Here is an 86,867-nt window from a genome sequence, read left to right as displayed (position 1 = left end):
TCACGCTGTCATCCATGGCAGCATGATCAACCCGGCCAAGCCGGAGATCAAAGCGGCGAGACCGCGAACCTACACCACGCTGTGGGACACGATCGTTGTGGGCGGCTTCTGCGCGCTGTGCATGCTAGGTTCTGCTACATCGAGAGGCGTAGTCGGACCTTTCGTAAGTGCGGATCTCAAACCGGTCTCCTGGTAACAATTCCCGCTTGTTGTCCAGTCTGGACAGGGACCAGTGCGCGTTCCGGCATTTGTCGCGCCAGCTTTGCCGGACACGTCCGCTTTTGTGTGAGACAACGGACAGCCAGCGCGCCAGTGGCTTTATTGGTCCATCACATCGCGCGCATGATTCTGCAGCGGCAATTGACCTTGGCAGCATGACAGCCCATCCAAAGCCGGCGTTCAGCCATGGAGCATTGCGATGACCGATACCTTTGCCGGCAAGATTTTGCACACGACGATCACCGCTGACGGGACGTTGCGGCTGGAGCTGGTTGACCAGCAATGGGGGCCGCCGGGCGCTGATGAGGTTGTGGTGCGGGTTGAGGCAACGCCGATCAATCCATCCGACCTGGGGCTTTTGATTGGGCCGGCGGATCTCTCCACGCTTGCAGTGGATGGCGGGGTTTTGACCGCGAAGGTGCCGGAAAGGCGGCTGGGGCTGGTCAAGGCGCGGTTGGGCGAGGCGCTGCCGGTGGGCAATGAAGGCGCTGGCACGGTGGTGGCGGCTGGCAGCAACGCAGGCCATCTGCTGGGCAAGAAAGTGGGGATGCTCGGCGGGGCGATGTATGGCCATTATCGGCAGTTGCCGGTGCGTGATTGCATTGTGTTGCCAGATGGCGCTTCGGCCGCTGATGGCGCGGCGATGTTTGTGAACCCGCTGACCGCGCTCGGCTTTGTGGAGACGATGCGGGCCGAGGGCCACAAGGCGATTGTGCACACTGCTGCGGCCTCCAACCTCGGGCAGATGCTGAACCGGATCTGCTTGAAGGACGGGGTGCCGCTGGTGTGTGTGGTGCGCTCTGCCGAGCAGGTGGCCTTGCTGAAGGGGCAGGGGGCTGAGCATGTGCTCGACAGCTCGGCGGATGGCTTTGACGCTGCACTCGTCGAGGCTGTGGCGGCGACGGGTGCCACGCTGGCGTTCGATGCGCTTGGCGGCGGTACGCTGGGGAGCCGGATCCTGGCGGCAATGGAAGCGGCGGCGAACAAGGGCGCTGCCTATAGCCGCTACGGCTCCACGACCTTCAAGCAGCTCTATATCTATGGCGGCCTTGACCTCTCCCCGACCACGCTGGGCCGCAATTTCGGCTTCAGCTGGAGCGTGGGCGGCTGGCTGTTGACCCCGTTCTTGCAGAAGGCCGGGCGCGATGTGGCAGCGCGGCTTCGCCAGCGCGTGGCTGATGAACTGACGACGACATTTGCGAGCCACTACACAGCAACGATCAGCCTTGCCGATGTGCTGAATCCCGAGATGGTGCGGGCCTATGATCGCAAGGCGACCGGGGAGAAATTCCTGATCGACCCCAGGCTCTAGATTGCGCCGACGCCGCGCTGGCTCCGGTTGCTTGCCATCGGGCAGCTTTTTGCTGAATTTGATGGCAGGGGTTTGGGGCGGCGCGGCGAACGCAGGGTGACGCAGCCTCGAGCCCGTGAGAACCTCTGCTCACGCCGCACGACTGTCGATCACGCCAGCATGAGCCCCCGTCAGTTCGCGGGCTGAACGGCAGTCGAGCCTCTCGCACTTCGGACGTGACATCGCTCGTCGGTTGCGCGGTCGCAGGGCAGGGGACAGGTGGCCGCTCGATAATGCGAGCTTGCGGTACATTCGTGGGGCGGCCTGTTCCTAGTTCAGGAGCACCACCACCTTCTCCAACGTCCGGATGATGCCCCAGGCAATGGGAGCGAGAACGGCGGCCCAGCAGGCCATGATGATCATCGTCCTGCTGCCGCTCGGCGCTTGCACGGTATCGCCTGCGATCGCAGCCATCGAACCTGGCACCATGCCCGGTGTCACTTCAACAGTGTGAAATCGCTTGTTGACGGGCCGGATCATCAGACTGGCGACAAAGGCGACCAGCAAGAGCCCTGCCAGCGCCTGATAGATCGGGGGATAGACCAGATCGCGCGGCGTGCCGGCGGCGATGGCGGTGTCGCGCATGCTGCTGACGATGAAGGGACCGACGATCCCGGCGAGGGACCAGGCGCTCAACAGCCGACCATGGATGGCACCCACGTAACGTGTGCCGAACAGGTCGGCGAGATAGGCTGGCACGGTGGCAAAGCCGCCGCCGTACATCGACGCAAGGGCACAGAAGACGAGCACGAACAGGCCGAGGCTGGTCCCGGTCAGGGTGGGCGCGACGATGCCGTAGAGCAGGGCGCCGAGCGCGGTCATGAGTGCAAATGTCCGCTTGCGCCCGAGCCGGTCCGACGCGGACGACCAGAGCGGCCGGCCGCCGATGTTGAACAGGCTGATCAACCCGACAAAGCCGGCGCCGACAGCAGACGCCGCGGCCTTCTGCTCGGTATCGAAGGCGGTGAAGGCGACATCGGCGCCGATCAGCCGGCCGCCGAATATCTCCTGAAGCATCGGGGAGGCGATACCGATGATGCCGATCGACGCCGAGACATTGAGCAGCAGCACGAGCCACACCAGCCAGAATTGCGGCGTGCGGTGTGCGTCGCGCAGATGCACATCGAAGCCCGTCCCGACACCGGCGCGGGGACCGGGTGGCGTCCAGCCGGCCGGCGCCCAACCCGGGCGCGGCACGCGGTAACCGAACGCCCCTGCCATCATGAAGACGAAATAGATCGCAGCCAGGCTGAGCATGGTCTGCCAGACGCCGACCTGGGTGGCGTCGGCGAAATGGCGCATCAACAGGTCGGCGAGAGGGCTGCCGACCATCGCGCCACCGCCAAAGCCCATGATCGCCATGCCCGTCGCCAGACCGCGACGGTCGGGAAACCATTTGATCAGCGTCGATACCGGCGAGATATAGCCGATGCCGAGGCCAATTCCGCCGATCAGCCCGGTGCCCAGCCAGATCAGCCAGAGCTGGTGGATCGCGACCCCATAGGCGCCGATCGCCATGCCGCCGCACCAGCAGCAAGCGGCGACGACGCCGGCGCGGCGGGGGCCGACGCGTTCCAGCCAGCCGCCCCAAAGCGCCGCGGCGGCACCAAGGACGACGAAGAAGATCGAGTAGGTCCAGACGAGATCGCTGACGCGCCAGTCGCAGGTGGTTGTCGTCAGCGCGTCGGCCAACGTCATGCCGGCACAGACAAGAGGGTCGCTGACTCCGATTGCCCGGCTGAGTGGCAGCCAGAAGACGCTGAAGCCATAGGCCATGCCGATGCACAGATGGATTGCCAGCGCACAGGGCGGCACAAGCCAACGATTGAACCCGGGCGGGGCAACCGTGGACGCTGCGTCGAGCAATTTCAGATCGCCTGGCGGGGAGCGGCCAAGGGCCTCGGTCATCGTGCAACCTCTCTGGCGGTGACCACCGTCGGAGGTTGGTCTTGCTGCTGTTTTAGCGGCAGGCATCTCAGATGGGCAAGCGGCGGGTGTGTGGCAGCGTTGCGACCCATTGGCAGTTTTTCGAAGCGGCCTTGCCGCTTCCCGAAACCGGCCACTTGTTCATGTCGGGCTAGCCCGTTCCCCTTGTAGCTGACGACGCACTCCTTCACGCGGGCGCCATCTTCCTTCAGGACGAAATGAACGTCAGGGCGGCCATGGATCGCGTTGTTATTGTCGAGCCATTCGACGATGCGCCTGATCTCACGACCGGCGACGAACTTTTGTTGCGCGCCAGCAGTGATGAGGTTGCCGAGCAGACCCACCTCGGCGTCGACCAACGACGCCAATGGCAGTGCGCACACGCGGACCATTCGGCGTTTGCGCTTGCCGCAGTCTGAACAGCTCCACGATCAAGCCTCTTCACCGGCCAGAAGATCGCTGGCCTTGTCTGCGGGCTTTCGTCACCAGACGTGGCGGAGGCTGAGTGTTCCCCCGATCGTGCCATAGGACCGCGAGACCTGTGCATCGGCGGATGCCTGGATCGACCATGAGCGCGCTGCGGTCCATTGACCGCCGAAGCGGATCGACGCAGCGTCGACATCGGTCGGAACGGTGGTGCGGCTGATCACCAGTGACGGCAGCTCGGCGAAGCTGCGGTGGACATTGCGGTCGCTTCGGAAGTCGTGCAGCCAGGCCAATTGCAGCAGCGGCGAGAATATGCCGCCGCCTGCGGTCTTCCACCGGCCATCGACCTGGATGCCGAGCGACATCGGCAGGGCGGTGATGGTCTGTTTGTGGAAGGTGATCGCGCTTCCGCGGGCATTTGGCAGGATCTCGGTTCCGGCGTCCTGGAACAGAAGCATCGGCTCGATGGCGGCGAACGGCACGATGTGCGCATCGGGGCCGCCGATGTCGATTGCATAACCGGTTTCGATCCGTGCGCCGGCGGTTCTGCTGCCCAGATCGAGCGAGCCTCCCATGCCCGTTCCCAGCGCATCGAGGCGGCGGTTGAAGCGAGTGGTGCCGGTGCCGGCATGGGCGACTGCCGAGACATAGGCCGGTCCGACCCGGCCGATCGCGTAGAGGCTGAGCGCAAATTGCTCGGCCTGCGCTGTTGCGTGCGGCGTGACCAGCTGTGACGAACCGTCCAAATAGGTGAAGGCAGCGCCGAGCAGGACGGGACCCGACCCCGGCGCCACGTCGACGCCGAGCGTGAGGCCGCGAAGGTCGGTCGTCAGCCCGGCGCCGCTGCCCGCCGTTGCGGTGGGCGTCAGCCAGATCCGCGATCGGGATGCCGGCGACGCGTCGAGGCGCCAGCCATCGAGACGATCGGTGACCGACCGGACCGAGCGTTGCGCTGACGCCAGCACCATCGTGGGAACGATCGAGATGCCGCCCGCGCCCAGGGTCCTGTAGGCACCTTCGAGCGCGTGCGTGCTCTCCAGCCCGACCAGATGCGCCGTCAGCTGGCGGGAAAACACCGACCCGCCTTGCGCCTGGACCGCACCGAACGCCTTGCCGACTTCCATGGCGGCGCTGCCGAGCCCTTCGGGCGCGAAGTTCGCGGTCGTCACGAGACCGAGCGTCCCGCCCTCGGTCGAGAGCGCATAGCTCAGGATCGCGCTCCTGGCCGCGGTCAGCGCCAGCCCGTGTGCAGCCAGTCCGCCCGTGGCCGATACAACGCCGAGCTTGAAGCTACCTGGCTGCACCGCGCCGGCATTGAGCGTCGCGACCGCGAGTTCGCCCTCGAGCTGGGCAGCACCGAGGATGTTGAACGAGTCGGACCGGCCGGTGTCGTGATCGATGCCGATCCGCATCGAGCCGGCCGCCGACTGGGTGAAAGCGCCATTGACGAGGACGCTGCCGACGCCGGCGGCATTGGCGAGGATGCCGTCGTTGATGAAGTGGCCGGTGCCGCCGAGGTCGATCGACGCGCCCGACTGCACCGTGCCGCCTGCCAGATTGTGGAGCAGGTTTGCAGCACCATCGTGCAGCTGGATGCTGCCCATCAACGCACCGCTGTTGGTGATCGTGGTGTCGCCCGAAAGGCTCCTGATCGCGGTCCCCGCGGCACCGTCCATCGTCGACATGCTGCCGCTGTTGGTGATCAGGTTGACCGGGGAATCGAGCAGGGCCGCATGGCCGCCGGCGCCGCCGGTCAGGCTCGCGCCCTCCTCGATGTTGAGGACCGGATCGGTCGAGGAGAAGGCATAGATCGCGCTCGTTCCGGCGGCCTGGGTGGTGATCGACACGCCCTTGCGCACGTTGACGGTGACGACGCCGGATACGCCGCCCGCACCCGCGCCGGTGAGGACTGCAGTGTTGCCGTGCATTACGAGGCCGCCACCGCCCGAAACCGACTGGGCGACGACGCCATAGGCACCCTTGCCACTGGTGGTGATCGACGCGTTGACGTCGACCGTGACGGTGCCCGAATTGGCGGCCCCGCCGACTTTCGTGGACGCAAGCGCGTTGCCGCTCGACAGGATCGCACCACCGCCGCCGCCCACGCTCTGCGCCAGGATGCCGATGGCATTGATGCCGGTGGTGGTGATCGCCGCATTGCTGGCGATGGTGACATTGGCACCATCGGCATTGGGGCCGGTGATGGTGGTGGTGCTGGTTGCGGGGACGTAGCTGAAACCGAAGCCGTTGAACTTGATCGCGGCCGGCACGGTTGTCGTGACACTGGTCGTCCCCGCTGTCCCGCCAAGGTTGGCGCTGCCGGTCGAGATCGCCAGCCCGCCGCCGCCGCCGATGCTCTGCGCGACGATGCCGATCGCGCCGGTGCCGCTGGTCGTGATCGCGGCGTTGTTGCTGACGGCGACGGTCCTTGCGGTGCCGCCGGCCTTGCCGCCGAGCGATGCGCTGCTGGTGATGACCTGGCTGATGCCGCCGCCCCCGGCGACCGACTGTGCGACCAGGCCATGGGCGAAATTGCCCTTGGTGGTGATGGCACCGCTGGCGGTGGAAACACTGACGGCGCCGCTGGTCCCGGCCGATGTGCCGGCCGAGCCGAGCGTCATGGTGCCGGAAAAAGTGCTCGCGGGCGAAGCGGCGAGGCTGGCAAGGCCGCCGCCGTTGGAAACGCTCTGGGCGAGAATGCCGATTGCCTGTGCGCTGCTGGTCGAGATCGCACCCGATCCGCTCACGGTCACATCGCCGGCCCGGTCCGAACCGTTGAGCTGGCCGAGGCGCCCATTGGCGGTCCCGCTGTTGGTGCCCATGGACTGGTCGGTGAAGCTGGCGACGCCGCCGCCGCCGCCGATCGATTGCGCCAGCAGTGCGACGGCGTTGACGCCGGTGGTGGAGAGGCCAGCCGCATAGGTGACGCCGACCGCGCGACCATCGCCATTGATGTTGCCGGTGGCACCCAGGTTCAGCGACGCCGAAAGGCCGCCGCTCGATGCGCTGAGCCGGCTGTTGCCGCTGACGCCGCCGCCGCCGCCGATCGACTGGGCGATCAGGCCGAACGCGCCTGCGCCGGTGGTGGCAACCTGGCCATTGCTGGCGAGCGTGACCGCGCCGCCGCTCTGGCCGCTGCCCGCCGAGCCACCGAGCGTCAGGCCGATGTTGGCGGTGCCGCCGCCGGCGCTGGTGGCGCTGGACGCCGAAGCCGAGCCGCCGCCGCCCCCCACCGATTGCGCGAACAGCCCATAGGCCAGCGCCCCCGATGTCCTGATCGCACCGGCATTGGTGAGCGATACGGCGTTGCCGGCACCGCCTGCGGCGCCCGACCCGCCGAGCACCGCTGCGACCGCATAGGCGCCGCCATTGGCGTTGCTCGTCGCCGATCCGCCGTTGCCGCCGCCGCCGCCGACCGATTGCGCCTGGATGGCGGTTGCCTGATCGCCCGCAGTGGTGACCGCGACGGCGTTCGAGACCTCGACCGCTGCACCGGCACCGCCGCCGCCGCCATTGCCGCCAAGCCCCATCCCCACGGCCACGCCGCTCGCCGTGTTGGCGTCGGCATTGCCGGCCAGGCTGGTGCTGCTGGTGGCGCTGCCGCCGCCGCTGCCCGATCCGGCGGTTGCCGCGGCGCTGAACGCGCCGCCCGTGCCGCCGCCGCCGCCGACCGATTGCGCGAAGATGCCGAAGGAGCCGGCGCCAGAGGTGGTGATGGCTTGTCCGCCGGTCGCGGTGGCGCAGTGGGTGCCGCTCAGCGTGCCGCAGACGAGCACGGCCCCGCCCGATCCGCCGCCGGCGCCGGTGCCTGCCAGCCCGATCGCCACCGATGCCGATCCGCCAGAACCGGTCGTCGAACTGGTCGATCCGCCATTCCCGCCACCGCCGCCGACCGACTGTGCGAAGATCGCGCTGCTGTTGGCGGCATGGGTGGTGAGCGATCCGCCGCTTTGCATGACCTGCACCGCACCGCCGGCGCCGGCACCTGCGCCATTGCCCCCCATCGACAGCGCGACGCTGGCCTTGCCGGCGCTGGCATTGGTGCTGCTCGATCCGCCATTGCCGCCGCCGCCGCCGACCGACTGGGCGAAGATCGCCGCCGATCCGGAGGCGAGGAACGCCGAAAGCGCGCTGCCCGCGGTGATCGACCCGCTGTTCGCCACGCTCACCGCATTGCCGGCGCTGCCGGATCCGCCGGCACCGCCGAGGCTCATGCCGAGCGCATAGCCGCCATCGCCGCCAGCGCCGCCCTGGCCGCCGCTGGAATTGTGGCTGGCGGTTGCGGAGGTTGCATTGTTGGCGGGCGTGTAGGCGGCCGATCCGGTGCGGGTGCTCGCCTGGGTGGTGTTGGACGATCCGCTGCTCGCGGGCGCTGCGGTGGCTGCGGTGATCGCCGCGCCGCCATTGCCGCCGCCGCCCCCGACCGACTGCGCGAAGATGCCCGCCGCGTTGCTGGAGAGGGTGGTGATTGCGCCACTGTTCCTGACCAGGACGGCCCCGGTGGTGCCGCCGCCGCCGCCCGAACCGCCGAGCGCGAAGCTCAGCGCCGCAGCGCCCCCCGAGGTGGCCGAGCTCGATGTCGATCCGCCGTTGCCACCGCCGCCGCCGACCGATTGGGCAAAGATTCCCGACGACAGATTGCCGCCGGTGCTGATCGCGTTGGTGCTGACCACCGACACATCACTGCTGTTGCCGCCGACGCCGCCGGCGCCGCCGAGGCTGATCGCGCCCGAGTAATTGCCGCCGGACGCGTTGGCGGTGCTCGATCCGCCATTGCCGCCGCCGCCGCCGACCGATTGCGCGAAGACGCCGCTGGACAGGTCGCCATTGGTGGTGATGCGCGCTGCATTATCGACAAGCACCCGGCCGCCCTTGCCGCCCTTGCCGCCGCTGCCGCCGATGCTCAGCGAAGCGCCGGTGCCGTTATCGGCCTTTTCGTCCGAATCCGATGGCCCGGAGGTCGCGAGTTGTGCGGCGGTGGTGACCGATGCGCCGGTGTTGGTTTGCCTGGCAAAGCCGGTGCCGCTGTATGATGCGGCGCCGCCGTTGAGCGCGCCGCCAGCCTCGCCGGTGGCCGAGGCGCTGGCCGCGCCGCCATTGCCGCCGCCGCCGCCCACCGATTGCGCGAAGATGCCGTTCGACTGGGCACCATGGGTGGTGAGCGCGCCACCGGTCTGGACGACCATCACATCGCTGCCGTCGCCGCCGCCGCCGCCATAGCCGCCGATCGCGACCGCCACGGCATATTTGTTGCTCGATGCGCTGGCGTCCGACCAGCCGCCATTGCCGCCGCCGCCGCCGACCGATTGCGCGTAGATCGCGGACGCTGCACTGCCGTAGGTGGTGATCGATCCGGAGCGCAGCATCGGCACCACGGCCACGCCGGCAAGCGCACGGTCGGTCTTGCCTGCCTGAAAGCCCGTGGTCACGAAATGTCTGGCCGCGCCGGTCAGGTCATTGCCGAACGTTGCCTTCAGGTCGGCGTAGTTTTCCAGATATTGCAGGACGTTGAAGCCGTTCGAAGTCCTGCCCTCGCGGATGCCGCTGGTGAGATAATGGTTGAAGCCACCGGTTGGATTGTCGCCGATGTTGCGGACAAGGTCGCTCCAGGAGGCGATGTACTCATAGGGGTTGAAGTTGACCGCGACGGTGCTGCCGTTGCCGCCCACGCCGCCGCCGCCGCCGACCGAAACCGCGACCGACCCCGTGCCCGAGATCGAATTGGCATAGGCCGATCCGCCATTGCCGCCGCTGCCGCCGATCGACTGGGCGAGGATGCCAATCGACTGGTCGCCGCTGCCGATGCTGCCAGGGGTGACCGGCGCGCCGGTGACGATGGTGCCGAACTGGTTGACCGTCACGCTGTCGGCATCGCCGCCGGCAGCACCGGTGCCGCCGATGGCGACCGAGGCTGCGATCGAGGTGTTCTTGCTGTTGCCGCCGCCGGCGGCGACGCTGAAGGCCGCCGCATTGCCGCCATTGCCGCCGCCGCCGCCGATCGATTGCGCGATGATGCCGATCGAGGCGAGGCCCGAGGTGACGATGTCGCCGGTGGCGTTGACCGCAACCGCCCTGGCGGCCTGGCCCGTGCCGCCATTGCCGCCGGTCGCCCCGGCCGAGCCGACCGAAAGCGGGATCTTGGGAAAGCCTGTCGCGACCGCGCCGGTCAGCGCCGATCCGCCATTGCCGCCGCTGCCGCCGATCGACTGGGCGAGGATGCCGGTCGAAAGGTCGCCCTTGGTCACGATCCGCCCGCTGTTGATCAGGCTGACGGTTCCGGCGACGCTGCCGGTGCCGCCATAGCCGCCGACCCCGACCGCGGGGGCCGCAATGGTCGATCCGGCGAGCGCTGCGCTGAAGCCGCCGCTGCCGCCATTGCCCCCGATCGATTGCGCCAGGATGCCGACCGAGAGCGATCCGTTGGTGGTGATGCCCTGCGCCGAATTGAGCGTGACATTGCCGGCCCGACCGCCGGCGCCGCCCGACCCGCCGAGCGAGATCGCCACCGCGCCCAGCCCGCCGATCGCGCCCGAGAACGACCATCCGCCATTGCCGCCGCTGCCGCCGATCGACTGGGCAACGACGCCGTTGGACTGGCTGCCCCTCGTCGATACCTGCTGGCCTGCATCGGCCAGTATCACCGTGACATCGCCGGCGACGCCGCCATTGCCGCCATTGCCGCCGATCGCCGCCGTCAGGCCGAGCGCGCCGCCATAGCCGCCCGCCACCGCGAAACCGCCGGTGCCGCCATGGCCGCCCAGGCTCTGCGCCACGATGGCTGACGACAGATCGCCCGTCACCGTCGTGCTGCCCGCCTGGGAAAGGCTGACTCCGCTCGCGCGCCCGCCGTTGCCGCCGTTGCCGCCGAGCGACAGCGACGCCGAGACGCTGGGGCTGAAGCTGCCGGTGATCGCAAAGCCGCCGCTGCCGCCCGAACCGCCGATCGATTGCGCAAGGATGCCGCCGGCATTGCCGCTGGTGTCCGCCTTGACGGTGATGTTGCCCGAACTCGAGACATTCGCCGTGCTGGCGGTGCCGCCGTTGCCGCCCGAGCCGCCCACGCCGATGCTGGCCGCGAGAACGCCGCCATAGCTGCCGGCGATCGCGAAGCCGCCACTGCCGCCGCCACCGCCGATCGACTGCGCCTGCAAAGCCGCCGCACCGCCACCCGTCGTCGTCAGCGCGCCACCGTTCACCACGCTCACGGCGCTCGATCGGCCGCCGCCACCACCGCCGCCGCCGATGCTGTTGGCGCTGCCGACGCCGAGCGAGACCGAGCCCGCCACCGCAAAGCCGCCATTGCCGCCGCCGCCGCCGATCGACTGCGCCAGGATCGCGCTGGAGCCATAGCCGTTGGTGGTGATCGTCGCCGGGCCATAGGCCGGGGTTCCCGCGACCTGGTTGCTGTGGCCGCTCAGGTTATAGAGCGAGACCGCACCGCCGCTGCCGCCGCCGCCGCCCTTGCCGCCGACCGAGAGCGTGACCGCCGCGCCTGTCAGCCCCGCTGCGCCGCTGATCGACGAGCCGCCGGCACCGCCGCCGCCGCCGATCGATTGTGCCAGCAAGGCTTGCGAGAAATCGCCCTGGGTGGTGATGATTCCGCCAGGATTTTCGACCGTCACGCTCGATGCCGATCCGCCCAGTCCGCCACTGCCGCCGATGCCCACCGCCACCGCCGCACGCACCGCGAGCGCGGCGTCGATCGCCGTTCCGCCGCTGCCACCGCCACCGCCGATGGATTGCGCCAGAACGCCCTGCGAGCTGAGCCCAAGCGTGGCGACCGAGATGCCCCCGGTGCTGGCGAAGATGGTGCCGCCGCTGCCGCCATTGCCCCCCGATCCACCCAATGCCACCGAGAATGCGCCCTGAAACGCCGCCGAGAGGGCCACGGCATAGCCACCGCTGCCCCCGCCGCCGCCGACCGACTGCGCAAGAATGCCCTGCGAAGACAGGCCTGCGGTCGACAGGATTCTCCCGGTCACCGGGGTGCTCAGGAGACCGCGGCCGCTGGCGCCGCAGATCGCGCTGTTCGGCGAGATCAGGCTGAAGCTGTTGCAGTTGACGGTGATGGCACTGCCATTGCCGCCGCCGCCGCCCGATCCGCCATGCGCGACCGATGTGGCTTCACCGATGAACGAGGTCGCCATCGCCATGGCGCCGCCGGCATTGCCGCCGCCGCCGCCGATCGACTGGGTGAAGATGGCCGCCGAACTGATCTCGACGGTGCGGATCGAGCCACTGTTGAGGAGTGCCACTTCGCCGGCGTTGCCGCCGCCGCCGCCGCTGCCGCCCGTGGCATGCGCCGATCCGCCGAAGATCGTCTTCGATTTCGCCTTGGCATAGCCGCCGCTGCCGCCGCCACCACCGATCGACTGGGCGAAAAGGCCGAAGGCGCCGCCGGCGCTGTCGTCGTTGTTCGGCGTCGTGCTCTTGCCCGCAAGGCAGGCGCCGCCCGTGCAGATATCGCCGCTGTTGAACAGGAAGACGCCGCCACCGACGCCGCCATCGCCACCGCTGCCGCCGACCGCCACCGCGCGCCTGCCGCTGGCGGTTGCAAAACCGGCCTTGCCGCCGCCGCCGCCGACCGATTGCGCGAACATGCCGACCGAGGACGAGCCGAAGATGCTCAGCGACGCCGTGTTGACCTGATAAACCGCGCCACCATTGCCCGCCAGGCCGCCATCGGCACCGAGTGCGTGCCGCCCGGCATCACCGCCGGCATCGCCGCCGCCGCCGCCGACCGACTGGCCGGCGATCACCGCGATGCTGACCGGATTGCAGTTGGTCAGCCCTGCACTGGCGCAATCGATGAGCGAGGCACTGCCGATGGTGATCGCGCCATTGTTGGTGATCGAGACCGTGCCGCCATGGCCGCCATAGCCGCCAGCACCGCCATAGCCGTTGACGCTGGTGCCCGCATCGCCGCCGAAGCCGCCGATGCTCTGCGCGACAATTCCCATGCCGCCATTGGTGCGGATCGCGCCATTGTTGGTGATGCCGATCGAGCCGCCCGAGCCGCCGGGCAGACCCGTGCCACCTGCCGAGTTCTTGTTGCCATTGTCGGCAAAGCCGCCTTCACCGCCCTGGCCGCCGCCGCTCTGGGCAACGATGCCGAACGCCGTGGGGCCGCCGACGATGTTGAGGCCGACATTGTTGGTCAGGCTTATGGCGCCGCCGCTGCCGCCCAGGCCACCATCGCCGCCGACGAAGGTCTTGCGCCGCGTATCGCCGCCGGTGCCGCCATTGCCGCCATAGCTGTACACGAGGATGCCGGTGTTGTTGGCCGCATAGCCGCCTGCCGGCTGGTTCGCCCCCGGATTGATCGTCAGGCTGACCGTGCCGCCGGTGCCGCCATTGCCGCCATCGCCACCGTCGAAGACGCAGCCGCTATCATGGGGATCGTTGCCGCCATGGCCTCCTGCGCCGCCGCGGCTGCCGACTACGGCGATGCTGCCATTGTAGATCGCGGTCGGGTTGGCCGGCGCATAGCTCAGCGGGCTGTTGCCATGGCTGGCCGTCGGTCCGGTGCCGCCGTTGCCACCGGGGCCGGTCCCGCAGCTGTTGCCCTGCGTGTTGTCCTTGCCGGCTGCACCGGCGGCGCCGGCTTTCGCCTCGGTATAGGCCGCATTGCCGTGGCTGACCGTGACCTGCGCCTGTGCCTCGTTCGCCGTCGCCATGCAGACAATCGCGGCGAAACTGGTCGCGCCCAGCAAGCGCGACAATGTCAGGCGCTTCGAGTGACCATGGACAACTGTGTGGAACCCGGGCGTCGTGACAGTCATCGTGATATCCATGAGTGGCCACCCGGAGGCGGTCAGGTTGCAAGGAAGAATATGCCGATGTTTGCCTGCGCCTCGGAACAGCAGGCATGGCATCAACCGGGTTGGGCCACCATCAACGGCAGGGAAGCGGCCTGCTTAAGGCAAAACATTGTTAAGACACGCAAAACCATGGCGCCATGGCAGCGCGGTTCCGGCGTTGAGGGACCTTGCCAGCATCAGCCGCATGCCCGGACTTGAACCTTGACCGATGGCGGTGCGTTGTCTGGAGGCGACTTTGTGGACAAGTGGAGCGGATCGAGGATGAAGCAGGTGACATTGCCGGGCGGGGAAACCGTTCCGGCGCTTGGGCAAGGCACGTGGAAGATGGCGGAGCGGAGCGACCGGCGGGTCGGCGAGCTGGCAGCGCTTCGTGCCGGGATCGACCTCGGCATGACGCTGGTCGACACCGCCGAAATGTATGCCGATGGCGCAGCCGAGACGCTTGTCGGCGAGGCGGTAGCCGGCATGCGCGACCGAGTGTTCCTGGTCAGCAAGGCCTATCCGCAGAACGCATCGCGCGAGCGTTTGCGGCGCGCTTGCGAGGACAGTCTCAAGCGGCTGGCGACCGATCGGATCGATCTTTATCTGCTGCACTGGCGGGGTGCGGTGCCGCTCGCGGAGACCGTGGAGGCGATGGAACGGCTGCGGGCGTCGGGACATGTTCGTCACTGGGGTGTGAGCAACCTCGACAGCGACGACATGGCCGAGCTTGTCGCTGCTGGCGGGACGGGCTGCGTGGCCAATCAGATCCTCTACAACCTGACGCGTCGCGGGCCCGAACGCGACCTGCTGCCGTGGCTCGATGCCCGCGGTATCGCGGCAATGGCATACAGCCCGGTCGAGCAGGGGCGGCTCGTCCGCGACGAGCGCCTCGCCGGGGTCGCAGCGCGGCACGGCGCTACCTTGGCGCAGGTCGCGGTTGCCTGGACGCTCCGCCGCGACGGCATGATCGCGATTCCGAAGGCGGGGACTGTGGAACACGTCCGCGACAACCGCGCGGCGGCAGATCTTGTCCTTGACGAGGCGGACCTGGCCGCCCTCGATGCTGCTTTCCCACCGCCGGGTGCCAAGCGCCCGCTCGAAATGCTTTGAGCGGCGGCGTGGCTCCTTGGTTGCAGCCACGGTCTCGCCGGCACGATATGGGGGTTTATGCACGCAGCTTCCAGCCAGTGACTTCGGCCGTGGTGCTCGGCTCAGACCGCGCATGACCGCAAGCGCGTACCCGGAGACGCCCGACGGGCGCTACTTCGTCGTGCGCGGGCGGCTTTGGCGCCGGTCCGATCCGTCGCTGCCGGACGAGCGGCGGATCGCCCTTGTGGCTGCGTTGATGGCAGCGCGGCGGGCTGTGGGCGTAGCGCATCGACACAAGGATTCCACTGCTCTTGCCGAGGCCCGGGCGGCGGTTGAAAGCGCCAAGACCGCTCTCGGCGAGCGCGGCCCGGTGTGGTGGAAAGACGGCACCCCCGACCTCAACCGCCGGATGGCTGCAAAGACCGTCTACGCCGACTGGTTCGCGCAATTCGAGCCGCACGCATGAGCGACGATCGCTTGTCCGAAGTGTCGGTGGCTCTCGATCTCGGCGGTCCTGCAGTCCGCGTCCGGTTTTGCCTGGAACGTGCAGGATGTCGCGAGATCGCCATCGACGGGATGGCCGATGGTCGGACCAGCGATCCGCTCGTCGGTGTCAGGCGGCGCGATTGCCCATCACTTCGCCAAGGCGCACTTTCCGCTCGGGCGCCCAGTCTTCGTTGAAGGCGATCGTTCGCTCCCTGAACAGCATGACGATTGTCGACCCGAGAAGAAAGCGGCCCATCTCCTCGCCCTTTTTCAACACGATCTCCTGATCGGTATAGGCCCATTCGGAGGTATTGCTGGTGCGCTTGGGATTGACCACGCCGTGCCAGACGGTCGCCATGCTCCCCACAATCGTTGCGCCGACGAGTACCATGACGAAACAGCCATGCTCCGCTGATTCAAAGACGCAAACCACGCGCTCGTTGCGAGCAAACAGGTTCGGGACACCGCGCGCCGTGACCGGGTTCACCGAGAACAGCTTGCCCGGCACATGGATCATGCGGGTGAGCTTGCCGTCGCAGGGCATGTGCAAGCGGTGATAATCCCTGGGAGACAGGTAGAGGTTGGCGAAGCTGCCGTGGCGAAACCGGGCGGCCAGCGTCTTGTCGCCGCCGACCAGATCGGTCGTGGTGAATCGATGCCCTTTTGCTTGCAGCATGTGATGATCATCGATGGCGCCGAACTGGCTGATGGCGCCATCGACCGGACAAACGAAATCGGCATCGGCCACAGGGCGCAGACCGGCCTTGAGGGGGCGAGTGAAGAAGTCGTTGAAGCTCGTGTAGCTGGCGATGTCCGCATCTGCGGCTTCGCTCATGTCGACGGCGTATCTGCCAACGAACCAGCGAATGAGCCGCGTGGTAATCGAGCCCCCCTGCGCACCGGCGATGCGACCGGCAAACATGGTCAGGCGCTGCTTGGGCAGCATGTACTGGAGCAGGACCTTCACGCGATCGGACATCATGACCTCAAACGACGACACTGCCCTTGTAGCGTCATGTCCCGGCAGACCGCCAGAAGAACGCGGCAATTGCCATGCGCGCGCTTCCGATGTCTCGAAGCCAAAGGACGCTGCGGCGGCGAAGGGTGATGCCGCGATGTTTCCGGCTATCTTTCGTCACGCTGTAGGGCGATCACCTACAGCGGACGCAGCGTAGCGGACTATCACCACGCCGCACCAGTGGAGATCCGCCTGCAGAACGAGCAGCTGGTCGAACGCAATGCCGAACTCGACATGCTGATGGCGATCACCGCACATGATGTGCGCAGCCCGCTCTTCGGCTTGCGCAACCTGTTCGACCTGACGATCCGGCGCGCCGCCAAGCAACCGGATCTGCCGCTCGAAGTGTTGCGCCAGGCGGAATGCGGAAACTTCGGGTCTCAGGCGACCAGGCGGGCGCGTGTCACTGTTGCAGCTTCGGCGATGAGCTGGAACGAGCGCAGGCGGTCGTGATGGTCGTAGATATCCGAGACGATCATCAGCTCGTCGGCAGCGGTTTCCGCGAGCAGCGCCGCGATACCGGCTGTCACCGTGGCCGGTGAGCCGATGATCGACCGCGCCAGCATGGAAGACGCCTGGGCCTTTTCCGCCGGTGACCAATAGGTGTCGATATCGTCGATCGGCCGCTGGCTCAGCCCGCGTGTGCCGCGAAGCAGGTTGGCGAAGGACATCTGCTGCGTTGTGGCGAGGCGCCGGGCGCGGTCATCGCTGTCGGCTGCGATGATGTTGACGCCGATCATCGCATGCGGCCGGGCGAGCTGTGCCGAAGGCTTGAACCGGGCGCGGTAGATTGCCAGCGCCTGCATCAGCTGGTCCGGCGCGAAGTGCGAGGCAAAGGCATAGGGCAGGCCGAACTCCGCCGCGACCTGAGCGCCATAGGTGCTGGAGCCGAGGATCCACAGCGGCACCCGGGTGCCGGCTGCCGGCACCGCCTGAACGCGCTGGCCGGGCTGTACGGGGGCGAAATAGGCCTGAAGCTCGAGCACGTCCTGCGGGAAATCGTCCGGATCGGTGAGCGAGCGCCGCAGCGCCCGGACCGTGAGCTGGTCGGTGCCCGGCGCGCGGCCGAGGCCGAGATCGATGCGGCCGGGAAACAGCGTGGCCAGCGTGCCGAACTGCTCGGCGACGACGATCGGCGCATGATTGGGCAGCATGATGCCACCGGCCCCGATCCGGATCGTGCTTGTGCCGGCGGCGATATGCGCCAGCACCACCGAAGTGGCGGCGCTGGCGATGCCGGGCATGTTGTGATGCTCCGCCACCCAGAAGCGGCGATAGCCCCAGCCTTCGGCGTGACCGGCGAGATCCCGCGCATTGTCGAGCGCTGCGCGTGCATCGGTTGCGTCGGTGACGCGGACAAGATCGAGGATGGAGATGTCTGCCATCCCCTCAAGATAGGGATGCCGGCCCGGTTGCGCCATGGTCGAGCGCCGGTCGGAGCGTATTTCGGCAGTATTCGTCAGAGCGGCCGTGTGGCGAACCTGTGGGCGACGGGAAGTTCGGGCTGCAGTTCGGGCTGCGCCGCACTGTTGCTCTCCCCGAACCATTCCGCAACGGCAGCGCGGCCGGCTTGGCCGATGTGGAGGCCCATCTTGGTGCGGCGCCACAGCACGTCATCCGAGCAGGTGGCCCATTCGTGATCGCGGTAATGCGTGAGCTCGGCCTCCCACATGCCGCCGATATTGCGGCCGAGGCCGGCTTCGAGCAGCGGGGCGGCGGGGGTGCCGATTGTCATGGCCAGCCGGCGGATGAGCCGGGGATCGTAGTTTTCATGTGATGCGATGAGCGTATCGAGCCAGCGCTTGAAGGCGGCCTGGCCGCGCTCGCCGCGCTTGCGGGGGACATCGCCGCCGGGGAGAATGGCGCCGGCGGTCCAGCGCTTGCTGCCTTTTGCGATGGTGGCGATGACGTCTTCGGCGAGCACACGGTAGGTGGTGATCTTGCCGCCGATGATGGTGAGCGCGGGAACGCCGTCATGGGGGACCAGCCGCCAGTCGCGCGTTGTCTCGCGGTCGTCCTTGCCCGGTTCGAGCACCAGCGGGCGGACGCCGGCGAAGCGGTGGACGACATCGGCCTCGGTGAGTGGCCGGGCGATCCAGCGGTTGGCGGCGGCGAGGAGATAGGCGACTTCATCCTCGCTGGCCGCCACGTCTTCGGGGCGCTCGATGGTGCGCTCGGTGGTGCCGATCAGCGAGAAATCGCGCTCATAGGGGATGATGAAGATGATGCGGCCATCGGGCTGCTGGAGCATGAAGGCATCGCGGCCGAGATGGACGCGTTTGGTGATGATGTGCGAGCCCTGCACCAGCTTGAGCGCGGGCGCATCGTTGCGGCCGAGCACGCGGCGGGCGACGTCTTCGGCCCAGGGGCCGGCGGCGTTGACGATGTATCTTGCTGAGAGGCTGGTGCCATCGGACAAGGTGACGTTCCACACATCGCCGTCGAACCGGGCGGCGGTGGCGGCGGTGCGGGTGCGGATCAGCGCGCCCCTGGCGGCAGCGTCCTGGCAATTGGCGATGACCATGCGGGCATCGTCGATCCAGCCATCCCAGTAGCGGAAGGCGCGGGCGGTCTTGTCGGCCAGCGCGCGGCCGGCGCGGTCTTGCGCCAGGTTGATGGCGCTGGAGCCGGGCACATCCTTGCGGCGCGCCAGATGATCGTAGAGGAACAGCGCGGCACGGAGCATCCAGGCCGGGCGCATGCCCTTGGCCTGGGGCAGCACGAAGCTTTGCGGCCATGTGATATGGGGGGCGGCATCGAGCAGCACCTCGCGCTCGGCGAGCGCTTTCTGCACGAGGCGGAAGGCGTAGAATTCGAGGTAGCGCAGCCCGCCATGGATGAGCTTGGTGGAGGCGCTCGAGGTGGCGCCGCCGAGATCGCCGGCTTCGATGAGTGCGACCTTGAGGCCGCGGCCCGCAGCATCCCGCGCCACGCCGGCACCGTTGATGCCGCCACCGATGATTAACACGTCGAAGACAGAAGGCTGGCTCATGCGCGGGCTTGACTAGTCGCTTCGAGGCTCGTTGGAAAGGCGACATGAACGCCGACCTCATCCTCGTGCTCGATGCCGGCACCACGAGCACCCGTGCCATTGCCTTCAGCCTGGAGGGGGCGATCATCGCCAGTGCGGCGCGGCCACTGACGCAAGGCTATCCGGCGCCGGGCCAGGTGGAGCATGATGCCGGCGAAATCTGGCGGCTGTCGCGCGATTGCCTTCTCGAAGTGGCCGACAGCGTGGGAGCGCCGCGAATTGCCGCGATCGGCATCACCAACCAGCGCGAGACGGTCGTGCTGTGGGACAAGGCCTCGGGGCAGCCGCTGTGCCCGGCGATCGTGTGGCAGGACCGGCGGACGGCGGATGTGTGTGCGGCGCTGAAGGCCGAAGGCCATGAGCCGGCGGTGCAGGCGACGACCGGGCTTCTGCTCGACCCCTATTTTTCCGCCACCAAGCTGCGCTGGGCGATCGACCATTGGCCTGAGGTGGCGGAGGCGCACGCGGCCGGGCAGCTTCTGGCCGGCACGGTGGAGAGCTGGCTGATCTGGAAGCTTTCGGCGGGCACCTGTCATATTACTGATGCCACCAACGCCAGCCGCACGCTGCTGATGGAGCTGGCGACGGCGCGCTGGAGTGATGAGATGCTGGACCTGTTCTGGGTGCCGGCGGAGATTCTTCCCGAGATCGTCGACTGCGCCGGGCCCTTGGCTTCCACCCAGTTGCTGGGGCAGCGGGTGCCGATCACCGGCAGCGCCGGAGACCAGCATGCCGCGAGCATCGGCCAGGCGTGCCTGGCGCCGGGCGAGATCAAGGCCACATATGGCACCGGATGCTTCGTTCTCGCGCATGCCGGGGCGGCGGTGCCGGCCTCGACCCACCGGCTGCTTGCCACGCTGGCGTTCCGGCTCGACGGGGTGAACGCCTATGCGCTGGAGGGGAGCATCTTCGTGGCGGGGGCGGCGGTGCAATGGCTGCGTGACGGGCTGGGGCTGATCGGCTCGGCGGCGGAGACCGAGGCGCTGGCGCGATCGGTGCCCGACAGCGGCGGGGTGACCTTCGTGCCGGCCCTTGCCGGGCTGGGGGCGCCGCACTGGTCACCGGGCGCACGCGGGCTGATCACGGGCCTGAGCGGCGGCACCACCAAGGCACATCTGGCGCGCGCGACGCTCGAAGCGATGGGGCAGCAAACGGCGGACCTGACCGATGCGCTGCGCGCCGATGGCGTGGCGGTGACGGCGCTGCGCGTGGACGGCGGCATGGTGGCCAACGACTGGTTGTGCCAGGATCTGGCCGACAGCCTGGGCGTGCCGGTGCAGCGGCCGGCGGTGATCGAGACCACGGCGATGGGGGCTGCGATGCTGGCGGCGGTGGGAGCGGGGCTGTTTGCCGACCTGGCGACGGCAGCGGCGGCGATGGTGAAGCCCGACCGCAGCTTTTCGCCGCAAGCCACTGATGATGAACGCTCTGCTCGCCGCGCCGCCTGGGCGCGTGCGGTGCGGCTGACGCTCGACGCCTGAGGGGCTGCGCGATGCTCGATACTTCGAATGCGATGCTGACACTGGCGATGCTGGCGGCGTTTGCGCTGATCCTCGGCGGGCTGTGGCTGTTCCGGGCGCCGGGCGGCAACCGGGTGAAGGCGGGGCTGATGATCGGCGCCGGGCTGGTCACGATCTTCAATGTGTGGATCAACACGCTGCCGACGCCGGCGCCGCCGACCCCGAGCGGTCAGGTTCCGACCTGAGACATTCGTTCACTTGCCGGCGGTTTTCGGCATGATAGGCTTGCCCCAACAAACAAGACCGAATGCCAGGACTGGGGTGGGATATGCGCAAGGGATTGGTAGCCGGCCTTCTGGCGGTGTCGTCGATGGTGGGACTGGTCTTGGCCGGGCCACTCGGGGCGCAGGGCATCAAGGCAGCGGCGGTGGATGCCACGCGACTGCTCGCCGCGGCTTCCGAGCCGGGCAATTGGCTGACGCATGGTGGCACCTATGCCGAACAGCGCTTCGCCAATCTGACCCAGATCGACACCGGCAATGTGCAGCAGCTGGGGCTGGCGTGGAGCGCCGATCTCGACACCAACCGCGGGCAGGAAGCGACGCCGCTCATCATCGACGGGACGCTCTATACGACCACCGCCTGGTCCAAGGTGATGGCGTTCGATGCCGCCACCGGCAAGCCGAAATGGAGCTTCGACCCGGAAGTGGACAAGGGGCGGGGACAGGCGGCGTGCTGCGATGTCGTCAACCGCGGGCTCGCGGCTTTTGGCGGCATGCTGTTTCTCGGCGCGCTCGATGGCCGTTTGATCGCGCTCGATGCGGCGACGGGCAAGGTGAAATGGTCCACCCAGACTTTCGATCCGTCAAAGCCCTACACGATCACCGGCGCGCCGCGTGTGGTGAAGGGCAGGGTGCTGATCGGCAATGGCGGCGCCGAGCTGGGGGTGCGTGGCTATGTGACCGCCTATGATGCAATGACCGGCAAGAAGGCCTGGCGCTTCTATACGGTGCCCGGCAACCCCGCCGATGGGCCCGATGGCGAGGCTTCGGACAAGATCCTCGCCACGGCGCGGAGCAGCTGGGACGGGCAATATTGGCAGGCCGGCGGCGGCGGCACGGTGTGGGACGCGATCGTTTATGATGCCGAGCTCGACCGGCTGTATATCGGCGTCGGCAATGGCTCGCCGTGGAACCATCAGATCCGCTCGAACGGCAAGGGGGACAATCTGTTCCTCAGCTCGGTGGTGGCGCTGAACCCCGATACAGGCGAATATATCTGGCATTATCAGGGCACGCCGGGGGAAAGCTGGGATTTCACCCAGACGCAGCCGATCGTTCTTGCCGATCTCGCCATCGAGGGGAAGCCGCGCAAGGTGCTGATGCAGGCGCCGAAGAACGGCTATTTCTATGTGATCGATCGCGAGACCGGCAAGCTGATCTCGGCCAAGGGCTTTGTGCCGCAGAACTGGACGACAGGGGTGGACCCTGCCACCGGGCGGCCGATCGAGGCCGAAGGGGCGCGCTTCGTCAAGGATGGCGCGCTGATCACGCCCTCGGCCCTGGGGGCGCACAATTGGCACCCGATGGCGTTCAGCCCGAAGACGGGCCTTGTGTATCTGCCGGCGCAGGAGGTGCCGTTCTTCTACCAGACCGACACTGCCTACAAGCACAGGCCGGGGGTGTGGAACATCGCGGTCAACACGCTGGTCAACGCGCCGCCGAACGACCTGGCGGCGCGCAAGGCGATCCGCGCCAGCCTCAAGGGCCAGCTGCTGGCATGGGACCCGGTGGCCCAGAAGGAAGTGTGGCGCGCGCAATATGACGGACCGTGGAACGGCGGCGCGCTGGCGACGGCGGGCAACCTCGTCTTCCAGGGGAATGCGCGCGGGCAGTTCCAGGCGTTCAATGCCGCCGATGGCACGAAGCTGTGGAGCTTCGATGCGCAGACCGGGGTGGTGGCGGGGCCGGTGAGCTATACGGTGGGCGACACGCAATATGTGGCTGTGATGGCGGGCTATGGCGGCGCCTATGCGCTGGCGATCGGTGTGGATGACGACAAGCGCCGCGGTGCGCCCAATGGTCGGCTGCTGGTGTTCAAGCTCGGCGGCAAGGCCCAGTTGCCGGCGGCGGACGTGATCAAGCTGCCGCCCGCCAATATCGTTGCCGATGCCTTCACGCCGACACAGATTGCCGAGGGCGGCAGCATCTTCGAGAGCAATTGCGGCGTGTGCCATGGCGCCGGGGCGCGCTCCTCGGGGATCTTGCCCGATCTGCGGCGGGTGGCGTCGCTGGGCGAGAAGGACACCTGGAGCGCCATCGTCCATGAAGGCACGCTCGCGGGCAATGGCATGATAAGCTTCGGCAAATGGTTCACGCCAGCACAGCTTGAAGCGGTGCGCGGCTATGTGGCGGAGCAGGCCAAGGTGCTGGCGCGCGAGGAAGGGGCGATGGCCGGCGGAAAATGATCCCGCCGGCCGTGCGGCTCAGGCGATGTCGAACCGGTCGAGGTCCATTACCTTGGTCCATGCCTTGACGAACGCGCCGACGAAGTCCGCATCGGGCGAGGCATAAACTTCGGCCAGCGCGCGCAGCTGAGAGTTGGAGCCGAACACCAGATCGACACGCGTGGCGGTCCATTTCACGGCACCGGTGGCGCGGTCGCGGCCTTCATAGAGCCCGTTTTCGAGCGGGCTCCATTTCGTGCCGGAATCGAGCAGGTTGACGAGCACATCGTTGGTGAGCGTGCCCGGGCGCTCGGTCAGCACCCCGTGCGGCGCATCACCGGTGATGGCGCCGAGTGCGCGCAGGCCGCCGACGAGCACGGTCAGCTCGGGCGCCGTGAGAGTGAGCAGCTGGGCGCGGTCGATGAGCGCTTCCTCGGGCCGCATCCGAAGCTCGCCGGCGAGATGGTTGCGGAAGCCATCGACGGTCGGCTCGAGCGGGGCGAAGGAGTCCGCGTCGGTCTGCTCGTCGCTGGCATCGGTGCGGCCGGGGGTGAAGGGCACGGTGATGGTATGCCCGGCCTTTGCCGCCGCTGCTTCGACGGCGGCGGCACCAGCGAGGACGATGAGATCGGCCATCGACACCTGCTTGCCGCCGGCATGGCGTGTGTTGAAGCCGGTCTGGATGGCTGCAAGGGCGGCGAGCACTGTTGCCAGCTCCTCGGGCTGGTTGACGGCCCAATCCTTTTGCGGGGCGAGCCGGATGCGCGCACCATTGGCGCCGCCGCGCTTGTCGCTGCCGCGGAAGGTGGAGGCCGACGCCCAGGCGACGCGGACCAGCGCTGCCGTGGCAAGGCCGGTAGCAAGCACTTCGGCCTTGAGGGCGGCCACGTCGGCAGCGTCGACGAGCGGGTGCACCGCTTCAGGCACCGGATCCTGCCAGATCAGCGCTTCGGACGGCACCAGCGGGCCGAGATAGCGCGGCTTCGGCCCCATGTCGCGGTGGGTGAGCTTGAACCAGGCGCGGGCAAAGGCATCGGCGAAGGCATCGGGGTTGGCGTGGAAGTGCGCCGAGATTTCCGCATAGGCCGGGTCCATCTTCATCGCCATGTCGGCGGTGGACATCACCGGCGCGTGGCGGCGGGCCGGGTCGTGCGCATCGGGCACCAACGTGGCGGCGGCGGGATCGACGGGGGTCCATTGGTGCGCGCCGGCGGGGCTTTTCGTCAGCTGCCAATCATGGCCGAGCAGCAGGTCGAAATAACCATTGTCCCAACGGATCGGGTTGGCGGTCCAGGCACCTTCAAGGCCGCTGGTGATGGTATCGACACCGACACCGCTGCCGAAGCTGTTGATCCAGCCGAGGCCCATGGTTTCGAGATCGGCGCCTTCCGGCTCCGGCCCCACATATTGCGCGGGGTCGGCTGCACCATGCATCTTGCCGAAGGTGTGACCGCCGGCGGTGAGCGCCACCGTCTCCTCGTCGTTCATCGCCATGCGGGCGAAGGTCTCGCGGATATCGTGCGCCGAGCCGAGTGGATCGGGGGTGCCGTTGGGGCCTTCAGGATTGACATAGATGAGGCCCATCTGCACCGCACCAAGCGGTTTGGCGAGCTCACGGTCGCCCGAATAACGCTGATCTTCCAGCCACTTGCCTTCGGGGCCCCAGTAAATGTCTTCCTCGGGCTCCCACACATCGGCGCGGCCGCCGGCGAAGCCGAAGGACTTGAGACCCATCGAATCGAGCGCCACGGTGCCGGCGAGGACCATGAGATCGGCCCAGGAGAGGTTGCGGCCGTATTTGGCCTTGATCGGCCAGAGCAGGCGGCGCGCCTTGTCCAGATTGCCATTGTCCGGCCAGGAATTGAGCGGGGCGAACCTCTGGCTGCCCGAGCCGGCGCCGCCGCGGCCATCGCTGATCCGGTAGGTGCCCGCACTATGCCACGCCATGCGGATGAAGAACGGGCCGTAGTGACCATAATCGGCGGGCCACCACGCCTGCGAGTCGGTCATCAACGCGTGGAGATCGGCGACGACGGCGTGGAGATCGAGCGCTTCGAAGGCCTTGGCATAATCGAAATCGGCGCCGAGCGGATCGGCCGCCGGCGGGTTCTGGTGGAGCATCTTGAGATTGAGCGCCTTTGGCCACCAGTCGCGATTGTTCATCTGCAGCACTTTGGCTTCGCTGCGATCGCCGTGCATGACCGGGCATTTTGCTTCTGCGTTCATGGGATTTCCCCTTTCTCCGGCAGCGCGCGTGCGGCGCTGCTTCCTGACTGGGGGAACCATAGAGATGCCGCACTGATTGGCAAAACGATCAATTTGCGTCGCGGTAATCGGTTTACTTAATCAGCGGTGGATTTCAATGCGAGCGGGTGAGCTCGCGCATCGCGCGGTCGAGGCCTTCGAGCGAGAGCGGATACATGCGGTCTTCCATGATCTGGCGGATCATCTGGATTGACTGGCTGTGACTCCAGTTCTTTTCGGGGATGGGGTTGAGCCAGGCGGCGGAGCGGTAGATGTCGAGCATCCGGCCGAGCCAGGCCTCGCCGGGCTCCTCGTTCCAATGCTCGACGCTGCCGCCGGCATAGTTGATCTCATAGGGGCTCATCGAGGCATCGCCGACGAACACCAGCTTGTAATCATGCGGGAATTTGTGGAGCAGCTCCATGACTGGCGTGCGCTCGCTCCAGCGGCGCTTGTTGTCCTTCCACAGTGCCTCATAGGGGCAATTGTGGAAGTAGAAGAATTCGAGATGCTTGAATTCGCTGCGGGCCGCCGAGAACAGCTCCTCACAGACCTTGATATGCGGGTCCATCGAGCCCCCGACATCGAGCATGAGCAGCAGCTTGACGGCGTTGTGGCGCTCGGGGCGCATGACGATATCGAGCCAGCCCTGCTTGGCGGTGCCGGAAATGGTCTTGTCGAGATCGAGCTCGTCGGCCGCACCCTCGCGGGCGAAGCGGCGCAGGCGGCGGAGTGCGACCTTGATGTTGCGGGTGCCAAGCTCGACATTGTCGTCGAGGTTCCTGAACTCGCGCTTGTCCCACACTTTGACGGCGGAGTTCTTGCGGTTCTTGTCCTGGCCGATGCGCACGCCCTCGGGGTGCGAGCCATTGGCGCCGAAGGGGCTCTTGCCGCCGGTGCCGATCCATTTGTTGCCGCCTTCGTGGCGCTCCTTCTGTTCCTTGAGGCGCTCGGCCAGCGTCTCCATCAGCTTGTCCCAGCCCAGCTTTTCGAGCTCGGCCATTTCCTCCGCGCTGAGGTTCAACTCGGCGATCGCGCGCAGCCACTCGGCGGGGATCTCGGCGGTGCCCGTTTCGGTGCTCGTCTCGAGGCCCTTGAAAACCTTGCCGAAAACCAGATCGAAACGATCGAGCAGCGCCTCATCCTTCACATAGACGGCGCGGGCGAGATAATAGAAATCGGTGATCGACCAATCGATGACATCGGCCTTGAGCGCCTCGAGGAGCATCAGATGCTCCTTCATCGACGCGGGGATCTTTGCCGCGCGCAGCTCTTCGAGAAAGGTCAGGAACATGGGGTCCAGCCTATGCGCGGTGCGGCCCTGTCACAAGTGCTGCTTTGCGTGTTGGGCGACAGCGCCCATCGTCATTTTGAAGAGGGAGAGATGCGATGGATTGGGCGAGCGGCAAACATGTGCTGGTGACCGGCGGCAGCCAGGGGATCGGCCATGCGACGGCGCGGGCGTTCCGCGATGCGGGGGCTGAGGTGGTGGTGACGGGGACGCGCGCCAGCTTTGCCGATTATGACGAGCCGCTGGAGGGAGTGCGCTACATCGCGGCGGACCTGACCGCGCCGGCGGGGCGCGCGGCGCTGGCAGGGGAGATTGTGGCGCTCGATGTGCTGGTCAACAATGCAGGGGGCGGGAGTGCGCGCGAATATGAGCAGGACGAGTTCGAGCGGATCATCGACCTCAATCTGAACAGCGTGATGGACCTTTCCGTGCGGCTGCACCCGCTGCTGAAGGCGGGGCAGGGGAGCATCGTCAATGTGGGGTCGCTGGCGAGCTTCCTGGCGCTGAAGGAGACGCCGGCCTACACCGCGAGCAAGGCAGGGCTGCTGGGGCTCACGCGGGCGCTGGCGGACAAATGGTCGCCCGATGGCGTGCGGGTCAACCTTGTGGCACCGGGCTTCATCGCGACGCGGATGACGGCGCGGGCGCGGGTCGACGAGAACTATGAGGCGCGGCTGCTGAAAAGTGTCCCGATGCGCCGCTGGGGAACGCCGGACGAGGTGGCGGGGCCGATCCTGTTTCTGGCATCACCGGCGGCAGCGTATATCACCGGGCAGAGCCTGGCGATCGACGGGGGGTTGATGCTGCGCTAGCCATTCCCCCGCCGCGACATGAACGCCAGCCTCTCGAACAGCATCACATCGGCCTCGTTCTTGAGCAGCGCGCCGTGGAGGGGGGGGATGAGGCTCTTGGTGTCGCGATTGCGCAGGACTTCGATGGGCAGGTCCTCGTGCATGAGGAGCTTGAGCCAGTCGAGCAACTCCGAGGTGCTTGGCTTTTTCTTCATGCCGGGCACTTCGCGGATATCGAAGAAGATGTTGAGGGCTTCGCTGACGAGGCTGCGCTGGATATCGGGGTGGTGGACGCGGACGATGGCTTCCATCGTCTCGCGATCGGGGAATTTGATGTAGTGGAAGAAGCAACGGCGCAGGAAGGCGTCGGGCAGCTCCTTTTCGTTGTTCGAAGTGATGATGACGATGGGGCGGGTGACGGCCTTCACGCGCTCGCCGGTCTCGTAGACGTCAAACTCCATGCGATCGAGCTCGGTGAGAAGATCGTTGGGGAATTCGATATCGGCCTTGTCGATCTCGTCAATGAGCAGCACCGGCAGCTGGGGTGCGGTGAACGCCTCCCACATCTTGCCGCGGCGGATATAGTTGTTGATGTCCGACACGCGCGGATCGCCAAGCTGGCTGTCCCGCAGCCGGCTGACGGCATCGTACTCATAAAGGCCCTGCTGGGCGCGGGTGGTCGACTTGACGTTCCACTCGATGAGCGGCGCATCGAAGGCATCGGCGATTTGCTGCGCCAGCACGGTCTTGCCGGTGCCGGGCTCGCCCTTGACGAGGAGCGGCCGGCGCAGCGTGACGGCGGCGTTGACCGCGACTTTCAGATCATCGGTGGCAACATAGCCGCTGGTGCCGGTAAAGCGCATTCGTTGGGCCTTTCAGATCGAACAAGCCCACGCTAGCGGCGGACCTGCGCTCCGGCAACCTAACGATAGGCGTAAACGACTTCGCTCTTTTCGCCGCCCGAGAAGCCGAACATCGAGCCCTGCGAATCATTCTGCTGCGCAACCAGCCTGGGCTGGCCCTGGGCATCGAGCTTGTAATCATTGACCTGCTCGAATTCGGTGACCTTGATGAGCATGTTGAGCCTGAAGCTCTCGCGGTTCAGCACGCGCAGTTGCGCAACCCAGGGCATCCCGGCGCGCAGGCCAAGAACGGCTTCGGCCTGAAGATGCGCCGAAATGTCCTTGCCATCGGCAATCACCGAGCCGGCCGGCAGCACGGGCACCATCAGCACCGTACGGCCATCGGAATCGACCCTGCGCTCGGTGGCGGCGGCCACGATGCGCGCCAGTTCATGATAGCCGGGTACGCTCGCCGATCGTGCCGCCCTGGCGCGTTCGGCAGACGAGGGGGGTTGGTCGTCGATGCTCACCAGCGTCCACCGAGCTCCATCCCAACGCTCCACGCGGACCTGGCGTGTGGTGCTGCCGCCGCCCGTGCGGACGAGGCGGGTCACACGATCGAACGACACGGTCGCGGGCGACTGGGCTCCGGCTGCGGCGACGATGGCATCGCGCAGCGGATCACGGCCATCGACGACCGCAACGGGCAGGCTGGCTGCGGTAAGCAGCACTGCCAGTGCCGGAAGAACAAGGAGTCTCACATGCGACTCATAACATTGTGCAGCGCGGCGACAAGTTGTGAGTTGGTGACAACACCAATCGACGGCTGGACGTGGCGACGCAGCAACACCGGCGGGCCGGTTCAAACGCCGTTTGCCGCGCCCCCGAGGCCGGCGAGCGCGGTCGCATGACCGGGGCGCGATAGAAGTGCGCGGCGGAAGTCTGCGCGGGCGCCGGCGGTGTCGCCAAGCCGCATCCTGAGCTCGCCGGCGAGCACGGCAACGGGTGTGGCCCAGAGCGGCGGCTCGAAATAGCCCAGCCCGCTCTCGATCGCTTCCGCCGCGCGGTATTGGCGCAGCGCCTCCTGTGGCTGGCCCTCGGCCTCGGCGATGCGGGCGCGTGCCACGGTATCGGCAAGAGCGGCGACAGCGCGCTCGGCATCGCTGGCACCGGCGGTCTCGTCGCGGAGCATGCGCAACGCTGCCAGCTCGGAATGCGCGGCGGCGGGGTTGCCGAGCCGGGCATGGGCTTCGGCGCGCGCTCCGTGCCAGGCGATGCGCAGTCGCTTCATCGCCGGGGCCGGGGCGGGGAGGGCGAGAAACTGTTCCGGAGTGAGGAAACGCGCGCGGGCCTGGAGGGCTGTCACTTGCTGCCCCTGGCCGCGCGCCGAAGCGCCGGCGGGGAGCGAGGCCTCCAGCGCATCGGCGGCGGCAAGGGCTGTCTCGCGGTCCCCGATCTGGGTGGCAGCCGAGGCGAGGAAGTGGCTGTGGTGGCGGAAATAGCCGTAATGGCGGGGCTCGCCGCCGGTGGCGCGGGCATACGCCTCGTCGGCGGCGATGGCGGCCTTGTTGGCGGCGATGGCATCGGTGAAGCGGCCGAGCCGGTACCAGCTATGGCTCGGCATGTGCACCATGTGCGGTGCTGCGGGCGCGAGGCCGCCGAGTCGCGCGGCGCCGGCGGCAGCGCGTTCGGGGGCGGCGGAGGCTTCGGTCAGGTGGATGAGCAGATGGATCGCCTGCGGGTCGTTCGGGGTCCGCGCCAGCACGGTTTCGACGAGGCGAAGCGCATCGCCGGCGCGGCCCTTGGGGGTGCGGCCGCCGGCCTGCCAGTAATCCCAGGGCTGGGCATCCATGATGGCCTCGGCGGCATGGACGGCGACGAAATCATCGTCGGGGAATTGGGCTGCGAGCCGCAGCATGGTGTCGGCATAGCGATTGCCATGGACACCGTTCTGGCGGCCGCCGGGAGCGTAGCGCATCCACAAGGCATCGAGCAGCGCGCGATCGCGTGGGGCCAGGACCGCGGAATCCTTGAGCGCGCTGCCCACGAGCGCGCGCGCCTCGGCAATGGTGGCGGCGTCGATCGGGCCCGAGTTGATATAGGGGCCGAGCGCCAGCGCCTCGCCCCAGCGGCACATCACGCATGCCGGATCGAGGCGGCGCGCTTCGCGGAAACTGGCCAGCGCTTCGTCATAGTCAAAGCCGAGGAGCTGGCCGAGGCCCTGGTCGAAGAAGTTCTGCGCGGTGCCGTTGGCGGTGACGGGCAGGTGCGCCGGGGTGAGGCCGGGCACCAGCACCATAGCGCCCCGCGAGGCTTCGGCGCGGGCTCCGGTGCCTTCCCCCGGAACTTCAGGCGGCGCACAGGCCGTGGCGCGCAGCGCGGCTTGCAGCGCCGCGTCCACCGCCGGCGGACCGCCGGGAGCAGAGGTGAACGCCGTCAAGCCGAGGAGGAGGACAAGCCTTGTCGCCATGGCGGCAAGTGTGGCGCAAGCCCCCTCTGCGTGCAACCTCAGGTGTCGAGGAAGCTGCGCATCTTGCGGCTGCGTGACGGGTGCTTGAGCTTGCGCAGCGCCTTGGCCTCGATCTGCCGGATGCGCTCGCGGGTGACGGAGAATTGCTGGCCGACCTCCTCGAGCGTGTGATCGGTGTTCATGCCGATGCCGAAGCGCATGCGCAGCACGCGCTCCTCACGCGGGGTGAGCGAGGCCAGCACACGGGTGACGGTCTCTTTCAGGTTTGCGTGGATTGCAGCGTCGACGGGAATGACGGCATTCTTGTCCTCGATGAAATCGCCGAGGTGGCTGTCTTCCTCGTCGCCGATCGGCGTTTCGAGGCTGATCGGCTCCTTGGCGATCTTCATCACCTTGCGCACCTTTTCGAGCGGCATCGAAAGCCGCTCGGCAAGCTCCTCGGGTGTAGGCTCGCGGCCGATCTCGTGGAGGATCTGGCGCGAGGTGCGGACCAGCTTGTTGATCGTCTCGATCATGTGCACCGGAATGCGGATGGTGCGCGCCTGGTCGGCGATGCTCCGCGTGATCGCCTGGCGGATCCACCAGGTCGCATAGGTGCTGAACTTGTAGCCGCGGCGATACTCGAACTTGTCGACCGCCTTCATCAGGCCAATGTTGCCTTCCTGAATGAGATCGAGGAATTGCAGGCCGCGGTTGGTGTATTTCTTGGCGATCGAGATGACGAGGCGGAGGTTGGCTTCGACCATTTCCTTCTTGGCAATCCGGGCCTCACGCTCGCCCTTCTGCACCATGTTTGTAATGCGGCGGAACTCGCCCAGCTCGACGCCGGTGGCCTCGGCGATCTGCGCCATTTCGCGGCGGATGTCGCCGACTGTGCGCACTTCACCGGCGGCGAATGCGGCCCAGCGCTTGTCGAGCCCGGCAACCTGATCGACCCAGCCTTCGTTCAGTTCGTTGCCCGAATATTCGTCGATAAAGGCCTTGCGGTTGATCTTGTGCTTGTCGGCCAGCTTCATCATGCCCGAGCCGAGCGCCAGCAGCTTGCGGTTCTCGGTATAGAGCTGGTCGACCAGAAACTCGATCTTGCCGTTGTTGAAGTGGATCGACTGGACGCCGCGGGTCAGCTCCTCGCGGAGCTTATGGTACTTGCGCTCATCGGCGGCAGGAAAGGCATCATTGGCGCGAAATGCACCGAGACGGCTCTCCTGCAGCTTGAAGAACTTCTTGTAAGTCCCGGTAATCTCGGCAAACATCTCGATGGCCTGGGGCTTCAGCACCTCTTCCATCGCGGCCAGTGACAGCGTCTGGTCTTCATCCTCTTCCTCGGCCGCGCGCTGGGTGCGGCGCTCGGTCATCCCGTCTTCCTCATCGGGGGCGGCGGCCTCGGCTTCGGGCTCCTCGTCTTCCTTGAAGGCGACAGTGGGCAGGTCGGGGTTCTCGCCCTCCTTGCCCTCGGCTTCGGCTTCCACCGGATCCTTGGCGAGCATGGCTTCGAGATCGAGGATCTCGCGCAGCTGCATCGTGCCTTCGTTGAGGCGGTTGGACCATTCGATAATGGCGGTGAAGGTCATCGGGCTTTCGCACAGCCCGGCGATCATGGTGTTGCGGCCGGCCTCGATGCGCTTTGCGATGGCGATCTCGCCCTCGCGGCTGAGCAGCTCGACGGCGCCCATCTCGCGCAGATACATGCGCACCGGATCATCGGTGCGATCAAGCGGGGCCTTGGTGACGGTGGCGACCGGCGTTGGCCCCAGCTCGCCATCGGCGGGTTCCGGCTCGTCCTCGTCCTCGGCGGCGGCGGTTTCGCCTTCCTCGGCGCTTTCCTCATTCTCGATGATGTTGATGCCCATTTCGGAAAGCTGGGCGGTCACGTCCTCGATCTGGTCGCTGGTGATCTGGTCCTGCGGAAGCGCCTCGTTCAATTCGTCATAGGTGATGTAGCCGCGCTTCTTGGCGCGAGCGATGAGCTTCTTGATCAGCGCGCCATTGAGGTCGAGCAGCGGCGCATCGGCACCTTCTGCCTTCACATCGCCTTCCGCCGCTGCATTTGCCTTTGCCATTCGCGCCATCCTCGCCTGCACTGCACCGGCGCCTGCAGCACCGGGAAATATCAAAAGACGCCCGCCCGGGTACACCGAACGCGCGCCAACCTATGCCCTCTAGTCCTCGCGCATCGATTCCGCCAGTCGCATCATTGCCGCGTCCAACTCCTGCCTTTCGGCCACCAAGGCTTGCTGGCGCCTGAACCCGTCTTCGCTCGGCGCTTGCGCCAGTGCCGCGGTGGCCATCGCCAGCTCAGCTTCCAGGCCCGAGCGTGCCGACAACCGACCCACGACAAGTGCGAAATCACGCGCCTGCACCGACCGTTCCGGCGCCTTTGCCGAATCCGGAATGCAGAAGCTGAAGCGAAGCCGGTTGGCCCGGCAGAGCGCATCGGCTGCTTCTGCCAGACCGGCAGAGTGTAGATGGGCATCGAGGCGCCTGGCATCAAGCCCTGTCGTATGCGTTGCGGCGGCAAGCACAGCATCGCGCAGCCGGGCGGCGCGACCTGCGCCCAGCGGCAGGGCAGAAATCGCCTCGCCATGGCTGTCGGCAAGCCAGGGGTTGCGCAGCAGGCCGGCGACGACGGCGATGCTCTCCGCACTGTCCCCGCCGCCGGCGGCCTGGGCCTTGAGGGCGCTGGACACCGGCTGCGGCTGCGGGGCCCAGGCGCCGCGACCCTTGAAGGCGCCGCGCTGGGGGGCGGGAGCGGATCGGCGGCGGGCGAGATAGGCGGCATCGAAACGGGCATCGAAATCGGCGCGGTAAAGCGCGCGAACATCGGGATCGAGGATCGTCTCGGCATGCGCCTTGAGGCGCGAACGGACGGCAGCGCGGGTTTCCGGCGTGGCGGTCTCGGCGCCGGCGGTTTCGGCGAGCCAGAGCGCTTCGGCGAGGGGGCGTGCGGCGGCGAGCACCGCTTCGAACGCTGCTGGGCCGCCGCGCTTGACGAGATCATCGGGATCTTCGCCCGGTGGCAGTGTGGCGATGGCGAGCGACTTGCCGGGCTTGAGAAGCGGCAGCGCGCGCAAGGCAGCACGCACGGCGGCGCGCTGGCCGGCGCCGTCGCCGTCGAAGCAGAGGATCGGCACATCGACGAGGCGCCAGGCGAGCTCGAGCTGCGCCTCGGTCATCGCGGTGCCGAGCGGGGCCACGAGCTCGGCGATGCCCGCACCTGCCACGCCAATCACGTCCATATAGCCTTCGACGACGACCAGCCGATCGGCCTTGCGCGCGGCGGGGCCGGCGCGATCGAGATTGTAGAGCAGCCGGCCCTTGTCGAAGAGCGGGCCATCGGCAGAGTTGAGGTACTTCGGCTGCACATCGCCGCCACCCCGCGCGCCAGTGCGCGGGGACCCCGACTCGATCGCACGGCCGCCGAAGCCCACCACGCGGCCGCGCCGATCGCGGATCGGGAATATCAGCCGGCCGCGGAAGCGCTCGAAGATGCGGCCGTCATCGCCCTGGCCGAGCAGGCCGGCGGCGAGCATCGCGGCTTCTTGCGGATTGCCGAGAGCAGCCTTGAGGCCGGTGCCCGGCGCGAAGCCGAGGCCGAAGGCGGCAACAATGGCTTCGGATACGCCGCGCCGGGCGAGATAGGCGCGCGCCTCGCTCCCGGCAGGGGCGGCGAGTTGGGACCGGAACCAGTCGGCAGCGCGGCCGGCCAGAGTCTGCAGTTCTTCATTCTCGTCGGCGCGGGCCTGGGCTTGCGGCGAGGCGGCGGGCACCTCCATGCCGGCCTGGGCGGCGAGCGCCGTGACCGCGTCCATGAACGGCAGGCCTTCCTGCTCGGTGAGGAAGCGGAACACATCGCCGTGGGCGCCGCAGCCGAAGCAGTGGTAGAAGCCCTTGTCGTCGTTGACATAGAAGCTCGGCGTCTTCTCGTTGTGGAAGGGGCAGCAGCCTTTCCATTCCCGCCCGGCGCGCACCAGCTTGACCCGCCGCCCCACGACCGGGGACAGCGGCACGCGGGCGCGAAGCTCATCGAGGAACGCCGGGCTGAGGCTCATCCCCCCAGCGCTGCCTTCACCATGCCGCCGGCCTTGCCCATGTCGATCTGGCCGGCCATCCGTGCCTTCACTGCGGCCATGACGCGGCCCATGTCCTTGAGGTTGCCGGCGCCGAGTTCGAGCACCAGCGCCTGGATGGCGGCCCGCGCTTCGTCATCGCTCATCATCGCGGGCATAAAGCTTTCGATGACCGCGAGTTCGGCGGTTTCGGCGGCCGCCAGCTCGGGGCGATTGCCCTTCACATACATCTCGATCGACTCGCGGCGCTGCTTGGCCATCTTGGTGAGCACCTCGATGACGACGACATCGTCGTCGGCGGGGGCAGGGCCGGTGCGCAGCTCGATATCGCGGTTCTTGATCGCGGCCGACATGAGCCGCAACGCGCCGGTGCGGGCCGAGTCTCCCGCCTTCATCGAGGCTATAGTGGCGGCCTTTATATCGTCTCGCAGCATTGGGTGTTCCTTCGGATTCTGAACGGCCACACTAGCCTTGCCGGGCCACAAAGAATAGATTGACGCGAGGGGCGCCGGTCCCTAACTCGCTCGCCGTTTGTCCACCCGAAAGCCCGAAGGAACCGCCATGGCTGCTGCGCCAGCACCCGCCCAACCGAAAGGCGCGACCGCTGTTCTGGTGCTCGCCGATGGCGCGGTCATCTGGGGGCAGGGATTCGGTGCCGAGGGCGTGGCGGTGGGCGAAGTCTGCTTCAACACCGCGATGACCGGCTATCAGGAGGTGCTCTCCGATCCGAGCTATGCCGGGCAGATCATCACCTTCACCTTTCCGCATATCGGCAACGTCGGCTCCAACCAGGACGATGTCGAATCGCCCCACCCGCATGCGCTCGGCTGCGTGGTCCGCGAGCCGGTGACGCCGGCTGCCTCGTATCGCTCGACGCGCAATTTCGACGAGTGGATGAAGGCCTGGGGGCGGATCGGGATTTCGGGCGTCGATACCCGCGCGCTCACCAAGCGCATCCGGCTGGGCGGGGCGCCCAATGGCGTGATCGCGCACAACCGCGTCGGCAAGTTCGATATTCCGCGGCTGCAGCGCCAGGCGGGTGGTTGGCCGGGGCTGGAGGGGATGGACCTCGCCAGCGTGATCAGCTCGACCCAGAATTATGATTGGGACGAAGGGCTGTGGACGATGGCGGGTGGCTATCTCCAGCACAAGGAAAACGCCGGCGGCCCGCATGTGGTGGCGGTCGATTATGGCATGAAGCGCAACATCCTGCGCAATCTGGTGGCGGCGGGTGCGCGGGTGACGGTGGTGCCGGCGCGTGCGAGCTTCGACGAGATCATGGCGCTGAAGCCCGATGGCATCTTCCTGTCCAACGGCCCCGGTGATCCGGCGGCGACCGGCGTGCATGCAGTGCCGGTGATCCAGAGCCTGTTGAACGCCGGCAAGCCGTTGTTCGGCATCTGCCTTGGTCACCAGCTGCTCGGGCTCGCGGTGGGGGCGCGCACGATCAAGATGCAGCAGGGCCACCGCGGCGCCAACCATCCGGTGAAAAGGCTCGATGACGGGCGGGTGGAAATTACCTCGATGAACCATGGCTTCACCGTGGATACCGACACGCTGCCGGCGACGGCGCGGGCGACGCACATCTCGTTGTTCGACGGCAGCCTGGCGGGGCTGGAGCTGACCGACAAGCCGGCATTCAGCGTGCAGTATCACCCCGAGGCGAGCCCGGGTCCGCAGGACAGCCATTATCTGTTCGAGAAGTTCGTGGGCGGGCTCGGTCAGGCAGCATGATCGACCAGAAGCGCCTCGCCGAGGAACTCGCAGCAGACGAGGAAGTGCTGCTCGAGCTGGCGGCGAACGGCGATGTGGCCGAACTTTCGCGCGTGATCGATGTGCATTTCAAGGGCTCGCAGGAGGCGATCGAGACGCTGGCAGAGGATGCGGAGCGGTTGGGGTTTCGCTTCATCGATTTCGGTGAGTTCGAGGACGGTGACTGGGCGGCGGATTTTCAGGTCGATGGGCCGGTGACGCGGCCGGCGATCCGGGCGCTGATCACACGCGCGCTGGAGATCGAGATCAGCCATGATGTGGCGTTCGATGGTTGGGGCTGCCAGGCGGAGACGGGGGCGTGAGGCCTGCGGCGTTCAGCCAGTCCAGGGGTCGATCAGCGGAATCCCGATCCAGTCGAAATCGCGAGCGTTGCGGGTTGCCAGCGGAATCCTGTGTTCCTGCGCCTGGGCGGCGATCTGCATGTCGATTATCTGCGGTTGGCGCGCCTTCACTTCGGGGCGCGCTGCAATCTGGCCGTAATGGCTTGCCGATGCGCGGCCGAAGCTCAGCGTCTGCCCCCAATAGCGTGCTTCGAGGCCGGCCAGCCATGCTGACAGAGTGTGTCTTTTGGGAGCACTCGTCGCCAGCGCAATGCCGTAGTGGATTTCGGCAAGCACCAGTGTCGACAGCGCCAGATCATCGTCATGCGCTTCCAGCCAGGCCAGCACGGCGGGGTCGCCGTGTGGCTTGGTCAGTTCGCTCCAGACATTGGTATCGACCAGGATCAAAGGTCGGGGGCTTCGAGGGCGGTGTTCATGCGGGGTGGCAGGTCGAGGCCGGCGCCATTTGCGAGGCGGCGCAGCTCGGCCATCGCGTCCTTCGCGGTCATGAAGCGGATCGGGGCGTGGCGCAGATTTTCCTCGGCGCTTTCACCATCGGCGATCTGCAGCAGTGTCTGCACGAATTCCGATGCGGGTTGCTGATGGTTAAACGGCTGCGGCGCGTCGGCGAACTGCCCGGACGGTCGCGCGAGATCGGCCTCGATGACGAGGTGGCGCAGATGCTCCTCCATCGATCGGCCGTGAGCGGCGGCAACCTGCCTGAAGCGGTGCTTGGCATCTTCGGGGATGTTGCGGACTGTGAGGCTCGCCATGAAATGTCTCCAATGCAATCAATGTATGCAATGAAAGCATGAATGTCCAATGCCGAAACGCACCGATATCCAGTCCATCCTCATCATCGGCGCTGGCCCGATCATCATCGGCCAGGCCTGCGAGTTCGATTATTCGGGCACGCAGGCGGTCAAGGCGCTGAAAGCCGAGGGCTATCGAATTGTCCTGGTCAATTCCAACCCCGCCACGATCATGACCGATCCCGAGTTGGCCGATGCCACTTATGTCGAGCCGATCACGCCAGAGATCGTCGCCAAGATCATCGAGAAGGAGCGGCCCGATGCCATCCTGCCGACGATGGGCGGGCAGACGGCGCTGAACACGGCGCTGGCGCTGCACCGTGACGGCACGCTCGAAAAATATGACGTCGAGCTGATCGGCGCCGATGCCGAAGCCATCGACAAGGCCGAGGACCGGCTGAAGTTTCGCGATGCGATGGACAAGATCGGGCTGGAAAGCCCCAAGAGCCGCATTGCACACACGGTGAAGGAAGCCCTGGAAGCGCTTGAATTCGTAGGCCTGCCTTCGATCATTCGGCCGAGCTTCACGATGGGCGGCACTGGCGGCGGCATTGCGTATAACCGCGAGGAGTTCGTGCATATCGTCAGCACCGGGCTCGATGCCTCGCCGACGACCGAGGTATTGGTCGAGGAATCGGTGCTCGGCTGGAAGGAGTATGAGATGGAAGTTGTGCGCGATCGCGCCGACAATGCCATCATCATCTGCTCGATCGAGAACGTCGATCCGATGGGCGTGCACACCGGGGACAGCATCACCGTGGCGCCGGCGTTGACGCTCACCGACAAGGAATATCAGGTGATGCGCAACGCCAGCATCGCGGTGCTGCGCGAGATCGGCGTGGAAACGGGTGGCTCCAACGTGCAGTTTGCGGTCAACCCCGCCGATGGCCGGCTGGTGGTGATCGAAATGAACCCGCGGGTGTCGCGGTCGTCGGCACTTGCCTCCAAGGCCACCGGGTTTCCGATCGCCAAGGTCGCGGCGCTGCTGGCGGTGGGCTATACGCTCGATGAAATTCAGAACGACATTACCGGGGTGACGCCGGCGAGCTTCGAGCCGACGATCGACTATGTTGTGACGAAGATCCCGCGCTTTGCCTTCGAGAAGTTCAAGGGCGCCGAGCCGCTGCTGGGCACCGCCATGAAGTCGGTCGGCGAAGTGATGGCGATCGGCCGCAACTTCCAGGAGAGCGTGCAAAAGGCACTGCGTGGGCTGGAGACCGGGCTGACGGGCTTTGACGAGGTGGAGCATCTGGTCGGTGCCACGCAGGAAGAGATCGAGGCCGAGCTTTCACGCCCCACCCCCGATCGGCTGCGGGTGGCGGCACAGGCGCTGCGGGCGGGGCTGAGCGTCGAGCGGATTCACGAGATCGCCAAGTTCGAGCCCTGGTTCCTGCGGCAGATCGAGGAGCTGATCGAGGTCGAGGCCAAGGTGCGTGCCGAAGGGCTGCCCGCCGGTCCCAACGGCTTCCGCCGGCTGAAATCGAAGGGCTTTTCCGACGCGCGACTGGCGATATTGAGCGGCAGGACCGAGGCGCAGGTGGCGTTTGCGCGCCGGGCGCTCGGTGTCCGGCCGGTGTTCAAGCGCATCGACACGTGTGCAGGCGAGTTTACCGCCGCGACACCGTACATGTATTCGACCTATGAGGCGCCGAGCTTCGGCGTGCCCGAGTGCGAGTCCGAGCCCACGGCCGCCACCAAGGTGGTGATCCTGGGGGGCGGGCCGAACCGCATCGGCCAAGGGATCGAGTTTGATTATTGCTGCGTCCACGCCTGTTTCGCGCTCGGCTCGAAGCAGAATGGGGTTGGCTATGAGACGATCATGATCAACTGCAACCCGGAGACGGTCAGCACCGACTATGACACGTCGGACCGGCTGTATTTCGAGCCGCTGACGGCCGAGGATGTGCTCGAGATCCTGCACACCGAAATGCAGAACGGCACGCTGAAAGGCGTGATCGTGCAATTGGGCGGGCAGACGCCGCTCAAGCTGGCGCAGGCGCTGGAGGATGCGGGCATTCCCATTCTCGGCACCGACCCCGACAATATCGACCTGGCCGAGGACCGCGAGCGCTTTGCCGATCTGATCGACCGGCTCGGCCTGAAGCAGCCCGAGAATGGCATCGCCCGCTCGGCGGCCGAGGCGATCGAGGTGGCAACGCGGATCGGCTATCCGGTGCTGATGCGGCCGAGCTATGTGCTCGGCGGCCGGGCGATGGAGATTGTCGAGACGCAAGGGCAGCTCGAGACGTATATTCGCGAAGCGGTGGTGGTGTCGGGGGACAGCCCGGTGCTGATCGATCGCTATCTGCGCGATGCGATCGAAGTCGACGTCGATGCGATTGCCGATGCCGATACGGTGCAAGTGGCCGGGGTGCTCCAGCATATCGAGGAGGCCGGGGTGCATTCGGGCGACAGCGCCTGCTCGATCCCGCCGTACAGCCTTTCGCCCGAGATCATTGCCGAGATCGAGCGGCAGACGGCGTTGCTGGCGCGGGCGCTGAGCGTGCGCGGGCTGATGAACATCCAGTTCGCGGTGAAGGACGGGCTGGTTTATCTGATCGAGGTCAATCCGCGCGCCAGCCGCACCGTGCCGTTCACCGCCAAGGCGACCGGCATCCAGCTGGCCAAGATTGCGGCGCGCGTGATGGCGGGCGAGGCGCTTTCGAGCTTCGACTTTTCGTCGCGTGCCACCGGCAGCCACATCGCGGTGAAGGAAGCGGTGTTTCCGTTCGCGCGTTTCCCCGGGGTCGATCCGGTGCTCGGACCGGAGATGAAGTCCACCGGCGAAGTGATGGGAATCGATGTCGATTTCGCAACGGCCTTTGCCAAGTCGCAGCTCGGGGCCGGCACCAAATTGCCGGAGAGCGGCACGGTGTTCATCAGCCTCAAGGATGGCGACAAGCAGCAGATCATTCCGGCAGCGCATGATCTGGTGGCGCTGGGCTTCACGCTGATTGCGACCGAGGGCACGGCGCGGGTGCTGGAAGCGGCCGGCATTGCGGTTTCGCAGGTCAACAAGGTGGCGGAAGGGCGGCCGCATATCGTCGACAGGATCAAGGATGGCGAGGTCGCGCTGATCTTCAACACCACCGAAGGCCTGCAATCGTTGAAGGACAGCCAGTCGATCCGCGCATCGGCACTTTATGGCCGGGTTCCCTATTTCACGACAGCCGCGGCGAGCATTGCATCGGTCGCGGCAATTGGGTCGCTGAGCAGGCACCCGCTTGAAGTGCGGCCGCTCCAGTCCTATCATACACAATTCCGGGGTTGAGGTTCTACGTCTGCCATCTGGCAGCACGAAGCGCTTCAGCCCCGGTTTTTCGGCTTTGGACGGCTGTGTTGGCGGAACAGTTTTGCCTGCAACCGCCTGCTGCCGCGTTTGAAGAAAGATGAGTGAACGCCAATGGCAACGATTGAAAAGGTGCCGATGCTGGCCACTGGCCACGCCATCCTTGTGGAAACGCTGCGCCGTCTGAAGGAAGAAGAGCGTCCTGAAGTGGTCGAAGCCATCGAGGTGGCGCGCGCGCATGGCGACCTTTCGGAGAATGCCGAATATCATGCCGCCAAGGAGCGGCAGGGGCAGATCGAGAGCCAGGTGTTCGACCTGGAGGACAAGCTGGCGCGGGCGATCATCATCGATCCCACCACGCTTTCGGGCGACCGGGTGGTGTTCGGCGCCACGGTGCACCTGCTCGACGAGGACGACAAGAAGATCACCTATCAGATCGTCGGCCAGATGGAGGCTGATGCGCGGGTGGCGCGGATCAGCTTCAACTCGCCGCTCGGCCGCGCGCTGATCGGCCGCCGCGTCGGCGAGGAAGTGGAGGTCAACACTCCCTCGGGCGACCGCTACTATACGATCGAAAGCGTTGAGTTCATCTGATGACGGCGACTGGCTGGGGGCGGGGATGAAGCCCTTCAAGCCCCCCAGCCCGATGGCCACCAATGGCCTGATCCTGCTGTGTGTTGCAGTACAGGGGGCGCTGTTGATCGGCGGCAGCGGCTTCGATTCTGCTATCATCGCGCGCTATGGGCTGGTGCCGGCGCGCATCTCGGCGGTGCTGGCGGGCGTCGAACCGGCGGGCTCGCTCGGGATCGGCGTCACGCACATGTTCTTGCATTCGGGCCTTTTGCACCTCGGGCTCAACATGCTGTTTCTCGCCTGGGTCGGCCGCTATGTCGAATGGGTGACCGGCAGGATCGGGCTGATCGGGCTGTTTCTCGCCGGCGGCCTTGTCGGCGGAGCAGCCCAATGGTTTGCCGACCCTGCAAGCATGAGCCCGGTGATCGGCGCCTCGGGGGCCATCGCGGCGGTGTTCGGCGCCTATGCCATGATGTTTGCGCGTAGCCGTGCCGGCGGCCGGCGGGTCCTCGGCATCGCGGTGCCGGGAGAGTTGCTCACTGCCTTGTGGTACGCTGCAAGCTGGATCGGGCTGCAGCTGCTGATGGGCGTGGCCTTTTCGGGCGGTCTGCTCGGCGGTGGCATCGCGATCTGGACGCATATCGGCGGCTTCCTCACCGGCCTCATCCTTGCCCGTTTCTGGGGACGGGGACCGGAAATCCTGCCCTGAGCGGTGCTCGCGCTGGTCTGCCATGCCCTGTCGCCCGATCTTTCGGGGCTGACCCTCGAGCGCCACTGGCCCGAGCCGCATCCCCCCGGGCCGGGCGAAGTGACGGTTCGGATGCTCACCGTTGCGCTCAACTTTCCCGATATGCTCATGCTGCGTGGCGGCTATCAATTTCGCCCGCAATTGCCCTTCATCCCCGGCACCGAGGGGTGCGGGGTCGTGGTGGCGGCGGGGCAGGGGAGCGAGCACTGGCTTGGCCACCGGGTGATAACGGGTGCGCGGCAGGGGCTGCTTGCCGAACGCGTGACGCTGGCTGCGGCACAGGTGCGTGCCGTTCCGCCGGGGCTCGACGACCTGCAGGCGGCCGCCTTCACTGTCGGCGCGCTCACCGCCTGGGTGGGGCTGATGGTGCGAGGGCGGTTGCGGCGCGGCGAGCGGGTGCTGGTGACAGGGGCCGGCGGCGGCATGGGGCTTGCAGCCGTGGCGCTGGCTGTTGCCGAGGGCGCGCATGTGACGGCCGTTGCCTCGTCGGCGCAAAAGCTGGAGCTGGCGCGTGCAGCGGGTGCGCATGACATTGTGCAGATCGACCGCGCGGCGCCGGAAATTGCGGCAAGGGGGATCGACCTGGTATTCGATCCCGTCGGCGGCGCATTGTTCATGCCGGCATTGCGCACACTGGCGCGCGGCGGGCGCCATGCGATCATCGGCTTTACCGGCGGCCAGGCGCCTCCGCTTGCGCTCAACCGCGCGTTGCTGAAGGAGATCGAGATCATCGGCGTGCGCGCCGGCGAACATGGCCGGCAGGATCCTGCCGCAGGGGCGGCGGCCATGGCCGCCATCGACGCACGCGCGGAGGCATTGAAGCCGCATATCGGCAGCGTCTTCGCGCTTGCCGATGGCGCACAGGCGATTGCCGGCATGGCGGCCGGAGTCTTGTCCGCCAAGACGATCATCAAAATGGCGCCGAACGAAGCCAGCGCCTGACCGGCTCAGTCGGCCACCGCCGGTGAGGCGGCGCTGCCAGCCAGAAGCCCGCCGTCGATGGTGATTTCGGTGCCGGTCATGTAGCGGCACTCGTCCGACGACAGCATCACGACAACGGCGGCAACCTCCTCGACAGTCCCGAAGCGTCGCATCGGCGTGTCGGCAACAAGCGCCGCCATATTGGCTTCCCGCTCCGGGCCATCACCGAGCATCGGCTCCCACATCGGCGTGAGGATTGCGGCCGGGTGGACCGAATTGCAGCGGATATCGAGCCCCTGTCCGGCGCACCAGAGGGCGACCGACTTGCTGTGGTTGCGCACTGCAGCCTTGGACGCGGCATAGGCCGATGCGGCCGGGATGCCGACGAGGCCCGACCGCGAGGAGATGTTGATGATACTGCCCCGGCCCGCCGGGCGCATGGCGCGGATGGCCGCCCGGCAACCGAGGAAGACGCCGTCGAGATTGGTCTCGATCACGGCGCGCCAGTCCGCCAGGCTGGCATGTTCGGGATCATGGGCGACGGGGCCGGCTTCGAAGCCGGTGATGCCGGCGTTGTTCACCAGGATGTCGAGCCCGCCGAAATGGGCGGTCGCGGCGTCGATCGCAGCGTCCCACTCCGCTTCGCTGCGCACATCGAGCGCCATGGCCCGGCTGGTGTCGCCGATGCTGGCCGCAACCGCAGCGGCACCGTTACCATCGATATCGGTGACGAGCACCCGCGCGCCTTCGGCAGCAAGGGCCTGCGCGATCGCGGCGCCGATGCCGCGAGCGGCCCCGGTGACAAGCGCCGACTTGCCTGCGAGCCGCATGGATCAGGCCTTGAGAAGCTCGGTGTCGATCGGAAGGCTGCGCAGGCGCACGCCGGTCGCCGCGAAGATGGCGTTGGCGAGTGCCGGGGGGGTGGCGGGATAGGCGGGCTCGCCGAGGCCGGTGGGCGGATGGTCGGAGAGAACGAACGCCACTTCGATCGGCGGCGTGTCGGGCATCCGCATGATGGGGAAGCCATCATAGTTGCGCTGCTCGATGGCACCGCCCGAGAGGGTGGCAGCCTGGCCCATCGCCGAGCCGATGGCATCGATGACCGAGCCCTGCACCTGGTTGATGGCGCCCGAGGGGTTGACGATCTGGCGGCCGACATCGCCGGCGGCCCAGACCTTTTTCACCTTCACATCGCCGGCATCGGCAACGGCGACTTCCATCGCGGCGGCGAAATAGCCGAGGTGGCTGAAGTGGAAGGCGATGCCCAAACCTTCTCGCTTGGGCAGTTTGCGGCCCCAGCCAGCCATGGCGGCGGCCTTGTCGAGCACGCCAAGGGCACGCGCGGCATCATAGCTGTCGCGCTTGTCGGCGGGGCCGACGAGGCGGGGGGTGCCCAGCAGGGTGCGGCGGAAGGCGACCGGGTCCTGCCCTGCGAGATACGCCAGCTCGTCGATGAAGCTCTGCATCACGAAGCCGAAGCCGTTGTTGGCGGGGGCGCGCAGGAAGTTGGTCGGGGCGGCGAGATCGAGCACGGTCGCATCGCAGCGGAAGTTGGGCACGAAGCGCGCCGGAAACTGCGTTGTTTCGATCGCAGCGGCGCGGCCGAACTTGCCCTCCTTGCCGAAGCTGACGAAATGATTGGTCCAGGCGGTCACCTTGCCGTCTGCGTCGAGCCCGGCTTCGAGGTGGTGCCAGCCGGCGGGGCGGAGGTTGCCGCGGGTGACATCGTCCTCGCGCGTCCAGATCAGCTTGACCGGCACCTTGGCTTCGCGGGCGATCCAGGCCGCCTCGGTCATGTATTCGGTGGTCAGCCGCCGGCCGAAGCCACCGCCGCAGCGCATCATGTGGATGACCACCGCTTCGGGCGCCACGCCGAGCAGCTTGGCGATCGAGGCGCGGCCGGGCTCTGGATTTTGCGTCGGCGCCCAGAGCTCGACCTTGTCGCCATCGACACGCGCGGTGCAGTTCATCGGCTCGAGCGGGGCGTGGACGAGGAATGGGTAGTGGTAGCTTGCCTTGAGGCGCTTGGCAGCACCCGGCATGGCGGCGGCGGCATCGCCTTCGGTGAAGATCTCCTGTGGCCCGCGCGTGCCGGCAAGGGCAGCGGCGGCCTTGGCGAAGCCTTCGCTCGACTGGTCGGCCCCGGCACCCGGCGCCCATTCGACCTGCAGCGCCTCGCGTGCCTTCATCGCGGCCCAGGTTGTGTCGGCGATGATCGCGACGCCGGCGGCGAGTTCGTAATCATCGCCGTTGCCCGCCACGATGAAGGCGTTGCGCACACCCTTGATGGCCTTGACGGCATCGAGGTTGGCCGATGCGACGGTGCCGCCATAGCAGGGGCATTTGACGAACATCGCGATCTTCATGCCCGGCACGCTGGCATCGATGCCGAACAGGGGGGCGCCGGTGACGACCTTCATATTGTCCACGCCCGGCATCGGCTTGCCGACGATCCTGAAGGCCTTGGGGTCCTTGAGCGTCACGGCCTTGAGGTCCGGCAGCGGCAGCGTGGCGGCATCGGCAGCGAGCGCGCCATAGCTCAGCGAGCGGTTGCTGGCAGCGTGGCGCACCATGGCGCTGCCGGTGGTCAATTCACCCACCGGCACGCCGAGGCGCGTGGCAGCGGCCTGCACCAGCATGGCGCGCGCGGCAGCCCCTGTGCGGCGCATCGAATCATAGAGGAGCGTCGTCGCCATCGAGCCGCCGGCGACCTGGCGGCCGTAAATCTTCTGGTCGGCGAGCGCCTGTTCGATGGTCACCTGGCTCCAGTCGGCATCGAGCTCCTCGACGATCAGCATCGGGATCGAGGTCTTGATGCCCTGGCCGATCTCGGGATTTTGCGAGACGATGGTGATGCGGTTGTCGGGCATGATGCGGATGAAGGCGGTGAGCCCTGCGCCCGGACTGCCGGCCACGCCATCCTGTGCCGCACCTGCAGGTCCGGCGCCGAACCACAGCCCGCCACCGGCGAGGGCACCGGCGAACAGCATCTGCCGGCGGCTGAGGGGAAGCGCGTTCATGCCCTCACTCCCGCTACCTGCTTTATGGCCGCGCGGATGCGCGTGTAGGTGCCGCAGCGGCAGAGGTTGCCGGCCATGGCGGCGTCGATGTCGTCATCGCTCGGCTTGGGTGTGTCCCTGAGCAGTGCAGCGGCGGCCATCAGCTGCCCGCCCTGGCAATAGCCGCATTGCGGCACGTCGAGCGCCGCCCAGGCGGCCTGCAGCTTGCGCCCTAGGTCGGTGGCCGAAAGGCCTTCGATGGTGGTGATCTTCGCCGTGCCGACATCGGCGACCGGAGTCTGGCAGGCGCGTACCGGGGCGCCATCGAGATGCACGGTGCAGGCTCCGCAAAGCCCGGCGCCACAGCCATATTTGGTGCCCGTGAGGCCGATCACGTCGCGCAGCGCCCAGAGCAGCGGCATGTCGCCATCCGCCTCCAGTGTCACCGGCTTGCCATTGATGTTCATCTGCACGCGCTGATCCCCACCGACTTTCGTTTTCAAACCCTAGCGCGGCAGACTAGCAACGTCACGCAGCTTTGTACGCAGGCCGACCGATAGTGCGCGTATGACGATGCGTGGTGGAGCAGAGGGGGATCGAACCCCTGACCTCAGCAGTGCGATTGCTCACCGCTCCCGTGAAAATGGGCCGCTTCGAAGGGCAGCTACCAAGGTAGCTGCAGCGATTACGCCAGAACAAACCGGGAAGTGCAGGGGGGCTTCGGTCCCAGTTCGGTCCCAAGCTCACCTCGATCGTTACCCCCCCTCCCAAATTCGCTGTGAGTGCAAAGGAACTTTCGCGGGTGGTCTTGAGGCCTTCGATCACCACAGTTTTACCCTCCCCCCCGTCTCGAAGGCCGCCAGACACAGCAAAAGGCGGCGAGGCCAAGCCTCGCCGCCCCTTTGCGCCAAACACTGCTGCAGCCGTGCCTTTAATCAATCCCGCTCCACGGCCTCCACCCCAGCCCACCACTCAGCCCACGCCCTCAGTCGTGCGGCGTCGGCTTCCGCGTCTTCGAGGGCAGGAAGGGCAACGTCGAAAGGTAGCCCCCCGCCGGCCGCGCAGGCGGCATCAGCAGCGCGGGCGGCGGCACCGGCAGCGCCGGGCACACCACCACCGCCGGCGCCACCCGGATCGGCACGGGCCGCTTGCCACCGCACCCGCAGAGCACCAGCATCCCGGCGCACATCGTCAAGCTTTTCCCGAAGCGCATCTTCCGTCCTCCTCGCCACAGCAGCATCAGCCGCCTTTACGTTCGCCACGCGCGCCGCCTGGTTGGCCTCGGCCTGCAGCTGCGCATCCCTGAACGCGGCGCGGTCCATCTCAGCCTGCGCCGCCGCCCCATCCTTCCGCGCCTGGTCCACCCGCCGCTCCACCCGGGCGGCCAGCAGCCACTCCACCAGCAGCAGCGTCAGCACTGCCCCCGCTAACTTCCACGCCCAAGCCGGCACCCGCCTCAGAACCATCAGAACGCCCATATATACCTCCAAAGTCGTTGCCCGCCGTCACGCTCGCCTGCCACCGCAGCGCCGCCGCAAAGCCGGCCAGCCCGGCCCAGTGCGCCGCCATCAGCAGCCCGAAGCCCTGCGCAGCACTCATCACGTCAAAGCCCATCGCCACGCGCCCGCCCGCCGCCATCCACACCAGCGCGAGGAAACTCATGCTCATCGCCAGATCGATCAGCGCAAAGGCCAGCCCCCAGATGCGGATGACCGAGGGCGTCGTGCCATCCTTGGCCGTGGTCAGGCCGCGCAGCAGCCGGCCCAGCCCCCTCACTGCCCGCCGATCAGCGCCGCCGCGCGCCGCGTGCGCGCCACCCTGTCCGCCAGCCCGATCGGGGATTGCGGGGCCCGCGCATCGCCCCGGTTGATGAGGTTCGACAGCCGCCGCACATCATCGGCATCGGCCCAGCCATGGCACCCCACATGCGCCCAATAGGCAGCCGAGAGCCGCAGCGCCGTGGCCGGCTCGGCCGCAAGGTCCGGCTGCTGCATCAGCGGCACGCCGGTGATCTGCTGCAGCCAGGCGTAGTTGTTCGCCCCGGTGATCATCTTCAGCCCGCGCCCGCGAAACCGCCAGCCAGCGCCCCGCCAGCTGTTGCCCATCCGCCCGCCATAAACGTGTTCGGCGAGCAGCTCGGGCTGCCGCACGAACGGCATGGCGTCAGCAACGGTGGGGAACCGGCTGGGCCACACCTCCCGGATCCGCGCCGCCGAAGTATAGTTCAGGCTCTCGACCAGCCGCGTGAAGCCAAGGCTCTCATGCGCATTCTGCCCCAGCCAGTGCCCCAGCCGCGTTTGCGTGGAGAGGATCCCGGCCGGCTGCAGCGCAGCGAACGCCGCCGCCCCCAGCGGCACCGCCAGCCGGTCCGCTCCCATCGCGCGAAACAGGGCGGCAAAGGTCACCGGCCCCGGCAGTCCATCCGCCGCCACACCGAGCCGCCGCTGCACCACTGGCCATTCGACAGCCGCCGGCCGCATCACGGCTCGGCACGCGGCGGCTGGTCACCATCGCGCTCGGCCAGGTCCGCACCCGGAGCCGGCGGCCGGTGCCGCCACGAGCGCCACACAAGCAGCCCAGCGACCACAAGCACGATCAGAAAGATCACGATCATATCAATCTCCACAGTCAGTCCTCCTCATCCACGAGCGACCAGATCACCGCTCGAATCTCTTCCACCGTCTCGGCTGCATCGATGCGCGCCTTCAGCACCCGCGATCGCTCGTGCACGGCACTCACCCAGGCCGCGACCGCCACACCGGCAACCGCCACCGCCTGCGCATCTAGTTTCACCTCGCTGTCATCGGCGCGCGTCCAGTCAACCGAAAAGGCGCCCCCCTGCTGCGTCGCCAGCATCGCAGTGGTCACAGCACCGTTGAGCATCCCCCGGCTTTCGGCATCGCTGTCGAAGCGCCCGCTCGGCGTGTCCACGCCGCCATCGCGCGCTGCGTCGCGGGCACCGTTGATCAGCGCCCGCTGCACCGCCCGCACCGCCGCCAGATCGGGCACCAGCGCGCCCTCCACCACAAGCCAGGGCGTGTCAGCAAGGCCCTCGGGCGCCTCCTCCGCCACCACGAGCCACTCCGGCCCCATGCCGCCCATCGTCTCCACAAAGCGCAACTCGCCGGTTTCGTCGTGCACGATCGCAATCATGAGGCCACCGCCGATCCGCCGCCGCCGAAGCTCGCTGTCACGCCGCCAAAGCCGGAGCGCAGAAGAAACTGGAACTGGTAGTTTCCCCCCGCCGTCAGCCCCGATTGCGTGCGGTTGACCTCGATGATGCCGAACTCAACATCATCGGCGCTCACCGAATGGAAGCCCTCGCCGCCGGTCACATCGGCAAAGGTGCCGCCGACGATCCGCCACTGCCATTTGCCCGCCGCGCCCAGCACCACGCCCGGCGTGCCGCTGGTGTAGGAAGCCGCCGCTGCCAGCGCCACGCTGCCGCCGCTGCCCGCCGTCACCGTCAAGTCGAGCGCCGGGCTGCCGTAGCTGGTGCTCGAGGTGAGGAAGCTGATCGTCCCCGAAGCCGAGCCCGCACTCCCCGAGCCACCGCCGCCGCTCGTGGGCGGTGCCTCGCGCTGGCGGATCACGCCCATCGTCGCGGGATAGGTGACACCGGCATAGACCGCCTGCACGTCCACCCGCCCATCGCCCGAAATCGCGGTGATGGTGAGCAACCCGGTCGATCCGCCGATTGTGGCAGTATTGCTGTAGGAAACGCTCGACCAGGCGGCCGAGGTGGTGACGTCAACGCCCCCCACCCGCAGCCGGAACTGCGCCTCGCGGGGCAGCTGCCCCGCGAGAGCGGTGAACGCCGAATCAGTGCGGATAACCTGTGTCGCCGCCGGCACCGCCACCGGCGCATTCGCCGCGGTCACATCGGCATTGTCCGCCGGCCGCCCGGTGCCGCTCACGGTCGCCCATGTCGCGCGCTGCGAGGCCACGGCGACATTCGCATCCGCCATGTCATCACGCGCATCGAAATAGGCAGCGAAGGCGGCGGCGAAGGCCGAGCGCGAAATGCTGGTTTTGACGTTGGTGTCGATCGCCACCGAGGCGAGGTAGCTGATGAGCGCGTTGTACGCCGAGGTGTAGGCCGAGCTGCTCACACCGAAGGTCGCGGCGCGTGCCAGCAGCACCGGATATTCGATCTCGATCGCATCGCGCAGCGTGCGAACCTGAAGCTTCTCGGGCACCGAGAACATGCCATCGCTGGCGATGTCGCCCAGCGCCACCAGCGCCGTTGTCGCATCGGCCTTCGCCGTGGCAGCATCCGCCACCAACGCCGCCGCCTCCTGCCCGCCCACCATCGTGCCGGCAGGCGCACCAACCGTGGCGCCGGACTGCGCATTCGGACCGGCCGTGAACGGCGGGTGCAACGCCTGCCCGGTGACCGCACTCGTTACCATCGGCTCGGAGATCGCCAGCGTCATGGCACCTGCGCCGCTGGTGATCGCGAGAAGCTCCAGCCTCATCGCGACGGCAGTGGCTGGCATCACGATGAAGCCGGTAGTCAGGGTCGCCGCTCCGATAGCACCGCTGCCGAACGCAATTGTCTCGAAAGCGAAGCTGCCATCGGCGAGCCGGATGACAGCGCGGAACAACCAGCTGCTCACGAAGCCGAAGGCATCGACGCGCCCCGATACGGAGAGGCGCTCAAGGGCGCTCACGCGCATTTCGCCTGCCGTAGTGCTGCCGATGCTGATCAACTGTGCGCTTGCAGTCGCGGTCACAAAGGCCGCATAGAAACGCCGGTTTTCGAAATCGCCATCGCCTTCGGTGAAGGCCAGCGAGAACGGGTTGAACAGCACCCCCCAGCCCTCGGTCTTGCGCTCCATGCGGCTGAACGGCACCCGGTTGCTGTTCGCCGCCGCCACCAGGTTCGCGCCCGCGTCCGCCGTGCTGCGGTCGAGCCGCACGATAGTGATGCGGTCGGTAATGCCGGAAAGCGTGGCTTCCACCGTCACCTGCCGGTTCGCCCCGAAATCGCCGATCGCCAGCGTGCGGCTGTTGCCGCTGCCCGCCACCGTCACCGATGGCGAGGCGCTGAAGGTGGCGGTGCCCGAAAGGTTGGTGAGCGCAGCGGTAAGCGTAATCGTCTGGCTTCCCGGCGTCGCCACATTGTCGAGGAAGATGAACCCCTGCGAGCTCGCGCTGAGCTGCAGGTTCGGCCCCTCCACCCCGCGCAAGGTTTTGCTCAGCGTGTAGGTACGGTCATAATTCAGCCCCGCCCAGGCCGCGCGCAGCGTCGCGGTGGCCTGCGTCACGCCGGGATCGGTCACCGTGTAAACGCCAGTGCTCGCATCGATGGTAATCCAGCTGGTGGCAGGCGTGGCGGCGGCGATGCTGAACACCGGCGTCAGCACGGTGGTGCCGCGCGTCAGCCGCATCAGCCCGCCGGCAGCGGTGTAGCTGCCCGCCGAACCATCCGCCTCGGTGGCCACCGAATGGTTTTCGTTCGTCACCTCGATGGTGATGCCGGGAAGGCCATCTGCACCGGGCACGCCGGAACCTGCCGCCGCCACGAGCGCCCAGCGCGCCACGTCCGGCGGCGCGTTGCCGATGCTGTTCGACACGATCAGCTGATAGGTGGAGCCGGCGAAGATCACCGAATCGCCGAAGACATAGGTTGCCCCGGCGTTGTAAGTGCCGCGCGGGTTGTTGCGGGTGGCGCCCTGCTCCACGCCGAGCGGCACGATCGGATACTGCGTCCCGTCGAACAGCACCGGAGCGGGCACCACCACCGGGCCTTCCTCGCCGCCGTCGCCGGCGTAGATCACCGGGTCTTCCTCGCCCAGCTGCATCTCCACATCACCGCTGGTCATTTCCAGTCTCTGGCTCAGCACCCGGAATTTCTTGGCCACGAAGTTCAGCTGCGGCAGCGTCAGCGTCACGATCTTGCCGCGCCGTAGCAGCAGCGCCCTTGGTCCGAAGATGCCGGTGAAGATCCCGGGAAACTGCGCACTCTGCGCAATGCCGCGCGCCAGCCGCGTGGCCCGCCGCCCGTCCTGCACCGCGCCGAAGTCCGCCGGCCGCACCCGCTCCACCCCATCGGGGCTGGTGAGCACGATCGGCGCATAATCATTGAGCTGGTAAAGCCCGGTGGCGGAGCCATCCACAAACCGGCCGCGCACGATGTTGAAGGTCTCGCTCAGCTTCAGCGCGGGCACATAGCTGCCGGACCCGGTGATGTCGTCGGGCCCCAGCGCCAGCGCCACATCGGCCAGGTCATTGTGGCGGATGCGCATCGCAATCCGCCCGGTGCTGTCATCGATCTCGCCCTGGCACGCCGTCATCAGCACATCGAGCTGGCCGGACACCGGCTGGTCATCGCGGAAGACCGCGCCGCTCTCGTAGCGCTTCTGGCTGCCACCGCCCGAAAGCGAAATCACCTCATCGCAAAGGTTGGCCGCCGCAGCAAAGCTCGCCACATTGAGCCGCGCCGGGCTGGCCGAGCCGCCCACCAGTCGCTGGCCGTTCTTCCACCAGCCCCGGCAGTTGCTCAGCGCCTGCAGGGCCGTGTTGCTTCCCAGCACCGTGCCGCCATCCACAAATTGCCAGGTGGTGTTGTCGTTCAGGCGGTGGCTGCCGCTGCCGCCGGCGGTGCTGTCGCGGCGCGGATCATAAACCGGCATCCCGTCGCCGATCACCACCATCTGCCCCGGCAGCCCGCCCGGCAGCGGCGAGGTGGTGGTTTTCGTGTTGCCGCTGCGCTTCACCCGGATGTGGCTGTAGCAAAGACCGATGGCCTTCTGGCTCGCCGCACTCCACCCGCCGAAGGTCACCCCGTTGGCGGCGGTGCCTTCCAACCTCACCGCAACGGTCAGATAGCCCGCGAATTCACCCTGCACCCCGCCGGCCGCCGTCCAGGCCAGCTTCCCGTCGAAATACATCTCGCGCACCGCGTGGCAGCGGTGGGAGGCATGGCACACGATGGCATCGACATATTCCTCATCGGTGCCGGAGAACCATAGGTAGAGCACATCAGTGTGCATCGCAGTGGTGCCAAACACCGTGCCCCGCTGCACATTCGCGTTGAGGCTGGGGCTCAGCCGCCCGAGCGTTGCCCCGCTGATCGGCGGCGTCTTGGCAAAGATCGCCCCCACCCCGGAAAGGATCGAGCCCGCCGCGATCGAGAGTGCCGCCGTGGCCAGCACACCGGCAATGCCGCCCGCCACCGCGACCGTCGCCGCCGTGGCGCCCACCGCCACCGTGAGCGTCGTGCCCGCTACCACGGCGGTTGTGCTGGTGGCGACCAGGCCGGGGATCACCGCCGCCCCGCCGGTCAGCACGACCGCGCCGATAATCAGCGCGCCGATCGCGATGGGCTTGAGAATCTTGCCCATCAGCCTTCGCCCTCGAAAGGCACATGCCAGCATACCGGGTCTAGCAGCTGGCGGGGCACCCGCACCCAGCCATGCCCCATGATCCGCGCTCCCCAGCGAGTCTCCATCACCGGCGCATCATCGGCGGCGCGCCCCACGAACAGCCCATGCTCGGGCAGCAAAATTCCCACCGCCCCTTCGAAGCCGCAAATGTCCCCGCGGTGCCCGAGCATCACCGGCACCGGCTCGCCAAGTGCTGCCGTGAAGGTCGCGGCGATGCTCCCCGCCCCGAAGCGCCGCAACGCGCGCGCAGCGCCCCGGGCGGTGCTGTATCGGCCTCGTAGCGGCGTGGTGTAGTCTCGGCCCGTCATCGCCGCCACGGCGGCCCCGGCCATCAGCCCGCAATCATGCTCGCCCCAGCGGAACGGCGTTTCGGCATGGCGCTCGATGAAGTCGCCGAGCCGCTCCTGCCAGTTGGGAAAGCGCACCGGCATCATTGGCCCCGAAATCATGGGATGAACCTCTGCTCGAAGTACGGCACCACCTGCCGCTCGAATTCGCTGGGAGCGGTGCCGCCGATGCCGCGCCCGCGCGTCAGGCCGGAGGCTGCCGCCAGCATCGCGCTGGCAATGTCGTCGCTCGGGTCCACCCGCGCCTGGTCGAGGTAGCTGCTGTTCCCCGCCTCGGCGAAGATGGCGCTCTCGCTCTCGATATCGAGCACGATCGTCTGCGAGCTGCCATCGAAGCCGATCTTCGGCACGCCCATCGGCCCGGTGTGGATGCGCTTGACGCTGATCACCGCCTGGCTGGCCGGATCGAGCACCGCGGCCCACACCGCGGCGGGCCGCCCCTGCCACCGGCTCTTGTCGCCGATCGCGTTCAATTCGGCGGTGTCGATGCCGGTCAGGCCGGAAAGGATGAAGGTCATCCCCGCCCCGCCGCCCGGCTGGTGGAACACCTCGCTCACATCGAGCACATTGTCGATCTTGCCGAAGGTGAAGCCCGCCAGCAGCGGATCATCCACCAGCACATCGAATTGCAGCGGCCGATCGGCATTCGTCACCCGCAGCGGCAGACTCGCGATATCGAGGAACACAATCCAGCGGACGTTGAGAATCTGCGCCTCAAGTGCTGCAATGCCCGCGCTGTTGAAATCATCCACTAAAACGCCTCCTCGCAAGTGAAGCTCAGCGGCTGGTAATTCTCGAGCAGATCGGCCCAGCCGAGCGTGGCGCCGGTAATCCGCATCGTGCCAACGGGCGATGCAACCCGCACGGCGGCGGTGGCGATGGTGTTCACGTCCACCTCGGGGCCAACGAAGATGCGTGCCAGATTGGGGTCGGCCCCGAACTCCGCCGCGCCGGCCAGCACATCGGCCTGCACCACATGCAGCCGGCCGGCGTGGCTGATCGTCATGCCTGCCTGCATCACCACAGCCGGGGAGGGCCGCGCCCAGCCGGCCGTCACTATGCTGGCGCCCATGTACGGACCGCCGATGATAGCAACCGTCGCCGGCGTCACCGTCGCCTGCTCGCCCGGCTTTACCGCCGGCAGCTCGAAGGTGTTCACCCGGCCCTTGAGCGCGGTGAAGAAGCGCTTCCATGCCCGCGCCTCCACGGCGTTCTGCACCGAAAGATCGACCTTCGCGGAAAAGCGGGTGCCCGGCTGCATCAGGATCTTCGTTCTCTGGGTGATGATCGACCGCGAGCTGATCGAAGGGTCGCTGATCTCCCAGGTGATATCCCGGGTGCCAACGGTGGGGAGCGGAATCAGCGCCATCAGCGCCTGCCCCCCGGCAGCGAGCGCCGGCCGAGCGTGCCGAGCGTCTCGGTTTTCGATGCGTTCACGAGTGCCGGCGCCGCCCGCAAGATGGCACGGGTGGCAATCTGCTCCACAAGTGCCGGATCGGTCGAGCCGCGCGCATCCACCGTCACGAAGATTTGCGGCCCGCCGCCGCCGCCGCCCAGCTTGTGGTTGGGAATGATCGTGCCGGGCACATCGGGCACGAACAGCTCAATGCCGCGCTCACCCACGATGCTGGCCTTGCCCATCGGTGGCCGTCCGCCCTCGGCAAAAAAGCCGCCGAACGAGCCGAGGCCCGGCACCGCCGCGTTCAGCCCGGCGCGGAAAAGCGTGCTGATGCCGCTTTGCAGGAAGGATGCCCCGGCGCGCTTGAAGCTGTCTTCCAGCGCATCGCCCAGGCTGTTAGCACCCACCACCCAGCCAGCGATGCCGCCCGAGATGTCGTCCACGAAAAAGCTGGTGTTGCGAAAGATGTCGTCCATCGCCTGCCCGAGAAAATCGACTTCGGGCTTCAGCTTGGCGAGGTTGGCCTCATACTCCGCCGATGCCGAGCGCGCCCGCTCCTGCGCCGCCGCCAGCGACTCGGCAGCACTCCGTGCCCGGTCGATGTCCGGTAGCAGCGAGCCCTGGCTGAAATCATCCGGGCTGGCGCCGAACACATCGCCCGCACGGATCTGCGCCGCGGTGCGCCCGCCGTAAACGTCCTTCGGCACGGCGGCGGCACGGGCTTTTGTGGCGGAGGTCTTCGTCGGCTTGAGGCGGGGATCTGCAACCGCCTCACCCCGCCGCGCGGCAGACACTGTGATCGTCGGGTCTTCGCCATACTTCTGGCGAAACGCTTCCAGCCGCTGCTCGTAAATCACCGTGCCCTGGTTCAGCCCGGCAAGCGTCTGCTCATCTCGCGCCCGCTGCGCCTCACGCCCGGCACCTGCTCCGGCTGGTGCAATTCGCGTTTCCACGCCCAGCGCCGCATCCACCGCGCGCAGCGCCTTGCTCAGATAATCCTCGGCCGCAGCACCCGCACGGCTGAAGGCGTCGATCGTCTCGGCCGCCCAGATAATCGCCTTGTTCTGCCCGGCCGCGAAAAAGGCGTCGATCTTCTCGTTCGCATCCGCCAGCCGGTCGAGATATTCCTTCTGGATCACCGCCCCGGTCTCCCGGAATCGGTCCTCCTGTTCCTTCACCGCATCGGAGCCGCCCTTCAGCGCCGCCGCCAGCGCCGGCCCGGCCTTGCGGCCCACCACATCTGTCACATCGGCCGCAAACGCCGCCTGGCTGTTGTAGCGCTTCACCCCTTCCGCGAGCGCATCGAAAGCCTGCTCGGTGGTGGTGATCTCGCCGGAAAGGATGCCCGAAAGAATGCCCAGCCGGTCGAGCGTGGCCACCAGCGCCGGGGCGGCGGTGCCCTCCTGCACGCTGCCGATGGCATCCTGCAGCTTCGAGAACACCGTCGCCGTCTGCTCGCTGGAAAGCTCGAGCACGCGCAGTGCCTCAGTCAGCGTCTGGTAGCGCTCGGCACCCAGCCCGGCCTGGTCGGCAGCGGTGGCGATATTGTCCGCCGCTTCGAGGATCCCGCGCCCGAAGCTGATGATCGCATCGATCGAGAGAGCCGCCACAAAGCCCGCGATGTTCGCCTTCGGCAGCCCCACCGATTTATCGATGGCACTGAACTGCTTGTCGAAGTTGCCTTGCGTGCGGTCTACGCGCCGGTCCATCCGCTCCAGATCGGTCGCCAGCTTTTCGAGCTCGGCACGGGCGATCTGCGAGTTGGCGCTGATGTCGAGCCGAAGATCCTGCTTTTCGCTCATCGGCCAGCGTCCCTCATGGCTTGCTCGCGCGCTTCATTCGCCGCCTGGATGGCTTCCTGTGCGGCGAAGAACTCGTGCGGAGTCGCGCGCCAGAAGGCGGCGGGCGTCCACCCGAGGTGGACAACCGCCGCTCCCAGCAGCTCGCGGAATGGATATTCGGTAGCAGCCCGGCCGCCATTGCCGGGCTTCAGGCGTTTCCCGGCGTGTCCGACTGGCCGCCGCGCACCATGGCGATCAGCACTTCCACCACCACCGGCACCACCGTGTGTACCCCGGCCTCGAAGATGAGCTTGCGCACCTTGTCGGTGCTCGCGCCTGCATCGGTGCTCTTCTCGTCCCGGCCATGGGCCTTCAGCGTTTCGGCGATGATCACCGCCATTTCGCCCGTATCGAGCGGCTGGCCGCCACGCTGCCCGGCACGCATCGCCAGCGTGAGGATCGAGCCGCACTGCGCCTCGATCGCCACCATCGCCTCGAAGCTCGGCCGCAGCACCTTGGCCTGCCCGCCGAGCGTGATCGCCACATCGCCGCGATGCTTGTTCGGCTGCGCGCCCTCGCTCATGGTGCCACCAGCAGATCGATGGTCGGGATCGCCGAGGGCGAAAGTGACAGGCTGCCGGTGGACACGCCGTTGAACGGATCGGTCACCGCAAAGCTGGTGAGCAGCATTTCGCAGGCGAACACCACATCGGTGGGCCCATCGCGCTGCTGCACCAGCAGCGGCGTGCCGGCCTTGTACGCGGCATAGGCCGTCTCGGCGGCGGCATCGGGCCATTCCGCCACAAAGTCGAGGCTGATGCTGATCGTCCGGTTGCCCGAGCGCGCGAGGTTGAGGCCACCGGAATTTTTGTGACCGGCATCCTGCGTCGAGCGGCTGTCCGATCGGCTCATGTCCCGCTGCGGGGTGATCTTGGCATAAACCGGGCTGCCACCCGGCGCCGCCAGCCAGAGCTGGCGAACGTTTCCGTCACTCATCGTTTTCTCCTGTGGTTGCGCTGGTCAAAAAATCAGAGTGGCGGCCGCGCCCGCACCACCACCTGCAATTCGGCGAGAAGATAGCCGTCGCCCTCCTCACGAGCGTTGCCGCCGCCACGCACCTCGGCAGCGGAAAGCCGCACCCCGGCCCGGCTCAGCGGCTGGCGATCGAGGGCGGCGGTAATCCGCGCCTGCTCGCGCAACAGCGGCGTTTTCGATGTGCCCGCCACCAGCGTGCGGATGGTCAGCTGGTGCTGCTCTATCACCAGCCCCTTGCCGCCCACATCGTCCATCACGCTTTCGGCAACCAGGGTGTACGGCGGCAGCTTCTTGTCGGGCACCACGCCCAGAACTTCATAGCTCAGCCCGGCGGTGGCCAGCTTCGCCAGCACAGCGGCCTCCACATGCTCGGCGAACAGGCTCATGAGACACCCCGCAAATTCGCCAGCGCCCGGTCCCACACCGCCGCCAGCTTCGGCCGGATGCGGGCAATCACCGCCTTCGCAGCCACGCCCTCGATGAAGTCATACCGTCCGCGCGAAATCGGGCTCTTGCGCGCGGTGAACGGCTTCGATCGCCCGCCCGATGGCGTGGCGCGCGTGAAGGTCCGGGTCCGTCCGCCGCCGCGCCCGCGCTCCAGGAAGGTGAGGTAGAATGCCGAGCGCGCCTTCTTGCCGCCCAGCCGCTTGCCCCGCTTGCCCCGCCCGTTCAGCGCCGCCCCGAGCAGCCCCACCTGCAGCGACAGCGTTTTCTCGCGGATCCGCGAATTGATGCTAGATGCGCCAAAGCCGGTGCGCTTCGGCACCCGGCCGCGCATGAACGCCACGATGCCCGGCGCTTCCTCGCGGTAGATGCCGATCAGGCTGGCGCGCGCCTCATCGGGCAGCAGCTTCAATATCTTCCGCACCCGCGCCGCGCCTTGCAGGCCGCGTTTGCCCCGGCGCTGGCTGCTCACTCGGTCACCACGCCGTCATCGGTGGTGATGCTGGTGAAGGCGCGCTTGCCGGTCATGTCTACGGCGGAGAGCACCTTCAGCACCCGCCCACGCCACAGCAGCCGGTTGGTGATGTCGATGCCGTTGACGAAGCGCACGATCACGGTGAAGCCCTGCACGCCCTGCACAGCCTCGCCGATCACGGCCTCGCCGCCGGCGCGCGTCGGCTTCACCGATGCGGCGAGGCTCAGCCACTGCTCCCAGTCGCGCACCTCCCCGCCGGCGCCGTCGCTGGCCACCGTCTGGCGCTGGATGATCACCCGCTCACGCAGGTCACCGGCGCCGATCATGGCTCACCTCGCACCGCGGCGCTTCCGCCCTGGCCCGCAGCACCATGCTGGCGGTCGCCAGCAGCATCGCCACCGCCGCCATCAGCACGGGGCCGGCATCAAAAATCGTCATCGCTTTTCGTCCTCCCTTCGTGCCCGTTCAGCCAGAAATTGAATGTCGCGCTGCATCACGATGATTGCGCGGTTGTCCACCACGGTGCTCGCCTCGATCTTGTCGAGCCGGTTGCCATGGTATTCGATGTCCCTGCTCTTTTCGGCAGCGTCCCACACGATCGCGCCGAGCGAACACGCCAGCGCCACCCAGGCAATGATGGCCTGCACCTTGATGCCGCTCACCGCCGCCTCCTCCGTCACCCGATCAGCCCACGCCTGAACGGCGCCATCAGCGCCCGCGCGCCCAGCGGCACTTCCTGCATGCCCGTGCTCGCCGCCTCGCGATTGTGGAACCAATGCCCCACCAGCATCAGCGCCGCCTGCCGCAGCGCCTCCGGCACATCGCCGCGCGTGGCATAGCCCACCCGAGCCACCACCCGCACCGCACCCGGCGCCACAAAGGCCCCCGGCCAGCTGGTGCCGGGCATCGGCAGCAATGCCGGCTGGCCGGCAAACTCGCGCACCCGCCAGATGCCTTCTTCCACCGTCGATTCCGCGCCGTCGCTCATCGCGTCATAGTCGATGCCAATCACTTCGATCAGCGGCCGGCGCGGCAGCACCAGGCGTTCGCCGAAAGTGGGGTAGGTAAACTCCGCCACCCGCTGCCCGCCGGTCACCACGCCGGTCTGCTGCTCGATGGTCGATCCTGCCGCGCCGATCAGCGCGGTGATGAGCGCATCATGCTCGTCCAGATCCTCCCGCAGCCACGCCTTGGCCTCGGCCAGGCTCACCGGCATCAGCAGATCGGGCTCGGGGTCCGGCGGCGGCGTGGTGCTGCCCTGCAACAGCATGAGGAGCATGTGGACGAACATCAGACATACGCTCCCGGTGCGCCCGTCACGCCGCGCACATTGCCGTCGAGATCGTGGCTTACCGATGATGGCGCCGAGATCGCTCGGGCAGGTGCATCCGGCGCAAGGTGATAATTACCACCAAGGCTGCCCGCAGTCGGCCCTGCGGTGCTGGTGCGCCTGTCGATAAAGCCCGCCTCAAGTGCCGGGTCTCCATCGGCTGCAGGGCGGATCGAGAACACGCCATTGCTGGTGCATGGAAAACCGCCCTCGGCCTCCTGATAATTCCAGCCAGCACCGATGCCATGGTCATACTCGAAGTTGCCGCGCCGCGCCGCATTGCCGAAGGTGATGTCGGCCTTGCTCGCCTTGCTCCGGTGGATATTGCCCTGCCAGCGCACGAACTCGTGGAAGCGCGGGCCTGCGGTGCTTTCGTCGTAAAGCGCGTTGCAGCCGCCATGGGTGCCGCTCGCTTGTCCGCCAACAAAACTGTTATGCACAACGACAAAGTGCGAGATGTTGCCGATGTCGGGGCTGTCTCCGGATATGCGCATGATGCGGCTGTTGATGGTGCCAATCCATGCAGTTGTGTTGTTGACGATGGCGTTGTTCGTCGCGTTGAGCGAGTAGCCCAGCTGGATGGCGTTGTTACTGTTCTGCCCCAGCCCGTCGAGGAAGCTGTGATAAATCATATTGCCGTTCTGGCTACGGGCCGCGCCGATGGTAAAGTTGTTCGCGTTTTCAAAGCGTGAGCCGACGATGCTGTGCCAGTCGTGGCTGAAGGAAGTCACGCTCATCACGCTGCAACCGTGAAAAAGCTTCATGGTCGCTGCGGCAGGGGCAAGGAACGCTGACCCGGCAGGTGCTGCGAGGAACTGCACACCGTCGAAGTGCAGCGCCGGGATCAGGCCCAAGCCGCCGATGATTGCGCCAGTGGACGTGCCGGGATTAAAGCGGGCATTGGAATAGCCGACATAGAGCGGTGCAGAAGTCTCCGACTTGTAGCTGTTGACAGGGCCACGAGCAACCTCGATGTCTTCGAAGATAAGGACAGACTTGGAGATACCGGCAATATAGCCGCCTGTCGGCACCAGTTGAGGGCGGATCTCGGCCGACGCTTGCAGGATGGATGCCGAAACAGCCACGCTCGGGTCGCGCCGGATGATGAGCGCGCCACCGCGATGATTGCGCGACACCGCTCCCCATGACGCCGCCTGCGTCTCGGCAATCCATATTTGACAGCCGCTGTTGTCGCCTGCCGTGTTGAGTGCTGCCATCGCCGTGCTGATGCTGCTGAACGGCGTGGCGCGTGCTGCGGCGGGGTCGGACACGGTGCCCAACACTCCGGCAGTCACGCCGATTGATGGCCTGACTACCGCAATCACCGGGTCGGCAGCGCGCGCCACGTTCTTGACAAACACGAAGCTGTCATCGAGCCTGTAGGGATCGGTCACAAGCCACGAGCGGTGAATAGGATCGGTCGAGGGCGAAGCGTCGTTGCGGACGCCAAACCACGGGATTACCTCATACTCGACTCGGTAGCTGGCGGCGTCGGTGAGCGTCGAAACATCCAGCGTCGCCGAATACTCGGGCACCTGATAGACCCAGCCCGCACGCGCACTGAGCGTCGGCGCGGACGCCACAACCCAAGGCGTCGTCGTGGCACCCTGCACAGCCCTGAACCGGACGCAGCGCACCTGCTGGCGAGCGCGCCCGTCAAAGTGCGCGGCGATCACCGCCACCGTCACGCTGTTGCCTGTCACCCGATGGTCAATGCCGAGGCGCTGCACGATCGGCTTGGGCGGGGTGCGTGTGCTGTCGTTTATGACACCATCGGCGCTGTCCCCGACATACACGATGTCCGACAGCGCCACGGTGTTGACCGTGCGGGTATAGTTTGGCGGCAGCGTCTGAGTCAGGTTGGCGCCGGGAGGGTTGTTCCATGCCGTGCGCACCTGGCAGTTGACATAGCTGGTTGTTGGAATGGTTATCGGCTCGCCTGTCGCGCTGAAGCCCTGCCGCGTGAGGTTGTAGGGAATGTTCAGGTCAAGGCCCACAGGGATGCCTGCAAACTCGGCGGTGCCTCCGCTTGGCTCGAAGCGGGTAAGCTGCACAGGCGGGAACTCAGGCTCGCCGTAAACTTCTCCATTGTTCCATGTGCCGTTCGGCAGCACAGCGCCGTTGTAGGTGAAGTCAGGGTTGCGAAGCCCACCGTCAACCACAGCCAGCTCAGCCGGGGCACATGCTGCCAACGCCTGCGGTATCGAGCCAATGCGCGTTGTGAAAGCAGGCATGGAAACGACATAGGACGCCTGTGTTGCTGCTGAAGTGGAAAGCAGCGGCAGCGTTTTGTTGGGTGCAATTGGTGCCGCTCCGACAAAGCCGCTCAACGCGAGCATGCTGGCAGTATTGTTAATAATAATGCCTCGTGTGCTCGGAGCCGAGTCAGGTGCGATAATTCGCGCCGGGTTGAGGCCGCTTTCGGTGATAGTGTCCTGTCCACGATAATCAGTGAGAACCGTGTTGCGCACAACAATCGGGTCCACAGCCTGATTGAGAAAAATGCCGTTGCCGTAGGTGATGATGCCGATGTTCTCATAAACCTCCACACCGAGCGACTTAACACCTGGCGGGTTGTCGTCGAGGAAGATAAACTGCACATCGAGGCCAGTAGCGAAGCTGGCATCACGAGCAAAGACGTTGCGGCGAATGATGATGTTTGAGTGAGGAAAGACCGCAGAGTGGCCCTGAATAAAGTCAGGGTGCGCGGTCGGATCATCGGCAGGCTGACGGTTGTGCGCGAAGTTTTCCTCGATCAGCAGATTGGCTCCGGCAAACCAGATGAAGTCCTCAAGGGTTTCGTTGCAGTGGTTGCCGCGCACAATAGCATTGCCTTGCGTGATAGTAATGCACTTGCCGAGCCGGACGAAGATGTTGTTCTCAACGATAATTTGACGCCCTGCATTGCCTGTGTCACGGATGCCATCAAGCAGGAAGTCCGCGTTGGTCGTTGTGGCAAAGTTCTCGTATCGGTTGTTGATGTAATCGCAGCCAAACGGCGGTGTGCCGCCGGAGAATTGAATGACAGGGCCGGTAACGGAGGCTCCGGTGCGGTAGAAAAACAGGTCGCGCCAGACAAAAGGCAATGCTACAGCGCCACACAGCGCTCCGCTGACAAGCAACTTGCCCATGCGGAACCCATGACGCCGCTGCGCGATGCCGTCTCCGTTGAAGCCGGTAGTGTCGGCAACCTCTGAGCGGATCGTGATGCGGCCTGTGCCGGGATACAGGCCAAGCGGCGGACGAATTTCTGGCGCCGTTACGCCATTTGCAGCCGTGGCCGGGTCTGTCATGAACTCGGTGTGCGAGCGGCACCAGATGGTATCCCCGAGCGCGATGGCCGTGGCGACGTTCAGATACCCGCCGAACTGGTGGCCGCGGCTGACAGGCGAGCCATAGGTGAAGTCGGCGTTCGGCCCGGTGTTGACCGCGCAAAGATGCGCCGCATCGGCGAGTATGTTGATGGTGAGGGTGCAGCTCACCGTGCCATCGGTGATGACGAGCGTGTATGGCCCGGCGAAGGCAGGCGGCACGCTGCCATAGGCGCCAGCCCCGTTGCGCGGCGCGATGCGATTGCGGCCGGTGATCTGCCAATGCCCGAGCGGGTCGCCCGAGGCGATCGTCAGCGCGCCGCCGCCCTCATACTGCAGGTCCGCTTCGCCATAGCCGACAAGCGTTTTCGCGCCGAAGTTGACAGCAAGGGTCGCGGGGATGCTGGGCGCAATGATGTCGGCAGCTGCGCGGCGCTTGCCGCCGCCACCGATGCGCCCGACGCCGCTACCCAAAAACATCACGCCACCGGCTTGATGAAAAGCGCGCCGTCCGTGCTGCCCGCGCGGATGAAGCTGATAAACTGGCCGCTGGTGATCTGCTCGGAGAACGGCACGAACGCCGCCACCGGGAAGCTGCCGGCCGCATTCGCCGCCACCACGCTGCCGCTGCCGATGGCATAGAAGCCATCGACCGTCGCGCACAGCGTCACTTCGGTGGCGGCGATGCCTAGTGTCGTGCGCACCGCTGCCGTGCCGGCGGTGACGATCCGAACCGAGTCCGCATAGGCGCGGGTGGTGGTGGCCAGCCGCGGCACAGCATCGAGCACCACCGGCACCCGCCCGCCCGCCAGCGCCGGCGTCTTGCCGTCGATGCTGGCAAGCGAGGTGTTGCCGGTGCCCTGTGCGGCTGCGGTGGCGACACCGGAGACCAGGACGGGCAGCGGCGTGGCGCGCAGCTGGGTATCGGTTGCAGGCCCGGTAACAGCCACCGAGCCCGGCACCGCCACCGGCAGCGGCGTAGCGCGGGCCTGCGCATCGGTGAGCGGCCCCGAGACAGGCACCGTCCCCTGCACCGCCACCGGCAGGCCGGAGCCGGTCTGCACCAGCGTGGCGGTATCGGCATCACCGAATGCCAGCTTGGCGACCGAGAGATTGACGCCGCCGACGAAATTGAACCGCAGCGGCGTCCCGGCGCCGGGCGCCGTTACTGAAACCTCCGACATTAATCAGCCCTCCTGGGCAAGCTGCGCCTTGGCAAAGGCCACGGCGGCGGGGTGATGGTCTACACAGCCTTCAAGGCTGGCCGCTTCGGATGGGGTGAGCAGCGCGAGCTCGCCAACGTCCCAGCCGTAGCCAGCGACGAGCACCCGGGCCTCGATCAGATCGGCGGCGGGCTTTGCAGTCGGTTGCTTGGCCATGGTCTGTCCTTCCTGAAACTACGGGGCCTGAAAAAGCACGGGCAGCGGTTTCGCGCTGCCCGTGGCTTTCAGTGGTGGGCGACAGCCCGGCTCAGGTGGCCGAGTTCTGATAGGCCTTCACCGCCCCGCCATTGTCGATCAGGTTGCCGCCAGCGCGCGACCAGGCGTTGAAACCCACCTGACCCTTCTTGGCATATGCGCTGTCGTCGTAGCGCTGCAGCAGCACGCCCATCACGTCGCGGATCATGTACTCCGCCAGGGCGCCGAAGATGATCGACTTGGCATTGGCAGCCATCACCGGCATGTGATTGTTCACCGTCACCCGGCGACCGAGAACGAAGTCCATCGCATCGGTGGGCGGGCCGTTGGCAACGCCGCGGGCGAAGATCGGCATGCCGGTGGTGTCCTTCACCTTGCGGATCTGGCGCAGCGCCAAGTCGTGCATCATCCAGCCGCAATCGGGGCGGCCGCGATAGGCGACATCAACCGAATGCTCGAGGTCAACCAGATCGTCATAGGTCACCGTGAGGGTCTGGCCGGTGATGCCGGCTTTGCCCACGGTTGCGGCGGTGACGATGCCGCGCGGCTGCGCAGTGCCGGTGCCCACCGTGAAGTGACGGTTCTGGATGCGGCCGATCCGCTGCATGAGCCGCGTCTCGATGAAGCTCACCACATCGATCTGGCTGTCCATCAGCAGTTCGATGCTGAGCGGGATCACGCGGCTGGAGTATTTGTACACCGGCAGCGGGATCTGGGTGAAGGTCGGGTCGAGATCGGTGGCGGTCGTGTTTTCATCCACGATCACACCTTCCTCGGCGGTGCCATCGCTCGCCGGAATCAGCAGCGGATTGCCGCCTTCGGTGCGAAGGATCGTCGCCGTCTCGCGCATCCCGCCATAATAGGCGAGGGCATCGAGCAGCCGCGTCGATACATCGGTCTGCACCGTGAAGCCGCCGGCGCCGTTGGTGCCGACACCGAGGTCGGCGCGGAAGCGCTTGACCTGATCACCGTCGAGGCCCTTGTCGCCGGCCTTGATGAACGCCACGAATGCCGAGAGCTCGGGCGAATCCTTGCCACGGTCGCGCGACAGCTTCTCGAGCCCGGCCTTCACGCCCTCGATCTCTTCATTCTCGAAGGCGATCTCGTTCGCCTTGGTGATGCGATCGATCTGGCCTTCGAGCGCGTTGATTTCATCGACCATCGCATCGAAAACGGTGTTGTCGTTTGCGGGGTTGTAATCCGCCTTGTTCGCGAGTTCCTTCAGCGCCTTCGCCTTGGCGTCGCGCTGCTCGCGGAGAGCCTGGATGCTCATTCCGTCTTTCCTTCCATGAAAAAGCCCGCCGATTGGCGGGCCGGGGTTTCCACCAGTGCGCAGCGCGCTCAGGCAGCTCGGGGTGCGAAGGCGCGCGCCAGACGCCGCCTCCGCTCGATATCGGCCACACCCGGGGCTTCCTGCTCCGGCTGGGGCTCGGGTTCCACCGCCGCCACAACCGGCGGGGCGTTGGCATAAACGCTCATGTCGAAGATCGTCTGTGCGGCAGCGGCTGGCCGCTCGGCCACGCGGCTCACCAGCCCGGCCGCAACGGCCTCCTCGCCGGTGAACCATGTTTCCAGCGCCATCAGCGCCAGCCAGTCTTCCACGTCCCCGCCGGCGCGCGCCATGTAGCCGCCGGCGATCTCGGTATCGATCTTCTCCAGCAGTGCGGCGGTGCGCATGAAGTCATCGGAATTGCCGAAGCCTAGCGTCCAGGCTTTGTGGATCATCACCATCCCGCCAGGTGCAATCACACTGTCCGAAGCGGCCGCCACCAGAAAGGAAGCAGCGGACGCGGCATAGCCATCGATGTGCAGCGTGATCGAAGCGGCACATTCCCGCATCGCCTGTGCCATCGCCACGCCGCCGAACACATCGCCGCCGGGGCTGTTGACCCGGATCGAAAGCCGGTCATCGGCGGAGAGCGAACGAAGGTTGCGCCCGAAGCTCTGCGCCGAGCAGCCGCCGCCATACCATTCGACATCGGAATCGTTGGTGACGATGGCGTCGTAAACCTCGATCGTCACATCATTGCCCTTGCGCTCCATCGCCAGCGGAGCGCCGCGCCCCTTGTTGGCCTTCAGCAGATCAAGCAGCTTGTGCATCGGTCATTTCCTTTTCGCCGGTGGCCAGGGCATCCCCGCCCGGCACCTTCCGCAGTTTGAGCACCCGGCGCACCTCGTCCGGTGTCATGAAGCCCGCCTCCCCCGCCCGGCCCATCGCCGTGCGCAAGGCTTCAAACAGGCTCTTCAGGTCCGCGCGCTCGAGCTCGCTGGTATCGAACGCCAGAAACTTGTTGCCGCCACGATAGAGCTTGCGGTTGAGCTCGTTTTCGATGGCGCTCAGATAGTTGCGCAGCGTGTACCGCACGAAGCCCACGCCCATCGCCTCCACGCCGCTACCCCAGCTGGTGGTGTTCTGGGTGTGGCCGATCATGAACGGCGGTACGAGATAAGCCCGGGCGATCTCCTCCACCGCAAACTGTCGCAGCCCCAGCAGCTGCACATCCTCGAGCGGCAGCGAAATGGTCTTCACCTCCAGCCCGCCCGAAAGCAGCATCGGCCGCCGCGAATTGGCCAGCCCGCCGTGATAGGCGTCGATCGAGGCTCGCGATTGGGTGATCTGCTCCTCGGTCATGTCGCCTGTGATGACGTAATCGGGGCGCGCGCCGTTCGTGAAGAACTTGCCATTGTAGTTTTGCAGCGCCTGCGCCACCCCGCCAGCCATCCGGAGGAACGACCGCAGCGGAGACATGCCGCGCAGGCCATCGAAGCCGATGCCCGGGAAGTGCAGCACATCGTCCTGGTCATAGATACGGGAGCCGAGCATGTCGGCGCCGTCCGCCCAATCGAAGGTGAACCGATACACCAGCCGCCGGCCATCGTTGCTGGGGCGCACCTCGGCGGCGATCGGGTGGATGGGTCGCAGCCCGGTGATGCGCGGGCCGCGCCGCTCGATGATGGCAAAGGCATCGCCCTGCAGCAGGATCGACATGCCGAGATATTCCCAGCCCTTTGCGGCACTCCACCGCGGGTTGAACTGCTCGTTCAGCAGCCACCACAGATCCTCGTTGAACAGTTCCTCCTGCTCGCCCTGCGGCGTGCGCTGGTAGATGCTCACCGGCAGCGACGATATCGCCCCCGAAATGAGCGCGGTGCACGCATGAACCGCCGTCACGCTCGACGCGCTGGTCAGCGACAACGCCGGCACATCGTCCCCGCTGGTGCCGGTGAACATCGAATAATATTCGCCGCTCGCCGCCGTGATGCCGCCGAGCGGGCGGCTGTTCTGAAAGCCACTCCCGCCGCCGGTTGCGATCGGCCCGGTGCCCAGCAGCCAGTCCAGCGCCGATCGCAGTGCGTTCGGCTTTTCAGGAGGCGAAGCGGTTTCGGCCATCCTCATCTCCTCAAAGCAGGATCACGCCGGCGCGCTTGGGCTTCGGCAGCTTCATCGCCGCAGCACCCACGCCCATCGTGATCGTGATCAGGCCATCGATGCGGCCGCGGGAGCGGGCCTTGTCGAAGGCCCAGTTGCCGGTGGCATCGCTGATCGGCACCGCGTTGGCCGAACACGCCGTGTTGATCGGGTTGTTGTCGATCAGCAGCGTGCCGTTGCGCAGCCGCTCATCGAGCGCCTCGCAGCTTACCGGCATGCTCAGCTCGCGCCCCTGAAAGGAAATCCGCAGGCCCTGGCCGTGCCCCACCAGCATCAGCCCCCGCGTCGCCGCCCCGCCGATCGGCTTCTTGTCCTCGCCCAGATAGCGCCACACCGCAAAGCCGATGCGCTCGCTCGCCTCGATGAACTGGCTGATCTTGTACACATCGAACGCCAGAAACTGGACGTTCTGCTCCTGGCAGAGCTGCTGCACCTTGACCGCGACGAACTCCTTGTTGATCGACGCGCCCGGCAGAGCCGTGAGATGTCCGGCCGCCGCCCACACATCATATGGCATCTGGTCTTTCTTCGCCCGCGCCTCGATGTTGGCGCTCACCGTCCAGTACCAGGTCTTGCTCACCAGCCGCTCGGGCGTGGTGCCCTCTTCGGGCAGCAGCCACGTCGCCGTGAGCGCTGTCAGATCGTGCATCTCCGAAAGGTCGAGGCTCAGCCAGCATGGGCAGTTGACCAGTGCGGCCTCATCCACCGGCGCCAGCGCCCGCTCCCAAAAACTTTCGTCGCTCAGCCAGGTGTCCGCCCCGCCGGTCGGGATCCCGAAGAACAACCGCTTCACCCGGTTTGCCTCGGCCGGGTTGGTTCGCGCCTTGGCCACCTCGCGCCGCACATTCTCGATCGGGAAGGTGAGGCCAAGCGCCGGCATCGGCTTAGGCCACACCTGCTCATTGTCGAACACCGTCTCCCGGTCCCGCACATCCACCCGCGCCACAAAGGCCAGCAGGTTCTCGTTCGTGTCCCGCCCGCTCGCCACCCGCTGGGCCCGCTCGGAGTAGAAAGTGCCGATGCCCTGGCTTTGCGCCGGCGTGTTGGAGCAGCAGAGCAGCATGCCGCCGCGCGGGTTCTTCGCCAGCGCCGCCTGGTGCATGTCGATAAGCCCGGTGCTCGAAAGCTCGTGCACCTCGTCCACTTCCACCAGATCGGGCCGCGGGCCGGAGATCTGGGTGCTCTTGCCGCTTTCGGTGCGGAACACGCCGCCGGATGCCGCATGCTCCACGGTGTGGGCATTGTTGCCCAGCCCCCGCACGATGAACTTGCCTTCGCTTTCGAGGCTTACGCCATCGTCTTCGCCGGGGATGGTGGCGCGGATCATCGCCGCCGCATCCCCCATCGTGATCATCGCCTGGTCTTCCTTCGGCCCGGTGATGATAGCCTGCGCCCGGGCCCGGCCGAAGCCGCCGATCACCAGCAGCGCGGTCGAGGCGAGCCACGGCGATTTGCCCTGACCTTTGCCGGTCTCCACATAGGCCTCATCGAAGCGCCAGCGGGTGTTGCCCTCCTTGTCGGTGGTGAACCAGCCGAACATCTGGCCGGTGACGAACGCCATCCACCACAGCAGTTCGAAGGGCTCGCCGGCGCGCGGGCCATCGGTGATGGTGAAGTTCGCCGGATATGCCTGGATGACGCGCTCGGCCTCCTCCGGCCGCCAGATCAGCTTGCGCTCGCTCGCTTCGAACTTGTCTTTCAGGTGGCGCTTGGCGGCGTGGATCACCAGCTCGCCCGCAACCAGCTTGCCATCGATGATCGCGCCGGCCAGCTCCGAAACAGTGTCCCTCACAGCTTCACGCCGCCGCCTTCGTCCTTGCGCTTGCCCGCCACCTTGCCGCCGGTGGCGCGCTTGCGCGGGGAGAGGGTGAGCTCGGCCTCGAGCTGGGCACAGATCTCGGCCTGCTTGTTCTGGATGCTCAGCGCCGGATGCTGGCTCACGGCCCCGTTCTTGTGGGTGATCGTCAGCCCCTCGCGCATCACCAGCCGCGCGGCCTGCTCATACATCACCCGGGCGATCACCAGCCGGCTCACGGCATGGCCGTTGACCGAGGCAAGCTTCGCCTGCGCCCGCAGCTCGCCCACGATCTCCAGCCAGTGCTTGTGTGCCGATGCCTTGTCGATCGTGTCGGGCAGCATCCCGTCCCAATCCGGCTCGGCAAGCCAATTGTCGGGGCGGGCAGCTGCATCGCTCACTTGCGGTTCCACGGGTGCGCCGGGTCCATCGGGCGGCCATTGGTGGCGGCGCCGGCGGGCTTCTCCGCCCGGCCGCGCTGCGCGCCGCGTGCATCATGGCAGGGTTTGCACAGCGACCGATGGTTCTTCGGGTCGCCCCACAGCTTCCAGTCGGTTGAATCGTCCGGACGCTTGAACGGCAGAATATGGTCGAGCACCGTGGCCGGCACCTTCTGCTTGCGCTCCTCCCAGCAGAAGCGGCACCAGGGCTCGCGCGCGAGCTGCTTGTCGCGCAGCACGCGGTGGGTGCTGCCATAGCCGCGCTTGCTCGATGACTCGCGCGGCTCGATCGGCCGGGTTTCGCGCGGCGGTGGGGTCGTGCGCGCCGCCGGCATCATCATGCCCGCCATCGCGTCCTGTGCCTCGGCATACCAGCGGTGGACGTATTTCACCGCGACATTCTCGGCCGCCGCTCCGGCGATCGCCGCCTGCTTGCCCGGATCGAGCACGATGATTTCTGCCCCGAGCGTGCGTGACCAGAAATCCCGCTGCCACTGCTTCGGCGCCCCGGCGATAAGCCAGGCGCCGGTGATGTCTTCCGGCTTCGCGAGCGCCGCCAGCCGGGCGTTGCGCGCTTCGAGCGCACGAATGATCCAGTCCCCGCCGCCGGTCGCTGCCTGGCCGGAGCTGAGCTCGGCGATGATCGCCGCCACGTCGATCGACACTTCGCCCGGCTGCATCCGGCCGGCGACGAACAGCGCCGCACCATTCCCCGGCGGGCCCACGATCACCCGCACCGGCACCGCCGGCATCGGCAGCCACAACGGATAGGCCGCGGCGGGATGATCGGAGGGGCCGCTCATGCGTCGATCTCCCCGGCAGCCGCGGCGGCATCGCGCTCGCATTCGATGCGGAAGCGCTCGGCCTCGATCTCGTCGCGCTCGCGCTCCAGCTCGGCGGCATCTTGCGGCCGCGAGGCTTCCAGCGTCCGCACGCCGGCCTCGCCATAAAGTTCGACCAGCGTAGCGCGCATCAGCGGGTGCATCCCCGGTTCCGGGGCAGTGCGATCAGAGGCCATCGGCATCGAGCGCCAGGGCAAGCTTGCGCGCCGCACGGGCGGCGGCATCGCGGGTTTCGTGCCAGCGGTCCGCATCGCTACGGAGCAGGCAGATCTTGTTGATCAGATCGGCAACCTCATTTGCGCGCTGGGCATAGGTGCGGCGCGGTGCTACTGCGGCTGTCGCCATGCTGCACCTCGCTTGCCACTAGAAATGGGACGGCCCCGCACCTGCGAGCGTTTCAAGCGCTGGCGGGCCGGGGCCGGGAGGGTGGAGCAGCGCCGTTTAAAGGCGCAACTTCACTCACTGCATAAACTAAACTTTACATTGTACAGTCGTGTCAACCGATATCTGGTAGTGCAGCATCAGCGTCTCCAGGCAGGCGCAGACGATTGGTATAGATGTGCGCAGCGTCCAGAGCCCGGTTCGCCCATGATCGGCGTTGAGTTCGTTGGCAAACTGGTCGTGCAGCACCATCGCCTCGAACCCCGGCAGTAGGTTCGCCTGGATGACAGCACGCGCCGCGCGCCAATGCTCGCGCGCTGCCATCTGCTGGTGGTTTGAGGGCAGGGTGCCGGCATAGCTCGGCGAATCGGACACGCTGCCGCCGCCCGGGCCGTAACGGCTGATCATCGAGCGCTCGATGCCGGCACGCTCATAGCTGCTGCGGTAGAGATCTCCGGCTCGGTACATCGCCGGCTCGATCGCACCGCGCGAGAGCCACCGCTCGAGGTTGCGGGTATGCATCGATCGCTTAACCCAGCGCGGGCGATTGTCTTCCGGGTCGATGATCTGGGTGGTGGTGTAGCTACCGCGCGACAGCTGCTCGGCCGGCGGCGTGCCTAGATCCTCCACCAGCTTGAGCCGCGCATCGCGCTTGCGCAGCCGGGCAGCATCGCGCTGCATGTCGGTTTGCGGTGAAGGCACGTCGGCGCAGGTGTCGAATCGGGCGCGCCGTCGCCGCCTAGTCCCCATTCAATCTCCCGCCGCACTCAAGAAAACCGAACCGTCTTATCGCTGCAAACCGCTGGAATCGCAACCCGCATGTGTTCCCGATGTATCGCCTCCCCCTGCGCCTTCGGTGTCGTCGTTCATGGGCGGGAATCCTCGAGCAAAGGCGTGGTGGTTACATGCCCTGACGGCGCATCCGGATTGACATTGCTGCCAAATCGGCCGGTCGATCCGCTCACGTTGATCTGCACCTTCGCCATCCCGCCCGCCGTCCGGCCTACATCGTTGCCGGTTACCTCGCAATCGTCGCAATTCTGCAGGCTGATGCCCCAGCCGCGCGGCGAGCGGACACGGTTGTTCCTGATGCGGATGCGCTGGCCGCGCACCTTGGGATGCGCGCCGTTGAAATACGTGATCGATTGCATGTTGCCCTCGATTTCGTTGTCCTCGATCAGCACATCTTCGACATGGGTGCCGAACATCTGGATGGCGTCCGCATGGTCCCCGTCGCGCCAGGTGCCGCCCTGCGCCACGCACGTGGCGCGGCTGAGGCCATCGAGAACCGTGCCGTTCTTCAGCGCGCAGGTCGTCGGCAGGGGCGCGAAGTCCCGGAAGCGGTTGTGGGCAACACGCACGCGCCGGACGCTGCCCAGGTTAATTCCGTCCGACCTGATATTGTAGAAGAGGCAACCCTCGATCTCCACATCCTCGCAGGAGCCGATGATCAGCCCTTTGACCGCATCGATGACAAGAGCTCCGACCACATGGGTATTCCGGCAGTCCCGAAGCCAAAGCGCATAGCCGCCGCCGCCCACGCCCTCATGCTCGGCCGGACTGAAGAATGTGCCACCGATGTGGCGGATGCCCTCGCACCCCCAGTAATGCGGGCGCTCGAAGGCCGCGCCGCGGCCGATTATGGTGACAGGCTCTTTCCATATCCGATCGCGCACCGTGTAGCCGGGGATGACCTCACCCGGCCGCACCGTCAGCTCCTCCCCGCCCTTGCAGGCGAGCAGTGCCGGCAGAAACTCGGCAGCAGTGAGCCCGGGCGCGACTGGAGCGGGCGCAGGCACAGGTTCGGGCGCTGGCGTTGGCGCAGGCAGCGCCGCCGGCTGATCGATCGTCAGCGATGCAATCTCGGAGATGCTCGCTGCGATCTCCCGGCCATCGGCAAGGCGGAGTGTGAACTTCATTGGTTCCGCGCCTCCCGGAGCTTCTCCCGCGCCTGCCTAGCCAGCAGATCCATCGCCTTGGGGTTTAGCACACCGAGCTTGCTGCCCCGCCCCAGATAGTGGACCGGGCCGCCTGTGCCCTTGGACTTGCGCTTGACCGTGCGCTGGATGGTTCGAACGAAACTGCTCATCGATGATCCTTCCCGCTCAAGCCGTGATGTGCTTTACGCCCCACATCAGCGCTTCCTCGATCTTCGTCTTGGCGATCGACAGCTCGCGGCTGCCAGAAGGCTAGGCCGGTATCCTTCAGCGCCTGCATCTGCTGCTTCTCTGCATCGCTCAGCACCCGGTAGCCGTGGCGCATCGCATTGTTCACCGTCCGCTCGTCGGACGTGCTCGAAACTTCAGCCATCAACCATCTCCCTCTTCAAAACCTCAACCTCGGTCACGCCGGCGGCGGCGAGCTGGCGGGCGTAGTTGCCGCGTACAAAATCCACATTGAACGGGCCGGGCAGCCGGGCGGTCACCCCGTCCTCAATCTCCACGAAGCGCGCGTCGCCGAACCACGCCTGGAAGGAGCGCTCCCCGATCATCCGCAGCAGCTCCTGGCGCGCCCGCGCCGCCGTTCGGCTCTCCCTCCCAGCACCGGGCCCACCAGCAACGGGCCCACCAGCAACGGGCGGCGCGGCCGGCGCCACCAGCGGCACGCCCGACCCGCCGTTGAACTCGCCTTCGAGCAGCCGGGTGAGCACGCGGTAGTTTCGCCAGCGGCCAACCCCAAACACATAATCGAACGACGCCATGAAATCGCCCTGTTGGCGGTTCTTCCGCTTCGTCAGCCAATCGCTCTCGCCCACCTTGCGGATCGATTGCAGCAGCCTCCACAGCGGCTCGCGTTGCAGCGCCTGGTGGATGGCCGCCTCTCGCGGCACATCGCGCGCCACCGGCCCCGGCAGCCCCGCCACAACCGCCATCCGGTCCCACGCATCGAACACCTGCGCCACCGCATCGGGCTGTGCCCGGTTATGGGGCTGTGCTGAGGGTTGGACAGCGGGCTCCGCCACCACCGCCGGCACCACCGGCACCGGCCCCGGATGATCTTCCGGCAACGCCTGCCTGCAATGCTCACACACACGCGCCTTTGGTGTGTGGTCTATTGGTAGATTCCTTATATCTATAAGGGGGGTGGCACTGTTTGCGAGGGGTGTCGCAATCTTTGCCAGGGGGGTGGCACTTTTTGCCAGGGGTCGAGTATTTTGCGAGGGGGTGGCAACGACTGTTTTTGCCACCCCTGCAAACTCTGCCGGTGCCGCATTGGGGTGCACCAACGTGTCGAAAGCGCCGCCGGCACAGGTCGCCTCGCGGGTGATCAGGCCGGCTTGGGCGAGCGTGGCATAGGCCAGCCCCACCGCGCGAGGCGAAAGCCCGCTGATCGTGCAGATCTGCCGCGTCGTCAGCCGCGATCGCCCGCCGTGCGCATCGCGCGCATCATCGGCGAGGATGAGCAGCACCGACTTTTCGGAAGGCCGCAGCCGCCTATGCCCGGCGCTGGTCACATGCTTGGCCAGGTTGTGCAGCCGGTTGCTCATCCCTCCCGCACCGCCCGTGTCTTGCAGCCGGTGGCGCGGTGCTTTCGTGCGGCGGTGGTGTGGGCCATGGATTCGGACGCGATGCCGCTGGCAACCGTGAGCCAGCGCACCGTGCCCAGCCCTGTCCGCACTTCCTGCTCCACCTTCCACCGCCCTACCGGTGCCGCCCCCTCTTCGCTCACGCGGGCACCCGCCGCGCCGGATGCAGCGTCACTTCCGCCGTGCGCTTGCCGGTGCTCACAATCTCCACGATCCGCGCGCGGTTGCCGCGCTGTACCTTGATCAGCCCGCGCGCCTCCAGCCGCTTGATCGGGCCGGTCACGTCCTTCAAGCTGTTCACACCGAGTTCCTCGGCCAGCCGGGCATTGCTCGGGCACGGCGCACCGGCGTCAGCCGCGCAAGTGAGCATGTCCAGCAGCCGATGCTGCGTGGTGCCGAGAATGCGGGCCTTCATGCTATCGCCTCGCCGGCGCCGGCGGTTTCGGCGGAGGGATTGCAACACCCCCCCGCCTCCACCATCGTGCGAGCTCCAACACACACACGAAAGGCTGAAACCATGACCGGACAGAACCCCGATATAGATGCCGAGATCGCCACGCTCGTCGCCGCAAACCGGACAGGCCCGGAGTACATGCCGATCGAAGATGCAGTGATCGCACGCGCCTTTGCTGATGCAACGCTCAAGGTGCACGAACGGAGGCTGGGCAATGGCTTTGCCCAGGACGTGCAGCGCGAAATAGCCGCGCAAGCTGCCCGGTGGGCGGAAAGCGATTCCACAATGGAAAGAGACGATGCGGCCGTCATCACTTCGGCGCTCGATTCCGGCCAGATAGGCTAGCCCTCAAGTCTGCGCGGGCGGCGTTCAACAGTGCGGGCGCCGCCCTCAACACGGCCTCCTCGGCAATCTTGCGAACGGCATCCGCCTGCGCCGGTGTCAGCGCTTGCTCGGGTGTCTCTGGTTTCCTGCTCATCCCCGTCCCTTCGCTTGCCGCGCTGCGGCCTTGAACTTGAGCGCGCTCTCGATGATCGCGTCTGTGGCTTCCTCGGTCATGTTGACCTCGTGCGGGTTCACCTTGCCGTCGCTGGCAACACGGGCGAGCGTCGCCACTTCGCCCATCAGGTCCGCCGCCATCTTGCCCAGCGGGTCGACCTCGAGATCTTCCTCGTCCGCAGCACTCATCCCGATCAGCGACAGTATGAGGCTCGTCTCCGCCGGGCCCATCACCGCGCACAGGCTGAGCAGCTCCGCCGCCGATGGGGCGCGCTGATCGTCGGGATTGTCGGAGACGAGCTTGCGCATCCGGTTGATGGGCACCCCGGCCAGCCCAGCCAGATCCTTGATGGTGTGGAGCCCGCGCACCTTGCAGTGCATGCGCACCACCTCGACCAGCCGCCGCTGCACAGCAGAGGGTGAAACGGCCAGGCCGATTGACCCTGCCGCCTCGGCCCCGTGCCCGCCATCATCCGGCGATGCAAACCGCCCGGCACCCCGCGCTCCCATGCTATGCTGCCTCAGTGGTGGGCGTTGCAACCATCGCTTGGCCGAGCTGCTCGGCGGTGAGCGCGCCAGCCTCCACAAACAGCCGCGCTGTCTCCCGGTCAGGGAATTGCTGGCCGGTTTCGATCCGGCTGAGGGAGGATTGCGTAATGCCAAGCCGCGCCGCGGCGTCCTCCTGTTTCAGCGACAGCCGCTTGCGCCAGCTTCGGACGAGATCGGAGAGTTGAATGCTCATGCACAGCAACATACGTCAGACGCATATTATTCCGCAAGTGGTCATTCCGCCCGCGTCATGGCGCAAGTGCGCCGAGGAAGCGATAAAGAATGATATGTCTGCTGCCTCTCTTCGTGCCGCGCGCAAGCGCGCCGGTCTCACTCAGGAAGAGCTGGCCGAGCTTGTCGATGTCCAACAGGGCACGATCGCCCGATACGAGAGCAGCAACATCAGCCCGCCGCTCGCCCGACTCCGCAAGCTGGCGGAGGTGCTCGGTGTGCCGCTGGATGAGCTGACGGACACTGGCCCGCCACCAGATACGGAGGCCGCCAAGCTAGCGCAAATGGCATCGCCCTTCACCGCGTATAAGCCGCCCCCGGTTGGCGCCGAGCTGCCGCGCGATCTGCCGGTACTGGGCGCCGTGCTGGGTGCAGATCTCGAGCTGGCGCAGGATGGCAACGGGGTTCATCAGATCGAGCGGCTCGAGCTGGGGCTGTGCGACGCCATCGACTATGTGAAGCGGCCACACGGACTGCGCGCGAACCCGGGCGCCTATGCTCTCTACGTTCAGGGTGCATCGATGAGCCCGCGACTTGACCAGGGCGACCTGATCTATGTCGACACCCGCCGTCCACCTTCTGCTGGTGATGATGTGGTAGTGCAGCTTTGCGGCGAGGAGGGCGATGAGCAGCGCGTCGTGACTGCGATGGTCAAGCGCCTCTGCCGGCGCACTTCGCAATTCGTGGAGCTTGAGCAGTACAATCCACCCTTGCGCTTTCGGGTACCGGTGGCGATGGTGCATGCAGTACACAGGGTGGTGAGGCTGGCGGAATTATTGGGGGTTTGATGGCCGGAATATTGTTTTTGGGATGGATACTGCTGGCGGCGCTGGGGTTGACAATCATGTTGGCGAAAGGCCGCACCTCCTGCGGGCTTATCATCCTGATCCTGCTTATCCCCATCGTCGGCCTAGTTGTTGCTGTGGTCATATCCCCGGACCCCGAGCGCGAAAAGGCCAAGGCGCTTCGCAAGGGGGATGCTGTCGAATGCCCTGCTTGTTTCTCGCTCATCGACCCTCGCGCTTCGGTTTGTCCGAACTGCCGCGCCGAGATCACGACGGGCCTCGACATGCGCGGCAATAAAATACGTCAGGCGAATATTCCTTCTTGACGTCGCATATTCGCGTAGCGCATAAACATTCCCACGCCTTGCCGCGTCGCCCAATTCGGGGCGATGCAGGACGGGGCAGGGGGATGGTCCGATGGCCAGCACGCCAGTCCAGCAGCTCACCGGCGAACAGCAGCGGCTTAACGAACGCGGCACCACCAAGGATCAGGTGATTGCCGATCTGCTGCGGATCCTCGGCCATTGCGAGGGTGACACGATTTCAGCCCGGCTTGACGATGCGGCCCAGGCGCTGGAGGTCGGCCGCAGCACCGTAGGCAATACGCTTAATGGCCACAATCCGATCGGCCCCAAGCTCCTTGAAGGCATGTACGGCACCACCGGCTGCACGCTGCCCGTGGCGTGGATTGGCGAGCCCGCCGACTGGGGCCCGATCACGCCCCCCGGAGCAGACGACGCCGACACCCCTGACGAACCCGCTGCGGAACCGAACCCCGATCTCGCCGTAAACGATGCGCTGCCGACAGCGGCAGCCACCGAACAACATTCCCGCCATTCCGACGCCAGCCCCCCGGCGTCGGGACCGGAGGCAGCACGCGACCCGCTGCCTCCCACTGTCGCTGCCGCCCTGCATCGCCCGGAACCGGCTGATGTGCAGGGCGAGGCGACGGCCGGGGAGGCTGCGGCAGGAAGGGTGCCGCCGCCTCCCCATATCCATCCCGCATCCATCCCTGCGCAGATCTTGCGCGCCACCGATCGCGCCCGCCGCATCGCTGCCGCCGTCGACGTGATCGAGCGCGAGACCGCCGATGCCAGCGCGCTGCTCGCCCGGCTCCACAATCTCCGCGCCGGCCTGTTGGAGCTGGTCGCATGATCGCCGCCTATCTCTACCGCCCCTGCAACGAGTGCGGCCGCTCGATCGATCTGGAAGACTGGCTGAGCCAGCTCGGCTGTTGCACCGGCTGCGCGCTGGCGCGGGACGTCGCCGCGCCAGCACCCGCGAACAATGTGCTGGCGATGCGCGGGGCAGGGATGCCCACCGCACCCCGCCGCCACCATCCCGAGCTCTCTGCACAGCAGCGCCTCGCTGCCGGCATCCCCAGCCCGCCATCCCCGCCCGGTACCCCGCTGCCGCTCGGCGAGGGTGCGCGCTCCGCACGCCGCCAGCGCTGGCTGCTGCGCGCGGCGCTGCTGCTGGGCTTCGCTGGCGTCATCGCAGCCTGGTTCCTGCTTTCCAACGGATTGGGGTTTTACTGATGAGCACCAAAAATGTGAGCGCTGCCCAGCTGCGCCAGTTCATCGAGCGCGTGGAAACGCTCGAGGAAGAGAAGAAGGCCGTCTCCGACCAGATCAAGGATGTGTACGCCGAGGCGAAGGGCACCGGCTTCGACACGAAGACGATGAAGACCATCATCCGGCTGCGGCGGCTCGATGCCAACGCCCGTGCCGAGGCAGAGGCGCTGCTGGAAACGTACAAGGCAGCCCTCGGGCTGGATGACTGATGGTCGCCCACACCCTTGCACAGGCGCCGCTCTGGTTCGCTCCGCTCGCCGCCGGCGTGTTGGCGGTGGGCTTGAGCGTTGGCGGCATCGTCTCCACCCGCTGGGGCGCCCGGCTCAGTTGGGCCGGCTTCGGCGCCACGCTGCTCATGGTGGCGCTGATTGTCCGCTCCGGCAGCGGTCTGGCCTGATGAGCAGTCCGTTCCCAAGCCCGCTGGCGCTGTCGCCCACTCCGGCCCGCGAGGCGCTGGTGCGCAATGTGGAAGCCGCGGTGAGCCGCGCCCGCGCGCGAAAGCTGGTGCCGAAATCGGTGTACCTCACCGCCGCCGATGCCGCTGCCGCCGAGATCCTGCCGCTCCCGAAGCGCGACCCGGCTCGCCCCCCGCATGTGATGGGCCTGCCCATCCGCCCCATCACCGGCAAGGGCCGCAGCCGGCTCTACTGCAAACACGGCATCGCTCTCAGCCTGCCGTCGATCGAGGAGAACACCTATGCTGGAAGGCGTTAAGTTCGGCATGGCGACGCTGCGAAAGGGTGGCTGGTCGCTGGATTATGGTGTGGGCATCGTGCCCCCGGAGTGCAACGGACCCGAGCCCGCCCTGGCGATCGCGGTGAACACTCGGGATCCGCAGTTGACGCAGATCCTCATCATGCCGCTCTCGAAGGTGGATGCCTTCGTGCACCTGGTGCGGCAGCAGGCAAAGACCCTGCGCGAAGACGTGCCGGCGGGGCTGCAATGAGCTTCGCCATCCTCGAAATCGTCCAGCATCTGGAAGAGCATCAGAGCGAATGGTCGAACCACCAGACGTGGCAAGACCAGATCGAGGATGCGTCCGTGCTCGTCCGGCAAGCCAACGCCGTTGCCGACGATGCGCCGCTGCATGCCGTTCGCGCCAAGCTGATCGAAGCCTCGGCCCGGCTGATCGACGCCGCCCAGGAGCTCGGCCACTGCATCGAAATGGGCGAGGTCTGATGAAAGCCCTCACCATCTTCCAGCCCTGGGCGAGCCTCATCATCATCGGCGCCAAGCCCTTCGAGTTCCGGGGATGGCGCCCGCCGTCCTCGCTGGTGGGGCAGCGCCTGGTGGTGCACGCCGCTGCGCGCGAGGTGGACACGCGCGAGGTGCACCAGCTCGTGCGGCTACTCGAGGCCGGCGGGCGCTTCGCCGCGCACACTTGCCTTAAGCCGGATCTGGCGCTGCCGCTTTTGCGCGACTGGATGAACGGCACCGAGTTGCCGCTTGCCGCCGGTCTGGGCACCGCCATCGTCGGCGTCGCCCGGCTTGGCACGGAGATCTCCGCCGAGTTCGGCTTGAACCGGGCCAACGATAGCGACCGGGACATGCACTCGAATTGGGGCTGGCCTATGCAGGACATCGAGCGCTGGGAGCACCCCTTCTCGATGAAGGGAGCGCAGGGCCTGTGGACCTGGCCGGATGCCGAAAGGATGGCCGGATGAGTGATCACCACGTCATCACCCCCGCCGACTTCGCCGCCACCGATCTTCGCCAGTGCGTCACCGAGGGCGAGCACAGCGTGCTCGATCTGGTGGAGAGCCGCACCGCTTCTGGGACGCCATTGGCCGCGCATGAGCTGCTGCACACCGCTGGGTTTCTGGCGTCCGGCGCATCGGCTCAGGCTGCCATTGGCGGCGAATGGCGGCTCACCGCCCGTCAAGCCGCCGCGATGATCATCCACGCGCTCAACGCGGCGGAGGCGGAAAAGTGAGCCGCTGGCTTCCCACCATCCGCCGCGGCGGCATTACGTTCTGCACGGACGCGGGCGAGGCGGAGGGCAGGTACATCGAGATCGAGTGGCGTGGCCGCATCCTGCAACTGGCCATCGCCAGCCCGCCGCCCGTCTCAGTCCCCGCCAATCAGCCATGCCCGCAGTGCGAGGGCGAAGGCGGTTACTACGATGGCCTCGGCTATCTCACCTGCAGCCAGTGCGACGGCGTGGGAACTACACGATGAGCGCCCGGCTCCAAGCCTTCTGCACCGAGCACTGGCTCAAACTCGAGACCCTCAACCCCGCCCAGCGCGGCCGGGCCGAGCAGCTCGCCGCCGCCAACATGAGCACCATACCCGAGCGCCTGCGCGGCGGCCTGGTTCGCTACATCGTCAAGGGCATCCCCACCGGCCATTTCCTGCAAGCGGTGATCTCCAACGATCTCCGCGAAGCCTGCGCCCGCGCCGACGAGCAACAAGCCGCAGCCATAACTACCCGTAAGCCAGCGGCGGGCAAGACGCTGGCAAGATCGAGGAACGAGCATGACAGACAAACCCACAGCCACCCCTGATGACCTCAAGCCGGTCATCGTGCGCACCTATTCGGCCGGCGTGCATTTCGGCTATCTGGCCCGGCGCGACGGCAAGGATGTCGATCTCGTCCGCAGCCGCCGCATCTGGCGCTGGTATGGCGCCAATTCCTGCAGCGGCTTGGCGACTTCTGGCCTGGACGTGTCCCGCAGCACCGTTGCCGGACCCGTCTCGATCACCCTGACCGAAGCGGTCGAAATCATCGACTGCACCCCCGAAGCCGTCACCAGCATCGAGAGCGCGACATGGCCGAATATGTAACCACGGGCACGGCCATGTCTGGCGATGGCTATGGCTCTGGCTATGGCTCTCGCGATGGCTCTGGCTATGGCTCTGGCTCTCGCGATGGCTCTGGCGATGGCTATGGCTATGGCGAGGGCTCTGGCTATGGCTCTGGCGATGGCTCTGGCTATGGCTCTCGCGATGGCTCTGGCGATGGCTCTGGCTCTGGCTATGGCTCTGGCGATGGCTCTCGCGATGGCTCTGGCTATGGCGATGGCTATGGCTCTGGCTCTCGCGATGGCTCTGGCGATGGCTCTGGCTATGGCTCTGGCGATGGCTCTCGCGATGGCTATGGCTCTGGCTCTGGCGATGGCTCTGGCTATGGCTCTGGCGATGGCTCTCGCGATGGCTATGGCTCTGGCTCTGGCGATGGCTCTGGCTATGGCTATGGCGATGGCTCTGGCTATGGCTATGGCTGATTGAGCGTTCCCCAAGCGGCGCGAAAATTCGGCTTCGCCTTTTCCCGCGCCGCCTTCGGTGCCCCCTATAAATTTTTCCAAATTCAGGGCGAAGCATGACCGCCACCCCCTTCCATGACATCACCACCCGCGCCCGCGCCGCCGCCGTCAAAGGCGTGCGGCTGCATCTTGATCTTGCCCACGCCCGCGCCCTGGCGCAGCATCCCGAAGTCCAAGCCCTGTTCGGCCGTCTGATCGCCGAGGAGACCACTCGCCAATGCCTCGCAAACACCACCCCGGACAGCCCACACTTGCCCTTGTTCCCCCCCGAAACCACGTTACCACCCCAGTCACAGACAGCGCCCGCGCTGCCGCCGCCCGCCGCCACCGGATCGATCCCTATTTCCTCGAATGGCGCCCAGACCGGCAGCAATATGTCGTGGCCTGGTACGACCCGCGAGCAGGTACAAGACGCCGCGTCAGCACAGGCGTTGGAGCAGGCGAGGGCGTTGACCCTCCGATCGAGGCAAAGCAGGCGCTCGCGGCACATTACGCCGCCTTCGCCCGACCCGAAGCCGCACAGGCCCCGGCCGAAGCTGGTCTCTCTGCCATCCTGACAAGCTACCTTTCGGAGCATTGCGCCGGCCTGCGCTATCCGGAAAAAGACGCGATCGCCGTCCAGCATTTCGAACTGTTCATGGCCGAGCAGCGCCGCGCCGGCGCGCTGCCGGCGCTGGTCACCGTCGCCGATATCACGCCCAAGGTTGTTGACAGGTTCATCCACTGGCTGCGCCAGCAGGGCAACGTCGGAGAGACGATCAATCGCAAACTCGCCACCATCCGCGGCGGTATCAACTGGGCATGGAAGGGCGGGCTCATTACCAGCGCGCCCTACATCAAGGGCGTGCCGGAATCACAGTGCAGCGGCCCCCGCCAGCTCGAATGGTCCCCGGAGCAGGTGGCCGCCATCCTCGAGGCGGCATGGTCGATGCCCGAGCGCCACCACGTCCATCTGTTCGCCATCACCAGCCTGAGCACCCACGCCCGCACGAATGCCATTCTCGAATGCGATCTCGATACCCAACGCCACGGCAAGCGCATCCAGTGGCTCGTTCCCGGGGATCGCCAGACCCGCAAGCGCCGCAGCACCGTCCCCATCGCGCCCAGCCTCAATGCCTGGCTGGAAGGCCGAAAGGGCAAGCTGATCAAATACCGCGTGCCGATCGCCGAAAAGCGCTGGAAGGTCGAAACCGTCGCCGAGTTCTTCGAGCGCCCCACGTTCGATATCGGTAACGCGCTCAGCTCCACCATCATCTCCGCCGCCAAGGCCCACCCGTCGCTCCGCCTGGTCGAGCCTCTCCTCGATGCCGATGGCAACCAGCTGCACCGCGTCTTTACCAAGCGCCAGAACGGACGCATCCCGGATCCCGAACCCCAGTGGCGCGCCATCGGCACGCCCAACACCTTCCGGCACACCTGCCATACCTACATGCAGACCATGGGCGTCCCGCAAGCCCAGATCGACAAGGCCAGCGGCCACAGCACCGAGCAGGGCAGCGGCGCCAACTACACTCACCTCCGCCCCGAATACCTCCGTGAGTTTATCGAAGCCGTTGAAACCTACTGGAGCAACATTGACGCCCTGACAAATTCTCACCGTCGGTCCCAGTTCGGTCCCAAAATCATCCATTTGCCCCCACGCCCCGCCGCAGCCGGCCAATGAACCCCAACGATTTCAACGCAAAATGCGTGGTGGAGCAGAGGGGGATCGAACCCCTGACCTCAGCAGTGCGATTGCTGCGCTCTCCCATCTGAGCTACTGCCCCACGCGCACCGGACGCGCTGCATTAGCGGGGTTGGGGATGGGGTGCAACGGGGCTTTTGGTTGGCCTCGAGCAGCAGCGCCGCGGCAAAGCCGTGGCTGACGCCGGATGTGATCGAGTGGCGAAGACTGATCGCCTCGCCGGTCGGCGCTTTCATATCGACAAGCGCGCCGATGCGCATCAACTTCCGCTTGGCTCTGACCCCCGCTGGATCAAAGCAAGGCGTCAGGTCATCAAGTGCCAAAGTTCAGTTACAGTTTTGCCAACGGAATTTGGACACCATTGCTGTCCTCGAGTGCAGGACATTCCACAAATATGCTGGCGGGCTCAACGCGATTTCGGCCGCCATGCTTGGCGGCGTAAAGGCACTGGTCGGCGACTTCAAGCACACCGCCCAGTGTTTCAGCGCTGTTGCTCAGCACGGCGCAGCCGAAACTGGCGGTGATATGAACAACGTCGTCGGCCAGATGCAGCGGCATGGCGGCGATGGCAATTCTCAATCGCTCGGCGGTCGCTATTGCGGCCTCGAGATCGATTGCAGGCAACAGGACGACGAACTCCTCGCCGCCAATTCGCGCGAAGATATCGTTCGTGCGAAGCAACGTACGGCAAAGGTTCGTCACCGACTGCAAGGCGAGATCGCCGCCAGCGTGGCCGTACTGGTCGTTGATATCCTTGAAATGGTCGATGTCGATAAGGACGAATGCCAGCGGTTGGCCCTGGAGGCTGAGGCGCAGGCGCTGTCGCTCGGCAAGATCGAAGAAATGCGCGCGATTGCAGGCGCCTGTGAGATGATCGGTGGTCAAGAGTTCCTTCAGCTTGGTGCTGTCCGACTCGCCGCGGGTGACGTCGCGAAGAACAACCGTGTATCCCGAAATCACGCGCGTACTGGCAACCACGTCTTCGCTGCGCGCAGCGACCAGCCGCTGGCACCAATAGCGCTGGCCGTCATCGCGTTGGCGCCAACCCTCGTCGAGATGCCAACCATCACGCTGTGCGATCGCCATTTGCTCCAGCGCAGTGTACGACGCCGATCCACGCTCGGGCGGATCAAAATCGTCCAGCGACTGGCCGATCATTGCGTTTTGGCTGAACCCGGTCAGCACCGCGGCAGCGGCGTTGACCCCATCGATATTGCCATGGCGGTCGAGCGATATCACTGCAAAGTCATTCACATTATCGAGCAGTGTCGCGAACCAGGTTTCGGCCTGCCTGAGACGCCGCTCCTGAACAACTTGCTGCGACACATCGGAGAGTGCCGCAACCATTCGGCAATCATTGAGCTTGACCAGCGTGCAGGCCAGCACGAGCGGATCGACAACGCCGTTCTTGCCGGCAGCGTGGACAAAGATCCGATGGTTCTCGCACATATTGCCCTGTGAGGGCGTGAAACGATCTACAATGGTGCGCAGTTCGTTCGAGTAGCGGAAGAGCACATCGAACAGATTGGTCACGATGCCGCCTGCTGCAATCGGCAGCAACAGCTTCATCGCCATCGGGTTTACCATCAGAATGTCGCCATTCGACGACGTTCTCACCAGCCCGACCGGACAGGCGTACAGAAATTCCAGTGCATCCCCGAGTTCAGATTCGCATTGGTCAAGCACGGCCGGCCGACACAGTCCGCTCCACCAGGATATAGTGCCGCGTGATGGGAAGCGACTGCAGCAGCCGCAACTTCACCGGCGTCGGACGCATGCGCAGCGTCAGCACGAAGTCGATCGTAGCATCGAGTTCGGGCTCGTCCTCGAAGCGTTGCGCGACCATGAAATTGTTCATGCACTGGGCGATGTGGTCGAAAAAATGAACGCCCAACACTCTCGACTTCGGCAATCCTGCCAACGCAGACTCGGTGGCGTTGTAGGTTTGGGCTGTCCCATCCGGGCCAAGGCCGATGACACCATAGGGCAAGGCATCGATGTAATTACCCACCCCCTTGCCAAGGGGTCGCGTCTATGATTCACACTATCCATGAATCGCGAGGAACTTGAGCAGCTTACGAAGCCTGAG

The 86,867-nt window shown here is 66.6% G+C and carries 93 protein-coding genes and 1 tRNA gene; 32 read left to right on the top strand and 62 right to left on the bottom strand.

Annotation, left to right across the window (positions count from 1 at the left end):
* Nucleotides 1-196, top strand: a 196-nt coding sequence (locus FHS79_RS18540; RefSeq protein ID WP_207792342.1) for a hypothetical protein, incomplete at its 5' end; no start/stop codon positions are given.
* 222 nt (nt 197-418) lie between these two features.
* The gene (locus tag FHS79_RS12795; protein ID WP_184200663.1) at nt 419-1,531 is read left to right on the top strand and encodes a zinc-binding dehydrogenase; all 1,113 of its coding nucleotides are present in this window, start codon (nt 419-421) and stop codon (nt 1,529-1,531) included.
* A gap of 309 nt (nt 1,532-1,840) precedes the next feature.
* Here FHS79_RS12795 and FHS79_RS12790 read toward each other — a convergent pair whose 3' ends face one another.
* From FHS79_RS12790 to FHS79_RS12780, 3 genes are all read right to left on the bottom strand, one after another.
* A complete protein-coding gene (locus FHS79_RS12790; RefSeq protein ID WP_184200660.1) occupies nt 1,841-3,478 on the bottom strand; it encodes an OFA family MFS transporter in 1,638 nt (545 codons plus the stop codon).
* Entirely contained in the window at nt 3,475-3,855 is a 381-nt protein-coding gene (locus FHS79_RS12785; protein WP_184200658.1) for a hypothetical protein, read from the bottom strand. The genes FHS79_RS12790 and FHS79_RS12785 overlap by 4 nt, the downstream gene beginning before the upstream one ends.
* A 123-nt stretch (nt 3,856-3,978) precedes the next feature.
* Nucleotides 3,979-13,599 carry an autotransporter outer membrane beta-barrel domain-containing protein gene (locus FHS79_RS12780; protein ID WP_184200655.1) on the bottom strand — a complete coding sequence of 3,207 codons (9,621 nt, stop codon included), beginning with the start codon at nt 13,597-13,599 and terminating at the stop codon, nt 3,979-3,981.
* 405 nt (nt 13,600-14,004) lie between these two features.
* On the opposite strand from FHS79_RS12780, the gene FHS79_RS12775 reads away from it, so the two are divergent.
* Together FHS79_RS12775 and FHS79_RS12770 are read left to right on the top strand one after the other, a co-directional pair.
* The gene (locus FHS79_RS12775) at nt 14,005-14,835 is read left to right on the top strand and encodes an aldo/keto reductase (protein ID WP_184200672.1); all 831 of its coding nucleotides are present in this window, start codon (nt 14,005-14,007) and stop codon (nt 14,833-14,835) included.
* Between the two features lie 112 nt (nt 14,836-14,947).
* Nucleotides 14,948-15,280: a hypothetical protein gene (locus FHS79_RS12770; protein ID WP_184200652.1), complete on the top strand. Its 333-nt coding sequence runs from the start codon at nt 14,948-14,950 to the stop codon at nt 15,278-15,280.
* A 147-nt stretch (nt 15,281-15,427) separates the two neighbouring features.
* On the opposite strand, the gene asd is transcribed toward FHS79_RS12770, so the two are convergent.
* Nucleotides 15,428-16,282, bottom strand: coding sequence for an archaetidylserine decarboxylase (asd, locus tag FHS79_RS12765; RefSeq protein WP_243452865.1), 855 nt, complete (start codon nt 16,280-16,282; stop codon nt 15,428-15,430).
* Nucleotides 16,283-16,498: 216 nt separating this feature from the next.
* On the opposite strand from asd, the gene FHS79_RS12760 reads away from it, so the two are divergent.
* Nucleotides 16,499-16,771 carry a hypothetical protein gene (locus tag FHS79_RS12760; protein ID WP_184200649.1) on the top strand — a complete coding sequence of 91 codons (273 nt, stop codon included), beginning with the start codon at nt 16,499-16,501 and terminating at the stop codon, nt 16,769-16,771.
* On the opposite strand, the gene FHS79_RS12755 is transcribed toward FHS79_RS12760, so the two are convergent.
* Nucleotides 16,699-17,703 (bottom strand): LLM class flavin-dependent oxidoreductase, encoded by a 1,005-nt coding sequence (locus FHS79_RS12755; protein ID WP_184200646.1) that lies wholly within the window; start codon nt 17,701-17,703, stop codon nt 16,699-16,701. The two genes, FHS79_RS12760 and FHS79_RS12755, sit on opposite strands and share 73 nt — an antisense overlap.
* A 74-nt stretch (nt 17,704-17,777) precedes the next feature.
* Nucleotides 17,778-19,310: a glycerol-3-phosphate dehydrogenase gene (gene glpD / locus FHS79_RS12750; protein WP_184200643.1), complete on the bottom strand. Its 1,533-nt coding sequence runs from the start codon at nt 19,308-19,310 to the stop codon at nt 17,778-17,780.
* 44 nt (nt 19,311-19,354) lie between these two features.
* On the opposite strand from glpD, the gene glpK reads away from it, so the two are divergent.
* The 3 genes from glpK (at nt 19,355) to FHS79_RS12735 (ending at nt 23,276) form a co-directional block, all read left to right on the top strand.
* Nucleotides 19,355-20,830, top strand: a complete 1,476-nt coding sequence (gene glpK, locus FHS79_RS12745) for a glycerol kinase GlpK (RefSeq protein WP_184200640.1) — start codon at nt 19,355-19,357, stop codon at nt 20,828-20,830.
* 11 nt (nt 20,831-20,841) lie between these two features.
* Nucleotides 20,842-21,054 (top strand): hypothetical protein, encoded by a 213-nt coding sequence (locus tag FHS79_RS12740; RefSeq protein WP_184200637.1) that lies wholly within the window; start codon nt 20,842-20,844, stop codon nt 21,052-21,054.
* Between the two features lie 83 nt (nt 21,055-21,137).
* On the top strand, nt 21,138-23,276 hold the full coding sequence (locus tag FHS79_RS12735; RefSeq protein ID WP_184200634.1) for a PQQ-dependent dehydrogenase, methanol/ethanol family: 2,139 nt from the start codon (nt 21,138-21,140) through the stop codon (nt 23,274-23,276).
* A gap of 18 nt (nt 23,277-23,294) precedes the next feature.
* Here FHS79_RS12735 and katG read toward each other — a convergent pair whose 3' ends face one another.
* Together katG and FHS79_RS12725 are read right to left on the bottom strand one after the other, a co-directional pair.
* A complete protein-coding gene (gene katG / locus FHS79_RS12730; RefSeq protein WP_184200631.1) occupies nt 23,295-25,481 on the bottom strand; it encodes a catalase/peroxidase HPI in 2,187 nt (728 codons plus the stop codon).
* Between the two features lie 133 nt (nt 25,482-25,614).
* On the bottom strand, nt 25,615-26,793 hold the full coding sequence (locus FHS79_RS12725; RefSeq protein WP_184200628.1) for a vWA domain-containing protein: 1,179 nt from the start codon (nt 26,791-26,793) through the stop codon (nt 25,615-25,617).
* Nucleotides 26,794-26,888: 95 nt separating this feature from the next.
* Between FHS79_RS12725 and FHS79_RS12720 the strand changes: the two genes are divergently transcribed.
* The gene (locus tag FHS79_RS12720; protein WP_184200625.1) at nt 26,889-27,602 is read left to right on the top strand and encodes an SDR family NAD(P)-dependent oxidoreductase; all 714 of its coding nucleotides are present in this window, start codon (nt 26,889-26,891) and stop codon (nt 27,600-27,602) included.
* On the opposite strand, the gene FHS79_RS12715 is transcribed toward FHS79_RS12720, so the two are convergent.
* The 6 genes from FHS79_RS12715 to FHS79_RS12690 all read right to left on the bottom strand — a co-directional run bounded on the left by FHS79_RS12715 (nt 27,599) and on the right by FHS79_RS12690 (nt 35,394).
* On the bottom strand, nt 27,599-28,444 hold the full coding sequence (locus tag FHS79_RS12715) for an AAA family ATPase (RefSeq protein ID WP_184200623.1): 846 nt from the start codon (nt 28,442-28,444) through the stop codon (nt 27,599-27,601). The two genes, FHS79_RS12720 and FHS79_RS12715, sit on opposite strands and share 4 nt — an antisense overlap.
* Nucleotides 28,445-28,503: 59 nt before the next feature.
* Nucleotides 28,504-29,184 carry a hypothetical protein gene (locus FHS79_RS12710; protein ID WP_184200619.1) on the bottom strand — a complete coding sequence of 227 codons (681 nt, stop codon included), beginning with the start codon at nt 29,182-29,184 and terminating at the stop codon, nt 28,504-28,506.
* A gap of 101 nt (nt 29,185-29,285) precedes the next feature.
* Entirely contained in the window at nt 29,286-30,893 is a 1,608-nt protein-coding gene (locus FHS79_RS12705) for a tetratricopeptide repeat protein (protein ID WP_184200616.1), read from the bottom strand.
* Between the two features lie 38 nt (nt 30,894-30,931).
* On the bottom strand, nt 30,932-32,953 hold the full coding sequence (gene rpoD, locus FHS79_RS12700) for an RNA polymerase sigma factor RpoD (protein WP_184200613.1): 2,022 nt from the start codon (nt 32,951-32,953) through the stop codon (nt 30,932-30,934).
* Between the two features lie 99 nt (nt 32,954-33,052).
* Nucleotides 33,053-34,942, bottom strand: a complete 1,890-nt coding sequence (gene dnaG, locus FHS79_RS12695) for a DNA primase (RefSeq protein WP_184200610.1) — start codon at nt 34,940-34,942, stop codon at nt 33,053-33,055.
* On the bottom strand, nt 34,939-35,394 hold the full coding sequence (locus FHS79_RS12690; protein WP_184200608.1) for a GatB/YqeY domain-containing protein: 456 nt from the start codon (nt 35,392-35,394) through the stop codon (nt 34,939-34,941). Before FHS79_RS12690 ends, dnaG begins: the two co-directional genes overlap by 4 nt.
* A gap of 127 nt (nt 35,395-35,521) precedes the next feature.
* Here FHS79_RS12690 and carA point away from each other — a divergent pair, with 127 nt between their 5' ends.
* A complete protein-coding gene (carA, locus tag FHS79_RS12685; RefSeq protein WP_184200605.1) occupies nt 35,522-36,694 on the top strand; it encodes a glutamine-hydrolyzing carbamoyl-phosphate synthase small subunit in 1,173 nt (390 codons plus the stop codon).
* On the top strand, nt 36,691-37,035 hold the full coding sequence (locus FHS79_RS12680; RefSeq protein WP_184200603.1) for a ribonuclease E inhibitor RraB: 345 nt from the start codon (nt 36,691-36,693) through the stop codon (nt 37,033-37,035). Before carA ends, FHS79_RS12680 begins: the two co-directional genes overlap by 4 nt.
* A 12-nt stretch (nt 37,036-37,047) precedes the next feature.
* Here FHS79_RS12680 and FHS79_RS12675 read toward each other — a convergent pair whose 3' ends face one another.
* Both FHS79_RS12675 and FHS79_RS12670 read right to left on the bottom strand, forming a co-directional pair.
* A complete protein-coding gene (locus tag FHS79_RS12675) occupies nt 37,048-37,461 on the bottom strand; it encodes a PIN domain-containing protein (protein WP_184200600.1) in 414 nt (137 codons plus the stop codon).
* Nucleotides 37,458-37,826 carry a FitA-like ribbon-helix-helix domain-containing protein gene (locus tag FHS79_RS12670; RefSeq protein WP_184200598.1) on the bottom strand — a complete coding sequence of 123 codons (369 nt, stop codon included), beginning with the start codon at nt 37,824-37,826 and terminating at the stop codon, nt 37,458-37,460. Before FHS79_RS12670 ends, FHS79_RS12675 begins: the two co-directional genes overlap by 4 nt.
* 49 nt (nt 37,827-37,875) lie before the next feature.
* On the opposite strand from FHS79_RS12670, the gene carB reads away from it, so the two are divergent.
* The 4 genes from carB to FHS79_RS12650 all read left to right on the top strand — a co-directional run bounded on the left by carB (nt 37,876) and on the right by FHS79_RS12650 (nt 43,417).
* Nucleotides 37,876-41,136 (top strand): carbamoyl-phosphate synthase large subunit, encoded by a 3,261-nt coding sequence (gene carB / locus FHS79_RS12665; RefSeq protein WP_184200594.1) that lies wholly within the window; start codon nt 37,876-37,878, stop codon nt 41,134-41,136.
* A 132-nt stretch (nt 41,137-41,268) separates the two neighbouring features.
* On the top strand, nt 41,269-41,748 hold the full coding sequence (greA, locus tag FHS79_RS12660; protein ID WP_184200591.1) for a transcription elongation factor GreA: 480 nt from the start codon (nt 41,269-41,271) through the stop codon (nt 41,746-41,748).
* Entirely contained in the window at nt 41,735-42,436 is a 702-nt protein-coding gene (locus FHS79_RS12655) for a rhomboid family intramembrane serine protease (protein ID WP_184200588.1), read from the top strand. The genes greA and FHS79_RS12655 overlap by 14 nt, the downstream gene beginning before the upstream one ends.
* A gap of 3 nt (nt 42,437-42,439) precedes the next feature.
* A complete protein-coding gene (locus tag FHS79_RS12650; protein ID WP_184200585.1) occupies nt 42,440-43,417 on the top strand; it encodes a zinc-binding dehydrogenase in 978 nt (325 codons plus the stop codon).
* A gap of 5 nt (nt 43,418-43,422) precedes the next feature.
* Here the strand turns inward: FHS79_RS12650 and FHS79_RS12645 are convergent, their stop codons facing one another.
* From FHS79_RS12645 to FHS79_RS12465, 40 genes are all read right to left on the bottom strand, one after another.
* Nucleotides 43,423-44,226 carry a glucose 1-dehydrogenase gene (locus tag FHS79_RS12645; RefSeq protein WP_184200582.1) on the bottom strand — a complete coding sequence of 268 codons (804 nt, stop codon included), beginning with the start codon at nt 44,224-44,226 and terminating at the stop codon, nt 43,423-43,425.
* A gap of 3 nt (nt 44,227-44,229) precedes the next feature.
* Entirely contained in the window at nt 44,230-46,416 is a 2,187-nt protein-coding gene (locus tag FHS79_RS12640; RefSeq protein ID WP_184200579.1) for a xanthine dehydrogenase family protein molybdopterin-binding subunit, read from the bottom strand.
* Nucleotides 46,413-46,862 (bottom strand): (2Fe-2S)-binding protein, encoded by a 450-nt coding sequence (locus FHS79_RS12635; RefSeq protein ID WP_184200666.1) that lies wholly within the window; start codon nt 46,860-46,862, stop codon nt 46,413-46,415. The genes FHS79_RS12640 and FHS79_RS12635 overlap by 4 nt, the downstream gene beginning before the upstream one ends.
* Before the next feature lie 518 nt (nt 46,863-47,380).
* Nucleotides 47,381-47,608: a hypothetical protein gene (locus FHS79_RS12630; protein WP_184200576.1), complete on the bottom strand. Its 228-nt coding sequence runs from the start codon at nt 47,606-47,608 to the stop codon at nt 47,381-47,383.
* Nucleotides 47,609-47,718: 110 nt separating this feature from the next.
* A complete protein-coding gene (locus FHS79_RS12625; protein ID WP_184200573.1) occupies nt 47,719-48,171 on the bottom strand; it encodes a hypothetical protein in 453 nt (150 codons plus the stop codon).
* Entirely contained in the window at nt 48,168-48,875 is a 708-nt protein-coding gene (locus FHS79_RS12620; RefSeq protein ID WP_184200570.1) for a glycoside hydrolase family 19 protein, read from the bottom strand. The genes FHS79_RS12625 and FHS79_RS12620 overlap by 4 nt, the downstream gene beginning before the upstream one ends.
* Complete coding sequence (locus FHS79_RS19190) at nt 48,875-49,009, bottom strand: hypothetical protein (protein ID WP_274603656.1); 135 nt, start codon at nt 49,007-49,009, stop codon at nt 48,875-48,877. The genes FHS79_RS12620 and FHS79_RS19190 overlap by 1 nt, the downstream gene beginning before the upstream one ends.
* A 14-nt stretch (nt 49,010-49,023) precedes the next feature.
* Nucleotides 49,024-49,536, bottom strand: coding sequence for a DUF4376 domain-containing protein (locus FHS79_RS12615; RefSeq protein WP_207792341.1), 513 nt, complete (start codon nt 49,534-49,536; stop codon nt 49,024-49,026).
* Between the two features lie 8 nt (nt 49,537-49,544).
* Entirely contained in the window at nt 49,545-53,744 is a 4,200-nt protein-coding gene (locus FHS79_RS12610) for a hypothetical protein (protein ID WP_184200565.1), read from the bottom strand.
* Entirely contained in the window at nt 53,744-54,235 is a 492-nt protein-coding gene (locus tag FHS79_RS12605) for a DUF6950 family protein (RefSeq protein WP_184200562.1), read from the bottom strand. Before FHS79_RS12605 ends, FHS79_RS12610 begins: the two co-directional genes overlap by 1 nt.
* Nucleotides 54,232-54,885: a hypothetical protein gene (locus FHS79_RS12600; protein ID WP_184200559.1), complete on the bottom strand. Its 654-nt coding sequence runs from the start codon at nt 54,883-54,885 to the stop codon at nt 54,232-54,234. Before FHS79_RS12600 ends, FHS79_RS12605 begins: the two co-directional genes overlap by 4 nt.
* Nucleotides 54,885-55,502: a hypothetical protein gene (locus tag FHS79_RS12595; RefSeq protein ID WP_184200556.1), complete on the bottom strand. Its 618-nt coding sequence runs from the start codon at nt 55,500-55,502 to the stop codon at nt 54,885-54,887. Before FHS79_RS12595 ends, FHS79_RS12600 begins: the two co-directional genes overlap by 1 nt.
* Nucleotides 55,502-57,334 (bottom strand): hypothetical protein, encoded by a 1,833-nt coding sequence (locus FHS79_RS12590; protein ID WP_184200553.1) that lies wholly within the window; start codon nt 57,332-57,334, stop codon nt 55,502-55,504. The genes FHS79_RS12595 and FHS79_RS12590 overlap by 1 nt, the downstream gene beginning before the upstream one ends.
* Nucleotides 57,331-57,471, bottom strand: a complete 141-nt coding sequence (locus tag FHS79_RS19460; protein WP_373289734.1) for a phage tail assembly chaperone — start codon at nt 57,469-57,471, stop codon at nt 57,331-57,333. Before FHS79_RS19460 ends, FHS79_RS12590 begins: the two co-directional genes overlap by 4 nt.
* 50 nt (nt 57,472-57,521) lie before the next feature.
* Nucleotides 57,522-57,896: a GTA-gp10 family protein gene (locus FHS79_RS18895; protein ID WP_243452864.1), complete on the bottom strand. Its 375-nt coding sequence runs from the start codon at nt 57,894-57,896 to the stop codon at nt 57,522-57,524.
* Nucleotides 57,893-58,309: a phage tail tube protein gene (locus FHS79_RS12580; RefSeq protein ID WP_184200548.1), complete on the bottom strand. Its 417-nt coding sequence runs from the start codon at nt 58,307-58,309 to the stop codon at nt 57,893-57,895. The genes FHS79_RS18895 and FHS79_RS12580 overlap by 4 nt, the downstream gene beginning before the upstream one ends.
* 32 nt (nt 58,310-58,341) lie before the next feature.
* A complete protein-coding gene (locus FHS79_RS12575) occupies nt 58,342-58,734 on the bottom strand; it encodes a hypothetical protein (RefSeq protein ID WP_184200545.1) in 393 nt (130 codons plus the stop codon).
* Nucleotides 58,731-59,216, bottom strand: a complete 486-nt coding sequence (locus FHS79_RS12570) for a hypothetical protein (RefSeq protein WP_184200542.1) — start codon at nt 59,214-59,216, stop codon at nt 58,731-58,733. The genes FHS79_RS12575 and FHS79_RS12570 overlap by 4 nt, the downstream gene beginning before the upstream one ends.
* Nucleotides 59,217-59,260: 44 nt before the next feature.
* Complete coding sequence (locus tag FHS79_RS12565) at nt 59,261-59,593, bottom strand: head-tail adaptor protein (protein WP_184200540.1); 333 nt, start codon at nt 59,591-59,593, stop codon at nt 59,261-59,263.
* Complete coding sequence (locus FHS79_RS19185; protein ID WP_279380451.1) at nt 59,577-59,705, bottom strand: hypothetical protein; 129 nt, start codon at nt 59,703-59,705, stop codon at nt 59,577-59,579. The genes FHS79_RS12565 and FHS79_RS19185 overlap by 17 nt, the downstream gene beginning before the upstream one ends.
* Complete coding sequence (locus tag FHS79_RS12560; protein WP_184200537.1) at nt 59,702-59,929, bottom strand: hypothetical protein; 228 nt, start codon at nt 59,927-59,929, stop codon at nt 59,702-59,704. The genes FHS79_RS19185 and FHS79_RS12560 overlap by 4 nt, the downstream gene beginning before the upstream one ends.
* A 14-nt stretch (nt 59,930-59,943) precedes the next feature.
* Nucleotides 59,944-60,558, bottom strand: coding sequence for a head-tail connector protein (locus tag FHS79_RS12555; RefSeq protein ID WP_184200534.1), 615 nt, complete (start codon nt 60,556-60,558; stop codon nt 59,944-59,946).
* Nucleotides 60,558-64,391 (bottom strand): hypothetical protein, encoded by a 3,834-nt coding sequence (locus tag FHS79_RS12550; RefSeq protein ID WP_184200531.1) that lies wholly within the window; start codon nt 64,389-64,391, stop codon nt 60,558-60,560. The genes FHS79_RS12555 and FHS79_RS12550 overlap by 1 nt, the downstream gene beginning before the upstream one ends.
* Nucleotides 64,388-65,092: a hypothetical protein gene (locus FHS79_RS12545; protein WP_184200528.1), complete on the bottom strand. Its 705-nt coding sequence runs from the start codon at nt 65,090-65,092 to the stop codon at nt 64,388-64,390. The genes FHS79_RS12550 and FHS79_RS12545 overlap by 4 nt, the downstream gene beginning before the upstream one ends.
* Nucleotides 65,093-65,095: 3 nt before the next feature.
* Complete coding sequence (locus tag FHS79_RS12540; protein ID WP_184200526.1) at nt 65,096-65,287, bottom strand: hypothetical protein; 192 nt, start codon at nt 65,285-65,287, stop codon at nt 65,096-65,098.
* 91 nt (nt 65,288-65,378) lie between these two features.
* The gene (locus FHS79_RS12535) at nt 65,379-66,599 is read right to left on the bottom strand and encodes a phage major capsid protein (RefSeq protein ID WP_184200523.1); all 1,221 of its coding nucleotides are present in this window, start codon (nt 66,597-66,599) and stop codon (nt 65,379-65,381) included.
* Between the two features lie 68 nt (nt 66,600-66,667).
* The gene (locus FHS79_RS12530; protein ID WP_184200520.1) at nt 66,668-67,426 is read right to left on the bottom strand and encodes a head maturation protease, ClpP-related; all 759 of its coding nucleotides are present in this window, start codon (nt 67,424-67,426) and stop codon (nt 66,668-66,670) included.
* Nucleotides 67,410-68,717 carry a phage portal protein gene (locus FHS79_RS12525; protein ID WP_184200516.1) on the bottom strand — a complete coding sequence of 436 codons (1,308 nt, stop codon included), beginning with the start codon at nt 68,715-68,717 and terminating at the stop codon, nt 67,410-67,412. Before FHS79_RS12525 ends, FHS79_RS12530 begins: the two co-directional genes overlap by 17 nt.
* Nucleotides 68,718-68,727: 10 nt before the next feature.
* On the bottom strand, nt 68,728-70,548 hold the full coding sequence (locus FHS79_RS12520; RefSeq protein WP_184200513.1) for a terminase TerL endonuclease subunit: 1,821 nt from the start codon (nt 70,546-70,548) through the stop codon (nt 68,728-68,730).
* Complete coding sequence (locus tag FHS79_RS12515) at nt 70,545-70,952, bottom strand: phage terminase small subunit P27 family (protein ID WP_184200510.1); 408 nt, start codon at nt 70,950-70,952, stop codon at nt 70,545-70,547. Before FHS79_RS12515 ends, FHS79_RS12520 begins: the two co-directional genes overlap by 4 nt.
* Nucleotides 70,949-71,794 carry an HNH endonuclease gene (locus tag FHS79_RS12510; RefSeq protein ID WP_184200507.1) on the bottom strand — a complete coding sequence of 282 codons (846 nt, stop codon included), beginning with the start codon at nt 71,792-71,794 and terminating at the stop codon, nt 70,949-70,951. Before FHS79_RS12510 ends, FHS79_RS12515 begins: the two co-directional genes overlap by 4 nt.
* Nucleotides 71,791-72,015, bottom strand: coding sequence for a hypothetical protein (locus FHS79_RS12505; protein WP_184200505.1), 225 nt, complete (start codon nt 72,013-72,015; stop codon nt 71,791-71,793). The genes FHS79_RS12510 and FHS79_RS12505 overlap by 4 nt, the downstream gene beginning before the upstream one ends.
* Nucleotides 71,999-72,178, bottom strand: coding sequence for a hypothetical protein (locus FHS79_RS12500; protein ID WP_184200503.1), 180 nt, complete (start codon nt 72,176-72,178; stop codon nt 71,999-72,001). Before FHS79_RS12500 ends, FHS79_RS12505 begins: the two co-directional genes overlap by 17 nt.
* Nucleotides 72,179-72,304: 126 nt before the next feature.
* Complete coding sequence (locus tag FHS79_RS12495; protein ID WP_184200500.1) at nt 72,305-72,895, bottom strand: hypothetical protein; 591 nt, start codon at nt 72,893-72,895, stop codon at nt 72,305-72,307.
* 185 nt (nt 72,896-73,080) lie between these two features.
* Nucleotides 73,081-74,133: a right-handed parallel beta-helix repeat-containing protein gene (locus FHS79_RS12490; protein WP_184200497.1), complete on the bottom strand. Its 1,053-nt coding sequence runs from the start codon at nt 74,131-74,133 to the stop codon at nt 73,081-73,083.
* Complete coding sequence (locus FHS79_RS12485; RefSeq protein WP_184200495.1) at nt 74,130-74,303, bottom strand: hypothetical protein; 174 nt, start codon at nt 74,301-74,303, stop codon at nt 74,130-74,132. The genes FHS79_RS12490 and FHS79_RS12485 overlap by 4 nt, the downstream gene beginning before the upstream one ends.
* Nucleotides 74,300-74,524, bottom strand: a complete 225-nt coding sequence (locus tag FHS79_RS12480; RefSeq protein WP_207792340.1) for a hypothetical protein — start codon at nt 74,522-74,524, stop codon at nt 74,300-74,302. The genes FHS79_RS12485 and FHS79_RS12480 overlap by 4 nt, the downstream gene beginning before the upstream one ends.
* Nucleotides 74,517-75,701 (bottom strand): hypothetical protein, encoded by a 1,185-nt coding sequence (locus FHS79_RS19180; protein WP_184200492.1) that lies wholly within the window; start codon nt 75,699-75,701, stop codon nt 74,517-74,519. The genes FHS79_RS12480 and FHS79_RS19180 overlap by 8 nt, the downstream gene beginning before the upstream one ends.
* On the bottom strand, nt 75,698-75,883 hold the full coding sequence (locus FHS79_RS12470; protein WP_184200489.1) for a hypothetical protein: 186 nt from the start codon (nt 75,881-75,883) through the stop codon (nt 75,698-75,700). The genes FHS79_RS19180 and FHS79_RS12470 overlap by 4 nt, the downstream gene beginning before the upstream one ends.
* Nucleotides 75,880-76,155, bottom strand: coding sequence for a hypothetical protein (locus FHS79_RS12465; protein ID WP_184200486.1), 276 nt, complete (start codon nt 76,153-76,155; stop codon nt 75,880-75,882). The genes FHS79_RS12470 and FHS79_RS12465 overlap by 4 nt, the downstream gene beginning before the upstream one ends.
* 102 nt (nt 76,156-76,257) lie before the next feature.
* On the opposite strand from FHS79_RS12465, the gene FHS79_RS12460 reads away from it, so the two are divergent.
* Nucleotides 76,258-76,539 (top strand): hypothetical protein, encoded by a 282-nt coding sequence (locus FHS79_RS12460; RefSeq protein WP_184200483.1) that lies wholly within the window; start codon nt 76,258-76,260, stop codon nt 76,537-76,539.
* 129 nt (nt 76,540-76,668) lie between these two features.
* Here FHS79_RS12460 and FHS79_RS12455 read toward each other — a convergent pair whose 3' ends face one another.
* Both FHS79_RS12455 and FHS79_RS12450 read right to left on the bottom strand, forming a co-directional pair.
* Nucleotides 76,669-77,202 (bottom strand): hypothetical protein, encoded by a 534-nt coding sequence (locus tag FHS79_RS12455; protein WP_184200480.1) that lies wholly within the window; start codon nt 77,200-77,202, stop codon nt 76,669-76,671.
* 1 nt (nt 77,203) lies between these two features.
* The gene (locus FHS79_RS12450) at nt 77,204-77,434 is read right to left on the bottom strand and encodes a helix-turn-helix transcriptional regulator (protein ID WP_184200478.1); all 231 of its coding nucleotides are present in this window, start codon (nt 77,432-77,434) and stop codon (nt 77,204-77,206) included.
* On the opposite strand from FHS79_RS12450, the gene FHS79_RS12445 reads away from it, so the two are divergent.
* The 15 genes from FHS79_RS12445 (at nt 77,427) to FHS79_RS12375 (ending at nt 83,055) form a co-directional block, all read left to right on the top strand.
* Complete coding sequence (locus FHS79_RS12445) at nt 77,427-78,260, top strand: XRE family transcriptional regulator (RefSeq protein ID WP_184200476.1); 834 nt, start codon at nt 77,427-77,429, stop codon at nt 78,258-78,260. The genes FHS79_RS12450 and FHS79_RS12445 overlap by 8 nt on opposite strands.
* Nucleotides 78,260-78,583 carry a zinc ribbon domain-containing protein gene (locus FHS79_RS12440; RefSeq protein ID WP_184200473.1) on the top strand — a complete coding sequence of 108 codons (324 nt, stop codon included), beginning with the start codon at nt 78,260-78,262 and terminating at the stop codon, nt 78,581-78,583. Before FHS79_RS12445 ends, FHS79_RS12440 begins: the two co-directional genes overlap by 1 nt.
* Nucleotides 78,584-78,674: 91 nt before the next feature.
* A complete protein-coding gene (locus tag FHS79_RS12435) occupies nt 78,675-79,412 on the top strand; it encodes a hypothetical protein (protein ID WP_184200470.1) in 738 nt (245 codons plus the stop codon).
* Nucleotides 79,409-79,795, top strand: coding sequence for a hypothetical protein (locus tag FHS79_RS12430; RefSeq protein WP_184200467.1), 387 nt, complete (start codon nt 79,409-79,411; stop codon nt 79,793-79,795). The genes FHS79_RS12435 and FHS79_RS12430 overlap by 4 nt, the downstream gene beginning before the upstream one ends.
* Complete coding sequence (locus FHS79_RS12425; RefSeq protein WP_184200464.1) at nt 79,795-80,040, top strand: DUF2312 domain-containing protein; 246 nt, start codon at nt 79,795-79,797, stop codon at nt 80,038-80,040. The genes FHS79_RS12430 and FHS79_RS12425 overlap by 1 nt, the downstream gene beginning before the upstream one ends.
* On the top strand, nt 80,040-80,228 hold the full coding sequence (locus FHS79_RS12420) for a hypothetical protein (protein ID WP_184200461.1): 189 nt from the start codon (nt 80,040-80,042) through the stop codon (nt 80,226-80,228). Before FHS79_RS12425 ends, FHS79_RS12420 begins: the two co-directional genes overlap by 1 nt.
* The gene (locus FHS79_RS12415) at nt 80,228-80,545 is read left to right on the top strand and encodes a hypothetical protein (protein WP_184200458.1); all 318 of its coding nucleotides are present in this window, start codon (nt 80,228-80,230) and stop codon (nt 80,543-80,545) included. The genes FHS79_RS12420 and FHS79_RS12415 overlap by 1 nt, the downstream gene beginning before the upstream one ends.
* Nucleotides 80,529-80,777, top strand: a complete 249-nt coding sequence (locus tag FHS79_RS12410) for a hypothetical protein (RefSeq protein ID WP_184200454.1) — start codon at nt 80,529-80,531, stop codon at nt 80,775-80,777. The genes FHS79_RS12415 and FHS79_RS12410 overlap by 17 nt, the downstream gene beginning before the upstream one ends.
* Nucleotides 80,774-81,010, top strand: coding sequence for a hypothetical protein (locus tag FHS79_RS12405; protein WP_184200451.1), 237 nt, complete (start codon nt 80,774-80,776; stop codon nt 81,008-81,010). Before FHS79_RS12410 ends, FHS79_RS12405 begins: the two co-directional genes overlap by 4 nt.
* Nucleotides 81,010-81,495 carry an ASCH domain-containing protein gene (locus tag FHS79_RS12400; protein WP_184200448.1) on the top strand — a complete coding sequence of 162 codons (486 nt, stop codon included), beginning with the start codon at nt 81,010-81,012 and terminating at the stop codon, nt 81,493-81,495. The genes FHS79_RS12405 and FHS79_RS12400 overlap by 1 nt, the downstream gene beginning before the upstream one ends.
* Complete coding sequence (locus FHS79_RS12395; protein ID WP_184200446.1) at nt 81,492-81,764, top strand: hypothetical protein; 273 nt, start codon at nt 81,492-81,494, stop codon at nt 81,762-81,764. The genes FHS79_RS12400 and FHS79_RS12395 overlap by 4 nt, the downstream gene beginning before the upstream one ends.
* On the top strand, nt 81,761-82,009 hold the full coding sequence (locus FHS79_RS12390; protein WP_184200444.1) for a hypothetical protein: 249 nt from the start codon (nt 81,761-81,763) through the stop codon (nt 82,007-82,009). Before FHS79_RS12395 ends, FHS79_RS12390 begins: the two co-directional genes overlap by 4 nt.
* Nucleotides 82,006-82,335: a hypothetical protein gene (locus FHS79_RS12385; protein WP_184200441.1), complete on the top strand. Its 330-nt coding sequence runs from the start codon at nt 82,006-82,008 to the stop codon at nt 82,333-82,335. Before FHS79_RS12390 ends, FHS79_RS12385 begins: the two co-directional genes overlap by 4 nt.
* Nucleotides 82,307-82,615 (top strand): DUF6948 domain-containing protein, encoded by a 309-nt coding sequence (locus FHS79_RS12380; RefSeq protein WP_184200438.1) that lies wholly within the window; start codon nt 82,307-82,309, stop codon nt 82,613-82,615. Before FHS79_RS12385 ends, FHS79_RS12380 begins: the two co-directional genes overlap by 29 nt.
* Nucleotides 82,600-83,055, top strand: coding sequence for a hypothetical protein (locus tag FHS79_RS12375; RefSeq protein WP_184200435.1), 456 nt, complete (start codon nt 82,600-82,602; stop codon nt 83,053-83,055). Before FHS79_RS12380 ends, FHS79_RS12375 begins: the two co-directional genes overlap by 16 nt.
* Nucleotides 83,056-83,138: 83 nt before the next feature.
* Here FHS79_RS12375 and FHS79_RS12370 read toward each other — a convergent pair whose 3' ends face one another.
* The gene (locus tag FHS79_RS12370) at nt 83,139-83,312 is read right to left on the bottom strand and encodes a hypothetical protein (RefSeq protein ID WP_184200432.1); all 174 of its coding nucleotides are present in this window, start codon (nt 83,310-83,312) and stop codon (nt 83,139-83,141) included.
* Between the two features lie 161 nt (nt 83,313-83,473).
* Here FHS79_RS12370 and FHS79_RS12365 point away from each other — a divergent pair, with 161 nt between their 5' ends.
* A complete protein-coding gene (locus FHS79_RS12365) occupies nt 83,474-84,757 on the top strand; it encodes a phage integrase SAM-like domain-containing protein (protein WP_184200430.1) in 1,284 nt (427 codons plus the stop codon).
* Nucleotides 84,758-84,784: 27 nt separating this feature from the next.
* On the opposite strand, the gene FHS79_RS12360 is transcribed toward FHS79_RS12365, so the two are convergent.
* The 3 genes from FHS79_RS12360 to FHS79_RS12350 form a co-directional block, all read right to left on the bottom strand.
* Nucleotides 84,785-84,860: transfer RNA gene (locus FHS79_RS12360), tRNA-Ala, on the bottom strand.
* Between the two features lie 248 nt (nt 84,861-85,108).
* Nucleotides 85,109-86,353, bottom strand: a complete 1,245-nt coding sequence (locus FHS79_RS12355) for a sensor domain-containing diguanylate cyclase (RefSeq protein WP_243452863.1) — start codon at nt 86,351-86,353, stop codon at nt 85,109-85,111.
* A gap of 103 nt (nt 86,354-86,456) precedes the next feature.
* Nucleotides 86,457-86,789 (bottom strand): phosphonate transporter, encoded by a 333-nt coding sequence (locus FHS79_RS12350; protein ID WP_184200424.1) that lies wholly within the window; start codon nt 86,787-86,789, stop codon nt 86,457-86,459.
* Between the last annotated feature and the right edge of the window lie 78 nt (nt 86,790-86,867).

The organism is Polymorphobacter multimanifer, assembly GCF_014205635.1.
GTDB classification, from domain to species: Bacteria; Pseudomonadota; Alphaproteobacteria; order Sphingomonadales; family Sphingomonadaceae; genus Sandarakinorhabdus; species Sandarakinorhabdus multimanifer.
This window is presented reverse-complemented; position numbering and strand designations above follow the sequence as displayed.

Bases quoted from the DNA above. Each gene is read 5' to 3' on its own strand.
- FHS79_RS12455 (WP_184200480.1), bottom strand. From the start codon at position 77,202: ATGGGAGCGCGGGGTGCCGGGCGGTTTGCATCGCCGGATGATGGCGGG.
- FHS79_RS12705 (WP_184200616.1), bottom strand. From the start codon at position 30,893: ATGGCGACAAGGCTTGTCCTCCTCCTCGGCTTGACGGCGTTCACCTCT.
- FHS79_RS19190 (WP_274603656.1), bottom strand. From the start codon at position 49,009: ATGATCGTGATCTTTCTGATCGTGCTTGTGGTCGCTGGGCTGCTTGTG.
- FHS79_RS12420 (WP_184200461.1), top strand. From the start codon at position 80,040: ATGGTCGCCCACACCCTTGCACAGGCGCCGCTCTGGTTCGCTCCGCTC.
- greA (WP_184200591.1), top strand. From the start codon at position 41,269: ATGGCAACGATTGAAAAGGTGCCGATGCTGGCCACTGGCCACGCCATC.
- FHS79_RS19185 (WP_279380451.1), bottom strand. From the start codon at position 59,705: ATGACGATTTTTGATGCCGGCCCCGTGCTGATGGCGGCGGTGGCGATG.
- asd (WP_243452865.1), bottom strand. From the start codon at position 16,282: ATGATGTCCGATCGCGTGAAGGTCCTGCTCCAGTACATGCTGCCCAAG.
- FHS79_RS12795 (WP_184200663.1), top strand. From the start codon at position 419: ATGACCGATACCTTTGCCGGCAAGATTTTGCACACGACGATCACCGCT.
- carB (WP_184200594.1), top strand. From the start codon at position 37,876: ATGCCGAAACGCACCGATATCCAGTCCATCCTCATCATCGGCGCTGGC.
- FHS79_RS12415 (WP_184200458.1), top strand. From the start codon at position 80,228: ATGAGCAGTCCGTTCCCAAGCCCGCTGGCGCTGTCGCCCACTCCGGCC.
- FHS79_RS12670 (WP_184200598.1), bottom strand. From the start codon at position 37,826: ATGGCGAGCCTCACAGTCCGCAACATCCCCGAAGATGCCAAGCACCGC.
- FHS79_RS12395 (WP_184200446.1), top strand. From the start codon at position 81,492: ATGAGTGATCACCACGTCATCACCCCCGCCGACTTCGCCGCCACCGAT.
- katG (WP_184200631.1), bottom strand. From the start codon at position 25,481: ATGAACGCAGAAGCAAAATGCCCGGTCATGCACGGCGATCGCAGCGAA.
- FHS79_RS12485 (WP_184200495.1), bottom strand. From the start codon at position 74,303: ATGAGCAGTTTCGTTCGAACCATCCAGCGCACGGTCAAGCGCAAGTCC.
- FHS79_RS12555 (WP_184200534.1), bottom strand. From the start codon at position 60,558: ATGTTCGTCCACATGCTCCTCATGCTGTTGCAGGGCAGCACCACGCCG.
- FHS79_RS12435 (WP_184200470.1), top strand. From the start codon at position 78,675: ATGGCCAGCACGCCAGTCCAGCAGCTCACCGGCGAACAGCAGCGGCTT.
- FHS79_RS19180 (WP_184200492.1), bottom strand. From the start codon at position 75,701: ATGAGCAACCGGCTGCACAACCTGGCCAAGCATGTGACCAGCGCCGGG.
- rpoD (WP_184200613.1), bottom strand. From the start codon at position 32,953: ATGGCAAAGGCAAATGCAGCGGCGGAAGGCGATGTGAAGGCAGAAGGT.
- carA (WP_184200605.1), top strand. From the start codon at position 35,522: ATGGCTGCTGCGCCAGCACCCGCCCAACCGAAAGGCGCGACCGCTGTT.
- FHS79_RS12720 (WP_184200625.1), top strand. From the start codon at position 26,889: ATGGATTGGGCGAGCGGCAAACATGTGCTGGTGACCGGCGGCAGCCAG.
- FHS79_RS12450 (WP_184200478.1), bottom strand. From the start codon at position 77,434: ATGAGCATTCAACTCTCCGATCTCGTCCGAAGCTGGCGCAAGCGGCTG.
- glpK (WP_184200640.1), top strand. From the start codon at position 19,355: ATGAACGCCGACCTCATCCTCGTGCTCGATGCCGGCACCACGAGCACC.
- FHS79_RS12590 (WP_184200553.1), bottom strand. From the start codon at position 57,334: ATGAGCGAAAAGCAGGATCTTCGGCTCGACATCAGCGCCAACTCGCAG.
- FHS79_RS12425 (WP_184200464.1), top strand. From the start codon at position 79,795: ATGAGCACCAAAAATGTGAGCGCTGCCCAGCTGCGCCAGTTCATCGAG.
- FHS79_RS12440 (WP_184200473.1), top strand. From the start codon at position 78,260: ATGGCCGGAATATTGTTTTTGGGATGGATACTGCTGGCGGCGCTGGGG.
- FHS79_RS12490 (WP_184200497.1), bottom strand. From the start codon at position 74,133: ATGAAGTTCACACTCCGCCTTGCCGATGGCCGGGAGATCGCAGCGAGC.
- FHS79_RS12380 (WP_184200438.1), top strand. From the start codon at position 82,307: ATGACAGACAAACCCACAGCCACCCCTGATGACCTCAAGCCGGTCATC.
- FHS79_RS12775 (WP_184200672.1), top strand. From the start codon at position 14,005: ATGAAGCAGGTGACATTGCCGGGCGGGGAAACCGTTCCGGCGCTTGGG.
- FHS79_RS12620 (WP_184200570.1), bottom strand. From the start codon at position 48,875: ATGCGGCCGGCGGCTGTCGAATGGCCAGTGGTGCAGCGGCGGCTCGGT.
- FHS79_RS12525 (WP_184200516.1), bottom strand. From the start codon at position 68,717: ATGGCCGAAACCGCTTCGCCTCCTGAAAAGCCGAACGCACTGCGATCG.
- FHS79_RS12495 (WP_184200500.1), bottom strand. From the start codon at position 72,895: ATGCAGCGCGATGCTGCCCGGCTGCGCAAGCGCGATGCGCGGCTCAAG.
- FHS79_RS12740 (WP_184200637.1), top strand. From the start codon at position 20,842: ATGCTCGATACTTCGAATGCGATGCTGACACTGGCGATGCTGGCGGCG.
- FHS79_RS12790 (WP_184200660.1), bottom strand. From the start codon at position 3,478: ATGACCGAGGCCCTTGGCCGCTCCCCGCCAGGCGATCTGAAATTGCTC.
- FHS79_RS18895 (WP_243452864.1), bottom strand. From the start codon at position 57,896: ATGAGCGAGGGCGCGCAGCCGAACAAGCATCGCGGCGATGTGGCGATC.
- FHS79_RS12690 (WP_184200608.1), bottom strand. From the start codon at position 35,394: ATGCTGCGAGACGATATAAAGGCCGCCACTATAGCCTCGATGAAGGCG.
- FHS79_RS12540 (WP_184200526.1), bottom strand. From the start codon at position 65,287: ATGGCCAAGCAACCGACTGCAAAGCCCGCCGCCGATCTGATCGAGGCC.
- FHS79_RS12630 (WP_184200576.1), bottom strand. From the start codon at position 47,608: ATGCGCTTCGGGAAAAGCTTGACGATGTGCGCCGGGATGCTGGTGCTC.
- FHS79_RS12535 (WP_184200523.1), bottom strand. From the start codon at position 66,599: ATGAGCATCCAGGCTCTCCGCGAGCAGCGCGACGCCAAGGCGAAGGCG.
- FHS79_RS12385 (WP_184200441.1), top strand. From the start codon at position 82,006: ATGAGCGCCCGGCTCCAAGCCTTCTGCACCGAGCACTGGCTCAAACTC.
- FHS79_RS12725 (WP_184200628.1), bottom strand. From the start codon at position 26,793: ATGTTCCTGACCTTTCTCGAAGAGCTGCGCGCGGCAAAGATCCCCGCG.
- FHS79_RS12640 (WP_184200579.1), bottom strand. From the start codon at position 46,416: ATGAACGCGCTTCCCCTCAGCCGCCGGCAGATGCTGTTCGCCGGTGCC.
- FHS79_RS12715 (WP_184200623.1), bottom strand. From the start codon at position 28,444: ATGCGCTTTACCGGCACCAGCGGCTATGTTGCCACCGATGATCTGAAA.
- FHS79_RS12460 (WP_184200483.1), top strand. From the start codon at position 76,258: ATGACCGGACAGAACCCCGATATAGATGCCGAGATCGCCACGCTCGTC.
- FHS79_RS12405 (WP_184200451.1), top strand. From the start codon at position 80,774: ATGAGCTTCGCCATCCTCGAAATCGTCCAGCATCTGGAAGAGCATCAG.
- FHS79_RS12505 (WP_184200505.1), bottom strand. From the start codon at position 72,015: ATGCCGATGGCCTCTGATCGCACTGCCCCGGAACCGGGGATGCACCCG.
- FHS79_RS12755 (WP_184200646.1), bottom strand. From the start codon at position 17,703: ATGGCAGACATCTCCATCCTCGATCTTGTCCGCGTCACCGACGCAACC.
- FHS79_RS12465 (WP_184200486.1), bottom strand. From the start codon at position 76,155: ATGAAGGCCCGCATTCTCGGCACCACGCAGCATCGGCTGCTGGACATG.
- FHS79_RS12645 (WP_184200582.1), bottom strand. From the start codon at position 44,226: ATGCGGCTCGCAGGCAAGTCGGCGCTTGTCACCGGGGCCGCTCGCGGC.
- dnaG (WP_184200610.1), bottom strand. From the start codon at position 34,942: ATGAGCCTCAGCCCGGCGTTCCTCGATGAGCTTCGCGCCCGCGTGCCG.
- FHS79_RS12545 (WP_184200528.1), bottom strand. From the start codon at position 65,092: ATGTCGGAGGTTTCAGTAACGGCGCCCGGCGCCGGGACGCCGCTGCGG.
- FHS79_RS12680 (WP_184200603.1), top strand. From the start codon at position 36,691: ATGATCGACCAGAAGCGCCTCGCCGAGGAACTCGCAGCAGACGAGGAA.
- FHS79_RS12565 (WP_184200540.1), bottom strand. From the start codon at position 59,593: ATGATCGGCGCCGGTGACCTGCGTGAGCGGGTGATCATCCAGCGCCAG.
- FHS79_RS12575 (WP_184200545.1), bottom strand. From the start codon at position 58,734: ATGAGCCTGTTCGCCGAGCATGTGGAGGCCGCTGTGCTGGCGAAGCTG.
- FHS79_RS12500 (WP_184200503.1), bottom strand. From the start codon at position 72,178: ATGGCGACAGCCGCAGTAGCACCGCGCCGCACCTATGCCCAGCGCGCA.
- FHS79_RS12595 (WP_184200556.1), bottom strand. From the start codon at position 55,502: ATGGCGCTGATTCCGCTCCCCACCGTTGGCACCCGGGATATCACCTGG.
- FHS79_RS12530 (WP_184200520.1), bottom strand. From the start codon at position 67,426: ATGCACAAGCTGCTTGATCTGCTGAAGGCCAACAAGGGGCGCGGCGCT.
- FHS79_RS12510 (WP_184200507.1), bottom strand. From the start codon at position 71,794: ATGAGCGGCCCCTCCGATCATCCCGCCGCGGCCTATCCGTTGTGGCTG.
- FHS79_RS12610 (WP_184200565.1), bottom strand. From the start codon at position 53,744: ATGGGCAAGATTCTCAAGCCCATCGCGATCGGCGCGCTGATTATCGGC.
- FHS79_RS12735 (WP_184200634.1), top strand. From the start codon at position 21,138: ATGCGCAAGGGATTGGTAGCCGGCCTTCTGGCGGTGTCGTCGATGGTG.
- FHS79_RS12430 (WP_184200467.1), top strand. From the start codon at position 79,409: ATGATCGCCGCCTATCTCTACCGCCCCTGCAACGAGTGCGGCCGCTCG.
- FHS79_RS12445 (WP_184200476.1), top strand. From the start codon at position 77,427: ATGCTCATGCACAGCAACATACGTCAGACGCATATTATTCCGCAAGTG.
- FHS79_RS12355 (WP_243452863.1), bottom strand. From the start codon at position 86,353: ATGGCGATGAAGCTGTTGCTGCCGATTGCAGCAGGCGGCATCGTGACC.
- FHS79_RS12480 (WP_207792340.1), bottom strand. From the start codon at position 74,524: ATGGCTGAAGTTTCGAGCACGTCCGACGAGCGGACGGTGAACAATGCG.
- glpD (WP_184200643.1), bottom strand. From the start codon at position 19,310: ATGAGCCAGCCTTCTGTCTTCGACGTGTTAATCATCGGTGGCGGCATC.
- FHS79_RS12410 (WP_184200454.1), top strand. From the start codon at position 80,529: ATGCTGGAAGGCGTTAAGTTCGGCATGGCGACGCTGCGAAAGGGTGGC.
- FHS79_RS12580 (WP_184200548.1), bottom strand. From the start codon at position 58,309: ATGAGTGACGGAAACGTTCGCCAGCTCTGGCTGGCGGCGCCGGGTGGC.
- FHS79_RS12635 (WP_184200666.1), bottom strand. From the start codon at position 46,862: ATGAACATCAATGGCAAGCCGGTGACACTGGAGGCGGATGGCGACATG.
- FHS79_RS12605 (WP_184200562.1), bottom strand. From the start codon at position 54,235: ATGATTTCGGGGCCAATGATGCCGGTGCGCTTTCCCAACTGGCAGGAG.
- FHS79_RS12400 (WP_184200448.1), top strand. From the start codon at position 81,010: ATGAAAGCCCTCACCATCTTCCAGCCCTGGGCGAGCCTCATCATCATC.
- FHS79_RS12770 (WP_184200652.1), top strand. From the start codon at position 14,948: ATGACCGCAAGCGCGTACCCGGAGACGCCCGACGGGCGCTACTTCGTC.
- FHS79_RS12780 (WP_184200655.1), bottom strand. From the start codon at position 13,599: ATGGCGACGGCGAACGAGGCACAGGCGCAGGTCACGGTCAGCCACGGC.
- FHS79_RS12375 (WP_184200435.1), top strand. From the start codon at position 82,600: ATGGCCGAATATGTAACCACGGGCACGGCCATGTCTGGCGATGGCTAT.